General features: G+C 62.6%; 102 protein-coding genes, 1 tRNA gene and 9 pseudogenes. 60 read left to right on the top strand and 52 right to left on the bottom strand.

The annotated features are described in order from the left end of the window. Positions 1-90 precede the first annotated feature (90 nt). Positions 91-546, bottom strand: coding sequence for a MarR family winged helix-turn-helix transcriptional regulator (locus ACWGS8_RS12530; protein ID WP_454581212.1), 456 nt, complete (start codon positions 544-546; stop codon positions 91-93). Between the two features lie 211 nt (positions 547-757). On the opposite strand from ACWGS8_RS12530, the gene ACWGS8_RS12525 reads away from it, so the two are divergent. Continuing rightward, a complete protein-coding gene (locus tag ACWGS8_RS12525) occupies positions 758-1,552 on the top strand; it encodes an SDR family NAD(P)-dependent oxidoreductase (RefSeq protein ID WP_454581211.1) in 795 nt (264 codons plus the stop codon). A 195-nt stretch (positions 1,553-1,747) separates the two neighbouring features. Here the strand turns inward: ACWGS8_RS12525 and ACWGS8_RS12520 are convergent, their stop codons facing one another. Further along, positions 1,748-2,347: a LysE family translocator gene (locus tag ACWGS8_RS12520; RefSeq protein ID WP_454581210.1), complete on the bottom strand. Its 600-nt coding sequence runs from the start codon at positions 2,345-2,347 to the stop codon at positions 1,748-1,750. 56 nt (positions 2,348-2,403) lie between these two features. On the opposite strand from ACWGS8_RS12520, the gene ACWGS8_RS12515 reads away from it, so the two are divergent. Further along, the gene (locus ACWGS8_RS12515; protein WP_454581209.1) at positions 2,404-3,312 is read left to right on the top strand and encodes a LysR substrate-binding domain-containing protein; all 909 of its coding nucleotides are present in this window, start codon (positions 2,404-2,406) and stop codon (positions 3,310-3,312) included. 28 nt (positions 3,313-3,340) lie between these two features. Here the strand turns inward: ACWGS8_RS12515 and ACWGS8_RS12510 are convergent, their stop codons facing one another. From ACWGS8_RS12510 to ACWGS8_RS12500, 3 genes are all read right to left on the bottom strand, one after another. After that, on the bottom strand, positions 3,341-3,991 hold the full coding sequence (locus ACWGS8_RS12510; protein WP_454581208.1) for a dihydrofolate reductase family protein: 651 nt from the start codon (positions 3,989-3,991) through the stop codon (positions 3,341-3,343). 117 nt (positions 3,992-4,108) lie between these two features. Continuing rightward, complete coding sequence (locus ACWGS8_RS12505) at positions 4,109-4,951, bottom strand: protein-L-isoaspartate O-methyltransferase family protein (protein ID WP_454581207.1); 843 nt, start codon at positions 4,949-4,951, stop codon at positions 4,109-4,111. A 50-nt stretch (positions 4,952-5,001) separates the two neighbouring features. Continuing rightward, positions 5,002-6,366, bottom strand: coding sequence for an Nramp family divalent metal transporter (locus ACWGS8_RS12500; RefSeq protein ID WP_454581206.1), 1,365 nt, complete (start codon positions 6,364-6,366; stop codon positions 5,002-5,004). Between the two features lie 233 nt (positions 6,367-6,599). Between ACWGS8_RS12500 and mntR the strand changes: the two genes are divergently transcribed. Together mntR and ACWGS8_RS12490 are read left to right on the top strand one after the other, a co-directional pair. Next, entirely contained in the window at positions 6,600-7,052 is a 453-nt protein-coding gene (mntR, locus tag ACWGS8_RS12495; protein ID WP_454581205.1) for a manganese-binding transcriptional regulator MntR, read from the top strand. Positions 7,053-7,147: 95 nt separating this feature from the next. After that, positions 7,148-7,336: a hypothetical protein gene (locus ACWGS8_RS12490; RefSeq protein WP_454581204.1), complete on the top strand. Its 189-nt coding sequence runs from the start codon at positions 7,148-7,150 to the stop codon at positions 7,334-7,336. Between the two features lie 123 nt (positions 7,337-7,459). Here the strand turns inward: ACWGS8_RS12490 and ACWGS8_RS12485 are convergent, their stop codons facing one another. After that, complete coding sequence (locus ACWGS8_RS12485) at positions 7,460-9,490, bottom strand: hypothetical protein (protein WP_454581203.1); 2,031 nt, start codon at positions 9,488-9,490, stop codon at positions 7,460-7,462. A gap of 230 nt (positions 9,491-9,720) precedes the next feature. On the opposite strand from ACWGS8_RS12485, the gene ypfJ reads away from it, so the two are divergent. The 3 genes from ypfJ (at position 9,721) to ACWGS8_RS12470 (ending at position 12,982) form a co-directional block, all read left to right on the top strand. Then, the gene (gene ypfJ, locus ACWGS8_RS12480) at positions 9,721-10,644 is read left to right on the top strand and encodes a KPN_02809 family neutral zinc metallopeptidase (protein ID WP_454581202.1); all 924 of its coding nucleotides are present in this window, start codon (positions 9,721-9,723) and stop codon (positions 10,642-10,644) included. A 155-nt stretch (positions 10,645-10,799) separates the two neighbouring features. Continuing rightward, on the top strand, positions 10,800-12,065 hold the full coding sequence (locus ACWGS8_RS12475; RefSeq protein WP_454581201.1) for a TCR/Tet family MFS transporter: 1,266 nt from the start codon (positions 10,800-10,802) through the stop codon (positions 12,063-12,065). Next, positions 12,062-12,982, top strand: coding sequence for an aldo/keto reductase (locus ACWGS8_RS12470; protein ID WP_454581200.1), 921 nt, complete (start codon positions 12,062-12,064; stop codon positions 12,980-12,982). Before ACWGS8_RS12475 ends, ACWGS8_RS12470 begins: the two co-directional genes overlap by 4 nt. Positions 12,983-12,984: 2 nt before the next feature. Here ACWGS8_RS12470 and carA read toward each other — a convergent pair whose 3' ends face one another. Beyond that, positions 12,985-14,190, bottom strand: coding sequence for a glutamine-hydrolyzing carbamoyl-phosphate synthase small subunit (gene carA, locus ACWGS8_RS12465; RefSeq protein ID WP_454581199.1), 1,206 nt, complete (start codon positions 14,188-14,190; stop codon positions 12,985-12,987). A 276-nt stretch (positions 14,191-14,466) separates the two neighbouring features. On the opposite strand from carA, the gene ACWGS8_RS12460 reads away from it, so the two are divergent. The 4 genes from ACWGS8_RS12460 to ACWGS8_RS12445 all read left to right on the top strand — a co-directional run bounded on the left by ACWGS8_RS12460 (position 14,467) and on the right by ACWGS8_RS12445 (position 16,904). Further along, positions 14,467-14,916 carry a GatB/YqeY domain-containing protein gene (locus ACWGS8_RS12460; RefSeq protein WP_010910960.1) on the top strand — a complete coding sequence of 150 codons (450 nt, stop codon included), beginning with the start codon at positions 14,467-14,469 and terminating at the stop codon, positions 14,914-14,916. 342 nt (positions 14,917-15,258) lie between these two features. Beyond that, positions 15,259-15,585, top strand: coding sequence for a PadR family transcriptional regulator (locus ACWGS8_RS12455; RefSeq protein ID WP_454581198.1), 327 nt, complete (start codon positions 15,259-15,261; stop codon positions 15,583-15,585). After that, positions 15,582-16,148 carry a DUF1700 domain-containing protein gene (locus ACWGS8_RS12450; protein WP_454581197.1) on the top strand — a complete coding sequence of 189 codons (567 nt, stop codon included), beginning with the start codon at positions 15,582-15,584 and terminating at the stop codon, positions 16,146-16,148. Before ACWGS8_RS12455 ends, ACWGS8_RS12450 begins: the two co-directional genes overlap by 4 nt. A gap of 48 nt (positions 16,149-16,196) precedes the next feature. After that, positions 16,197-16,904, top strand: coding sequence for a GIN domain-containing protein (locus ACWGS8_RS12445; RefSeq protein ID WP_454581196.1), 708 nt, complete (start codon positions 16,197-16,199; stop codon positions 16,902-16,904). A gap of 382 nt (positions 16,905-17,286) precedes the next feature. Here ACWGS8_RS12445 and ACWGS8_RS12440 read toward each other — a convergent pair whose 3' ends face one another. Next, on the bottom strand, positions 17,287-17,451 hold the full coding sequence (locus tag ACWGS8_RS12440) for a hypothetical protein (protein ID WP_454581195.1): 165 nt from the start codon (positions 17,449-17,451) through the stop codon (positions 17,287-17,289). Between the two features lie 117 nt (positions 17,452-17,568). Beyond that, entirely contained in the window at positions 17,569-18,495 is a 927-nt protein-coding gene (locus ACWGS8_RS12435) for a LysR family transcriptional regulator (protein WP_454581194.1), read from the bottom strand. Between the two features lie 99 nt (positions 18,496-18,594). Between ACWGS8_RS12435 and ACWGS8_RS12430 the strand changes: the two genes are divergently transcribed. Beyond that, the gene (locus tag ACWGS8_RS12430; protein ID WP_454581193.1) at positions 18,595-19,386 is read left to right on the top strand and encodes an alpha/beta fold hydrolase; all 792 of its coding nucleotides are present in this window, start codon (positions 18,595-18,597) and stop codon (positions 19,384-19,386) included. 40 nt (positions 19,387-19,426) lie between these two features. On the opposite strand, the gene ACWGS8_RS12425 is transcribed toward ACWGS8_RS12430, so the two are convergent. Then, positions 19,427-20,425, bottom strand: coding sequence for a hypothetical protein (locus ACWGS8_RS12425; RefSeq protein ID WP_454581192.1), 999 nt, complete (start codon positions 20,423-20,425; stop codon positions 19,427-19,429). A 271-nt stretch (positions 20,426-20,696) separates the two neighbouring features. Between ACWGS8_RS12425 and ACWGS8_RS12420 the strand changes: the two genes are divergently transcribed. Next, positions 20,697-21,254 (top strand): GNAT family N-acetyltransferase, encoded by a 558-nt coding sequence (locus ACWGS8_RS12420; RefSeq protein WP_454581191.1) that lies wholly within the window; start codon positions 20,697-20,699, stop codon positions 21,252-21,254. A 127-nt stretch (positions 21,255-21,381) separates the two neighbouring features. Here ACWGS8_RS12420 and ACWGS8_RS12415 read toward each other — a convergent pair. Next, positions 21,382-21,518 (bottom strand): annotated as a pseudogene (locus ACWGS8_RS12415) (MerR family transcriptional regulator); the annotation flags it as partial. On the opposite strand from ACWGS8_RS12415, the pseudogene ACWGS8_RS12410 reads away from it, so the two are divergent. Further along, positions 21,501-21,707: pseudogene (locus ACWGS8_RS12410) on the top strand (hypothetical protein); the annotation flags it as partial. The pseudogenes ACWGS8_RS12415 and ACWGS8_RS12410 sit on opposite strands and share 18 nt — an antisense overlap. A 34-nt stretch (positions 21,708-21,741) precedes the next feature. Here ACWGS8_RS12410 and ACWGS8_RS12405 read toward each other — a convergent pair. Continuing rightward, on the bottom strand, positions 21,742-22,572 hold the full coding sequence (locus tag ACWGS8_RS12405) for an SDR family oxidoreductase (protein WP_454581190.1): 831 nt from the start codon (positions 22,570-22,572) through the stop codon (positions 21,742-21,744). A gap of 96 nt (positions 22,573-22,668) precedes the next feature. Here ACWGS8_RS12405 and ACWGS8_RS12400 point away from each other — a divergent pair, with 96 nt between their 5' ends. Then, positions 22,669-23,565: a LysR family transcriptional regulator gene (locus ACWGS8_RS12400; protein WP_454581189.1), complete on the top strand. Its 897-nt coding sequence runs from the start codon at positions 22,669-22,671 to the stop codon at positions 23,563-23,565. A gap of 5 nt (positions 23,566-23,570) precedes the next feature. Here the strand turns inward: ACWGS8_RS12400 and ACWGS8_RS12395 are convergent, their stop codons facing one another. Both ACWGS8_RS12395 and ACWGS8_RS12390 read right to left on the bottom strand, forming a co-directional pair. Further along, on the bottom strand, positions 23,571-24,755 hold the full coding sequence (locus ACWGS8_RS12395; RefSeq protein WP_454581188.1) for an MFS transporter: 1,185 nt from the start codon (positions 24,753-24,755) through the stop codon (positions 23,571-23,573). 151 nt (positions 24,756-24,906) lie between these two features. Next, positions 24,907-26,571: a Na/Pi cotransporter family protein gene (locus ACWGS8_RS12390; protein ID WP_454581187.1), complete on the bottom strand. Its 1,665-nt coding sequence runs from the start codon at positions 26,569-26,571 to the stop codon at positions 24,907-24,909. Positions 26,572-26,958: 387 nt separating this feature from the next. Between ACWGS8_RS12390 and ACWGS8_RS12385 the strand changes: the two genes are divergently transcribed. The 11 genes from ACWGS8_RS12385 to ACWGS8_RS12335 all read left to right on the top strand — a co-directional run bounded on the left by ACWGS8_RS12385 (position 26,959) and on the right by ACWGS8_RS12335 (position 38,717). After that, a complete protein-coding gene (locus ACWGS8_RS12385; RefSeq protein ID WP_454581186.1) occupies positions 26,959-27,327 on the top strand; it encodes an RcnB family protein in 369 nt (122 codons plus the stop codon). A gap of 138 nt (positions 27,328-27,465) precedes the next feature. Further along, on the top strand, positions 27,466-29,400 hold the full coding sequence (gene dnaG, locus ACWGS8_RS12380) for a DNA primase (RefSeq protein ID WP_454581185.1): 1,935 nt from the start codon (positions 27,466-27,468) through the stop codon (positions 29,398-29,400). Positions 29,401-29,766: 366 nt separating this feature from the next. Continuing rightward, the gene (gene rpoD, locus ACWGS8_RS12375; RefSeq protein ID WP_127278332.1) at positions 29,767-31,791 is read left to right on the top strand and encodes an RNA polymerase sigma factor RpoD; all 2,025 of its coding nucleotides are present in this window, start codon (positions 29,767-29,769) and stop codon (positions 31,789-31,791) included. 192 nt (positions 31,792-31,983) lie between these two features. After that, positions 31,984-32,277: a GYD domain-containing protein gene (locus ACWGS8_RS12370; RefSeq protein ID WP_454581184.1), complete on the top strand. Its 294-nt coding sequence runs from the start codon at positions 31,984-31,986 to the stop codon at positions 32,275-32,277. Positions 32,278-32,375: 98 nt separating this feature from the next. After that, positions 32,376-32,639, top strand: coding sequence for a putative hemolysin (locus tag ACWGS8_RS12365; protein WP_454581183.1), 264 nt, complete (start codon positions 32,376-32,378; stop codon positions 32,637-32,639). A gap of 26 nt (positions 32,640-32,665) precedes the next feature. Then, positions 32,666-33,724 (top strand): DMT family transporter, encoded by a 1,059-nt coding sequence (locus ACWGS8_RS12360; RefSeq protein WP_454581182.1) that lies wholly within the window; start codon positions 32,666-32,668, stop codon positions 33,722-33,724. A 13-nt stretch (positions 33,725-33,737) separates the two neighbouring features. Then, on the top strand, positions 33,738-34,127 hold the full coding sequence (locus ACWGS8_RS12355) for a thiol-disulfide oxidoreductase DCC family protein (protein ID WP_454581181.1): 390 nt from the start codon (positions 33,738-33,740) through the stop codon (positions 34,125-34,127). A gap of 162 nt (positions 34,128-34,289) precedes the next feature. Next, positions 34,290-34,979 (top strand): PadR family transcriptional regulator, encoded by a 690-nt coding sequence (locus tag ACWGS8_RS12350; protein ID WP_454581180.1) that lies wholly within the window; start codon positions 34,290-34,292, stop codon positions 34,977-34,979. Between the two features lie 316 nt (positions 34,980-35,295). Continuing rightward, positions 35,296-35,937 carry a TetR/AcrR family transcriptional regulator gene (locus tag ACWGS8_RS12345; RefSeq protein ID WP_454581179.1) on the top strand — a complete coding sequence of 214 codons (642 nt, stop codon included), beginning with the start codon at positions 35,296-35,298 and terminating at the stop codon, positions 35,935-35,937. A 157-nt stretch (positions 35,938-36,094) separates the two neighbouring features. Next, positions 36,095-37,705 (top strand): class I SAM-dependent methyltransferase, encoded by a 1,611-nt coding sequence (locus ACWGS8_RS12340; protein WP_454581178.1) that lies wholly within the window; start codon positions 36,095-36,097, stop codon positions 37,703-37,705. A 238-nt stretch (positions 37,706-37,943) separates the two neighbouring features. Continuing rightward, complete coding sequence (locus ACWGS8_RS12335) at positions 37,944-38,717, top strand: TylF/MycF/NovP-related O-methyltransferase (protein ID WP_454581177.1); 774 nt, start codon at positions 37,944-37,946, stop codon at positions 38,715-38,717. A 4-nt stretch (positions 38,718-38,721) separates the two neighbouring features. On the opposite strand, the gene ACWGS8_RS12330 is transcribed toward ACWGS8_RS12335, so the two are convergent. Next, positions 38,722-39,132 (bottom strand): CmcI family methyltransferase, encoded by a 411-nt coding sequence (locus ACWGS8_RS12330; RefSeq protein WP_454581280.1) that lies wholly within the window; start codon positions 39,130-39,132, stop codon positions 38,722-38,724. A gap of 112 nt (positions 39,133-39,244) precedes the next feature. Next, a pseudogene (locus ACWGS8_RS12325) lies at positions 39,245-39,307 on the bottom strand (hypothetical protein); the annotation flags it as partial. A 428-nt stretch (positions 39,308-39,735) separates the two neighbouring features. Here ACWGS8_RS12325 and ACWGS8_RS12320 point away from each other — a divergent pair. Beyond that, positions 39,736-40,029, top strand: a complete 294-nt coding sequence (locus ACWGS8_RS12320) for an HlyU family transcriptional regulator (RefSeq protein WP_095792876.1) — start codon at positions 39,736-39,738, stop codon at positions 40,027-40,029. A gap of 129 nt (positions 40,030-40,158) precedes the next feature. After that, positions 40,159-42,597 (top strand): GcvT family protein, encoded by a 2,439-nt coding sequence (locus ACWGS8_RS12315; protein WP_454581176.1) that lies wholly within the window; start codon positions 40,159-40,161, stop codon positions 42,595-42,597. A 585-nt stretch (positions 42,598-43,182) separates the two neighbouring features. On the opposite strand, the gene pdxR is transcribed toward ACWGS8_RS12315, so the two are convergent. Continuing rightward, entirely contained in the window at positions 43,183-44,619 is a 1,437-nt protein-coding gene (gene pdxR, locus ACWGS8_RS12310) for a MocR-like pyridoxine biosynthesis transcription factor PdxR (protein WP_454581175.1), read from the bottom strand. Positions 44,620-44,677: 58 nt separating this feature from the next. On the opposite strand from pdxR, the gene ACWGS8_RS12305 reads away from it, so the two are divergent. Both ACWGS8_RS12305 and ACWGS8_RS12300 read left to right on the top strand, forming a co-directional pair. After that, positions 44,678-45,847, top strand: coding sequence for an MFS transporter (locus ACWGS8_RS12305; protein WP_454581174.1), 1,170 nt, complete (start codon positions 44,678-44,680; stop codon positions 45,845-45,847). Positions 45,848-46,076: 229 nt separating this feature from the next. Then, positions 46,077-46,619 (top strand): dihydrofolate reductase family protein, encoded by a 543-nt coding sequence (locus ACWGS8_RS12300; RefSeq protein WP_454581173.1) that lies wholly within the window; start codon positions 46,077-46,079, stop codon positions 46,617-46,619. Between the two features lie 408 nt (positions 46,620-47,027). On the opposite strand, the gene ACWGS8_RS12295 is transcribed toward ACWGS8_RS12300, so the two are convergent. From ACWGS8_RS12295 to ACWGS8_RS12270, 6 genes are all read right to left on the bottom strand, one after another. Next, positions 47,028-47,258, bottom strand: coding sequence for a hypothetical protein (locus tag ACWGS8_RS12295; protein ID WP_454581172.1), 231 nt, complete (start codon positions 47,256-47,258; stop codon positions 47,028-47,030). Between the two features lie 113 nt (positions 47,259-47,371). Next, entirely contained in the window at positions 47,372-48,166 is a 795-nt protein-coding gene (locus ACWGS8_RS12290; protein WP_454581171.1) for an ATP-binding cassette domain-containing protein, read from the bottom strand. Next, positions 48,166-49,263 (bottom strand): ABC transporter permease, encoded by a 1,098-nt coding sequence (locus ACWGS8_RS12285; protein ID WP_454581170.1) that lies wholly within the window; start codon positions 49,261-49,263, stop codon positions 48,166-48,168. The genes ACWGS8_RS12290 and ACWGS8_RS12285 overlap by 1 nt, the downstream gene beginning before the upstream one ends. A 52-nt stretch (positions 49,264-49,315) precedes the next feature. Then, positions 49,316-50,272 (bottom strand): rhizopine catabolism ABC transporter substrate-binding protein, encoded by a 957-nt coding sequence (locus ACWGS8_RS12280; protein ID WP_454581169.1) that lies wholly within the window; start codon positions 50,270-50,272, stop codon positions 49,316-49,318. Between the two features lie 168 nt (positions 50,273-50,440). Continuing rightward, entirely contained in the window at positions 50,441-51,340 is a 900-nt protein-coding gene (iolE, locus tag ACWGS8_RS12275; RefSeq protein WP_454581168.1) for a myo-inosose-2 dehydratase, read from the bottom strand. Next, complete coding sequence (locus ACWGS8_RS12270) at positions 51,337-52,434, bottom strand: Gfo/Idh/MocA family protein (RefSeq protein ID WP_454581167.1); 1,098 nt, start codon at positions 52,432-52,434, stop codon at positions 51,337-51,339. Before ACWGS8_RS12270 ends, iolE begins: the two co-directional genes overlap by 4 nt. 118 nt (positions 52,435-52,552) lie before the next feature. Here ACWGS8_RS12270 and mocR point away from each other — a divergent pair, with 118 nt between their 5' ends. Next, positions 52,553-54,007, top strand: a complete 1,455-nt coding sequence (gene mocR / locus ACWGS8_RS12265; protein ID WP_454581166.1) for a rhizopine catabolism transcriptional regulator MocR — start codon at positions 52,553-52,555, stop codon at positions 54,005-54,007. Between the two features lie 61 nt (positions 54,008-54,068). On the opposite strand, the gene ACWGS8_RS12260 is transcribed toward mocR, so the two are convergent. From ACWGS8_RS12260 to ACWGS8_RS12250, 3 genes are all read right to left on the bottom strand, one after another. Then, positions 54,069-54,338, bottom strand: a complete 270-nt coding sequence (locus ACWGS8_RS12260; protein ID WP_454581165.1) for a hypothetical protein — start codon at positions 54,336-54,338, stop codon at positions 54,069-54,071. Positions 54,339-54,437: 99 nt separating this feature from the next. Further along, positions 54,438-55,640 (bottom strand): MFS transporter, encoded by a 1,203-nt coding sequence (locus tag ACWGS8_RS12255; protein WP_454581164.1) that lies wholly within the window; start codon positions 55,638-55,640, stop codon positions 54,438-54,440. 147 nt (positions 55,641-55,787) lie between these two features. Next, positions 55,788-56,246, bottom strand: coding sequence for an Lrp/AsnC family transcriptional regulator (locus tag ACWGS8_RS12250; protein ID WP_454581163.1), 459 nt, complete (start codon positions 56,244-56,246; stop codon positions 55,788-55,790). A 171-nt stretch (positions 56,247-56,417) separates the two neighbouring features. Here ACWGS8_RS12250 and ACWGS8_RS12245 point away from each other — a divergent pair, with 171 nt between their 5' ends. Next, a complete protein-coding gene (locus ACWGS8_RS12245; RefSeq protein ID WP_454581162.1) occupies positions 56,418-57,155 on the top strand; it encodes an AzlC family ABC transporter permease in 738 nt (245 codons plus the stop codon). Beyond that, a complete protein-coding gene (locus ACWGS8_RS12240; RefSeq protein ID WP_454581161.1) occupies positions 57,152-57,451 on the top strand; it encodes an AzlD family protein in 300 nt (99 codons plus the stop codon). The genes ACWGS8_RS12245 and ACWGS8_RS12240 overlap by 4 nt, the downstream gene beginning before the upstream one ends. Before the next feature lie 54 nt (positions 57,452-57,505). Here the strand turns inward: ACWGS8_RS12240 and ACWGS8_RS12235 are convergent, their stop codons facing one another. Continuing rightward, positions 57,506-58,138, bottom strand: a complete 633-nt coding sequence (locus ACWGS8_RS12235) for an FMN-dependent NADH-azoreductase (RefSeq protein ID WP_454581160.1) — start codon at positions 58,136-58,138, stop codon at positions 57,506-57,508. A gap of 106 nt (positions 58,139-58,244) precedes the next feature. On the opposite strand from ACWGS8_RS12235, the gene ACWGS8_RS12230 reads away from it, so the two are divergent. Next, positions 58,245-59,204 carry a LysR family transcriptional regulator gene (locus ACWGS8_RS12230; protein WP_454581279.1) on the top strand — a complete coding sequence of 320 codons (960 nt, stop codon included), beginning with the start codon at positions 58,245-58,247 and terminating at the stop codon, positions 59,202-59,204. On the opposite strand, the gene ACWGS8_RS12225 is transcribed toward ACWGS8_RS12230, so the two are convergent. After that, positions 59,137-59,757: a TetR/AcrR family transcriptional regulator gene (locus tag ACWGS8_RS12225; protein WP_454581159.1), complete on the bottom strand. Its 621-nt coding sequence runs from the start codon at positions 59,755-59,757 to the stop codon at positions 59,137-59,139. The genes ACWGS8_RS12230 and ACWGS8_RS12225 overlap by 68 nt on opposite strands. Positions 59,758-59,824: 67 nt before the next feature. On the opposite strand from ACWGS8_RS12225, the gene ACWGS8_RS12220 reads away from it, so the two are divergent. Both ACWGS8_RS12220 and ACWGS8_RS12215 read left to right on the top strand, forming a co-directional pair. Further along, positions 59,825-60,250 carry a VOC family protein gene (locus tag ACWGS8_RS12220; RefSeq protein WP_454581158.1) on the top strand — a complete coding sequence of 142 codons (426 nt, stop codon included), beginning with the start codon at positions 59,825-59,827 and terminating at the stop codon, positions 60,248-60,250. Between the two features lie 279 nt (positions 60,251-60,529). Continuing rightward, positions 60,530-63,379 (top strand): patatin-like phospholipase family protein, encoded by a 2,850-nt coding sequence (locus ACWGS8_RS12215; RefSeq protein ID WP_454581157.1) that lies wholly within the window; start codon positions 60,530-60,532, stop codon positions 63,377-63,379. Between the two features lie 147 nt (positions 63,380-63,526). Here ACWGS8_RS12215 and ACWGS8_RS12210 read toward each other — a convergent pair whose 3' ends face one another. Then, positions 63,527-64,477, bottom strand: coding sequence for a S1C family serine protease (locus tag ACWGS8_RS12210; protein WP_454581156.1), 951 nt, complete (start codon positions 64,475-64,477; stop codon positions 63,527-63,529). A 226-nt stretch (positions 64,478-64,703) separates the two neighbouring features. Here ACWGS8_RS12210 and ACWGS8_RS12205 point away from each other — a divergent pair, with 226 nt between their 5' ends. Next, on the top strand, positions 64,704-65,576 hold the full coding sequence (locus ACWGS8_RS12205; protein WP_454581155.1) for a S1C family serine protease: 873 nt from the start codon (positions 64,704-64,706) through the stop codon (positions 65,574-65,576). An 8-nt stretch (positions 65,577-65,584) separates the two neighbouring features. Next, complete coding sequence (locus ACWGS8_RS12200; RefSeq protein ID WP_454581154.1) at positions 65,585-66,217, top strand: response regulator transcription factor; 633 nt, start codon at positions 65,585-65,587, stop codon at positions 66,215-66,217. A gap of 6 nt (positions 66,218-66,223) precedes the next feature. On the opposite strand, the gene ACWGS8_RS12195 is transcribed toward ACWGS8_RS12200, so the two are convergent. Both ACWGS8_RS12195 and ACWGS8_RS12190 read right to left on the bottom strand, forming a co-directional pair. After that, positions 66,224-66,613 carry a type II toxin-antitoxin system VapC family toxin gene (locus ACWGS8_RS12195; protein ID WP_454581153.1) on the bottom strand — a complete coding sequence of 130 codons (390 nt, stop codon included), beginning with the start codon at positions 66,611-66,613 and terminating at the stop codon, positions 66,224-66,226. After that, entirely contained in the window at positions 66,610-66,876 is a 267-nt protein-coding gene (locus tag ACWGS8_RS12190; RefSeq protein WP_454581152.1) for a type II toxin-antitoxin system VapB family antitoxin, read from the bottom strand. The genes ACWGS8_RS12195 and ACWGS8_RS12190 overlap by 4 nt, the downstream gene beginning before the upstream one ends. A 177-nt stretch (positions 66,877-67,053) precedes the next feature. Here ACWGS8_RS12190 and ACWGS8_RS12185 point away from each other — a divergent pair, with 177 nt between their 5' ends. Further along, positions 67,054-67,920 (top strand): SDR family oxidoreductase, encoded by an 867-nt coding sequence (locus ACWGS8_RS12185; RefSeq protein ID WP_454581151.1) that lies wholly within the window; start codon positions 67,054-67,056, stop codon positions 67,918-67,920. Positions 67,921-68,184: 264 nt separating this feature from the next. Here the strand turns inward: ACWGS8_RS12185 and ACWGS8_RS12180 are convergent, their stop codons facing one another. After that, a complete protein-coding gene (locus tag ACWGS8_RS12180; RefSeq protein ID WP_454581150.1) occupies positions 68,185-68,703 on the bottom strand; it encodes a TIGR00645 family protein in 519 nt (172 codons plus the stop codon). Between the two features lie 320 nt (positions 68,704-69,023). After that, positions 69,024-71,288: an OmpA family protein gene (locus ACWGS8_RS12175; protein ID WP_454581149.1), complete on the bottom strand. Its 2,265-nt coding sequence runs from the start codon at positions 71,286-71,288 to the stop codon at positions 69,024-69,026. A 198-nt stretch (positions 71,289-71,486) separates the two neighbouring features. Between ACWGS8_RS12175 and ACWGS8_RS12170 the strand changes: the two genes are divergently transcribed. Both ACWGS8_RS12170 and ACWGS8_RS12165 read left to right on the top strand, forming a co-directional pair. Continuing rightward, positions 71,487-71,933 (top strand): YcgN family cysteine cluster protein, encoded by a 447-nt coding sequence (locus tag ACWGS8_RS12170; protein ID WP_454581148.1) that lies wholly within the window; start codon positions 71,487-71,489, stop codon positions 71,931-71,933. A 205-nt stretch (positions 71,934-72,138) separates the two neighbouring features. After that, positions 72,139-72,525, top strand: coding sequence for a hypothetical protein (locus ACWGS8_RS12165; RefSeq protein WP_454581147.1), 387 nt, complete (start codon positions 72,139-72,141; stop codon positions 72,523-72,525). A gap of 140 nt (positions 72,526-72,665) precedes the next feature. Here the strand turns inward: ACWGS8_RS12165 and ACWGS8_RS12160 are convergent, their stop codons facing one another. Further along, complete coding sequence (locus tag ACWGS8_RS12160) at positions 72,666-73,379, bottom strand: SIMPL domain-containing protein (RefSeq protein WP_454581146.1); 714 nt, start codon at positions 73,377-73,379, stop codon at positions 72,666-72,668. A 135-nt stretch (positions 73,380-73,514) separates the two neighbouring features. On the opposite strand from ACWGS8_RS12160, the gene ACWGS8_RS12155 reads away from it, so the two are divergent. The 5 genes and pseudogenes from ACWGS8_RS12155 (at position 73,515) to ACWGS8_RS12135 (ending at position 78,523) form a co-directional block, all read left to right on the top strand. Then, positions 73,515-73,590 (top strand) — tRNA-Ile (locus ACWGS8_RS12155). A 566-nt stretch (positions 73,591-74,156) separates the two neighbouring features. Next, a complete protein-coding gene (locus ACWGS8_RS12150; protein ID WP_454581145.1) occupies positions 74,157-75,044 on the top strand; it encodes a transglutaminase family protein in 888 nt (295 codons plus the stop codon). A 190-nt stretch (positions 75,045-75,234) separates the two neighbouring features. Next, complete coding sequence (locus ACWGS8_RS12145; RefSeq protein WP_454581144.1) at positions 75,235-77,058, top strand: SLC13 family permease; 1,824 nt, start codon at positions 75,235-75,237, stop codon at positions 77,056-77,058. A gap of 147 nt (positions 77,059-77,205) precedes the next feature. Further along, positions 77,206-77,268: pseudogene (locus ACWGS8_RS12140) on the top strand (hypothetical protein); the annotation flags it as partial. Between the two features lie 99 nt (positions 77,269-77,367). Then, a pseudogene (locus ACWGS8_RS12135) lies at positions 77,368-78,523 on the top strand (IS30 family transposase). A gap of 149 nt (positions 78,524-78,672) precedes the next feature. On the opposite strand, the gene ACWGS8_RS12130 reads toward ACWGS8_RS12135, so the two are convergent. The 7 genes and pseudogenes from ACWGS8_RS12130 to ACWGS8_RS12100 form a co-directional block, all read right to left on the bottom strand. Beyond that, positions 78,673-79,140, bottom strand: a complete 468-nt coding sequence (locus ACWGS8_RS12130) for a metallophosphoesterase family protein (RefSeq protein WP_454581143.1) — start codon at positions 79,138-79,140, stop codon at positions 78,673-78,675. A gap of 114 nt (positions 79,141-79,254) precedes the next feature. Further along, positions 79,255-79,818, bottom strand: a pseudogene (locus ACWGS8_RS12125) (MBL fold metallo-hydrolase); the annotation flags it as partial. 147 nt (positions 79,819-79,965) lie between these two features. Next, on the bottom strand, positions 79,966-81,135 hold the full coding sequence (locus ACWGS8_RS12120; RefSeq protein ID WP_454581142.1) for an HlyD family secretion protein: 1,170 nt from the start codon (positions 81,133-81,135) through the stop codon (positions 79,966-79,968). After that, entirely contained in the window at positions 81,132-81,344 is a 213-nt protein-coding gene (locus ACWGS8_RS12115; RefSeq protein WP_454581141.1) for a DUF1656 domain-containing protein, read from the bottom strand. Before ACWGS8_RS12115 ends, ACWGS8_RS12120 begins: the two co-directional genes overlap by 4 nt. Then, positions 81,331-83,355, bottom strand: coding sequence for an FUSC family protein (locus ACWGS8_RS12110; protein ID WP_454581140.1), 2,025 nt, complete (start codon positions 83,353-83,355; stop codon positions 81,331-81,333). The genes ACWGS8_RS12115 and ACWGS8_RS12110 overlap by 14 nt, the downstream gene beginning before the upstream one ends. Before the next feature lie 28 nt (positions 83,356-83,383). Continuing rightward, complete coding sequence (locus ACWGS8_RS12105) at positions 83,384-83,728, bottom strand: hypothetical protein (protein WP_454581139.1); 345 nt, start codon at positions 83,726-83,728, stop codon at positions 83,384-83,386. A gap of 137 nt (positions 83,729-83,865) precedes the next feature. After that, entirely contained in the window at positions 83,866-84,387 is a 522-nt protein-coding gene (locus tag ACWGS8_RS12100) for an organic hydroperoxide resistance protein (RefSeq protein WP_454581138.1), read from the bottom strand. A gap of 180 nt (positions 84,388-84,567) precedes the next feature. Between ACWGS8_RS12100 and ACWGS8_RS12095 the strand changes: the two genes are divergently transcribed. The 10 genes and pseudogenes from ACWGS8_RS12095 to ACWGS8_RS12050 all read left to right on the top strand — a co-directional run bounded on the left by ACWGS8_RS12095 (position 84,568) and on the right by ACWGS8_RS12050 (position 100,189). Beyond that, complete coding sequence (locus ACWGS8_RS12095; RefSeq protein ID WP_454581137.1) at positions 84,568-87,408, top strand: winged helix-turn-helix domain-containing protein; 2,841 nt, start codon at positions 84,568-84,570, stop codon at positions 87,406-87,408. 121 nt (positions 87,409-87,529) lie between these two features. Continuing rightward, on the top strand, positions 87,530-90,409 hold the full coding sequence (locus tag ACWGS8_RS12090; protein ID WP_454581136.1) for an ATP-binding protein: 2,880 nt from the start codon (positions 87,530-87,532) through the stop codon (positions 90,407-90,409). A gap of 257 nt (positions 90,410-90,666) precedes the next feature. After that, complete coding sequence (locus ACWGS8_RS12085) at positions 90,667-91,464, top strand: ATP-binding protein (RefSeq protein ID WP_454581135.1); 798 nt, start codon at positions 90,667-90,669, stop codon at positions 91,462-91,464. Between the two features lie 315 nt (positions 91,465-91,779). Continuing rightward, positions 91,780-92,073 (top strand): hypothetical protein, encoded by a 294-nt coding sequence (locus ACWGS8_RS12080; RefSeq protein ID WP_454581134.1) that lies wholly within the window; start codon positions 91,780-91,782, stop codon positions 92,071-92,073. A 111-nt stretch (positions 92,074-92,184) separates the two neighbouring features. After that, positions 92,185-92,955 (top strand): alpha/beta fold hydrolase, encoded by a 771-nt coding sequence (locus ACWGS8_RS12075; RefSeq protein ID WP_454581133.1) that lies wholly within the window; start codon positions 92,185-92,187, stop codon positions 92,953-92,955. 137 nt (positions 92,956-93,092) lie between these two features. Next, positions 93,093-93,905 (top strand): YoaK family protein, encoded by an 813-nt coding sequence (locus tag ACWGS8_RS12070; protein WP_454581132.1) that lies wholly within the window; start codon positions 93,093-93,095, stop codon positions 93,903-93,905. A 160-nt stretch (positions 93,906-94,065) separates the two neighbouring features. Beyond that, positions 94,066-94,908, top strand: coding sequence for an alpha/beta fold hydrolase (locus ACWGS8_RS12065; RefSeq protein WP_454581131.1), 843 nt, complete (start codon positions 94,066-94,068; stop codon positions 94,906-94,908). A 745-nt stretch (positions 94,909-95,653) separates the two neighbouring features. After that, entirely contained in the window at positions 95,654-97,078 is a 1,425-nt protein-coding gene (gene fumC, locus ACWGS8_RS12060) for a class II fumarate hydratase (protein ID WP_454581130.1), read from the top strand. A gap of 27 nt (positions 97,079-97,105) precedes the next feature. Then, positions 97,106-98,764, top strand: a pseudogene (locus ACWGS8_RS12055) (NAD-dependent malic enzyme); the annotation flags it as partial. 708 nt (positions 98,765-99,472) lie between these two features. After that, positions 99,473-100,189: a pentapeptide repeat-containing protein gene (locus ACWGS8_RS12050; RefSeq protein ID WP_454581129.1), complete on the top strand. Its 717-nt coding sequence runs from the start codon at positions 99,473-99,475 to the stop codon at positions 100,187-100,189. Positions 100,190-100,360: 171 nt separating this feature from the next. Here the strand turns inward: ACWGS8_RS12050 and ACWGS8_RS12045 are convergent, their stop codons facing one another. Both ACWGS8_RS12045 and ACWGS8_RS12040 read right to left on the bottom strand, forming a co-directional pair. Further along, positions 100,361-101,140: an ATP-binding cassette domain-containing protein gene (locus ACWGS8_RS12045; protein ID WP_454581128.1), complete on the bottom strand. Its 780-nt coding sequence runs from the start codon at positions 101,138-101,140 to the stop codon at positions 100,361-100,363. Continuing rightward, positions 101,118-101,941: pseudogene (locus ACWGS8_RS12040) on the bottom strand (ABC transporter permease). The gene ACWGS8_RS12045 and the pseudogene ACWGS8_RS12040 overlap by 23 nt, the downstream one beginning before the upstream one ends. Positions 101,942-102,278: 337 nt before the next feature. Between ACWGS8_RS12040 and ACWGS8_RS12035 the strand changes: the two are divergent. From ACWGS8_RS12035 to ACWGS8_RS12020, 4 genes are read left to right on the top strand one after another with little or no spacing between them, the layout of a single operon-like run. Next, positions 102,279-103,160 carry a metal ABC transporter solute-binding protein, Zn/Mn family gene (locus ACWGS8_RS12035; protein ID WP_454581127.1) on the top strand — a complete coding sequence of 294 codons (882 nt, stop codon included), beginning with the start codon at positions 102,279-102,281 and terminating at the stop codon, positions 103,158-103,160. Further along, a complete protein-coding gene (locus ACWGS8_RS12030; RefSeq protein ID WP_454581126.1) occupies positions 103,157-103,951 on the top strand; it encodes a metal ABC transporter ATP-binding protein in 795 nt (264 codons plus the stop codon). Before ACWGS8_RS12035 ends, ACWGS8_RS12030 begins: the two co-directional genes overlap by 4 nt. Continuing rightward, positions 103,935-104,744 carry a metal ABC transporter permease gene (locus ACWGS8_RS12025; protein ID WP_454581125.1) on the top strand — a complete coding sequence of 270 codons (810 nt, stop codon included), beginning with the start codon at positions 103,935-103,937 and terminating at the stop codon, positions 104,742-104,744. Before ACWGS8_RS12030 ends, ACWGS8_RS12025 begins: the two co-directional genes overlap by 17 nt. Continuing rightward, positions 104,731-105,141, top strand: coding sequence for a Fur family transcriptional regulator (locus ACWGS8_RS12020; RefSeq protein WP_454581124.1), 411 nt, complete (start codon positions 104,731-104,733; stop codon positions 105,139-105,141). The genes ACWGS8_RS12025 and ACWGS8_RS12020 overlap by 14 nt, the downstream gene beginning before the upstream one ends. 19 nt (positions 105,142-105,160) lie before the next feature. Here ACWGS8_RS12020 and ACWGS8_RS12015 read toward each other — a convergent pair whose 3' ends face one another. From ACWGS8_RS12015 to ACWGS8_RS11975, 9 genes and pseudogenes are all read right to left on the bottom strand, one after another. Continuing rightward, positions 105,161-105,946 carry a hypothetical protein gene (locus ACWGS8_RS12015; RefSeq protein ID WP_454581123.1) on the bottom strand — a complete coding sequence of 262 codons (786 nt, stop codon included), beginning with the start codon at positions 105,944-105,946 and terminating at the stop codon, positions 105,161-105,163. After that, the gene (locus ACWGS8_RS12010) at positions 105,936-106,646 is read right to left on the bottom strand and encodes a HupE/UreJ family protein (protein WP_454581122.1); all 711 of its coding nucleotides are present in this window, start codon (positions 106,644-106,646) and stop codon (positions 105,936-105,938) included. The genes ACWGS8_RS12015 and ACWGS8_RS12010 overlap by 11 nt, the downstream gene beginning before the upstream one ends. Before the next feature lie 260 nt (positions 106,647-106,906). Further along, positions 106,907-107,590, bottom strand: a complete 684-nt coding sequence (locus tag ACWGS8_RS12005) for a hypothetical protein (RefSeq protein WP_454581121.1) — start codon at positions 107,588-107,590, stop codon at positions 106,907-106,909. A 66-nt stretch (positions 107,591-107,656) separates the two neighbouring features. Beyond that, positions 107,657-109,387 (bottom strand): DUF1963 domain-containing protein, encoded by a 1,731-nt coding sequence (locus ACWGS8_RS12000; RefSeq protein ID WP_454581120.1) that lies wholly within the window; start codon positions 109,385-109,387, stop codon positions 107,657-107,659. A 578-nt stretch (positions 109,388-109,965) separates the two neighbouring features. Further along, a pseudogene (locus tag ACWGS8_RS11995) lies at positions 109,966-110,238 on the bottom strand (aldo/keto reductase); the annotation flags it as partial. A gap of 72 nt (positions 110,239-110,310) precedes the next feature. Then, on the bottom strand, positions 110,311-110,820 hold the full coding sequence (locus ACWGS8_RS11990) for an Hsp20/alpha crystallin family protein (RefSeq protein WP_454581119.1): 510 nt from the start codon (positions 110,818-110,820) through the stop codon (positions 110,311-110,313). A 93-nt stretch (positions 110,821-110,913) separates the two neighbouring features. After that, positions 110,914-111,396: an Hsp20 family protein gene (locus ACWGS8_RS11985; RefSeq protein ID WP_454581118.1), complete on the bottom strand. Its 483-nt coding sequence runs from the start codon at positions 111,394-111,396 to the stop codon at positions 110,914-110,916. A 248-nt stretch (positions 111,397-111,644) separates the two neighbouring features. Continuing rightward, on the bottom strand, positions 111,645-111,923 hold the full coding sequence (locus ACWGS8_RS11980) for an usg protein (protein WP_454581117.1): 279 nt from the start codon (positions 111,921-111,923) through the stop codon (positions 111,645-111,647). A gap of 23 nt (positions 111,924-111,946) precedes the next feature. Next, on the bottom strand, positions 111,947-112,288 hold the full coding sequence (locus tag ACWGS8_RS11975; protein ID WP_454581116.1) for a hypothetical protein: 342 nt from the start codon (positions 112,286-112,288) through the stop codon (positions 111,947-111,949). Positions 112,289-112,428: the final 140 nt, after the last annotated feature.

Here is a 112,428-nt window from a genome sequence, read left to right as displayed (position 1 = left end):
TCGGCTGGCAATCCATTTTGACGCAATTCCCAAGGGAAAGCGCTGCGCGCTTTTCCCGGGAAAACCGTTTCACACTTTTGCTGGAATTGCTCAGGCAGCCGGCGGCAGATCGAAATCCAGCGCGCTGATGTCATCCAGCACCGCGCGCAGGCGTTCCGCCTTTTCCTTGCCCACCACATCCTCGAAGCGTTGCTGGGCGACTTGCCACAGCTTCATCGCCTCATCGAGCTTGATGCGCCCCTGCTGGGTCAGCCGCACCCTTTTGATGCGGCGGTCGTCCGGATCGGCGAAGGTCTCGACATAGCCGTCGCGGATCAGCGGCTTCAGCGTGTGGCCGAGCGCCGAAAGGTCCATGACCAGGGCAGCGGCAATGGCGCCCATCGCCGGTTCGTCGCCGATGTGGATCTGGTAGAGCAGGCCCTGTTGCGTGGCCTTTAGGCCGGACGGCGCCTGCACGTCGTCATAGAATTGGCCGAGCTTGCGCGTCGCGCGCCGCAGCATGGCGTAGTTGCAGGCTGTCAGCCCGGGCAGGTTGTCTTTCGGCATGGTGGTCCCTCGGCGCCGGTGAAAATTCTGTTCGGCCGCTGCCCGACAAATAATCCCGAACGCCGTTATTGACAAGATAGTGGCATATGCCTACTTCGTCGAAAGTGGTATATGCCACTAAATCAATCCGGCGGCGCGCCGGCGAGCCGAGGCGAATGCCTGCGGCGCCGGCGGCCAGGTCGAAGCGAACAGAGACAGAAGGAACAGGACAATGAGTGGACAGGAAAACAAGGGCACGGCGGTCGTCACCGGCGCGTCGTCTGGCATCGGCGCGGTCTATGCGGACAGGCTGGCCGGGCAGGGCTATGATCTCGTGCTGGTGGCGCGGCGCGCTGACCGGCTCGAGGAATTGGCCGAAAAGCTGCGTTACGCCTACGATCGCAAGGTCAGCTTCATCGCAGCAGATCTCTCCGACGACGATGATGTGCGCCGTGTCGAGCGGGTGATATCGGCCGACGAGAGCGTGACGCTGCTGGTCAACAATGCAGGCCTTGGCGGCCAGCAGGTGGTTGCAACGGCCGACGCCGATGCGGCCGAGCGCATGATCAAGGTCAATGTCATCGCCTTGACGCGCCTTACCCGTGCCGTGCTGCCGGGACTTCTGGCGCGCAACCGGGGAGCCATCGTCAACATCGCCTCGGTGCTTGCCTATGAAACCTCGTTCGGCGGCATATACAGCGGCACCAAGGCCTATGTCGTCAACTTCACCGAGGCCCTGCACCGCGAGGTCGCGGGTACGGGCGTGAAAGTGCAGGTGGTGTTGCCGGGCGCGACCCGGACCGATTTCTGGGAACTGGCCGGCAGTGATATCGACCAGCTTCCGAAGGAGATCATCATGACCGCTGACGATATGGTCGATGCCGCGCTTGTCGGCCTGGCCAGGGGCGAAGCCGTCACCGTGCCGGCGCTTGCCGATGCCGGCAAGCTGGACACATTCCTCGGCGCCCGCCAGGCCTTCTACGGCAGCCTGCACGCCGACAAGCCGGCGGCGCGCTACGCGGCTTGAGGGCCAAGGGCTGGTTCGCCTTGCGAACCAGCACCCCCCCGACCCGCTATGCGGGTCGACCCTCCCCACAAGGGGGAGGGTCGGGGCACGCCATCTGGTTGAGACATGGAAAAGGCACGCGCCCACCTCCCCCTTATGGGGAGGTCGGACCGCAGGTCCGGGTGGGGGTATTGGCACAAACTTGGCTTGAGTGTCTTAAGCTGACCGCCACATCGGAATGATCGAGGCGGCGAGCACCAGCGCCAGCACGATGTTGAGGGCGCGCCATTGCCATTCGGTCTTGAGCAGGCGGGCGAGCACCATGCCGGCAATGCACCAGACGGACAGCGAGATGGCGGCAGCGAGGCCGAAGGTAGAGCCGAGCAGCATAGCGAGCTGTCCCGGCCCGTCGGCCAGCGCGGCGAACGACGCGGCCGCGCCGAGCCCCATCGCCCAGCCCTTGGGGTTCATCCACTGGATGCCGGCGCCGCCGAGGAAGCTGTTCGGCCTGGCCATCGTCACATCGAGATTGGGCGGACCGGCGCGGCCGATCTTGATCGCCAGCCACAGGAGGTAGAGCGAGCCAGCGATCTTCATAGCAAGCTGCAGCGAAGGCACCGCAAGCAGCAGGCCGGCGAGCCCGGCGGCTGCCGCCCCCGTCACGGTAGCCAGGCCGGCGGCACTGCCGATTACCAGCGGAACCGAACGGCGAAAACCGAACCGTGCACCCGAGGCGGTCGACAAGGTCGTGGCGATGCCGGGCGTGGCGGTGGCCACGAAGGCAAACAGGATGAGCGGCAGGATAGGCTGGAGCATGGAACGTCCTTTGTCGGAAACTCCATGGTAGCCTTGGCCTAGCATCAGTAAATGCAATGTTTGCGATAACCAGCATTAGCATCTATAATGCCGATATGATCCGCAATCTCGATACGGCGCTGCTCCGCACCTTCGTCACCGTCGCCGACAAGGCCACCATGACGGCGGCCGCCAATGCGCTGCATCTGACGCAAGGTGCCGTCAGCCAGCAGGTCAAGCGCCTGGAGGAGACGCTTGGCTGCGGCCTGTTCGAACGCGACCGGCGCGGCCTGCGCCTGACGCGGTCCGGCGAGCGGCTGTTCGACAAAGCCAAGCGCCTACTCAGCCTCAATGACGAAATCTGGGCCGAGATGGCGGGCTCGGCGGTCGCCGGCAAGGTACGGCTCGGCGTGCCCTATGATCTCGTCGGCACGCTGCTGGCGCCGGTGCTGAAGGCCTATGCGGAAACCTATCCGCAGGTCGAGATTTCGCTGGTCTGCACGTCATCGCCTGAGTTGGCGTCAGCGCTTGCCGCCGGAACCATCGACCTTGCGGTGATCGAGGAGCGGGTCGGCCCGACATCCGGTGAATGCCTGGCCATCGACCGGCTGGTATGGGTCGGCGCCAAAGGCGGGGTCGCCCGCGCCAAGCGGCCGCTGCCGGTGTCGATCGTCGCCGACACCTGCGCCTTTCGTCCGGTGGTGCTTGCGGCGCTCAACGAGCATGGACTGGAATGGCGCACCGTGTTCGAGAACGGCAACATCGACGCCACGACCGCGACAGTGCGCTCCGACCTCGCCGTCACCACCTGGCTGGCCTCCACCGTGCCGGCCGATCTCGACATCTTGCCGTTCGAGGCCGGCCTACCGCCACTGCCGAATTTTGCCATCAATCTGCATCTGCCGCGGCACGGCGTCGGGCCTGCCGCGCAGGAGTTCGCGCGGCATATACGCGATGGATTGGCGCGGCGAGCGCAGGCGGCTTGAGACCTGGAAGAACCCAGGTCCTGCAAAGCTACTTCCAGTTCCTGCGTCGCTCGAGTTCGGCGTCGGACGGTTCGCCCGTGACAAAGGAGCCGATCTTGATTTCGCCCGCGCGTTCGTAGGTTGCGATGATGACGCCGGTGTTGGACGCCCGCGACTTCACAAGCTTGAAAGCGGCCGGCATCGCGTCATCGCCGAACAGACGCTTGCCCTTGCCCAGCAACAGCGGGAAGATCATCAGCCGGATCTCGTCGATCAGCCCGTTGGCGAGCAAGGTCTGGATCAGGTTGGCCGATCCCTGGATGAGCAGGTCGGGCCCATTCTGCTGGCTGAGGCGGCGCAACGCCGCGACGATGTCTTCCCCAAGCCATTGCGTGTTCTGCCAGGTGAGTGTGTCGGGCCGATGCGTCGCCACATATTTGGTCGCGGGGTTGAAGGCACCGGCGATCGAATCCTTCTGGTACGGCCAGTAGGCGGTGAAGATGTCGTAGGTTCTGCGGCCGAGCAGCAGGGCGAAGGGCTTGGAGAAGAGCTCATCCATCGCCGCGCCGCCCACCTCGTCAAAGTAATGGAAAGTCCAGCCGCCGAACTTGAAGCCGCCGACCGGATCCTCGTCCGGTCCACCGGGTGCCTGCATGACGCCGTCGAGACTGACGAAGGTGGCGGCGATGATCTTTCTCATGGGTCTCTCCCTTGTTCCATCCACGCCCTCGCGCCCGGATTATGGCCCAAGGACGGTCGGCCCGCACCCACCCCGACTGAGCCTGAGGAATTTTGGCCAAATCCGCGCATCGATGCGTCAACTGCCGGGTTTGGCGCGGACGTCTTTCGTCGAGAACCAGACGTCGCCGAAGATGGCGGTGGCGGTGCGGTCCGGCACCTTGTCCGATGTCAGCCAGATCGAGTGGCTGCGCACGGCCTGGTCGCGCGACGGGATCTTCGCCGCGGGGTCAGCAACCGAGGCGCCGACACATGGAATGAACCACGAGCGCATGAACGGGGCGCAGCTAAAACCTTTTTCGGTGCGGGTCACCATCACCGCCAGCGCAACGCGTTCGGCCGGGCGCCAGGGAAAGATCATGCGGCCGCCGGGGCGCAACGCCTTCAGCCATCCGATTGGAGGGGCGACGACGCCGGCGTTGACATAGATGATGTCGGATGGCGGCAAGGGCGTGGTCACGGCGTCGCCATGGACGACCGTCGCGTTGCCGTAGGCTTCGAGATTCTTGCGCGCCAGTTCGGCCAGCCTGCCGTCGAGCTCGAAGGCGGTCACGGTGCCGCCAGGTGAAACCAGCCTCGCCAGCACCGCGGAGTAGTAGCCGGTGCCGGCGCCGATATGCGTGACGGTCTCGCCGGGTTTTGGCGCCAGTTTTCCGATCCACATGGCGTGCAGGAACGGCTCGCCATTGTTGATGCCCTTGTCGGCATCGAGCGCGACCAGCACGTTCTGGTAGACATGGGCCGGGTCGGCGCTCGGCGTGGTGACCTTGCCGTTGCCGGCGACGATCGTCCACGGTCCCGGGCCAAGAAAGGCTTCGCGCGGAACAGTGGCGAAGACCTCCTCCAGGCGTGGATCCGATGAGGCGGCATTGGCGGCCATCAGCCGGCCGTAGAATTTCCTGATGTCTTCAATGTTGCTCATGACGCCAGGAAAGATAGCGCGATTCTGCGGTTTGTCTCCGGATTCGCGCCTCAGCCGACCCCGAACAGCGTGTCGTAGAGCAGCTTGAAGTTGAGCACGAGGATGATCGCCGCGACCACCCAGGCCAGTGCTGCGACACCGCGCGGAATGGCGAGGTTGCCCATCTTCTTCTTGTCGGAGACGAACTGCACCAGCGGGATTACCGCGAAGGGCAGCTGCATCGACAGGATCACCTGGCTGAACACCAGCAACTGGCCGGTGCCTTTCTCGCCATAGAGCGCGGTGACGGCCACCACGGGAATGATGGCGAGGCCGCGCGTCAGAAGCCGCCGTGCCCAGTTGGGGATACGCAGGCGCAAGAACCCTTCCATGATGATCTGGCCGGCAAGCGTCGCCGTCACCGTCGAATTCAGGCCGGAAGCAAGCAGCGCCACGGCGAACAGGATCGACGCGATGCCGAGGCCGAGCAGCGGTGACAGTAGCTCGAAAGCCTGGTCGATCTCGGCCACATTCTGGTGGCCGGTGTTGTGGAAGGCGACGGCCGAGACGATCAGGATGGCGGCGTTGACGAACAGCGCCAGCATCAGGGCGATGGTGGAGTCCGTCGTCGCCCATTTGATGGCATCGCGCTTGCCGTTTTCGGTGCGCTCATAGGCACGGGTCTGCACGATCGAGGAGTGCAGATAGAGATTGTGCGGCATGACCGTGGCGCCAATGATGCCGATGGCGATGTAGAGCATTGCGGGGTTGGTGACGATCTCCGGCGACGGCACGAACATCGAATGCAGGATCGTGCCGGCCGGCGGGGCGGCGACGAAGATCTGGATGGCAAAGCAGCCGAAGATGATGATCAAAAGCGCGATGACGAAGGCTTCGAGATAGCGGAACCCCTTGTTCATCAACAGCAGCACGAGGAAGGCGTCGAGCGCGGTGAGGATGGCGCCACCGATCAGCGGAATGCCGAACAGAAGCTTTAATGCGATCGCGGTGCCGATGACTTCGGCGAGGTCACAGGCGATGATGGCGAGTTCGCAGGCGATCCACAGCACGAAATTGACCGGGCGGGGATAATAGGCGCGGCAGGCCTGGGCGAGGTCGCGGCCGGTGGCGATGCCAAGCCGCGCGGCCAGCGCCTGCAGCAGGATCGCCATCAGGTTGGACAGCATGATGACGAACAGCAGCGTGTAGCCGAACTGGGCGCCGCCGGCGAGGTCGGTCGCCCAGTTGCCCGGGTCCATATAGCCGACCGAAACCATGTAGCCCGGTCCAATGAAGGCGAACAGCCGGCGGAACCAGACGCCCGAGCTCGGCACGGCGATGGTGGAATTGACCTCGCGCAGGCTGGGCTGGTCGTCCTCGTCCCGTCCGGCGAACCGCCATGAGGATCGAGAGGCTGCGGCTTCTGCATCTGACATGAAAAGGCTTTCCGAGACTTCCGGGAGGATATCTGTAAGCTATGCCATGGCTCAACATTATGCAATAGGCTATATTTCATTGTTTGTGCTTTTTGCCGGGCATTCGGCCGGGTCTGCGAAGCGGCGATCGGAAGCGCCGGTTGCGCCTGTGGGGGAATGCAAATAAACGGCCTGAAGAATCAGAGCCCGTGCTATAAAGCAGGAACGGCTAAACTCCCGAGGAGGAGCGCGCATTGGCGCTGAAGAACAGACCCGTCCCGCGTGAGCCATTGCCCGACGCCGATGTCCATTCGGAAGGATTCCGGCAACAGCGCCAAGCGCGCCGCAGCGCGCTGGTCGAGGATTATGTCGAGCTGATCGCCGACCTGATCGAGGACGGCAACGAGGCGCGCCAGGTCGACATCGCCGCGCGTCTCGGCGTCGCCCAGCCGACGGTGGCCAAGATGCTGACGCGGCTCTGCGCCGACGGGCTGGTGTCGAGAAAACCCTATCGCGGCGTGTTCCTGACCGAGACCGGCCGCAAGGTGGCGCAGGAAAGCCGCATCCGCCACCAGACGGTGGAAGCCTTCCTGCGCTCGCTCGGTGTCAGCGCCGAGACCGCGCGCATCGATGCCGAGGGCATCGAGCACCATGTCAGCGCCGAGACGCTGGAAGCGTTCCGCAAGGCGATGACGGCGCCGCGCTAAATTGCTCAGCCGTTCTCAGTGCGGTCGCCGGAACCGCAGGCCCTTACGCACGTTGCTCCTCACATAGCGCTGATCTCGCGCCAAGGGAGGAAGCAATGGGCGTCGAACAGGCACCGACAGCGAAGGGCAAGCAGGCCGCCAAGGGATTGAAGCAGGCGGCGGCGAAGGACGAGCGCAAGACCGAAGCCGAAACCGGCCGCCCCATGAAGAAAGGCGCTGCGCGTTTCGAGGAGCGCTCGAAAAGCTCCGATGGCAAGAGCGCCGGCGCCAAGCAGAGAGGCTGAGTGCGGGCCGACGTCGGCGGCAGGCGGAAGCTGCCTGTTCAGCGGCCGGTTACCCCTCCTATGGGCGTTCGAGCCCTTTGAAAGGTCTGCTGGACCTTCAATTTGCCTGCGGCAACCGTTCTCTCACTCGCGGACGTCCTGCACCCAGCTTCTGGGGTGGCCGTCGACGCGGAACTGGAAGATGAAATAGGGCGGGATGCAGGTGCCTTCGCCAGGCTTGGCCTGGGGCAGGTCGTCATAGCCGGCGGTGCAGATATAGTCCTCGCGGCAGGGATGCGCCTTGTCGCAGGCGCGCAGGCCGGCGGTCTTGGTGAATTCCCTGGTGCAGAATTTGTGGTCCTTGCCCGACGCGATGCAGTCGTTGAAGCCGGTCTTGGCGAGACGGCCGCATGTCGCCTCGTCGGGAAGCTTGTCGCAGGTCGCCTTGCGCAGCATGCCGCCGGGAAAGCCGCCGGTCTTCTGCTCGGGGTTGTCGTAGCGCTGGCGCGCCGCGCCATAGCCGGCGAGTTTGACCAATGGTTTCTTGTCGTGTGCGGGGTCGATGGCGCAGGCCTTGGCGGTGGCCGGCGACAGGCGGCAATACTGGTCGTTGCCCCATGTCGACATTTTGATCTCGCCGAACTCGACAGGATCGCCGACCGCGGTGCCCTTCTCGCTGACGCAGGTGCCGAAGCCCGGATGGATGGCGCTTTCGTGGACGCCGGCGCAGCGCAGGCCCGAGCCGCAGGTCCAGTCCTTGAAGCTTGCGTCGTCACCGCGATAGCAGATCGAACCCCAGCCATTGTAGAGATCGGTGCCCTTCAGCGCTTCGGCATATTTCTGGTCCGGGCGGGCGGCGAAGCCGCGCGTGAAATCCGGGTGGCCGCCGGCGGCGAACTGCTCGACGATGGCGCGGCGGCGCGGCAGGTCCGCGAAGAATACCGCCGAGCCGGGCACGAAGACGGCGTTGCGGCGCGGTTCGCTGGCCGGATCGGCGCCGGTGTAATGGAAGCCGGCAATGCCATGCGTCTGATGGCAGCCGGTGCAGCTCATCTCGTTCAGCCGCAAATTGAAGCCGGCAACCGATTTGATGGTGGCGAGCTTGTTGCCCCTGGCGACATAGTCCTTCAAGGCCTTGTCGATGTCTGCATCGTCGACCAGCCCATAGGCGATGTTGTTCTGCGAGCGGCTCAGGCCGCCCGGCGCGACGGAAACGGCGCTCTTGGCCAGGAACTTCTCGTCGATGACCAGCCGGCCATGGTCGAGATCATAGAGGTTGCGGTCGGTGAGCAGCCATTTGGCGAAGGACGGCTTGTCGGCCAGTACTGTCGCCCGGTCGATCTGGTTCTCCATCCTCGATTCATGGAAGCTCGAAATCGCCGGATCCCATTTGAAGATCTTCAGGAGATATTCGGCGTGGCCGCCGAAATCGCGCCGTGTCGAGGCCGACAGGCGCAGCACCTGCATGTTGAGTTCGAGCCGCATGATCTGCGAGGAATTAAGCATTGCGCCCGAAAGCGGGCCTTCGTCGGAGCGCAGCCACGCGGCCAGTTGCTCGGGCGGCAGGTCTTTCTGGCCGGCGGCGAGCCAGCGTTGGGCGACCTCGGCGCAGGACACGTCGGTGGCACTTGGCAGATCCTTCGAGGCACGCGCCTGCGCCTGCCTCGGCTTGGCGTTGAAAACCAGGCTCATCGTCAGCGGCAGGCGCGAGGAGATGCGCTGCGCCACCTTGCCCTTGGCCGGCTTTTCGGCGACCGAATAGTGGAAGCGGTAGATCAGCCTTATCTCGCCGCATTCGGTGTGGCCGAGATAGCCGCGATCCATGCGGTTGACGACGCCGGTCAGGTCGAGCGTCGAGCCGTCATCGTCGATGTATTTCGGGTTGAATTTCTGGCTGGTGTCGTTCGACTTCGCCATATCGGCGACATAGGGGTCGGGGCTGGTCTTCGGCTCGTCCGATATTTGCTGCTTGACCGTGTCGCGCACCGTGGCCAGCGCCGGGACGGAAAACAGGCCGTGATTGTCGACATCGCGGGTGAGGCCGAGCGCGGGTCCGAGCAGGCGGCTGATCGACAGGCCGTCGCGCTCCAGCGCCTGCAAGGTGGCGGGGTCGGTGACGGCGACGCTGGAATCGAGCGTCACCGCGCCGGCACCCCGCAAGCCCAGGCAACTCAATGCCAACGCCAACAATATTTGACCGATCGTTCGCAACCGCCCCTCGCATTCCGCCGTCACGGGCGATGCTACAAGCCTTCCAAGCTTCCGGCCAGAGCGGTGACCGGTGATGCCGGCATCGCCTTGGCCATCGAAAAACACTGTGACTTGGCGCAACCATTGGGATAATTGTTTGTTGGGTTGAGCCGGCCTTGCCGGAGCGACGAGGAAGTTTATCACGGGGAGTTGCCATGCTCTGGAGAGGCCGTCGTCAGAGTGACAATATCGAGGACGACCGCAGCGACAGCGGCGGCAGCGGGATCGGCGGCGGCGGCGGCGGATTCCAACTCCCCATCGGCGGCCGGACCGGTGGCGGCGGCAGCATCCTCCTCGTCATCCTGGTGGTGATCGCCGGATGGTATTTCGGCTTCGATCCCTCGGCGATCCTGGGCGGTGGTGACGGCGGCCTGCTGCCTGGCGGCGGTGGCCAGATATCAGACAATAGCGGCGGCCAGGGCGGCGGCACGGCACCCGCCAATGACGAGATGAAGCAGTTCGTCGCGACCGTGCTGGCCGAAACCGAGGACACCTGGACCGGCATCTTCAAGTCGCAGGGCCTGACCTATGAGGATCCTAAGCTGGTGCTGTTTTCCGGCCAGGTTCGCTCGGCCTGTGGCTTTGCCTCGGCGGCGGCCGGACCGTTCTATTGTCCGGGCGACCACAAGGTCTATCTAGACATGACCTTCTTCCAGCAACTCGACCAGAAATTCGGCGCCTCGGGCGAGTTCGCGCGGGCCTATGTCGTCGCGCATGAGGTCGGCCACCACGTGCAGAACCTCACCGGCATCATGTCCAAGTTCAACCAGATGCGGCAAGGCATGAGCGAGGCCGATGCCAACCAGCTGTCGGTGCGCATCGAACTGCAAGCCGACTGCTTCGCCGGCGTGTGGGCACATTACACGGCGCAAAAGGGCATATTGGAGCAGGGCGACATCGAAAGCGCGCTGAACGCGGCCAAGCAGATCGGCGACGACACGCTGCAGAAGAGAATGCAGGGCTATGTCGTGCCGGAAAGCTTCAACCACGGCACCTCGCAGCAGCGGCAGACCTGGCTGGCGCGCGGCTACAAGAGCGGCAAGCTTTCGGACTGCAACACGCTGAGCGGCCCGCTTTAAGCACTTGTCTCACGCCAGCGGCCTGACGGCGAAGTCGCCGTCAGGGAGAGTCAGGATCAACGACTCCTGGCTGTTCTCGCATTGTTCCTTTTTGCGGCCTCGCCTATAAGGTTCGTCCGCCTGCGCCCCGGGCGACCAGAGGAGCCTGACCCGTCATGATCGACCCCAAAACCGCCAGGCGGGGCCTCGCGCTGGTTTTCACCACCCTGCTGCTCGATATTATCGGCTTCGGCATCATCATGCCGGTGCTGCCGGCCTATTTGCAGGAATTGACCGGGGTCGGCGTCAGCGAGGCGGCGATCGAAGGCGGCTGGCTGTTCTTCGTCTACGCGGCCATGCAGTTCTTCTTCGCGCCGATCATGGGAGGGTTGAGCGACCGCTTCGGACGGCGGCCGATCCTGCTCGCCTCGGTGCTGACCTTCTCGATCGACAATCTGATCTGCGCGATCGCATGGTCCTTTCCGATGCTGTTCATCGGCCGTGTGCTGGCCGGCATTTCTGGCGCCAGCTATTCGACGACGTCGGCCTTCATTGCCGACATCTCGAACGACGAGAACCGGGCCAAGAATTTCGGCCTGCTCGGCATCGCCTTCGGCGTCGGCTTCGTCATCGGCCCGGTGCTGGGCGGACTGCTCGGCACGTTCGGACCGCGGGTGCCGTTCTTTTTCGCCGCCGGGCTCGCCTTCGTGAACTTTTTGATCGCGATGGTCTTCCTCCCCGAAACGCTCGATGAAAAACATCGCCGCCGCTTCGAATGGAAACGCGCCAACCCGGTCGGCACGCTCCTGCAGATGCGCCAATATCAGGGAATCGGCTGGATCGGGCTGGTCTTCTTCCTGATGACACTCGGCCATATGATGTACCCGGCGGTGTGGTCGTTCGTCTCCAGCTACCGCTATGGCTGGAGCCAGCAGCAGATCGGCTTTTCGCTCGGCGCTTTCGGCCTGTGCGGCGCGATCGTCATGGCTGTCGTGCTGCCGCGCGTGATCCCCTGGCTCGGCGAATGGAAGACGGCGGTCATCGGCCTGACCTTCACGGCGGTCAGCGCCTTCGGCTATGCCTTCGCCTCGCAGGGCTGGATGATCTATGCGGTGATCGTCGTCGGGTGCCTGGAAGCGCTGGCCGACCCGCCGCTGAGGAGCCTGGCCGCCGCCAAGGTGCCGCCTTCGGCGCAGGGCGAGCTGCAGGGTGCGATGACCTCGCTCTTCTCGATCACCTCGATCATCACGCCGCTGCTCTACACGGCGATCTTCTCCTGGTTCACCGGGCCAAGCGCGCCCGTGACCTTCGGCGGCGCGCCCTATCTGGTCGGTGCGTGCTTCCTGGTGCTGGCGCTCATCGTCTTCGTCACCAAGGTGGCGAGACCGGCGATGGTCACAAGCGCCATGACCAACGTCGCGGAAGATGGAGCGCAGGCATGAGCCATGACAGCCGCATCGCGCTGACCAGGGACGGGGTGTCGCTATCGCGGCTGGTCTTAGGCGCCTGGCGCCTGCTTGACGGCGGTGTGCGCCCGGATGCCGATCAGGTCGCGCGGCTGATCGGCGCCGCCGTCGATCTCGGGCTGACCAGTTTCGACCATGCCGACATCTATGGGAATTACGAGGTGGAGGCGGCGTTCGGCGCCGGGTTGTCGCGCTGGAAGGGCAAGCGCGATCAGATCGAGCTGATCTCGAAATGCGACATCATGCTGGCCTCGGCCAACCGGCCGCAAAACCGGCTGAAGCACTATGACACCAGCGCCGCCCACGTAACCGCCTCGGTCGACCGCTCGCTCGCCAATCTCGGCACCGATTATCTCGACTTGTTGCTGCTGCACCGGCCGGATCCGCTGATGGATGCCGACGAGACGGCAGCGGCATTGGCCGGACTGGTCAAATCGGGCAAGGCGAGGGCGGTCGGCGTTTCCAATTTCACGCCGCCGCAATTCGATCTCCTGGCCTCGCGGCTGCCATTCGCGCTCGCCACAAACCAGATCGAAATGTCGGTGCTGAAGACGTCGGCATTGACCGACGGCAGTCTCGACCACGCTCAGCGTCTGGCCTACGCGCCGATGATCTGGTCGCCGCTCGGCGGCGGCTCGCTGTTCACCGGCAGGGAAGGCCGCGAGGCAAGGGTGCGGGCCGCGCTCGCGGCGGTGGCCGCCGAAGTCGGCGCCGGCGATCTCGCCGCTGTCGCCATCGCCTGGCTGCTGCGGCATCCGGCCCGGCTGGTGCCGGTGCTGGGGTCGATGAAGCCTGAACGGCTGGCCGCAATGGTCAAGGCACTGGAGATCAGCCTCGACCGCCAGCAATGGTTCGCCATACTGGAGGCGAGCGAGGGGCGGCCGGTGGCTTAGGATCAGGCCCGCTCGGCCAGCAATTCCTCGCCGCGCTTTTCGCGGATCAGGTTGACGAAGCGGCGGAACAGGTAATGCGAATCCTGCGGGCCGGGCGAGGCTTCGGGGTGATGCTGGACCGAGAACACCGGGCGGCCGGTGAGCGCGATGCCGCAGTTCGAGCCATCGAACAGCGAGACATGGGTTTCCTCGACGCCCTCAGGCAGTGAATCGGCATCGACGGCAAAGCCGTGGTTCATCGAGACGATCTCGACCTTGCCGGTGGTGTGGTCCTTGACCGGATGATTGGCGCCGTGATGGCCCTGGTGCATCTTGGCGGTCCTGCCGCCGAGCGCCAGCGCCAGCATCTGGTGGCCGAGGCAGATGCCAAACACCGGAATGTCGGTCTTCAGCAGGTCCTGGATGACCGGCACGGCATAGTCGCCGGTGGCTTCCGGGTCGCCGGGGCCGTTGGAGAGGAAGATGCCGTCGGGCTGCATGGCGAGGATTTCCTCCGAACCGGTTTTGGCCGGAACGACGGTCACCTTGGCGCCGAGGCCGGCAAGCAGGCGCAATATGTTGCGCTTGACGCCGTAATCGATGGCCACGACGTGCAGCGACGGCTCGGCCTGTTCGCCAAAACCTTCGTTCCACACCCAGGGTGTCTCGCGCCAGACCGAGGACTGGCCCGAAGTGACTTCCTTGGCAAGGTCGAGCCCGATCAGGCCCGACCATGCGGCGGCGCGCTGCTTCAGATCGTCGAGGTCGAAGACGCCGTCGGGCGCATGCGCGATGACGGCGTTGGGCATGCCCTTTTCGCGGATCAGCGCGGTCAGCGCGCGGGTGTCGATGCCCGAGAGCGCAACGATGCCGCGCTTCTTCAGCCACTGGTCGAGGTGGCCGGCGGCGCGGTAGTTGGATGGGTTGGTGACATCGGCCTTGAACACGGCGCCGACGGCGCCGGCGCGGGCCGCCGGATTGAGGTCCTCGATGTCCTCGCCATTGGTGCCGATATTGCCGATATGCGGGAAGGTGAAGGTGACGATCTGGCCGGCATAGGACGGGTCGGTGAGGATTTCCTGGTAGCCGGTGAGCGCGGTGTTGAAGCAGACTTCGGCGACGGCGGAGCCGGTGGCGCCCAGGCCGCGACCCTCGATGACGGTGCCGTCGGCCAGCACCAGAAGGGCGGTCGGCTTTTCGGTGGCCCAGGCGGGCGTCATCTCGGCCATGGCGGCACTCCTATCAGGCTGCGCGTTGCAAAGGCCCGGCGGGCCATCCGCGCAGCAAACGGCGCGGAGCGGCGAATTCGCGGCCTCCACGCACTCAAGCTTCAGTTCATGCAAGGCCCAGTACATAGGGGAAGGGGGCAGGGCGGTCAATGATCATGCGAAATGCGGCTCCGATTTATTTCATCAAGCAATATCATAGGCTTGCCTTGACATATCAGGGTTTGCGTTGGCTTGGCCCCGGCGCTATTGTCCGCGCCCATCGAAGGAGAAAGCATGATGCGTGGCAAAATCGCCGAATCCCTGAAAAGCGCGATGAAGGCGCAGGACAAGCACCGGCTGCCGACATTGCGGCTGATCCAGGCCGCAATCCACGATCGCGACATCGCCAATCGCGGTGCCGGCAAGGACCCCGCCAGCGACGAGGAGATCCTGCAGATCCTGGCCAAGATGGTGAAGCAGCGCGAGGAATCGGCCAAGGCCTTCGAGGACGGCAAGCGGCCGGAACTGGCGGCGCAGGAGCGCGGGGAGATGGAAATCATCCGCGGCTTCCTGCCGACGCAGCTCGACGATGCGGCGATCACGGCGGCAGCCCGCGAGGCGATCGCGGCGACCGGGGCCGCCAGCCAGAAGGACATGGGCAAGGTGATCGCCGCGCTGAAGCAGAAATATGCCGGCCAGATGGATTTCGGCAAGGCCAGCGGCATCGTCAAGGGCCTGCTGCAGTAGGGCGCCGCCGACACGATCCAACCGTCGAACCATCCCATGTTCAAAGAGGTCGACATTGCCCGCTTGAACTGGGACGATGTGAGCGTCGCGCATTGCCGGTTGCCGCCTTCGCAATGGATCACGGCGCAGCCCCTTTTCAGCAATGCCGGTTGCTTAACCCGATAAGGTCAGTAGGCCGAATGCGTGCTGTCCGGCCGCGCAGGCGGCGATAGGGACTGGTCCAGACCACGACTTTGGATCTCGCGGCCCCATGCAAGGGCTGCGGGATCCAACAGACGTTTACGCACTACCTTGCATAAACAGGTAGCGTGCTATATACAGGTCTGGAATTCGAGGCCTGCCATGACCGATTCCATCCTCGTCCAGTTGCGAAAAGGCGCGCTTGATCTGTGCGTCCTGGCCGTGCTGTCGCGGGGTGAGAGCTATGGCTATGAAATCGCCAGCACGCTGGTCGCCGCGGTCAACATGGGGGAGGGCACGATCTATCCCCTGATGCGCCGGATGCAGAATGACGGGCTGGTCGCCACCCGCCTCGTCGAGTCGAGCAGCGGGCCGCCGCGCAAATATTACCGGCTCACGCCGCTCGGCCAGCAGGCTTTCGAAGCTCATCGCCGCGACTGGCAATCCTTCGCGGGGGCCGTCGACAAACTTCTCGAGGATTTGCCATGACCAGGGACGCCTTCTTGCGCACGCTGAGACAGGGACTTGCCGGCCTGCCGCCGCGGGAGATCGAGGATATCGTTGGCGACTATGCCGCCCATTTCGCCGACGCCTCGGGCCGCGGCGAAGCGGAGGTCGCGGCGGCTTTGGGTGATCCGACAAGGATCGCCCGCGAGTTGCGCGCCGAGGCGGGCCTGCGCCGTTTCGAAGCGCATTGGAGCGTGTCGAACATGCTGGCGGCGACGATCGCCCTGGCCGGCCTTGCCTTCGTCGACATCGTCTTCCTGTTGCCGCTGCTCATCACGGCGATCGTGCTTGCGATCGGCCTTGGCATCACGCTCGTCGCCATCGGCGTGCTCGGCATCAAGATCATTCTCACCACGCTGCTGTTCGAGCAGGGCACTGCCTTTTCGCTCACGCTGGGGCGCCTCTTCATCGGCGCCGGACTGGTGAGCGGCTTCCTTGGCGGCGGCGCCTTGCTGTTGTTGGGCATGGGCGCGGGCATAAGGGTTGTCGGACGCTACGCCCGACTGCATTCCCGTATCGCGCAAGCCGACCGCGGCGCCGATTGAGCGCTGCCAAGCGCTTGCAATTCGTCATCACGTTGAAGGAAACGGATCATGACTGGAAAACTGGCATTTGTCGCGACAGCCGGGTTGGTTGGCGCTGCCCTATTCCTGGCCGTTGGCATCGGTCTTGCAGGGCCGGATTGGGTCAACGCGGGAGGTTCGTGGATCAGCGGCCAATCCACCTGCGGCGCGATCACATCCGTCAGAAAGGAAGTTACGCTGCCGTTCAGTGCCAATGACAGCTTCACCATCGCTTTGCCGGCTTCGGTCCGTTACCAGCCGGGCGACAAGGCCGAAGCCATCGTCAGCGGCGATTCCACGCTCATCGATCATGTGCGCATGGAGGGCAGCCAGCTCAGCCTGGATTGTGAGACGGGCTGGTTTTCGCCCCGGCTCGAAGTCACCGTGTCGGGGCCGGTGATTTCGGACTGGAGGCTGGTCGGCAGTGGCGAGCTTGCCCTGTCGCAGGTCAAGCAGCCCGAGCTGCGGCTGAACATTCGCGGCAGCGGCAGCGTGGTCGCCATTGGCACCACCCAAACGGTCGATCTGGAGATCTCCGGTTCGGGCTCGGGGCGGCTCAAGGACCTGATCGCCCAATCCGCGCAGGTCGAGATCCGCGGCAGCGGCGACGCGGAGGTTACCGCACAGGCGGATGCGGATGTCTCGATTTCCGGCAGCGGTGACGTCGATCTCTATGGGCACCCTACGATGCGGCGGTCGCAGGTCAGAGGCAGCGGCAGCATCACGCTGGTGCCGTAGGCGGCGCCAGACGCTGGAAGGAGGGCGGGCGGTGTTACAATTTGACCTACGGTTGTGTCAGAGCGTTCAAAATGCCTACGCCAACTAACGCACATAGGGCTGCGGCCCCAAGCCCTCCCACAATGACGCACCACCAGGCGCGGCCATTTCCTCGCAGCATGGGATTCGATTTTATCATCCGTCGCGCCAGAAGCCCCTGGTAAAGCGCATAAGAAGAACCGAACCCGGCGAGCCAGATAATGGAAAATACGACGCCCCGTGTGAGCATCCTATTAAGTTTAGTCTGCTCGGCCGCGAAGCTTGCATTCTCGGTATCCATACTTCTATCCCCTTTGGCGCCTCTTAACATTCCCACGCTGTCGACTAATAAGCCGCAGCGATGTCATTTGTCGATCAGGATGGATTGCTCCTTGTTGTCTAGGGAGCGTTCACCTATCCCTGCGACGACGATACGGATGATGTGCCTGATCTCGTCCTCGCTGAAGGCGCCTCCCGAGAGCGCCGAAAGCATCGCCTGGCCGTATATGCCGAGCAGCACCAGCGCCATGAAATTGGCGTCGTCATCACCGCGGATGACGCCTTGCCTCTGGCCAAGGACAAGCAGGTCTCGGACCAGACGCTGAAAGGACGGGCGATCGGGCTCGCTGGCTGATTGGTCCGTAGCCTACGAGGCGGGCTTCCGAGGCTCCAATGCGCGTCGCAATGCCGGCGCTTCCTGCTGGACATGATCCCATAACCGGTTCGCGACTGGGCCGTGCGGCCGGTCGCGGCGGCGCGCCACCACCAGCTCGTCGGTGCGGCCAGGCATGTGGCGGCCGGCAATGGAGCGCAGGCGTCCGTTGTGTAATTCGTCCTCGATCAGGAAGCGGGGCAAGTGGCCCCAGCCGAGACCTTGCAGGATGATCTCCTTCTTCATGCCCTGGTCGGGCACCAGGCATTGCGGCGCGCCTTCGACCATGAAGTAGTCTTGCCGCGGCGAATGGCGGGCGGTGTCTCGCATGACGCATTGGGTGAGCGCCCGCATCTGATCCAGCGTGATCGGCTGCGTGAGGCGATCGGGCAAAAAGCCTGGCGCTGCCACGGGAATGAACGGCACCTTGCACAGATCGACCCATTCAACCCTCGCGTCGCCCTTGTCGATCCAGTGCAGGATCAGGTCGGCCTCGTCATCGAAAAGCCGCTCCCAAGGGCCGCCGACCGCTTCGAAATGCAGATGCAGGCGCGTGCCCGGGCATTGGGCGAAGAACCGGCCGAGCATGCCCAGCACCTGCGGCCGCGGGCAGAGGTCGCCGATCACGACATGGATCTCGCCTTCCTCGCCCATCGAGAGCTGGGCGGCATGGACGCGCAGGCCGTCCAGTTCGCGCAGCAGCGATTGCGCCCGGCGGTGGAACGACAGCCCCGCCTCGGTCGGGCGCACGCGATAGCCGCTGCGATCCAGCAGAATGAGATCGAGCTGTCGTTCGAGTTTGGCGACGGCGGCGAACACCGCCGGGTGCGAGCGATGCAGAAGGGTGGCAGCCGGCTGAAAGCCGCCGGTGCGGATCACCGCATCGAAGCATTGCAGATCGTGCAAGGTGAATTCGGCCATGTCAGCTTTGACTACAGAGTTTGTCCTATCTTTGTAATATCAACAAAAGCTCGTCGCGGCTACGTTCCGCTCATTCAATCTTCCAGAAGGACTTTCATCATGAATGAGCCGAATTTCGTGACTGTCGGTGACGGCACGCGCATCGCCTATCGCTTCGATGGCGATGCCGCCAAGCCGGTGCTGGTGCTGTCGAATTCCATCGGCACCACGCTGCACATGTGGGACGGGCAGGCTGGCGAGCTTTCAAAACACTTCCGTGTTCTGCGCTACGATTTTCGCGGCCATGGCGGATCAAGCGCCCCGGTCGGTGCCTATTCGCTCGACCGGCTTGGCCGCGACGTGATCGAGCTGCTCGATGCGCTCGGGCTTGGGCGCGTGCATTTCCTCGGACTGTCGCTCGGCGGCTTCGTCGGGCAGTGGCTCGGTATCCATGCGCCGGAGCGGATCGACCGGCTGATCCTGAGCAACACCTCATCCCATCTCGGCCCGGCAAGCTATTTCGACGAGCGGATTGCCGTTGTCCGGCAGGCGCCGGACATGTCGGAAACCGCCGAGGTCTTCCTGAACAACTGGTTCCCCGCGCGGATGGTGGCGGCCAACGAACCCGTCATCGAGGCGTTCCGAGCCATGCTGCTCGCCATCGACCGGCAAGGCCTGGCTGGCCTGTTCGCCGCCGTTCGCGATGCCGATCTGCGTCGCACCGTCGCGCTGATCAATCGGCCAACGCTGGTAATCGCCGGCGAGCATGACACGGTGACGGCTGCCGGCCACAGCGAAATGATCGCGGCAGCCGTGCCCGGCGCGAAGCTGGTTGTGTTGCCGGCGGTTCACCTGTCGAATGTGGAGTATCCGGCAGAGTTCATAGAGGCGGTGCTCGATTTTCTGCGTTGACCGCGAGTCTACTCCCGTGGGGTCTGCTGTTGAGCGGGCCTCACGGCCCCTTGCACATCGGCACAGGCTGCGGTGGCGGTGCGGGGTGGTCCTGCTTGTATTGCGCGATGATCGGCTCGAGGGTTTTGCGCGGCCAGAATTTCGGCGCGCCGATCTCCTTCAGGCAGGATGCGTTCCAATAGGGCGCTTCCCCGGATGACGAATGGCTTTTTGCCGCCTGCGCGACGGCTGCGATGTCGCGCGATTCCGGATAGATGTAGAGCGTCGTCGGATTGTCCTTCACCATCGCGATGATTTGCTGCGCATCCGTTGGCGACCAGCTGGTGCAGCCATTGCTGCGGCCGCCGGCATAGTCCACCAGCTTGCCGAACGGCACCAGGCCGTCATGGTCGGCGTAGGAGCTGTTGGGGCTTTTGCGCATGCACATGCCGCGCAGCACCTGCGCCGCATGACCGCCGATCACCCGCTGCCTGGCATTGGCGGCTTCGCCTTCGCCGTCGAACTGGATGAAGGTGCGCTGGAAAGCCACGTCCCGTTTCGCGCCGGTACGATAAAAACCCTTGAAGGATGTTTTCGCCTCGCTGGTCATATAAGCGCCGCCGGCGGTCAGTTCGGAATCCATGGCATTGCCGAAGTTCTTGGAGCAGCGCCTGCCGTTTGAAAAATCGACCGTGCCTTTCAGATTCCGGCCACCGCCATGACCCGACGAGATGGCGTGAAACGACTGGCTGGCCTCGCAGATGACGTAGTACCGGCGCCCGAGCACGCCGTTGCCCATGTCGCCGGGACGCGTCGCGTCCATGGCGAAATAGCAGGGATTCGTGACCGCGCCTTGCGCCACCTTTTTCAGGTAGAGCGCGCGCGCCCGCTCCAACACCACGGTTGAGATCTGGCCGTCGCCGTCGCCGATATGCGCCTGCAGCCAGGCCGGGATCGCCGAGGGCGCGGCAATGGACCGGACCGTCGCGGTCAGGGCAATGACGATGACGAGAAGGCTGAGGGTGACGACAATACCCAGAGGGACAGATCTCAACCGCACCGGTTCAATTCTCCTGCCGAAGCCATGCGAATCCTTGCGGTATTATATCCGCAATCGATCATAAAATGTCTCGCGGCAATCGGCGAAACACATCTTGTTTAGCGCGCCCGCAAGTCCGCACGAGGAACTGGGGCCGACGCGCACCGCCCATAGACCGTCATGCTGGTCCAAGGCTTGCGGCCAATGTCTCCGAACAAGTGCGAAATCCGCTTCCAGGCGGCTTGAGCGCCGCGCTGGCCACGGCTATGCCTGCCGCCAGGGAGCATGGATCATGATCGTGATCGTCAAACCAGCGCTTGAGCATCTGCCGTCCTACAAGGCGGCGCTCGAACGCGGCTGGTCGCCGGACAATGTCCGGCTCCAGGAGGCGACGCGCGAGCAATTGGTGGCGTTAGAGCAGGATCCGATCGCCTTTCTGGCGAGCCTCGATGATCCCGAGGCCAGGGGTGGCCCGATCACCTTGCCCGACGGCACACAGGTGCCGCGCCTGCCGGGCTTCCGGCGGTGGATCTGGGATGGCGAGGCGTCGGGCTCGATCGGCTTTCGCTGGCAGAAGGGCACGGCGGAACTGCCCTCGCATGTGCTTGGCCATATCGGCTATGCGGTGGTGCCGTGGAAGCGGCGGCGCGGCTACGCCACGCAGGCTCTGGGACTGATGCTGGACGAGGCGAGGGCGGTCCGGCTGCCATATGTCGAGATCACCGCCAAGCCTGGCAATCCGGCTTCGCATAAAGTGATCCTGGCCAATGGCGGCAGGCTGGTCGAGCGCTTCTTCGAGGACGCCGCCTATGGCGGGGTGGAGAGTTTGCGGTTCCGGATCGAGCTGTAGGGTGAGAGTGCTGGTGAACGGCAGATGAGAATTGACAGATCTCGTCGGAATTTGATTTTACGTGCCCCCATTTCCGGCATTGGCGCCGCGGACTTCGACAATGCGGACTTCGTCAATAGGGGATATCTCACCCGTGCTCGTCCGCACACAGCGCATGGTCTGACAGCGCGCGGATGACATAGCAGTCGCCGAAGCAGCGATGCGTTCCAGCTCGGTTTCCAGCCGCTTCAACTAGGCGATCTTTTCCTGGACGTTGCCTGCATGGTGCGGCTGTCTCGGGCAGTGATGGCCAATATCGGCCAGAACATCACCGTGGCGCTGGGGCTGAAGGCAGTGTTCCTGGTCACCACCATTTCAGGCATCACCGGCCTATGGCCGGCGATCCTGGCCGACACCGGCGCCACCGTGCTGGTCACCGCCAATGCCATGCGCCTGTTGCGCTGGCACGGGTGAGGGCCGCGGCCGACGCCATTCAACCGACGAGCCGTCAGGGGTCGATATCCATGGCGAGAGCCGCGTCCTTCCGGTTCTCCAGCTCCGCAAGCCTGCCCTGGAGCGCGCTGCGGATCGAGGCGTAGGCGGCAGCGCCGAAGGTCAATCGTCGAGGCGCGGGATCCTGCTCCACCGAGGCGATCATCGCCTCGACCATCTTGCCGGGATCGCCCTTGATGTCGAACGAACCCTCGGAAAAAGCCCGGCGCAGGTCGCCGACCGGCGTGGTCGCATAGGCATCCGTGGACCCGGAACTGACCAGGCTGGCGCCGAAATTCGTTCGTGTCGGGCCTGGCTCGACCAGCGTCAGCCCGATGCCGAACGGCGCGACCTCCTGGCGAACGGATTCGACAAAGCCTTCAATGCCCCATTTGGTGGCGTGATAGAGGCTGAAGCCGGGATAGGCCATCTGCCCGCCCTCCGAGGAGACTTGCAGGATGCGGCCGCCGCGCTGTTTGCGCAGATGCGGCAGTGCTACCCGGATCAACTGTATGGAGCCGATGAGATTTGTGTCGATCAGGTCGCGGATATGGCTGTCTTCCAGCTCCTCGGCGGCGCCGAACAGGCCGTAGCCGGCGTTGCTGACGATGACATCGATGCGCCCCAACTCGCCAAAGGCCTTGTCGACCGTTGCCCGGATGGCATCGCTGTCGGTCATTTCAAGGGAAGCGATCCAGAGCCGATCGCCATGGTGTGCCTTCAGGTCCGCGAGAGCCTGCGGTCTCCGCACCGTTGCGGCGACACGGTCGCCACGGGCCAGAAGCCTGTCCGTCAAAAGCCGTCCGAAGCCCGATGAAGTACCGGTGATGAACCATGTCCTGGTCATGGCAAATATCCTTTCATTGCTGACTTCGGCCAAGACTACGCCGTCCAACTCATGATACTATCCGTTCAATTTCATATGGCTTGATGAAGATTTTCCATGAATGGCAAGCCCGGACTTCCGGAATTGACGGCACTCGCCGCGATTGCCTCGCATCGCAGCTTCCGCAAGGCGGCCGACGATCTCGGCCTTTCGCCTTCGACGCTCAGCCACATGATGCGAACGCTGGAGCGGGGTATGGGTGTGCGCCTGCTCAACCGCACCACGCGCAGCGTTGCACCGACCGAGGCGGGCGAGCGGCTCGTCTCGCGCCTGCGGCCGCTTTTGTCGGAAATCGACGCGGCATTGGCCGAGGTCGACGACTTCCGTGGTCTTGCATCAGGGACGCTGCGGATCAACACCAGTGAGATCGGTGCCCGATTGTTGCTTGCATCCGTGGTGCCGGCCTTTCTTCAGCGCCACCCCCAGGTTGCGCTCGATCTCGTCACCGAGGGAAGACTGGTCGATATCGTTGCCGAAGGCTTTGATGCCGGTATCCGCCTGGGCGAGGCCGTGCCGCAGGATATGGTTGCGGTGCGCTTCGGCGGCCCGACACGCTTCATTGCCGTTGCTTCGCCGGCCTATCTGGCCGGCCGAACGGTTCCGGGCGTTCCGGATGATCTCAGGGATCAAGCCTGCATTCGGTTTCGGTTGCCCAGTGGCAAACCCTACCGATGGGAGTTCGAGAAACACGGCCAGGAGATCGCCATCGATGTCCCGGGCGCACTGACGCTCGACAATATGGAGTTGATGGCCGAGGCAGCCGCTGGCGGTATGGGGATCGCTTACATTTCGGACAAATCCGCCAGGCCTTACCTCGAGCGGGGAGCGCTTGTCAGTGTGCTGGACGATTGGTGTCCGCCCATTCCTGGCCTGTTCCTCTACTATCCAGGCCACCGGCTGGTGCCGCCGGCGCTGCGCGCCTTCATCGACGTGCTGAAGGAGACGAAGGGATGAGGCCGCTACTCGGCCGGCGCCGTCAGTGGCGGCGTGGCGTTGCTGCGCCCTTCCCACACCTGGGAGATGACAGCCACCACGACGGCGACCAGCATGGCGAAAGCACCCACCACGGGCAGGCTGCGATAGCCGTAGCCGGCATTGAGCATGGCGGCGCCCAGCGACGCGGCCAGCGCGATGCCGACATTGAAGCCGGACGGGATCAGCGATGAGGCGAGGTTGGAGGCATCCGCCGTCCAGGCCAGGATGCGGGTCTGGATCGGCGTGCCGATGGCGAAGTTGAGGCCACCCCAGATGACGATCGCCACGATCATCGGCAGGGGATAGGGGCTGACGGCGTAGATGACCGCCAGTGTCACTGCCTGCAAGGCGAGCATTGTGATCAGCGAAGGCATCAGCTTCCAGTCGGACAGCTTGCCGCCGAGGAAGACGCCAAGCGTCGCGCCGACGCCGTTGAGCAGCAGCACCCAGGGCACCAGGTTTTCGTCGAGCCCGGTGACCTCAAGCAAGGTCGGCGTGATGTAGGTGAACAGGCAGAACTGGCCGAGCATCAGCATGAGCATCAGGATCAGCGAGGTCCAGACCTGCTGGCGCGCCAGCACGCGGACCTCACGCGCCAAGCCGGCGGGCTTGGCCTGATATCCGGCGGTGCGCGGCAGAAGGGCCGCCATGGCAAAAGTCGCTGCCACGCCCAGCGCGCACATCACCCAGAAGGTCGCGCGCCAGCCCCAGATGTTGCCGATGGCGGTGCCCGCCGGCACGCCGATGACGTTGGAGACGGTGAGGCCGGACAGGATGACGGCGACTGCCATGCCGCGTTTGTCCTCGGGAACGAGGCCGACCGCGACCACCATGGCGACGCCGAAATAGGCGCCGTGCGCGACGGCAACGGCGATGCGCAGCAGCAGCATGGAGGTAAAGTCGGGCGCCAGCGCGCAGGCCGCCTGGCCGATGGTGAAGGCGACGGCGAGGCCGAGCAGCAAGGTCTTGCGCGGCAGGGATTTGGTGGCGAGCGCCAGCAGCGGGCCGCCAATGGCGATGCCGCAGGCATAGCCGGAGACGAGATAGCCGGCGGAGGGAACCGAGACGCCAAGCCCTTCCGCCACTTGCGGCAAAACGCCGGCAATGACGAATTCGGTGGTGCCGAAAGCGAAAGCGGCGATGAACAGGGCAATGAGCGGAAGCGACATGGGAAAGCCTTGGCTAGAACGGCGTCAAACCACGGATGGGCGGCGCGGGCAATCCAGAAATTTTTGTCGCGACTTTAGGTTTTCTTGAGTGGGGGCGAGGCGGTAAAACGCCGATCTCCCCTCGAGGGGGGAAATCAGCAATTTCAACACCTCAGCCCGCCTTCAGCCTCGACCCGGTCAGCAGGCCGCGCTCTTCCAGCACCGGATAGGCCATCGAGGCCAGCAGCGAGTTGATCTGCTTCAGGTCACGGATGGTGTCGAGGTGGATCGAGCTGGTCTCGACGCTTTTTGCGGTGCCTTCGCGCAGCCGCAGGAAATGGCTGGCGCTGGTTTCCTTTTCGCGGTCGCGCAGCTGGTCCTTCTCCAGTACCAGCTGACGCGCGGTTTCGGGGTCGCGCGAGACCAGCACATTGAAGGCGAGCCTTGCATTGGCCAGCACTGAGCTGTGGAAGGCGCACAATTCGCTCCAACCCTCGTCGGTGAATTCCAGCCCGTGCTCCAACTTCTTCTTCACGTGAACCAGCATGTTGCGCACGATGATGTCGCCGACCTGCTCGAGCTTGACGCAGGCGCCGATCAGTTCCTGGCAGCGCAGCGCCTCGTCCTCGGTCAGCGGGTTCTTGGTGACCTTGGCGAGGTAGAGTTTGATCGCCGCATGCCTGCGGTCGACGCGGTCGTCGAGGGCGGCCAGCGCCTTGATCTTGTCGGCGTCGGCGCTCTCGTAGAGCTCGATGATCCGCTTGAGCATGATCTCGACCGTTTCGCAGACCCGCACCACCTCGCGTGTGGCATTGGCCAGCGCCTGGCTCGGCATGTCCAGCGCGCTTTCGTTGAGCGCGGACAATTCGATGACGTCGAGCGAAGCGGCCGGCGTTGGCTTGGTACCGAGCGCGACGATCTTCTCCGACGCGCGGTAGACGAAGCCGGCCAGCGGCAGGCCGGCGAGCAGGATGATGACATTGAACAGGATGTGGGCGTTGACGATCTGGTCGGCCGCCGTCGCGCCGAGAAAGCCGACATGCGGCCGGAAGATCATGAACAGGACCAGCATGACCAGCGAGCCAAGCCCGCGCATCAAGAGATTGCCGATCGGCACGACGCGCACGGCAGGCCCCGCCGAGCGGGTCAGCATCGGCGCGATGATCGAGGAGCCGAGATTGACGCCGAAGATGAGGACGACGCCGAGTTCCGGGCTGATCAGGCCGCGGCCGGCCAGCGTCGCCATCAAAAGCACCGCGGCGATGCTCGACTGGAACAGCCAGGTGATCACCGCCGCCAGGAGATAGGCGGTGATGGAATCGCTGGAGAAGTAATTGATGATGACCGGCATCAGCTGGCTGTTGCGCAGCGGCTCCGACGCCTGGCCGATCATTTCCAGCGACAGGATCAACAGGCCGATGCCGACCAGGATGCGGCCGGTCTGGCGCCAGTCGCGGCGCTCGGTGGCCATGAACATCACCGTGCCGGTGATCAGGCAGAGCGGCACCAGCAGCGTGAGGTCGAAGGTCAAAAGCTTGACCACCAGCGCCGAGCCGATCTCGGCGCCGCGTACCGCCAATTGGCCGGCTGCACCCGAGACGATGCCGGAACCGGCGAAGGAGCCGACCAGCAGGGTGACCGCGGTCGAACTCTGCAGCGCGATGGCGAGACCCGTGCCGGCCAGCACCGCCATGATCGGATTGCGCATGGTGGCGCGCAGCCTGTGGCGCAGCACGTCGCCATAGGCGCGTTCGACGCCGGTCTTGACCATGCGGGTGGCAAACAGCATCAGCGCCACGGCGCCGGCCAGATGCAGAAGGACGACGGAACCGCTCATTTCGGCGCCTGCATGCGGACAGGGCACGCGGTGCGGACGACGCGCCGAACAGGCGGAAAAGCAAGGGTTCGAATCATGGTCATGGCAACCGTGGGTAATAGCCGGAATATTTTAGCCGGATAATAAAATTTTGTCGATTTCAAGAGGCCGTCGTGACGCGACAGGCCGTGTCGGGAAATGGATGGTTACGCAAATGGTTGCACGGCCGGGCCTTGGCCGGTCCGGCGAACGGCCGTTCTTTCCGAGAGGCTGCATTCGTCTTTGCGACGATGTTCAAATATCGGCAATAAGCCGAAGATTTCATTACACAATTGTAATGCAGGTGTTCAGTTTCAGTTCATCCGCCGGCCGCTAATCCTTGGGCATCGACAACAAAGGAGATTTCTGATGAAGCGCATCGTTCTTTCTGTCCTCGCCGTCTCGATGCTGGCCGCCACGTCACTTGCCGGCCAGGCCGCGCCAATGAACGCGCCGGTCGCGCCGCAGTCGAATTACACCAAGGTCGACTGGCAGAAGCCCGGCCACCACAATGATGTGAGGAAGCGCGTCTTCAAGAAGAAGATCGTCGTGAAGCGGAACCACTGGCGCAATGGCCAGAAATATTCCGGCTGGAGGCAGCACCAGCCGATCCGCGACTATGGCCGCTATGGCCTGCATCGTCCCGGCCGCGGCCAGGAATGGATCCGCGTCGGCAACGACTATGTGCTGGTGAGTGTCTTGTCCGGCATCATCTTCGGCGCGATCGCCGCGCATTAAGCTTCCAGCGCTGGCCTGGAAGGAGGGCGGCCCGCAACGGCCGCCTTCTTTTTGCCCTGTGGAAACCGGGTATGGCCCGTATTGGGGGTCGTCGGATTTCGCTGGCATGATTATATGGTGGGGAAACGAGTTCCCTCAATGCGCTTTCCACCCGCCTTTCTCGACGAGATCCGCGACCGCGTGCCGATTTCATCGGTCATAGGCCAGCGCGTCGCGTGGGATCGCAGGAAGACCAATGCGTCGCGTGGCGACTTTTGGGCCTGCTGCCCGTTCCATGGCGAGAAGAGCCCGTCCTTCCATTGCGAGGACAAGAAAGGCCGCTACCATTGTTTCGGCTGCTCGGTCTCGGGCGATCATTTCAAATTCCTGACCGAACTCGACGGAATGAGTTTCCCTGAAGCGGTCGAGAAGATCGCCGACATGGCCGGCGTGCCGATGCCGGTGCGCGACGCCCAGGAGGAACGGCGCGAGAAGGAACGCGCCAGCCTGACCGATGTCATGGAAATGGCGACCGCCTTTTTCCAGGAGCGGCTGCAAGGGCCCGAAGGCGCCAAGGCCCGAGCCTATCTGCGCGACCGTGGATTGACGCCGGCAACGCAGCAATCGTTCCGGCTGGGCTACGCGCCGGACAGCCGCAATGCGCTGAAAGAGCATCTCGCGGCAAAAGGCGTGCCGAAGGCCGATATCGAAGCTTGCGGGCTGGTGCGGCACGGCGACGACATTCCGGTCTCCTATGACTGGTTCCGCGACCGCATCATGTTCCCGATTCCGGATTCGCGCGGCAAGATCATCGCTTTTGGCGGCCGGGCGCTGGCGCCCGATGCGCTGGCCAAATATATGAACTCACCCGACACCGAGCTCTTCCACAAGGGCAATGTGCTCTACAATTTCGCCCGCGCCCGCAAGGCGCTCGCCAAGGACGGTACGGTCATCGCCGTCGAAGGCTATATGGACGTGATCGCGCTGGCGCAGGCCGGCTTCGAGAATGTCGTGGCGCCGCTCGGCACCGCGCTTACCGAAAACCAGCTGGAATTGCTTTGGCGTATGGCGCCCGAACCGATGCTGTGCTTCGACGGCGACAAGGCCGGGCTGAAGGCGGCATGGCGAGCCGCGGATCTTGCACTGCCATCGGTGCAGGCCGGGCGCTCGGCGCGCTTCGCGCTGTTGCCGGAAGGCAAGGATCCCGACGACCTCGTCAAGGCCGAGGGGCCGGACGCCTTCCGCGCGGTGCTTGCCGATGCGCGGCCGCTGGTCGACCTGTTGTGGATGCGCGAGACGGCGGGCGGCGTCTTCGACACGCCGGAGCGACGGGCGGAACTGGGAAAGACGCTGCAGGAACTCGCCAGCCGCATCCGCGACGAAAGCACGCGCTATCACTACCAGCAGGAAATGCGTGAGCGGGAAAAGAGCTTCTTCGGCTCGCAACGCGATACGCGGCAAGGGCGCCAGGAGTGGAAACCGGGGCAGGGCAAGACGCCGGCACCCGGTGGCCAATTCGCCAAGCCTGGCGGCGGCCGCATGGCGATCACCGAAAGCCTTGGCCAGTCGGCGCTGGTCAAGCGCGGCAGCGAGGGCATGTCGGTGCGCGAGGCGACGATCATCGTGGCGCTGGTCAACCATCCGCCGCTGATTGACGAGAATTTCGCCCATGTCGAATTTCTCGACCTCGCCAATTCCGAGTTGCAGCGGCTGCACGCCGCCATCCTCGACGCAATGGCGCATGACATGGCCAATGACCGCCACGCCGTGGTGGCGACGATCGAGCGTGCCGGCTGCGCCGAGATCTGGGAACGCGCCGTCGGCCTGATCCGGCGGGCGCGGCAATGGCCGGCGCTGGAGACGGCGGCACTCGACGACGCCCGCGACGCTCTGAACCAGGCGCTGCACTTGCAGCGTAGCGCGCGCACCTTACATAAGGAGCTGAAACAGGCGGAAGCGGCGCTCGAAGCAGATCCCTCGGACGAAAACTTCCGCCATCTGATCGAAATTCAGGCGCAATTTCAGGATGTACAGGCGACGGAAGCGCTGATCGAAGGATTCGGCGTTTCCTCGGGCAGGGCTGGGCGAGCCTAAGTGCAGCTGAGTGCAGGAATGAGAGCGTGGCCGGGCTTCCCAGGGAAGCAAGGCGCGCTAAGTCGGGTAATTGATTCGCTTTTTTCATGCGAATCATGCCAGAGGCGCTTGACCTTCCGACAGAATGGCGGAATCAGGACGATTCGAAACGTTAACCCGCACCCGCGCCGACGGGAAATGAGCGATGTGAGGTACTGGTCACTGGACAGGCAGGCAGCCTGCCACAGATATCAGGGTTAATCTGGACTTAACGATCAATGAAGTTAGTGGCCCGGTGAAGCGCGTTTCGAAACGAGCCTATCCGATTTGACTGGTCCGACAGCTTACGCGGCCCCGATGCCGGGCCGCTAGGAGAAGATAAAAATTATGGCGACTAAGGAAAAGGAAGAGGTCGAGACCGAACGCGAAGGCGCCACCGATGGCCCTCTGCTCGACCTTTCCGATGATGCTGTCAAGAAGATGATCAAGGCCGCCAAGAAGCGCGGCTATGTCACGATGGACGAGCTGAATTCGGTGCTGCCTTCCGAGGAAGTGACCTCCGAGCAGATCGAGGACACGATGGCGATGCTGTCCGACATGGGCATCAACGTCGTCGAGGATGACGAGCAGGGCGAAGAGGCCGAGGCCGGCGACACCGCGGCGGACGCCGAGGAAGACGCCAACGAGCTGGCCGAACAGACCGGCACGGCGGTCGCCGCCACCACCACCAAGAAAGAGCCGACCGACCGCACCGACGATCCGGTGCGCATGTATCTGCGCGAGATGGGCTCGGTCGAGCTTCTGTCGCGCGAGGGCGAAATCGCCATTGCCAAGCGCATCGAGGCCGGTCGCGAGACGATGATCGCGGGCCTGTGCGAAAGCCCGCTGACCTTCCAGGCCATCATCATCTGGCGCGACGAGCTCAACGAATCCAAGATCCTGCTGCGCGAGATCATCGATCTCGAAGCTACCTATGCCGGCCCGGAAGCCAAGCAGGCGCCGGTGGTCGAGCGCATCGAGGAAGCGCCCAAGGCCGAGGAAAAGCCGCGGCGCGGGCGAGACGATGAAGACGACGTCACCAATGTCGGCGCCGATACGCGCGGCATCGGAGACGACGACGAGGAAGACGAGGACGAGGCGAGCCTGTCGCTGGCGGCGATGGAAGCGGAACTGCGTCCGCAGGTGATGGAGACGCTCGACGTCATCGCCGACACCTACAAGAAGCTGCGCAAGCTGCAGGACCAGCAGGTCGAGAACCGTCTGGCCGCCGCCGGCACGCTGTCACCCAGCCAGGACCGCCGGCTGAAGGAGCTCAAGGACCAGCTGATCAAGGCGGTGAAGTCGCTGTCGCTCAACACGGCGCGCATCGAGGCGCTGGTCGAGCAGCTTTACGATATCAACAAGCGCCTGGTGCAGAACGAGGGCAAGCTGTTGCGCCTCGCCGAAAGCTATGGCGTGCGCCGCGAGGAGTTCCTGAAGGAATATCAGGGTTCCGAACTCGATCCCAACTGGACGCGCTCGATCGCCAATCTGACCTCGCGCGGCTGGAAGGAATTCACCAAGAACGAGAAGGATGCGATCAAGGACCTGCGTGCCGAGATCCAGCACCTGGCCACCGAAACGGCGATCTCGATCCTGGAATTCCGCAAGATCGTCAACCAGGTGCAGAAGGGCGAGCGCGAAGCCGCGATCGCCAAGAAGGAAATGGTCGAGGCCAATCTGCGCCTCGTCATCTCCATCGCCAAGAAATACACCAATCGCGGCCTGCAGTTCCTCGACCTGATCCAGGAAGGCAATATCGGCCTGATGAAGGCGGTCGATAAATTCGAATACCGCCGTGGCTACAAGTTCTCGACCTATGCGACATGGTGGATCCGGCAGGCGATCACGCGTTCGATCGCCGACCAGGCGCGCACCATCCGCATTCCGGTGCACATGATCGAGACGATCAACAAGATCGTGCGCACCTCGCGCCAGATGCTGCACGAGATCGGCCGCGAGCCGACGCCGGAGGAACTGGCCGAAAAGCTCGCCATGCCGCTCGAAAAAGTGCGCAAGGTCTTGAAGATCGCCAAGGAGCCGATCTCGCTCGAAACGCCGGTCGGCGACGAGGAGGATTCGCATCTGGGCGATTTCATCGAGGACAAGATGGCGATCCTGCCGATCGACGCCGCGATCCAGGCCAATCTGCGCGAGACCACGACGCGCGTTCTGGCGTCGCTGACGCCGCGCGAGGAGCGTGTGCTCAGAATGCGCTTCGGCATCGGCATGAACACCGACCACACGCTGGAAGAAGTCGGCCAGCAGTTCTCGGTCACCCGCGAGCGCATCCGCCAGATCGAAGCCAAGGCGCTGCGCAAGCTCAAGCACCCGAGCCGGTCGCGCAAGCTGCGCAGCTTCCTCGACAGCTGAGACATACCGACAGCAAGAATAAAAGGGCGCCCCGTGCGCCCTTTTTCGTTCGTGGCACGCGCTCTTGCGGCTCGCAGCCTTCGGGAGGATAATTTCCGCGTCGGATGCATTTCTGGGCGACAAATCCGGATGCCCGCCCCGGCGGAGGTCACGCCCTACCGCCGTGCTCCGTGGCCCCGGAGGGAGGTGTGCATGACAACCTACATCGTGCTGATGAACTGGACGGAGCAGGGTGCCAAAAGTGTGCGCGAGTCACCGAAGCGGCTTGACGCCGCCAGGAAGCAGTTGGGCGACATGGGCGGTTCGTTCAAGGCGTTCTACCTGACGATGGGCGAATACGACATGGTGGCGGTGGTCGAAGCACCCGACGATGCGGTCCTGGCGCGTTTCTCGCTGATGCTGGCGGCCGCCGGCAACATCAGGACACGAACACTGAAAGCCTTCCCCGAATTCGCCTACCGCGAGATCATCTCGTCGCTTGGATAGCGGCAGGTTCGAGTGCGATAACCTGGGTATCCGACCTGACGGCGCTTTGCCGCAGGACAGGACGCTTCGCCGTGATAGACTGCGGCCAGGGGATCGCGATGAAGAAAGTCTCGATACTGGCTGCCGGCCTTGCCTTGATATTGTCGATGCCGTTCGCCGCCGGTGCGCAAAAACCGGTCGGCATGGCCAATCCGGCATCTGTCCATTGCGGCGAGATCGGCGGGCGCCTGGTGATCAGGAAGGACAGGACCGGCAACGAATACGGGTTTTGCCGGCTGCCCAAAGGGCGCCAGTGCGAAGAGTGGGCGCTGTTTCGCGACAACAAATGCGTCGGGCCAAGGGCGGCCATGCGCGGCAAATGACATGCGCGCTGTCATAGGGTGAGATGATGTCCGAAACGCATTCGCATCTTTGGCCCGGCGTGCCGCTCGCCCTTGGCTCGGCCGCTCTGTTCGGGGCGACGCCGCCGCTTTCCAAGCTGCTGCTCGATGCCGTCAACCCCTTCATGCTGGCAGGACTGCTCTATCTTGGCGCCGGTCTTGGCCTTGCTCTCTATCGCTTGCTTCGCGGCAAGCAGGCGGCGGCTGGTGAAGCGCAACTGGCCGCCCGGGATATCCCCTGGCTGGCGCTGGCAATCGGCATGGGTGGCATCCTCGCGCCGGTGCTGTTGATGTTCGGCCTCAGCCTCAACACGGCATCCAGTTCATCGCTGCTGCTCAACCTGGAAGGGCTGGCGACGATGGCGATCGCCTGGCTCGTCTATCGAGAGAATGTCGACCGGCGCCTGCTTTTTGGCGCCTTCGCCATCCTGGCGGGCGCGGCGCTGTTGTCATGGGACGGCGGCGGCGTTGCTTTCAACCCGGGCGCCCTGCTGGTGGCGGCGGCATGCGTGGCCTGGGGGCTGGACAACAATTTCACGCGCAGGATTTCGGCCGCCGACCCGGTGGTGATCGCCATGCTCAAAGGCCTGGTGGCGGGTGCGGCCAATGTCGGGTTGGCGCTTGCCGCCGGGGCGTCGTTTCCCGCGATGTCGATAGTCGCGGCCACGGCCGCCGTCGGTTTCCTCGGCATCGGTGTCAGCCTGGTGATGTTCATCCTGGCGTTGCGCCATCTCGGGACGGCGCGCACAGGCGCCTATTATTCGCTCGCTCCGTTCATCGGCGCGCTGCTGGCCATCGCCATGCTGGGCGATGCCGTCACCCTCAAACTGGTGATCGCGGGGCTTCTGATGGGCGTCGGCCTGTGGCTGCATCTGTCGGAACGCCACGACCACGAGCATGACCATGAGGCGCTGGAACATGAGCACAGCCATGTGCATGACGTGCACCACCAGCACGATCATGACGGGCCGGTGAGCGAGCCGCATTCGCATTGGCACCGGCACGCGCCGATGGGCCACCGGCATCCGCATTATCCGGATCTGCATCATCGGCATAGCCACGGCTGAGCATGCCAAGATCATGCTCAAGCAAACACCCAAGCCTGAACTGACCGTCTGGTACAACACGCGTTGCCCTGTCTGCGATGCCGGCATCGGCTGGCAGAAGCGGCGGCTGATCGAAGCGGTCCAGGCGGGGCGGATCGAGTTTCGCGACATCAACCTGGAGCCGGCGGCCCTTGGCCGCTTTGGCGCGTCGCTAGAAGACATCCGCCGCCGTCTGCACGCCACCGACGCGGCCGGCCGTCTGCTGGTCGGCGCCGATGTCGCGATTGCCATATGGCAGGCGACGCCAGGTGAGGGCTGGCTGGCCACGCTTTTCGGCAATCCGATGGCGTTGCCGCTGACGCGCCTTGCCTATGATCGTTTCGCCGACCTGCTCTACGCCTGGAACCGGCGCAAGGGCCGGTGATAGCCGCACGCATCCAATTCCATCGTCTGCAACGACAAGACCCGGACCAGCAGGCCGATCGGTCTGGCGCCGCATTCAGATACATCGTAAGATATATCTTGACTCGGTGAGAATACGCGCCTAATTAAGATATATCGTAAGATAGAACGCAAGGAGCAATCAATGCATAAGCATAGTCATTTCGGGCGCGGCCATTTCGGCGAGCGCATGTTCATGCACATGGCCGGCAAATTCGGCGGCAGAGGGGGCGGCGGCTTTGGCCCGTTCGGCCATGGCGGTCGTGGCGGCGGACGCGGTGGCCCGGGCGACATGTTCCGCGCCGGTCGCATGCTGGCCGACGGCGACCTCAAGCTGATCACGCTGTCGCTGCTGGCCGAGGCGCCGCGCCATGGCTACGACATCATCAAGGCGCTGGAAGAACGCACCAGCGGCATCTACAGCCCAAGCCCAGGCGTGGTCTACCCGACGCTGACCTTCCTGGAAGAAGCCGGCTATGCCGTCTCGTCGAGCGAAGGCAACAAGAAGGTGTTTTCCATCACCGAGGCCGGGCAGGCGCATCTTGCCGACAATCGCGAGATGATCGACGGCGTGCTCGACCACCTCGAGCGCTTTGGCCGCAAGATGGCCAAGGCACGCGACTGGTTCGGCTGGAACGATGATGGCGAGGACCGCCGCGGTGGCCGGGGTGGCCGCGGCGAGCGTTCGGAAACGCGCGACGAATTCCGCGCCATCCGCCACCGCCTGCGCGCGGCGCTGGGCGAGATCGTCGATGCCCCGGCCGACAAGCAGGCCGAGGCGATCGCCATTCTCGAAGCCGCAGCGGACGCGCTGGAGGCGCTGTCGCATCGCTGAGCCGGGTGCGACAACGCTTGAAAAAAGCCCGGGGGAACCCGGGCTTTTTGCGTCGGCGCAGATGCGGATCATTCCTTGCCCGACCTACTCGCTGATCAGCTTTTCGTTGCGCGCCTTTTCGATCTTGGCGGTCATCTCGGTCGACAGGCGCTCATCGGCGCCGTGAACAATGTTCACGAATTCAACACAGCAGGAAGTGAACACTGTTCAAGAGGATTTTTGAACGCTGTTCACGAAATCCCGGATGTGGTAACAGGGGGCATTCGCGGTTCGAAGCAGCGTGCCGCGCAAGGCAAGCGCTTGCACAAGGATTGATATGGCACTGGACAAGGAAGAAACGGGCGAGCGCGTGCTGGCCATTGCCGAGGTGCTGCTCAACGAGGGCGGAATGGACAATCTGAAGGCCAGGACCATCGCCGAGCAGGCGGGCATCTCGGTCGGCTCGGTCTACAATCTGTTTTCCGATCTCGACGGGGTGCATCGTGCCGTCAACATGCGGCTGCTCGACCGGCTGGGGGCCGCAGGGGCCGCGGCGATGGCGGATCTTGCCCAGCGCGGCATCACCGATGTGCGCCAGCGCCTGCTGGCACTTGCCGGCGCCTATGTGCGCTTCGTCGAGGCGCATCCCGGCAGCTGGCCGGCACTGCTCGCCTTCAACAGGCGCCGCCCGACACTGGCTGAACCGGATGCCTATGAGGCGCGGCTCGACCAGCTGTTCGAGATCATTGCCGGCGTGCTCGCCGGCGGCGATTTCGACCTCGACGACGACACGCGCCGGATCGCCGCGCGCACATTGTGGTCAAGCGTGCATGGCATCGTCACCAGCGGCTACGCGGGCAGGTCCGTGCGCCGGCAGGCCAATGAGATCGACCAGCAGATCGAGTTGCTGGTCGCCGTCTTCATCAGGGGGCTGGAACGCGACGGCACATTAGCGCATGCTGGGACAACAGCGTCGTGAACCGAAACGTTGAAGGTATGCAGGCGCGGTGGACCGTAGCCTTCGCTCGGATGCCAGATCCACCTAGCGGGGTATAACTCTGTCGGACTCAATTCCAGCGGCTGGAATTTGGAACGGCCTTCCCGGAACGGAGGCGGAGGAGCGGATTGCCGGCAAGGTGCACTATCTCGCCGTGCTCGACCGCCTGCACAACGAACTGCGCCCCGCTCACTACCTTGAAATCGGGATTCGCCTGGGACGAAGCCTCGCACTCGCCCGCGGCAAGGCAACAGGCGTAGATCCTACCCCGGCGATTGATTGCGCATTGCCGCCGACAATAGAAATCGTGGCCTTGACCAGCAATGCGTTCTTCGCCTCGGCGCCGCCGGACCTTGCGCCGGATTTCGGTTTCATCGATGGATTGCATCTGTTCGAATATGCGCTGCGCGATTTCATGAACATCGAGCAGCGGGCAGCGCCCGGCACCGTCGTGGTGATCGATGACGTTTTCCCCAACCATCCAGCGCAAGCCGACCGCACACGTCGCACGCGCGCGTGGACCGGCGACGTCTGGCGTCTGGTCGAGGTGCTGCGCCGGTACCGCGGCGACCTCTTCCTCCTGCCGCTCGATACGGCTCCTACCGGCTTGCTTCTTATCGCCGGGCTAGACCTGACAAACCAGGTGCTGGCGCAGAATTACGACCAGATTGTACGCGAAGCGCTCGATTGGTCCGGGCCGCCGCCCAGTGTGCTGGAGCGCAGCGGCGCGCTCGATCCGTCGGGCGAGCAGTTCGACAGCATCATCGCGCGTTTGAAGGAAGCGCGGCAGACTGGCGCAAATGGACGGGAAATCGCAGCAAGGCTGAAGACGGCCGTCAGAGCGCCTCGACCACTGACTTCGGTTCAGCCAAAGCTCTCGGTTGTCGTCGTCGGCTACAATATGGCGCGAGAGCTTCCGCGCACGATCCGTTCGCTGTCGCCGCTCATGCAGCGTAGCATCGCGCCGGAGGACTACGAGGTCATTTTGATCGACAACGGCTCGACGCAGCCTGCCGACGAAGCCCAGTTGCGGAGTGTGCTCCCGGGGTTGGTCATGCGCTCTATGCCCGGGGCCACGGTATCTCCGGTGCTCGCGGTCAATCTCGGCCTCTCGCTTGCGCGTGGCGACTTCGTCGGCGTGTGGATCGATGGCGCGCGCATGGCATCGCCGGGACTGCTCGCGGCAGCGCTCAGCGCATCGCGCCTGCATGTGCGTCCGATGATCGGAACCATTGCTTTCCATCTTGGACCGGAGGTTCAGATGGAGAGCGTCAAAAAGGGCTACTGTCAGGCCATCGAAGACACGATGCTGTCAGCGAGTGGTTGGGAGGACGACGGCTATCGGCTGTTCAGCATCTCCGCCCTCGCAGGATCTTCGGCGGGAGGCTGGTTCGAATTGCCGGCCGAAAGCAACGCCGTATTCCTGAAGGCCGAGCACTGGCGTGCGCTCGGCGGCTTCGACGAGCGTTTTAAGACTCCCGGCGGTGGCCTTGCAAATCTTGATACGTGGTCGCGCATCTGCGCAGACGCGAGCGGAGAGCTCATCATGCTGCTCGGCGAGGCGACGTTTCATCAGGTCCATGGCGGCATCGCGACGAACTCCGTCAGCCCGCCGTATCAATCCTTCCACGAGGAGTACGTCCGCATTCGTGGTCATCTCTTCGTCAGACCGACCCGCCAGCCCTGGTTTTTCGGGGGCCTGCCTGATCAGGCCAAACCCAGCTTGAAACGTTCGATTGAACAAATCTAGCAGATCGTTGCTGCCTACGGGCGCGATTGATGCCAGAAATCCGCCGACAAGGCCCTGACAGGACACCTGGTGCGGGACGCAGGATGGCGCCTTGAACAGACCTATGAGCCATCGGCCTTGCAACAGACGGTCTTCGCCTGCTCAGCATTGTAAACGCGAGCGCTTGGCTTGACGTTGAGGGTTGATGCGCCGCGCGGATTCGCGCGCGTGGTAGATCGGGGCAATAAAGAGCCGGATGATGACGACAGCCATCCATTCAACCCCAGCAGCGCGGGAATTGTATCTTGATCTCCTGGTCAGGATCTTGCTCAACACCATTTACCAGGATCCCGCGATCAACCCGGGGGTCCGCCCGATGGTGGTCGAGCCGTTCAACCCGAAAACCCGCGCGATCGGCAAGGATTGGCCAACGCAGGCTCACACGATGGTCGGCCAGGCGCGCCTCGAGAGCTTGCGCCAGCTATCGCAGCAGGTGCTGGACGACGGCGTCGCTGGCGACTTCATCGAAACGGGCGTCTGGCGCGGTGGCTGCTGCATCCTGATGCGCGGCGTTCTTGCCGCGAACCAGATCCATGACCGCAAGGTCTATGTCGCGGACTCGTTTGCCGGCCTGCCGGCGCCAAACGTAGAGCTCTATCCCCGGGATACCGGATGGAACCTGCACGAGTTCAAGGAACTGGCCGTCTCGCTGGAGACGGTCAAGGACAATTTCTCACGCTATGGGCTGCTCGACGAGCAGGTCGTGTTCGTGGAAGGGATGTTCAGCGACACGCTGCCTTCGCTGTCCGCCGGGCCGTTCGCGCTGCTGCGGCTCGATGGCGACCTGTACGAGTCTACCATTGTGGCGCTGAATTCCCTTTACCCCAAGCTGTCCCAGGGCGGTGTCGTCATCATCGACGATCGCGCCCTCGATCCATGCCGGCGCGCGGTGATCGATTTTCGCGATCAGCACGGCATCACGGCACCGATGCACGAGGTCGACTGGACGGGATCCTGGTGGCGCAAGCAATGAGTTATTAGCGAACGCGACGGAGATAGCCGTTGACGTTCCACGTCACATTGGTGCCGAAGTGGTCGCAAAGGCCGGTATCGATTTCGTAGTCCTGCCCACGATCGCGCAAGAACAGCTCGACCGCACGGCGGGGGCCGCCCATCAGCCTGGCGACAAATTCTGGGCCATAAAGATCGTCGACGATACCGTCCTCGACGACAATATACTTCCCGGCAACCAGCCAACGATCGAAGAAGCGCAGCACGGCGAGCGTCGTCTCGCAATGATGGTCGGCGTCCTCGATGACGAAGATCGGTCTGGGCAGGCTCTCCATCAACTCCGCGGACAAGGTTGCCGCCAGGTCGCGCCCGTCGCCACGATGAAATGTCACGCCCGGCACGCTGATCGATGGCGGCGTGATGTCGATCGAGTGGATGACGGGGTCGACGCCGAAGCTGCGCAGGATATCGGCAAACCAGAGCGCGCTGCCCCCCCCATTTGGAGCCGATCTCGATCAATGTCTTCGGCTTCCGCTGCCAAAGCAGCATTTGGTACAGCGCCAGATCGAATGGATTTTTGTAGGTGGGCACGCCCTTGTAGGTGTAGCGCATCGTGCCGGATTGAATCCTCGCAAGCGGTTCGCCGAGCAATGCACTTCCGGTGGCAAGACGTTCAATCATACGATTGTCCTACAAGCCGATGTCAAACCCAACTATCCGGTATGCCGTCGCGACAAGCGTGAGCGGGTCGGTTGGCCGTTCAGAAGATACTTGCCGAAGAAACTCGTTGGTCATGAACATCTTACTGGTACGAAATATCGCCCCCCATATTCAAGGACATTCACGGCAGGCGGCGGTATATTGCCGATCGCAAATTGAATTCCCAAGCGCCTCCCGCAACGCAGCACTGGTCGCCAGGACAGGGGCGGAACGGAGAGGGGCTGGAACGCGGCGGCACATTCGCGCATGCTGGGACGACAGCGTCGTGAATCGCGAACAGGGAAGGCCGCGATTGCAGGACGAAAAAGGAGATTTGAGCGATGTCTTTTCTGAAACGTCTTTTCGGTGGTGGCGGCGGTGAAGCGGCCGAGCCGAAGAGTGCGGCACCCGCCAAGCAGGTCGAGCACAAGGGTTTCCTGATCAGCGCCACGCCCTACAAGAACGATGGCCAGTACCAGACCTGCGGCATCGTCTCCAAGGAGATCGACGGCGTGGTGAAGGAGCACAAATTCATCCGCGCCGACCGCTTCGCCGGTCTCGACGACGCCGTCGACATCTCGATCAAGAAGGGCATCCAGCTGGTCGATGAACAGGGCGAGCGGATTTTCGGGTAGGGCGCGGGGACGTGCCGCCTGCATAAATCCAGCTTATCATCACCCCCCATTTTTGAAGACGTTACACTGACTTCCGCCGCCTGTAGCTTCGACACTACACATTGGAAATGCTTGGGATTTGGTGGGTCGATGCAGACACATGCGCGGGTGGTGATCGTTGGCGGCGGGTGCGTTGGCGCGGGCATCCTTTACGGTCTGGCAAAGCGCGGCTGGACCGACATCGCACTGCTCGAACGCACCCAGTTGACGGCCGGCTCGACCTGGCACGCAGCGGGCCTCGTCCCGTCCTATGCCCGCAACATCAATATCGGCCGGATGATCAACAAGACCATCGAGATCTATGAAGGGCTGGAGGCCGAGACCGGGCAGCCGGTCGGCTGGCACAAATGCGGCCAGTTGCGCATCGCCAATTCCAGGGACCGGCTCGACGAGTACAAGAGCTATATGAGCGTCGCCGACGTCCAAGGCATGCGGGCGCATTTGCTGTCACCGGCGGAGGCGAGGGCGCTTTGCCCGCTTCTCGACAACAAGCATATGCTGGGTGCGCTCCATCATCCCGATGACGGCCATATCGCGCCGGCCGACGTGACCCATGCCATGGCCAAGGGTGCGCGGGATCTGGGCGCCAAGATCTACCTGAACACCGGGGTGACCGGCTTTCAGCGGACCGCCGGCGGCGAATGGCGGGTCCAGACGAACACGGGCGACATCATCTGCGAGCATGTGGTCTGCGCGACCGGCAATTACGCGCGCCAGACCGGCGCGCTGCTCGGCCTCGACATCCCCGCCATCCCGATCCTGCACCAGTACTGGATCACCGAGCCGGTGCCGGAGATCGTGGAGCGCAAAAAGCAGGGACGCGCGGAGATGCCGATCCTGCGCGACGAAGGTTTCGAGGGCTATCTGCGCGAGGAAGGCGACGGCTTCATGTTCGGGCCCTACGAGCGCACCGAACACCTCAAACTGTTTGCCGAGGATGGCGTTCCCGCCTGGTTCGGCGCCGATCTCGTCGAAGAGGATTTCGAGGCGGTGTCGTGGAACTGGGAGCAGGCAACGCAGCTCGTGCCGGCGCTGGGACGCGCCGGGATCAAGGCCAATGTCCGCGGCCCCTTCCAGATGACGGCGGACGAGCTTCCGCTGATGGGGCCGGCCTGGGGCCTGCCCAATGTGTGGCTGGCCGAAGGCGTGCCGGGCGGCATATTGTGGGGCGGCACGATCGGCTATTACCTGTCGGAGCGGATCGTCGAGGGCGGCAACAGCCTCGACACCTCCGATCTCGATCCGCGCCGCTTCGGCGATTACGCAAACAAGGCGTGGACGCGCGAGAAGGTCCGCGAGGCCTGGGGCACGCACGCGGAGCAGAAATATCCGGGACAGGACATGCCCGCCGCCCGGCCGCAGAAGACCGCGCCATCCTATGCGCGGCTGACCGAACTGGGTGCGGTCTGGGGCGTGCTCAACGGCTGGGAAATGCCGAACTGGTTCGCGCCCAAGGGCGTCGAGGCCAAGGACCAGTACAGCTGGCGCTGGACCGAAAAGGGCGTGTTCGTCGGCGAGGAGGTGCAGGCCGTGCGCAACGCCGTCGGCCTGGTCGAAATGACGCCGATGACCAAGTTCGAGGTGTCGGGGCCGAGTGCGGCCGCCTGGCTCGACGGGATCCTCGCCAACCGGTTGCCGGCGGCCGGCAAAGCGACGCTGGCGCATCACCTGACGGCGGGCGGCGGCGTGCAGGCGGAATATATGGTGGCGCGGCTTGGCGAAGACAATTTCTATCTCATCTCGACGCCGCGCGCCGAGCGCTGGAATTTCGACGATCTCGCAAAGCTGCTTCCCGCCGATGGCAGCGTCAGCCTGAAGAATGTCACCAACGAGCGCGGCTGTTTCACGGTTGTCGGCCCGAAGGCGCGGGATGTGCTGCAGCCACTCACCGAGATCGACCTGTCGAATGCCGGCTTTCCCTGGTTCGGCGTGAAGACCGGCAGCGTGGCGCTAGCCAGCGACGTGCGGCTGCTGCGTGTCAACTACGAGGGCGAGCTCGGCTGGGAACTCTATCATCCCATGGCCTACCAGCGGCAATTGCTCGACGCGATCCTGGGAGAAGGCGAGAAGCACGGCATGCGCCTCGTGGGGCTGCATGCTCTGGAATCGCTGCGGCTGGAGAAATCCTACCGCGCCATGTATCGTGACATGAATCCAGAGCTCAACGCGCTCGAGAGCGGTCTCGAACGCTTCATCCGCCTCGACAAGGGCGATTTCGTCGGCCGCGACGCGGTCGTGAAATACAAGGCGAGAAACGATCAGCGCCGGTCGGTGACGCTCAGAATAGAGACCGACGGCGCCAGCGCGCTTGCCAGCGAAGGGCTGTACATCGGCGGCGAGCTGGTCGGGCGAATCACGTCGGGCGGCTATGGCTACACGCTCGGGCATGATGTGGCGCTGGCGCTGTTGCCCGAGCGTCTAGGCACGCCCGGCACGAAGCTCGACGTCGCGATCCTGGGGGAATGGAAGACCGCCGAGGTCATCGCGGATTCGCCTTACGATCCCAGCTCGGCCAGGGCGCGAATGTAGCGCGCGGCGGATATCCACTAGCGTGAACTCGCCGCTGCCAGGGAGGCGACGACGGGTAATGAAGGAACAAAAATTCATCCGTGCCGACCGCTCGACGACATCTCGACCGAGCAGATTCTCCGGGCGGCGCCAACCCGTCGGACGACACTGGTCCGCGTTGCGCCAAAGCGCTCACTCGCCGCGAGTTTCTTGAATGACCGCAATGGGCCGGTAGCCGATGGACCGGTTCACAGCTGCTAGAGCGTTTCACCGTTTCATGGAAACGGCGAAACGCTCTAACTCTTTGTTTTCACACAATTCCTGACGGAAAACCGCTCACACTTTTCCTGGAATTGCTCTAGAGCACCATTCCGGCCATTCGTTCAGCATTTTGGCCGGTGACCGATTCCGACCCATTGCGGACACCAGCCAGAAGCGAATTCGAACCTCGCTTTACACAAATGAAATTGCGGCGAGTCCGCGCCGAAGCTCCCGTTTCATTGCGGACGTTAGCGGCGCGCTTCTCAGGATTGCTATCTCTTGAGCGAGCAATTGCACTGACGGAGAATTTCTCCCCGGCGGGTGCCGATAGTGATCCGGATCCGACTACAGGCCGACTTCATGCCGCTGCGCCGCCCGAACGGCCTTGGCCAAGAGCCTCACGCCGGAGGCAATAGCGCCGTCAGTGATGCGGCCATAGCCAACGAACAAACGACGCGGTCCTTCTGCGGCCAGTGAGTATCTGCCGAGCCCCTCGGTCGCCAATCCCCGTTCCCGCAGGCCGGAGACGATTTCGGCTTCGTCCGCGCGGGTAAGTTCGGAGGGCAATCGTAGTGTCACGTGAAGACCCGCTGCCGTGCCTTCGATTTCAAGCTCCGGGAGTTCTGCCGCAAGGCAATCGAGAAGGTGCTTCCGACGGTCACGGTAGATTCGCCGCATTTTCCGCAAATGCCGGTCGTACGCGCCCGTTTGGAGAAGATGGGCCAAGGCATCCTGTTCGATCCGGGGAGATCCCTCTTTCCACCGGCGCAGCTCGGCATCCATGTGCCGCACCAGTTCCGGCGGCACCACGAGCCAGCCAATCCGGAGTGCCGGAGCGAGCGTCTTGCTTGCAGTCCCGGCATATATGACGCGATCCACGGCAAGACCCTGTAGCGCTCCGACCGGCGCTTGGTCGTACCGAAACTCAGCATCATAGTCGTCCTCCAGCACATAGCCATCATGTTGCTCGAGCCATCTGACGAGGCGCTGCCGGCGGTTTGCGCTGAGCACGCCGCCGATCGGAAATTGATGCGACGGCGTGATCAATGCGCCTTCCACACCCGTTGCGATAAGTTGATCGACATCGATTCCCTGCTCATCGACTGGGATGGGCACTCTCTGGAGCCCCGCTTTGTCGACGGCGACCCAATCGCTGTAACCTGGATCCTCGACGGCGACCCTGCGAAGCCCGACGGCTCGCATTACAACGCAGGCTAATGCCCGTCCTTCTGCGAAGCCACTGGTGATGAAGATGTGAGATGGATCGGCGACGAGTCCCCGCACCCGGCCAAGATAATCGGCGAGCGCTGATCGCAGCCTCGGGCTTCCGCGAAGATCCCCATAGCCAAGATCGTTCGCTGGGATTGTATTGAGCACGGTCCGTACGGCACTGGCCCAGGCTTTGCGCGGGAAGAGTCCAACGTCCGGCATCGCCGGGCGAAGATCGTAGCGGATCGGCTGTTCACGCTTCTCCTCAAGCGGGGCAGTGACACGCGCCGCCCCAGATGCGACGATCGGCCGAGCACCGCGCCGGACGATCAGGAAACCTTCAGCGGCCAGCTGCGCGTAAGCGTCGACGAGAAGCGGGCGAGATATGCCCAGCTGGGCGGCAAGCGCGCGCGTCGATGGGAGCACGACGCCTGGGCGCAGAATGCCAGCGCGAATTTGCGCGAGCAGCCCCCGGCGCACTTGGTGTCCCAGGCTCTCCTTGCCCTGCCGGTCGATTTCCAGCGCCAGGTCGGCGATCAAACTGGACAATGATTCTATCACCAAAGTGGTCATGTCTCTTGTACCAGTAGCACGCTACATGGCAGCTCGTCACCCGCGAAGGAGAAGCGACATGGCCGCCACCGCAGTCACCATCCATTCAGACAAGGTCGCTGCCGAACCCATTTTCACGGCCTCATTGCTCGGGATGGCTGGTGTCATGTTTTCAGCGATGAGCAGCTTCTACCTGCTTCTGTCGGCGATCGCGGCGCATGCGGCGAGCCTCGGTGGGGCTGGTGCTGCCGGGCACGCGACGGGTGCATTGATGGCGGCCACCGTCTGCGGTGAAATCGCCGCGCCACGGATCATCGCTGCCTGCGGTCGCAAAGTGTCGCTGGTGTCGGCGCTTGGCCTGCTTGGGACAGCTTGCCTAGTGGCATTCCCCTCATCGCTTGCACTGCTCCTCCTCAATTGTCTCGTCCGCGGTGTCGCCCTCGGCGTGTTGCTGGTCGCCGCCTCTGGCATCTCGGCCAAGTTGGCACCTCCCTCGCGTCGGGCAGAGGCAATGAGCCTCTTTGGTGTCGCTTCTGCGGTTCCGGCAATCCTTGCGGTGCCGCTCGGCCCGTGGGTTCTCTCTTATCTTGGTCCGTCCGTGACAGCCTTGGGTGGCAGCGGCTTGGCTGTTATCGCACTCGGGGCCACCTCCGTCCTTCCGGTCGACATCAGTCGTGATGATAACCGGGACCACAGGATGCCGCCATGGAGCGTCGTTGCCATCCCGGCGATATCCTTGGCCTGCGGCGCAATCCTTGTCGGCGCTGCCGTCACCATCCTCCCACTGGCCCATCCCGAGGCGAGCAGTGGTGCGATCATGCTTGGACTGCTGTTCCAGGGTGCCGGCGCCGCGTTCACCCGCTGGGCCTCTGCACGGCAGGTCGATCGCCATGGGCCAAAGGTTCCGACCGGTGCAGGCCTTGCGAGCTGCGCACTTGCCGCGGTCTGCCTGGCCCTCCCCAGCCAAGCCGCGATGCTTGCCGGGATGCTGCTGAGCGGGATGGCCTTCGGCGTGCTGCAGAGCGCAACCGTTGCTGACGTCTTGTCGCGGGCCGCCCCCTCGCAGGAGGATGGCGCGGGGGCCTTGTGGAACGTGGCCTATGATGCAGGCCTGGGAGTCGGCGGACTGGCCGTCGCCGCACTTGCCGCCTCGGTGGGCTTTAGCGCCGCATTCGCTGCGACCGCTGCCTTGTTCGCGCTCGTCACGCTGTTCGCTCTCAAGCCTGATGGAGGGATCGCCCAATGCTGAGACGTCAGGTCCTCACCCCGGGGCTCCATCCTCGCCTCCGCAGCAATCCCAACCGGCGCAATATCCAAGGAGATGATCAAGATGACGGGTACGGGGCGAGCGCTGGGCGCTCGAGGCGCCGGGCCCGTGCAACACCACCCCAACCTGGAAGGCTGGGCCGAAGATGTCTTCGGTGCATCACTCACGCCGCCTGAACTGACAACCACTTATTGAACAGGAGGATTCCAAGATGAGAAAGCTGATCGAAACTACGCTGATGTCGCTGGACGGGGTGGTCGGCTCCCCATGGGCCTGGACCGGGTCGTACTGGGACGCGGAGAGCCGCGGCCACGCGCTCGCCGCGTTGGACCGCTACGAGGCGTTCCTGTTCGGTCGCGTCACTTACGAGACGTTCGCGGCGACTTGGTCGCAGGTGAGGCACGACGCCTACCTCGACCGGATCAACGCGATGCCGAAGTACGTCGCCTCAACGACTCTGCAGGAGGCGACCTGGAACGCCAGGCTGCTCAAGGGCGACGTCGTCGAGGAGATCCGCCGCCTCAAGCAGCAGCCCGGCAAGGATCTCATCAAGTACGGAACCGGCAAGCTGGATCGAACGCTCCTCGAGCACCATCTCATCGACGAGATCCAGGTCTGGATCATCCCGATCGTTGTCGGGAAGGGGCAGCGCCTCTACGACGCAATCGACCCTGCAAGCCTCAAGCTCAAGCTCGAGGCCCAGAAGGTGTTCGGCAACGGCTCCGTCCTGCTGACCTACGTTCCGGAGCGATAAGGACCAGTTACTGCGGGCCGGGGGCTCTCGAAGCGCAAGGCCCGCGCAACACCGGCCCAACCACGCTGGAACGTTAGGCCCAAAGCGTCTGCATCACGGCACGCTGTCTCGCCGAGCAGATCCGCTTTATCCTGAAAGCACTTGCCAGGTCGAATTAATCGGAGGGTGCGTGCAGGCCGACGTGCAACTAGCGGCAACCAGGCCGTTGCGCCAGCTGCGATGTCTGACTGGCATTATCCAGAGCGGCGCTAGGTCTCTAACGCCGTCGCACGCGACGGCAGCTTTCGGGAAACGGCGATGCCAATTTGCATGGCCGACATAGGCGCAGTCCCGACTTCCAGCTGGCAAACCGCCGGACCGGCCGAGCACTCCCAACAGCACGCTTGGGAGCGTCTGCGCGCGGCTTTCCTAATCCGAAAACGTCACGCTGACGCCGCGCTGGCGAAAATAGGCCTGCATCAACTTGCGACCCGAGCGGTTGTTTTGCGCCAATTTGGTGGGGTCGAACACCGCCTCTTTCATCCCCTCGCGTGCCAGCGCGGCCTTAAGCGTCGCGATATGCGCGTCGATGTCGGCATTGTCCGCCCGAAGCGATGCATAGATATTTTCGGTCGCCTCGGCCACGGTCAGTTCGCTCACAGCTGTCGTCCTCTGGTTGATTGGGCGGCGGCTTAGCACAGATTCGCGGCTCCGCGATACCGATGCGTACCGGCCAGACTGGTCCGCCACAGGGATCCGATCAGCGCCGGGCCTTAAGCCGGGCCGCTCCTCACCGATTTGGCTAGCTCCTGTTCCAGATCCACCAGTTCCTTGCCGCCGGCCATCAGGTTGAGCAGCTGGTCGCGGGTGATTTCGCCCTTGGCGTAGGTGCCGGTGCTCCGGCCGCGCTTCAACAGCGTGAAGCGGTCGCCGACGACATAGGCGTGGTGGACATTGTGGGAAATGAAGATGACGCCGATGCCGCGCGCCTTTGACTGCACGATGAGCTTCAGCACCACGGATGCCTGGTGGACACCCAGCGCCGAGGTCGGCTCGTCGAGGATCAGCACCTTGGCGCCGAAATAGACGGCACGCGCTATGGCCAGGCATTGCCGTTCGCCGCCCGACAATGTGCCGACCGGCTGTTCGGGGTCGCGCAGCTGAATGCCCATCGCCTGCATCTCGTCATAGGCGGTGCGATTGGCGAATTCGGCGTCGAACTGGCTGATCGGCCCAAACTTGCGCATCGGTTCGCGCCCGAGGAAAAAGTTGCGCGCCACGCTCATCAGCGGCACCAGCGCCAGGTCCTGGTAGACGGTCGCGATGCCGCTGTCGCGCGTATCGGCGGGCGAGGCAAACCGGGTCGGCTTGCCCTGGACGCGGATTTCACCTTCGTCCGGCGTGTAGACGCCGGACAGGGTCTTGATCAGCGTCGACTTGCCGGCGCCATTGTCGCCGAGCAGGCAATGCACCTCGCCGGGGCAGACGTCGAAGGACACGTCCTTCAGCGCCACGACCGAGCCGAAATATTTGCTGACCGACTTCAGTTCGACATAGGGCTCGGCCATCACCGGCTCCTCATGGCGCGGTTGCGGACATAGCTGTTGAACAGCACCGCGATGACCATCATGGCGCCCATGAACAGCTTGAACCAGTCGGTGTCGATGCCGGTGTAGAAGATGCCCATCTGCACCACGCCGAAGATGAGGGCGCCGAACATGGCGCCGATGGCCGATCCATAGCCGCCGGTCAGCAGCGTGCCGCCGATGACGACGGCGATGATGGCCTCGAATTCCTTCTGCGTGCCACGCAGCGTGTCGGCGGAGCCGGTGACCAGCACCTGGATCGCCGCGAACAAGGCGGCCGCGAGCGCCGTCATGACGAACAGCGTGATCTTGGTGCGCGCCACCGGCACGCCAAGATTGCGCGCGGCATTGGCTTCGCCGCCGGCGGCGAAGATCCAGTTGCCGAAGCGGCTGCGTGTCAAGAGCCAGGTGCAGGCCAGTGTCAGCACGATCCACCACACGATCGACACCGGAATGCCTGATATCGACGGCATTCCGTCGGCCCGCTTGCCGATCAGGCCGAGGTCGGCCAGCCAGGCGATCAGGCCGGAGAACACCTGTCCGGAGAACAGGCTGTTGAGGGGATCGTTCTGCGCCAGTTCATGCACGCCCGACACCTGGGTCCGCCCTGAAATCCCGCGCGTGAGGCCAAGTGTGAGGCCGCGCAGCATGAACAGGCTGCCAAGCGTCACGATGAAGGAGGGCAGGCCGGTCCTGACGACGGCAAGCCCGTTCAGCGCACCGATGCCGCCACAGACGGCGAAGGTGAACAGCAGCGAAAGCCAGATCGGCCAGCCCCAGAACACGGCCGGGATGGCGATGAGGATGCCGGCAAAGCCGATCATCGAGCCGACCGAAAGATCGAACTCGCCGGCGATCATCAGCAGGGCCACGGGGGCGGCGAGAATGCCAAGCTGGGCCGAGACTTCGAGGAAGTTGACGATCCCCTTGGCGCTGAACAGTCCCGTGCTTCCCGCCGTGATGGCGAAGAACACGAAGACCAGCACGGTGCCGGCGGCCGCGCCAAGCTCCGGCCTGCTCAGCAGGCGGCTGAGGCGTGAAACGGACCGGACCCGCTCGTCGCGAATCTCTGAAACCATGGCTGCGTTACCTCAAAATAAGCGGCCGGGGCGAGACCCCCGGCCGCCAGTGTTAGCGCTTGCCTTGTTTCGACAGCTCGATGACCGAGGCGGCGGTGTCCTTGGTGACGAACCCGGGACCGGTCGGATAGTCGGCGATCGGCATGATCTTGTATTTCTTCCAGAGGTCAAACATCGCGACCGGGATGTAGCCCATGGCATATTGCTGGGCGTCGATGCCCCACTCCATCTTGCCGCCGACCACGGCCTGCAGGATCGTGGGCGAAAGATCGAACGTGCCGGTCTTCACCTTGCCCGACAGGCCCAGTTCATCAAGCGCGGCCAGCGTCGGTTCGGCGCCGCTGGCGCCCACTGCAAGGATGAACTGTGTATCGGCATGAGCGGTCATGTAGGCGATCACGCGGTTCTTCATTTCGGTCGGGTCGATGACGCCGTTCATCACCGGCACGTCGACGCCCAGACCCTTGGCGAAGCCGGCGCAGCGGTCGTCGAGGCTCGAATTGCCGACCTCGTGGTTGGCGCAGACCGCCTTGGTGAGGCCGAGCGCCTTGATGCGCTCGCCGGCCATGACGCCTGCCTGGAATTCATCCTGCCCCATGAACAGCAGGCCGCCAAGGTCGTGGGTAAGTTTCGAGCCGCCGGAATCAATGACGATCACCGGGATGCCGGCGGCGATGGCGTTCTTGACCGGAGTTGTAAGGGCGGCCGCGTCGGGGATCGAGACGACCATGCCGTCGGGCTTCGAGGCCGCGATGGCGTCGATCATCTGCCCCATCTTGGCCATGTCGAAGGTCTCTGGCGCCAGATATTCGGCCTTGACGCCGAGCGTCTTGGCGGCATCGTCCATGCCGTTCTTGACGACCGACCAGTAGGGGTCGCCGCTCTGGCCATGGGTGACGAACACCACCCGCGTTTGGTCGGCGGCCGCAAGGGTCGTGGCCGCCGCCATCATGGTGAAGCCGGCCAACAGGCCGAGCGCAGGCTTTATTAATTTCGCAAGCGCAGACATAACAACCTCCTGTTTGTTTTCCGCCGCCGCAATTACGGTCGGCAGTCCAGTTGCCCCTTCAAGCTGTGTTGATGTTCAGGTGATGCCGGCCTGACCTGAATCTCAACACACCTCATTCCAGTTTCATTCCTCAGCACTGGTTCCCTGGAGGCCGAATAGCGGCCTCGATCACTCCATGACGGTGAATCCGGCTTGCCTCGCCATGCGCGACAGATTCTTAAATCCCATCGTCGCATAGGTCAGCGGGTTGGCCTTGTTGGGGTCCTGCTCGGCCTCGACGACCAGCCAGCCGCTGTAGCCATTGTCGGCCAGCACGCGCAGAATGGCGGGATAGTCGATGAAGCCGTCGCCAGGGACGGTGAAGATCCCTTCCATGACGGCACCCATGAAACTCATGTCCTCGGCGCGGGCACGCTCAAGCACGGGTTTGCGCGCGTCCTTGCAATGCACATGGACGACGCGCTTGACCTGCGCCTTGATCAGGGCAAGCGGATCGCCGCCCGAAAAGATCGAATGGCCGGTGTCGTAGAGCAGGCCGACCGCTTCGCCGGTATGCCGCATCAAGAGGCCGACCTCGGCATCGGTCTCGACGATGGTTCCCATGTGGTGGTGAAAGGCCATTCGCACGCCGAAATCCGCCATCCTTTCGGCGAGTGCGGTCAGCTTGCGGCCATAGGCCGGCCATTCTTCTCCGCTCAGCGCAGGACGTTGCGAGATCGGTCCCCAGATGGCGTTGTGGCGCCCGCGCGAGGTGTCGGCATAGACGACATGGGTGGAGCCCATATCCTTCAGGAGCTGGAGATGCGGCGTGATCGCATCCATTTCCGCGCCAACATCCTTCTCGTCGCAGCGGCCATCATACCAGCCGGAAATCACCGCGAGGCCATAGCGGTCCATGATCGGCTTCAGTTCGGCCGAGCGGCGCGGAAACTTGCCGCCGAGTTCAGTGCCGGCATAGCCGGCCTGCCTGGTTTCGCTAAGGCACACTTCAAGCGGCGTATCGCCGCCGAGTTCCGGCACGTCATCATTGGTCCAGGTGATCGGATTGATGCCGATGCGAACCGTCACGGGCGAACTCCTGATTGCTTCGATTGGGCGAGGTGATGGCGGGTCAGCCCAGCTAGCAGCGTCATGTCGCGGCGCCCATGCTCGGCGGTGTTGCGCACCGGCGTACCCTCGACGATCGCCGACCAGAAGCCCTTCAGCTCCTCGAGGAAAGCCTCTTCATAGCCGCTGCGGATGTCGCGGCTGGAGAGCGAGTGGCCGTCGCCGGTGCGGATGGTCAGCCGCGTCGGCTGGTGGTTGAGATAGGGCGAGGGAAATTCCAGCTCGAGCGCAGCGTCGTCGAAATGGAGCGTGATGCGTTCGCGATAATCGGGCAGGCCCGGAGTGGCGATATGCGCCATGGTCCACAATGCCTGGCCGTCGAGCAGCCGGACAGTGCCCTGGCCGGCTTCGCCTTTGGCGAAGAGCGAGGCGCCGACGATTTCGCCATCGGCAACGCCGAGCGCATCGAGCAGGCCATGGACAAGGTTCACGTCATGGACGATCGAGGAACAATAGGCGCCGACAAAGCCGCGGAACGCGTGGGGATCGTCGAGCCCGGGCACCGCGCGGTCGACCTGCTCGCGCTGCCTGGCCTCGGTCGAGGCAATCAGTTCCGCCGCGACGTCGTCACCCCGGCACGTAGGGGCGTGCCGGATGAAGGGCCAGGCGTCGGGATCGTTGACCTCGACCGAAACGGAGCGAAGCGTCCGTGCCGTGCCGGGCAGCATGTTCAGCGCCGCCTCGTAGCTCGGGTCGAAACGCTTCATGTAGCCGACCTGGAGCACCTTTCCGGCGCGATCCCTGGCGGCGATCAGTTCGTCGATGTCCTGCGCACCGTAGCAAAGCGGCTTCTCGCAGAAGACATGCAGGCCCCTGGCAAAGGCGGCGAGGCATTGTTCGCGGTGCAGCGCATCCGGCGAGGCGATGACCACGGCGTCAAGCGGCATGGCGAGCAACGCATCGAGATCGGAAAATGTTTCGAGGCCGAATTCCTCGCCGATGAAAGCGCGGACTTTTCGCGACGGATCGTAGACGCCAAGGATCTTGAACTGCCGGTGCAGCTTGAGCAGGTTCGGAATGTGCTCGACCTGGGCGACGCCGCCCGCCCCGATCACTCCCACCCTTATCCACCGCATCGGCCAGCCCCATCTGAACCCGAACGCTTTTTTCTTGAGGGTAGGCCTCCTTTGGTTCCATTGTTAGAACCAGATTCCATTGATTTTTGGGAACCAGATGAAGACCAGTTTTCCCGTCGACGGCATCGCCCTGGATCGCGACAGCCCCGCCAATCTGCACCGGCAGCTCTATGTCCAGTTGCGCGGCCTGATCGAACGGCGCGTGCTGCCGAGCGGCCACGCACTGCCCTCGACACGGGTCATGGCGCGGGATCTGAATGTCGGGCGCAACACGGTGATTGCCGCTTGCGACCAGCTGGCGCTGGAGGGCTATCTGGCGATACGCCCGCGCAGGCCTTCGGTGGTGATGGACCTGCCGACGCGTTCGGCGGTTGCGGAACAAATGTCGGTCGAGGACGCCAATCCGCTATCGCGGCGCGGCCAGACCATGCTTGCCCAACCCTATCATCATGGCCGGCCTGGCATGCTTGCCTTCCATCCCGGCATGCCGGACCCGGACAATTTTCCGTTCAACACCTGGTCGAAACTGCTCAGCCGCCGCGCGAAGTTCGCGCATATCGATCTTTTCGGCACCTATCACGTCAAGGGCTATCCGCCGCTTTGCGAGGCCATAGCGCGCTATCTCACCGCCTCGCGCGGGGTGAAGTGCACCGCCGAGCAGATCGTGGTGACCAATGGCGCGCAGTCGGCGTTCGATCTCCTGGCCCGGCTGCTGATCGATGATGGCGACACGGTGTGGATGGAGGAGCCTGGCTATTACGGCGCCGGCTCGGCCTTCGTCTCGGCCGGGGCGAAACTGGCGCCGCTGCGTGTCAGCAATTCAGGCTGGGACCTCGATCCGCCTGATGTCGTGCCCCGCATGATCTTCGTGACGCCCTCTTGCCATCACCCGCTCGGCATAACCATGCCGATGGAACAGCGGCTCAATCTGCTGCACATGGCCGAGACCTGGCGCTCATGGATCATCGAGGACGACTATGACGGCGAATACCGTTTTCAGGGGCAGCCGATCCCGGCACTGCAAGGCATCGGCGCGTCGAACCGCGTGGTCTATGTCGGCACCTTCGCCAAGATCCTTTTCCCGGCCATGCGTCTCGGCTTCATGGTGGCGCCCAAGGCGATCGACCATACGATCGTCTCGGCGCTGAGCGTCAGCGGCCAGTTCGCCCCCTTGCTGACCCAGGCCGCGCTGGCGGACTTCATGAATGAGGGGCATTTCACCCGCCACCTACGACGCATGCGGCGGCTCTACGCGGAGAGACGGCAGTTCTTCCTGGAAAGCGCGCAACGGCATCTCGGGGAATGGCTGGATTTCCATGCGACCGAATCCGGCATCCAGGTCGTCGGGATATTTTGCGACGGATGCAGCGACAGGGCGGTTGCCGAAGCGGCGCTCCAGCAAGGCATCAACGTCTCGGCGCTGTCGATCCAGTATCGCCACGGCACGCAGCAGAACGGCCTCGTCATGGGCTTTGCGGCGGCCGATGCGCAGACGACCGAAAAGACGATGCAGAAATTTCGCACCGTGCTGGAAAGCTATTTTCGCGAATGAACGATCCCGCGTAAGCAACTGGGATTATTCGTTTAAGCTGTGCTCGCGATAAAGGGCGATGCTAGTCCAGATCTGCCATCCGTGCGCGACAGCGCACTTCGTCGATCGGCCTGCCAAGCGCGGCGAAGCGTGTGGCTGCTTCCTCGAAGGCGGCCACGGCCCGGGTTTTGTTGCGCTCGGCCCGGCGCTGAACGCCGCGCGCTTCCCAGACGGCCGCCACCCAGGGGCCGCCGTTCCACATGCCGGCGACCCGCTCAGCCTCATCGAGCCGGCGGTTGACCTGCTCGATCTCGCCCGCCTCGGAACCGTCGGAGGCTTTGCGGGTCGACAAGGTGAATTTCGGCTCCAGCCGCAAGGCCCGCTGGTTCGGGCATTGAACTTCGACAAGGGCGGGCGCCGATGGGTTATCACCAGCGCCCGTCCATCCGCTTCAGGCCGCCTGCAATTCGCTTCGCGGCAGCGGCGGGAAGGCGATCGCTATGCCCACGGCACCCAGGCCGATAAGGGCCGAGCCGATGAACAGCCAGTGGTAGCTGGCATAGGCGTCGAACACCATGCCGCCGGCAAGCGGTCCGAAGGCCATGCCGAGGCTGGACGCCATGGTGGCGGCGCCGAACACGGCGCCGAGGATGCGCTGGCCGAAATATTCGCGCGCCAGCACCGCGTAGAGCGGCATGACGCCGCCATAGGTGGCGCCGAAGATGACGGCCAGCACATAGAACTGGTCGAGCTGGCTGACCGAGAGATAGGCGGCAATGACGACCGCCTGGATCAACAGGCCGGTGATCAGCACCGGCTTGACGCCGAGCCGGTCGGCCAGCACGCCGTAGAGAAGCCTGCCGCCCAAGCCGGCGAGACCCTCGACGCTGTAGATCGTGACCGCCGCCATGGGGGCGACACCGCACAGCATGGCGTAGCTGACCATGTGGAAGATCGGCCCGGAATGGGCCGCGCAGCAGGTGAAAAAGGTCAGCCCCAGCACGATGAACTGCGGCGAACGCAGCGCCTGGGCCACACTCATGCCGATGCCTTCGGCAACCGGTGCGGACGCTCCGCCCGCCACGGCGGGCTTTGGCGGCTGGCGCACCAAAAGCACCGCCGGCAGCAACAGCACCCAGGCCATGATGCCGATATCGAACATGGCGGTGCGCCATTCATAGGCCGAGATCAGCCAGCGGGCGAAGGGCGAGATCGTCATCGGGGCGACGCCCATGCCGGCCGAGACCAGCGAAACCGCAAGGCTGCGGTTGGTATCGAACCAGGCCGTGGTCAGCGCGATCATCGGCGCGAAGAAGGCGCTGGCGGCAAGCCCGACGAGCACGCCATAGCTGATCTGGAAAGTCAGCAGCGAGCCGGCGCGGCTCGCCACCACGAGTGCCAGGCCGAGCAGCACGGCGCCGATCGCCACGACGATGCGGGCGCCGAAGCGGTCGGACAGCGCGCCCCAGGCAAAGCCGCCGAGGCCCATGACCAGGAAGTTGAGCGTCATGGCGCTCGAAATACCGGCGCGCGACCACTGCGTGTCGAGCGCCATCGGTTCAAGGAAAATCGCCAGCGAGAACATCGTGCCGATGGCGACACAGGACATCAGCGCACCAGTGGCGACGATGACCCAACGATAGGAAAGGTTCATGCAAATCTCCCATGCCAGAGGGCAGCGCTGCGCGCTGCTTGCGTCCGAAGGACGATGGCACCGAAACCGATCCTACAATCCGGTTGCATTTTTTATCCAGTCTGGACCGACCCTGCTCTAGGTGTCCGGGCCACTCCGTGGCGCCAGTCAGATCGGCAGTTCCGAGGTGTATTTGATCGTCCAGCTGGGAACGTCGGTCTTGACGTTCTGGACGCCCTTGATGCGGCTCAGATGCTCCGACTGGAAGCGGCGATAGTCGTTGACGTCGGCAGCCACCACGCGCACCAGGGCATCGCAGTCGCCGAGCATCAGATAGCATTCCATGACCTGCGGCAGCTTGGCCACTTCGGTGGCGAAGTGCTGGACCGTATCCTCGTCCTGCGTCTTCAGCCAGATGCGGGTGAAGAAGGTGAGGCCCTTGTCGATGCTGGCCGGGTTGAGCACGGCGACATAGCGGTCGATGACGCCGGCCTCCTCCAGCAGCTTCACACGCCGCAGGCAAGGCGAGGGCGACAGGCCGACCTCGCTGGCCAGGTCGTTGTTTGCCATGCGGCCGTTGCGCTGCAGCGCCCGCATGATGCGCCTGTCGATGTCATCGAGTTTCATGGTGCTGAATTCCATATTTTTGATAGTATGTGACATACAGTGCCAAAAGCTGGCGAATTGCAACAATCTTTGCAACCAAATTGCGGAGAGCCGGGGTTATGTTTGCCGCCGGTATCACGAGAGTTCAAAACGCAGGGAAGCGGCGGCCGCGAGGCCGGCCGACGGCAGAGCATGAGCATTTCACAACAGACGGTCGAAGCGGCGGGCGATGGCTCGGGATCCGAGTTCCGCCGGGGCGTGGCATCCTGCGCGCCGGTGCTGCTCGGCACCATCCCCTACGCGCTGGTGCTTGGCGCCCAGGCGACCCAGAAAGGGTTGAGCACGCTCGAACTGTCCATGATGACGGGGCTGAACTTCGCCGGCGGCTCGGAATTCGCGGCGATCCAGTTGTGGACGTCGCCGCCGCATATCCTGCTCATCGTCGCCATCACCTTCCTGGTCAACAGCCGTCACCTGCTGATGGGAGCAGCACTCGCGCCGTTCCTGCGCGACCTGCCGCGGCGCAAGGCGTTTCCAGCGCTGTTCTTCCTGTGTGACGAAAGCTGGGCGCTGGGCCTGGCCGATGCCAAACAGCGTGCGGCGGCGGCCATCACGCCGGCCTTCAGCCCGCGCTATTATATGGGCGCGGCCCTGGCGATGTACCTGACCTGGGCTTCCTTCACCACGCTCGGCGCCTTGCTCGGCCCGATGCTCGGCCATGTCGAGACCTATGGTTTCGACATGGCGTTTCCGGCCGTCTTCCTGGTGCTGATGCGCGGCATGTGGAAAAGCGTGGCGGCTGCGCGGCCCTGGCTGGTCAGCCTGGTCGTCGCGGCCCTTGTCTATCTCTTCGTTCCCGGCGCCTGGTATGTCGCGGCGGGCGCGGTGTCGGGGCTGCTTGCCGCCTGGCTGATGGCAGGTGACGCATGATCGACTTGACAAGCCTTCTCACCATCGTGCTGATGGCCGGCGTCACCTACCTCACCCGGATCGGCGGCTATGCCGTGCTACGCAATCGCGTGCTCAGCGCGCGTGCGACCGCGGTGATGGAGGCAGCACCCGGTTGCGTGCTGATCTCGGTCATCGCGCCGGCCTTCGTGTCGCGCAATCCCGCCGACCTTCTGGCGCTGGCCATCACCTTCGCCGCCGCGACGCGGCTTTCCATGCTGCCGACCGTGCTGATCGGCATCGCTTCGGCGGGGTTGCTCAGGCACTTCATTGGCTAAACAAGAAAGGCAGGCGCGAACGCCTGCCTTTCAAGTTCAGATGAGTGAGGCGCCTTACGCGGCAGCGGCGGCCTGCTGGCTGGCGACCACGGCGTCGACCTTGGCGGTCGCCTTGGCGAGCGCCGCGGTGACCGCGTCAGGGCCCATGCCGACGCCTTCGATGCGGATGACATCGACATCGGTCATGCCGAGGAAGCCGAGCACGCCGCGCAGATAGGGAATGGCGTGATCGAACTGCACGGCCGCACCTTCCGAATAGATGCCGCCCGAAGCCAGCACGATATAGACCTTCTTGCCGGTGACGAGGCCCTTGGGGCCGTTCTCGCCATAGGCAAAGCTGCGGCCGGAGCGGGCGATGTGGTCGACCCAGGACTTCAGCGTCGAGGAGATGTTGAAGTTGATGAAGCCGGTGGCGAGGATCACCGTGTCGGCGGCGAACAATTCGTCGAGAACGACGTCGGAGACGCCGACGACTTCAGCCTGGCGCGGAGTGCGCGCTTCGGCCGGCGTGTAGATGCCGGTCGAATAGTCGGCATCGATATGCGGCAGCGGGTTGGCGACGAGGTCGCGCACGACAAGCGTGTTCGACGGATCGGCGGCGAGGAGCTTTTCGGCGAATTCGGTGGCGATGCGGGTCGAGTGCGAGGCAGCGCCGCGCGGGCTCGAGGTAATGAGAAGAATGGACATAGCGGGTTCTCCAGTGGATGAATTGTCCCGCCACATATGGGTCTATCGATCCATCAGATAAACTGGTATATTTTCTATACGATCCATCTATAAAATGGATATGGTTATGCAGGCCAATCCGACACTCGACCAGCTTCAGATATTCGTCGCCGTCGCCGACAGCGGGAGTTTCTCGGCCGCCGGCCGCAAGCTCAACCGGGCGCAATCCGTCATCAGTTACGGCATCGCCAATCTCGAGGCGCAGCTGGGGTTGAAGCTGTTCGAACGCGAGGGTACGCGCGAGCCGCAGCTGACCGAGATCGGCCGAGCGATGCTGGAGGATGCAAGGCGCATGATCGGCGTGCTGCAGCGCATGCGCTCGCGCGTCGACGGCCACCATCAGGGGCTGGAGGCCGAGGTCGCACTGTCGGTCGATTCAGCGCTGCCCTCGCCGGTGCTGGTGCGGGTGCTGAAGGCGTTTGAGGCGCAGTTTCCGACCGTGATGCTGCGGCTGCATATCGGCACGCTTGGCCTGATCCCCGACCATGTCGTCAGCGGCCATGCCGATCTTGGCATTGGTGGCCTGCTGGGCGAAGTCCACGACATTCATCTTGTGCGCATCGGCTTCATGTCGATCGTGCTCGCTGCCGCGCCCACCCATCCGCTGGCGCTGCTGCCGAAGCCGGTGGCGATCGAGGACGCGCGCGAACACACCCAGCTTGTCGTCACCGACCAGTCCGAACGCACCAAGGGACGCGACTTCGGCGTTTTCGCCTACCGCACCTGGCGGCTGACGGATGTGCGCACCAAACATATTCTGATGCGCGAGGGGCTGGGTTGGGGCGGGCTGCCGCGCTGGCTTGTCGCCGACGACCTGGCCACTGGCCGCCTGGTGGAACTCGACCTCGAACCCTTCAGCGAGGTGCGCTCGCCGATGTTTGCCATGTATCGTAACGACAGTACCCCGAAGCCGGCGGCGGCCTGGCTGATCGACCGGTTCAAGCGTGGGCTCGGCTGTTTCAACGAGTTCGAGCCGGGCGAGGTGCCTGAGGACGAGCCGGAGACAAACCATCGATCAGCGCCATGAGCACGGCGCGGTAATCCTGCGCCGACGCGCCGGCCTCGATGGCCAGTGCGGCGCGGTCGAAGGCGGAGGCGAGCAGCGCGGTCAGTGCATCCACCGGCAGTCTCGTCATCGTGTTGGCCCGCATCGCCGCGACCAGGCCCTCGCGCAGCGAGCGGTTGCCGTGGCGGTTGTCGATAGCGTCCATGGCGGTACGACCAAGCACGGCGGGGCCATCAAGCAGCAACAGCCGCGTGCGGCCGGGCGCGCGCATGGCGGCGAGATAGGCGTCCGAGCCGGCGATGAGCGCATCGCGGGCGTCGAGCGGCGAAGCGCGCCCGATCTCTTGCGCTACCGCTTGCGCCTCCTGCTCGACCACGGCGGCAAACAGTGCCTGTTTGTCGGCGAAGTGATGGTAGAGCGCGCCGCGCGTCACGCCGGCCGCGGTGACGATCTCCGGCGTGCCGGTCTCGGCATAGGATTTTTCCGTGAACAGCTTTCGCGCCGCCGCGATCAAATCGGCTCGCGTCGCCTCGGTGCGGTCGCGGTTGGAGCGCCGCGCGGATTCCTGTTGCATACATGCAGCCTGTATGTTTAATTTGATTTACATACAGACTGTATGTTATGTCCAGGGAGAAGGAAAGATGAAGACCACGAGCTATTACCCCGTGCTGATGACCGGCGACGTCGCCGGGACGGCCGCCTTCTATATCGAGCATTTCGGCTTCCGGCCGCTTTTCGAAAGCGACTGGTATGTGCACCTGCGATCTGTGGACAACAAACGCGTCAATCTCGGCATCGTCCAGGGCGACCACGAGACGATTCCCGAGGAGGGGCGGGGGCGCACCTCGGGGTTGCTGATCAATTTCGAGGTCCGCGACCCCGATGCGGTCCATGAGCGGATCCTCGCTGCCGGCCTGCCGATCCTGCGAACGCTGCGCGATGAGCCCTTCGGCCAGCGCCATTTCATCACCAGGGACCCCTATGGGGTGCTGATCGACGTCATCAAGCCTATACCGCCCAGCGAGGCGTTTCTGGCGCAGTACGCGCAGGGTGCGGCGGGGAGTTGAGGCTGGTCCTTGCCAGCCGGCGTCGGCAGGGGTTGTGGCGAAACCGCTGCCGCCTGTCGGTACCGTCGTCTCGCTCGCCATCGCTGGTCACAGGCAAGTTCAGCACATAGCGTCTCCCGCATCCGCGAAGCAGAGCGATGGATATCATTATAATTGCTGGCGAATTTCAAATCGCGAATGTTGCCGCGCCGGTTCAACATTATCCAACGTCAATAATCCTTGCGGAAAAACTTCTTTGGTTGTTGTATTGTTTTAATAATGGTGGCGTCGGGGGAGGCCATGGCCGAGGATTTCAAGGCGGTTCTGCGGTCGGAGTATCGCTCGATCATCGATCGCCGCAAAAGGCTGGGCGTAAAGGTTTCGAACGATGCCAGCGGCGGCAAACCCGATTCCGTTCCCAAGCGTGATCCGGCCTGGCTGTTCGGCCTCGCGCTTTCCGGTGGCGGCATAAGATCGGCTTCGTTCTGCCTCGGCGCGCTGCAGGCGCTCGACCAGTACAAGCTCACACCCAGGATCGACTATCTGTCGACCGTATCCGGGGGCGGCTATATCGGATCGGCAATGGTCGCCGACATGACGCGCCAGGAACTGGCGCAAGCGAAGAAGGGCGAGGACAAGGCGCTCGATTTTCCCTTCGCCTCGGGCGAGAACGTGCTTGACGTGCATGACAACAAGCTCGTCGGCCACATCCGTGACAACAGCCGTTTCCTGGCGCCGCGCGGCTTCGGCGACATCACGCTTTCGGTCGGCATCCTGATGCGGGGCTGGATGGTGAATTTCCTGCTGCTGCTGACGTTGCTTCTGCCGCTGGCGACATTCGTCATCCTGACGAACCCGACCACCGACCATCTCCGGCACAGCATCGTTCTCGACGTCGCCAACTGGATCTTTGGGGACGATTGGGGCGAGACGGGGTGGGCAGCCAGCGTGCGATCGATGGTCGCCGATCCTTTCGTGCTCTCCCGGTCGGCCCTGGTGGTTTTCGCCGTCTGGCTGGTTGCCTGGGGGCTGCGGCGGTCTTATTCCGACAGCTACGCCACCGCACGCAAAGGCGAACATCTGGAGCAGGACAGCCTCTGGGCCAAGGATGGTCGCACCCTGCTGCTGGTCACAGCCGGCCTGTTCCTGATCGAAGTTCAACCCAAGATCATCCTGTGGCTGATCGAGGTGACCTCGCCGAGATTCGGCCATAGGCAAACGACACTGGAAACGCTCAAGGCGCTGATCACAGCTGCCGCTGCTGTCGTAACTGCCACCGCGGCTTTCCGGGGCATGTTGATTTCCTGGCTGCAGAAAGCTCTCAATTCACCGAAGATTGGACACCAGATCCGTGGCTACCTAGCGCGGGCGGCATTTCTGGCGCTCGGTCTTGCCTTGCCTCTGCTGATCTATGGCTTCTTTCTGCTGATCACCGTCTGGGGCATCAAGATATCCCCGATCAGATGCTTGGGCTTCAATGTGTCCTGGCTGTTTGGCCGTGCCACCGGCTATGCCTATGGCCCAGCCTGGCTGACCGCCAACAGCCATCTCCTGTTCACCCTGCTTGTCCTTGGCGTGGCGCTGTTCCTGGCGGGTCGAACCTTCGCGGTTCGCTACCTTGCCGACGATCTGGCGCCAGGCCGGCTCAGCAGCTTCTTTGCCGCAATGGTGCATGATTATAGCGGGTCGGTGGTCATCAAGGTGTTGCTGGTCCTGGCGAGTTCAGTCGTTTTCGCTGTTGCCGCGAGGATGGCGAAAGGTGTCTGGCACCCGGACGAATTCACGGTTCTGCTCAACTATCTGGCGATAACCGCCATCGTCATAATCGTGGCCTTCAATTTCACCGAGAATGCCAACGGCCTGCATCGTCTCTACCGCGACCGGCTCCGCTGGGCTTTTCGTCTTGGCGGCAGTGAGGGACAGGCTGACATCGCGTTGAAGGACATCGGCGTGAAGGCGCCCTATCTCCTGATAAACGGCACATTGAATGTCCGCCGCGCCAGGCAGGCCGCCGACCCTCCGAGAAAGTCTTTCATCATCGGCGCCATTCGCTGGCTGGGAGCCAGGATTGCCGCAGCCATAAGGCTGCGCGCCTGGTGGGGCGGGCCGGACATCATTCTGTCAGGCCGCCGCCAGTCTCCTGCGCGGCCAGCTGCCATCCTGGAGGCCAATGACCCAAGCAAGCGGGGACGCAACGCCGAATTCTTTCTGTTTTCAAAACATTTCGTCGGCAGTGAATCAACCGGCTATGCGCCCTCCGCCGCGATGGCCGAGCAAGAAGGGCAACTGGATCTTGCGGCGGCGGCAGCGATTTCGGGCGCCGCCATTTCCTCGAGCATGGGTCGCATCAGTCTCGGCCTGCTCGGGCCGACACTGGCACTGCTCAACCTGCGGCTGGGGTTCTGGCTTCCCAATCCGAGTGGGGTCGCGCTTGAAGAGGAGCGCGCCAGACCGGCCCGGTCCGCGACGGAAGAGGATCCTCCCCGGCGCAGTTGGGAGGACATATTGCGGCTATATCTGCTGGCAGAGGCCACGGGGCAACTGAGGTCGGACAGTTCGCGCGTGTACATCACCGACGGCGGCCATATCGACAATATCGGCCTCTATCAGCTGCTCAAACGCAGGTGCAAGCTGATCATCGTGGTCGACGCCGAAGCCGATGCCGGCATGAATTTCGGCGCTTTCACCGATGTCCAGCGCTTCGCGCGGATCGATCTCGGCGTGCGTATCTCGCTCGACTGGCGGCCGGTCAGGGATGCGGCGCTGGCGCGCGACGCCAACCGGACCAAGGTTATCCCGCCGGACTCGCCGCTGCATCTGCGCCATTTCGCGGTGGGCAAGATCCTCTACGAGAATGATCCGGTCGAAGGCATCCTCCTCTATGTCAAGGCGTCGGTCACCGGCGACGAGCCCGATTATGTCCTCGACTATGAGCGCCGCTACCCGCTCTTCCCGAATGAGCCGACCAGCGACCAGTTCTTTTCGGAAGAGCAGATGGAAGCCTACCGCGCGCTCGGATTTCACGCCATGCGTGTCGCGCTTCGCGAGCGGGAGCAAACCGCCCGTATCCAGGGCAACGACAGCATGCAGGCAAGCCTGGTGACCTTGCTGAAGATGCGTCTGGGCAATCAGGGGCTGCAGATAGACTAGAGCATTTCACCGTTTCACGGAAACGGCGAAATGCTCTAACTCTTTGTTTTGACGCAATTCCGGACGGAAAACCGCTCACACTTTTCCTGGAATTGCTCTAGGGCGCGGCCCGGCGCTACGCCGGGCCTTTTTCGGGAACCGTGCCGATCAACTCGTCCTTGCCACCGGCGTCACCGCCACCTGGCTGACGCCGGTGCGGCGCACCACCGTGCACAGCGTCTCGCGGCCGATGCGCTCGGCGTCAAGCATGCGTACGAGGTCGTCGACGCCGGTGACCGGGCGCCCGTCTATTGCGGCGATGATGTCGCCTTCCCTGAGGCCCGCCTTGGCGGCCGGGCCATTCTTTTCGACGCTGCGCAGCCGCACGGCCGTGCTGGTCGACACTTGCGACAACAGCGCCGCGCGGCGCGGCAGATTGGTTGTGTCGGCCGAGACGCCGATGAAGGCGCGCCGCACGCGCCCAAAGCGGATGATCTCCGAGATGACGAAATTGGCGGTGTTGGAGGCGACCGCGAAGGCAATGCCTTGCGCGCCGTGGATCATGGCGGTGTTGACGCCGATGACCTCGCCGGCCGACGACACCAGCGGCCCCCCGGAATTGCCGGGGTTGAGCGCGGCGTCGGTCTGGATGACGTCGTCGATCAGCCGGCCGGTCGAAGCGCGCATCGAGCGGCCGAGCGCCGAGACGACACCTGATGTAACCGTCCATTCGAAGCCGAGCGGATTGCCGATGGCGATGGCGATCTGGCCGCGCCGCAGCCGCTTGGAATCGCCGAGCGGCGCCACGTCAGTGAAGCTGCCATCGGCGCGTACTAGCGCGATGTCGGTGTCGGGATCTCGGCCGAGCACGTGGCCCTCGCTTGAAGCGCCGTCCGGCATCGAGACGCGCACCGTCCTGGCATCGCCGACGACATGAAAATTGGTGACCACCAGCCCGTCCGGCGCGATGACGAAGCCCGAACCATGTCCACCCTGGCCGCCAACGCGCTCGATGCGGCAGACGGCCGGACCGATGCGGTCGACGGCGTCGGCAACCGTGGTCGAATAGGCATCGAGCAACGTCTCGTCAGATTGGAATTTGGCGGCGGCGAGGGCCATGGAAGGGCTCCGTGTTTTCAGGCGTAAGGATGACTATTTCCTTATGCGTGTCGTTATCCCAAAACCGCTGAGCACTTTTGGGCGGCACGCACTATATGTGCGGAGCGGCCGGAACCGCCGCGACCTGACCAGATGGCCAGTCAAACCGCCAACTAGCCGTCAGGCGAGTACCTCCAGGGGCGCCGTCGGGCGATATCTGGGACATGACGAACCCCAGGAGACATCCATGAGTGATTTCAATCTGAATGCGTTTTCGCAAGCCGTTGCCGACCTGGCCGCCGAGGCGGCGCCGGCCATGGCGAGCTTCGCTACCCATCACCATCGCACGGCAAGCGCCTTCCACTGGAGCGACGGCTATTTCGTCACCGCCGAGGAGGCGGTCGAGGCCGGCGAGGAGATCGAGCTGACGCTGGCTTCGGGCGGGACGGCGAAAGCCGAACTCGTTGGCCGCGACCCTTCGACGGGCGTCGCCCTGTTGAAGCCCGCTGATGCGGCCGGCGTGCCTGTCCTTGCCAGGGCCGATGCCGTTCGGCCTGGCAATATCGCCATCGCCATCGGCAACAGCCAGGGCTCGGCGCTGGCGGTTTCGGGCTCGGTCGGCGAAGTCGGTCCAGCCTGGCGCTCGATGCGCGGCGGCACGATCGACCGGCGCATCCATCTGGCCGTCGGCGCCGGCGGCCGCTTCGAGGGCGGCCCGGTGCTGGACGCCAAGGGCGCGCTGATCGGCATGCTGTTGTTCGGGCCGCGCGGCCGTGCGCTGGTCATGCCCTATGAGACGATCGAGCGGGCGGTGGCGACATTGCGTGAAAAGGGCCATGTCGCGCGCGGCTATCTCGGCGCCGGCCTGCATCCGGTGCGCGACCGCGACGCGCATGGCGCGATGGTGATGAGCCTCGACGACACCGGTCCGGCCAAGGCCGCCGGCCTGTCGCTGGGCGATATCATCGTGGCGTGGAACGGCGAGGCCGTGCATGGCCCGCGCGACCTGATCCGCAGGCTCGGCCCCGACAGCGCCGGCGCTTCCGTGACGCTTGGCGTGGTGCGTGGCGGTGAGCAGCGCGATGTGACATTGACCATCGGCGAAAAGCCGCTGAGCTGAGAGGATTGATGGAAACGCTCGCCGGCGACCGGATCGTGAGCAACAGTGCCGCTTCGCGGCGGCTGGTGGTGCTGATTGCGCTTGGCGATGCCGCGCGCGCCGAGCGCCTGGCCGCCTCGTTTGCCGCCAGCGATGACCTGCTGCCGGTGGCGGCCGGCGGCGGGGCCGATGTCGCCATCATCGATGGCAGGAGCGGGGATGCGGTGCCGTCCTCCATACCGCGCGTGCTGCTGTCAGGACGCACCGGCGGCGAGCGGCCCGCCGGCGAGGTGTTTGCGGTCATGCCGGTGGGCGCGGACGATCTGCTGATCGCCGCTGCGGCTCGGCTGGCGGCGGCCGGCTATCGCGTCACGGGGGAGGGCGGCCACGGACGTCATGAGGATTTCCACGCGGGCGAGGGCGCGGCGTTCGAGGATGAACCGGTCGATGACCACACCGTTCGCCCGGCACTTTCGCCGCGCGAGGCCGAAGTGCTGGCGTTGCTGGCCGAAGGCGCGCCCAACAAGGTGATCGCGCGGCGGCTCAATATTTCCGTGCACACGGCGAAGTTCCATGTCGCCGCGATCCTGATCAAGCTGGGGGCGGCCAACCGCACCGACGCCATCGCGATTGCGATGCGGCAGGGGCTGGTGCTGGTCTGATATCGATCAGACCGCCGCTTCAATATCGGTCAGCCGGAAATCGTCGCCTTTGAACAACAATGGCATGGCTTCGAGCCTCGCCGTTGCATAGGCGATGCAGTCACCGAAGTTCAGTGCCGCCGGGTGCCGACCCTTGCCATACCGCAGGAAGGCCTGGCGGGCGACGACGGCGTGGTCAGCCGTGAACGGGATTGTCTCGATCGAGGCGGTGTGCAGCAAGTGGTCGAGGCGATCCAGGATTTCGTCTTGCCGGCCGCCCGCTAGCACCATCGTCGTTTCAAGAAAGGTCGGTGCCGCCAGCAGCCGTCTCCTGGCTTGCGTGATCGCGAGCACGAAACGTTCGTAGCCCGGCTCGAGACGCAGAATGGCGATCAAGGCCGAGGAATCGATGATCATTTCGTCGGGATTCCGAGCTCGTCATAACCGAGGATTTCGTCATCGGTCATAGCATTTTCTCGTTCGGGAATTTTTCCGGCGCTGTCGGCAATCGCCATCAACCGCTGAAACAGATCGGCGCTTTCTTCACGCGGCACCAGCCGTTCGCGCGCGATCTCGCGCTCAAGGCTCTGGCGGATTGCTTCCGTCACCGAGACGCTACGCCGGCGGGCAAGTTCGCGCGCCAGTCGCTCGACTTCCATGTTCTTGATCGAGAGTGCCATTCTATATTCTGCCTATTTGTATAGAATATATACTGGTCTCCCGGTAAACCCAAGAAATATCCGGCGCGCCCAGCCAAACAGCCTCCGCAGCGTCACCCTGGCGATGCATCGCAAGCTCTTGTATCCCGCTGCGGCGCGCGCAAGGATCGCGCAACAAACAACGCACGCGGAGGAAAAATGTCGCTCAAGGGAAAGACGCTGTTCATCTCCGGCGGGTCGCGTGGCATCGGGCTGGCGATCGCGCTGCGCGCGGCGCGCGACGGCGCCAATGTGACGATCGCCGCCAAGACCGCCGAGCCGCATCCGAAGCTGCCGGGCACGATCTACAGTGCCGCTGAAGAGATCGAGCAGGCCGGCGGCAAGGCGCTGCCCGTGCTGTGCGACATCCGCGAGGAGGCGCAGGTGGCCGAGGCTGTTGCAAAGACGGTGGAGAAATTCGGAGGCATCGACATCTGCGTCAACAATGCCAGCGCCATACAGCTCACCGGCACGCTGGAGACCGACATGAAGCGCTACGATCTGATGCATCAGATCAACACGCGCGGCACCTTCGTGGTGTCCAAAATGTGCATTCCGCACCTGAAGTTAGCCGGCAATCCTCACATCCTGAATCTGGCGCCGCCGCTTGACATGAAGGCCAAGTGGTTCAAGAACCATGTCGCCTACACCATGGCCAAGTTCGGCATGTCGATGTGCACGCTGGGGATGAGCGCGGAGTTCGCCAAGGACGGCATCGCCGTTAATTCGCTGTGGCCGATCTCGACCATCGACACCGCGGCGGTGCGCAATCTGCTCGGCGGCGCAACGGTCGCGGCGATGAGCCGGTCGCCCGACATCATGGCCGACGCGGCGCATGCCATCTTCATGCGGCCGTCGCGCGAGGCATCAGGCAATTTCTACATCGACGAAGAGGTGCTGCGCGCCGAGGGTGTCAGCGATTTTTCGATCTATGCGCCCGGCGCGACCGGGCCGCTGGCCGGCGACTTTTTCGTGCCGGACGAGGTGTTTGCCCGCACGGACAGCAAGATCAGGAGCATCTACTAGCCCTTCGACGCAGGGCACATCATTTCGAGATTGGCTCCAACAGTTTCGTCATTCTGGGGCGAAGCAAGGAGCGAAGCGACGCGGCGCAGACCCCAGGATCCATGCCGGGACTCTGGCGTGTCACCACGGCGCACAATTCTGCGCCGCTGCACTCTATGGCCGATAGCACGGAATGGATCCCAGGGTCTTCGCGACGCCGCTACGCGGCTGCTCCGCCCTAGGAATGACTAAGTCGGGAGGCCTCGGGCAGTCTGTGACGAAGTGTCAGCCTGCCGCCTCCTTCTTGCCTTTGCTCAAACCCATCAGCCGGTCGATATAGGCCAGCATCAGCGCCGAGACGACGAAGGCGAGGTGGATGATGGTCAGCCACATCAACTGGTCGGTCGAATAGGACGATGAGTTGAGGAACACCTGCAAGAGATGAATGGAGGAGATTGCCACGATGGTCGAGGCGACCTTGACCTTCAGCGAACCGACATCGATCGTGCCCAGCCAGTGCACGCCGCCGCCTTGGTCGTCGAAGCGGCTGACGAAGTTCTCGTAGCCCGAGATGATGACCATCACCACCAGCGAGGCGACCAGCGCCGCATCGATCAGGCCGAGCATCTTCAGGATGGTGTCGGTGTCGCCGAGCATGAATACCGTGGTGATGAATTCGTAAAGCTTCTTGCCGAAGGACAAGACATAGACCGCCAGTGCCAGGCCGAGCCCGATATAGAAGGCGACCAGCAGCCAGCGCGAGGCGAGGATGATCGATTCGATGGCCTGTTCGAGACGCTTCATGAATGGTTCCGGTTTTTCACTGGTCGGTGGTCAGGCCGTATTTCGGCCAGGGCGATGCCTTTTGCAAGATGGCAAAAAAACCCCGCCGGAGAGGGCCGGCGGGGCTCAATGCATCCCGCTGGAGTCGGGACGGGGCAGGGAACGCCCAGCCCTGAATCTGGGATGAGCAAGCCTGTGATTCAATGAGCCGGCTCCGGTGCCGGTACAAATCTTCTTGAGCCCGGAGCCCTGATCCGAATCTTTCCCATCCCCGATCGAGCCGGGGATGGGTGCTTCTTGCCTTGAGTCCGCAAACCAGGTCATGGTTTTGAAATCATGACCTAATTATTGCTGGCGACCGGTGCCACCAGCGAGGTGATGCGGCGGATGGCGACGCGCCGGTTCTCGCGGTTGGGCGCCGAGGTGTTGACCTTCAGATACTCCTCGCCATAGCCCTGCGTCGTCAGGTTCTCCGGCGGGATCCCAAAGGCACTGGTCAGCGCTTCGGCGACCGCTTCGGCGCGGCGGTCCGACAAAGCAAGGTTCGCCTCCGGCGTGCCGACGGCGTCGGTGTGGCCTTCGATCAGGAAGGTCTCGGCGGGGTTCTTCTTCAGCAGTTTCTCCATGGCGTTGGCGACGCCCTCGAGCTTCTGCACCTCGGTGTCGGAGATCGAGGAGGAGCCGAATTCGAAGTTCAGCGTGTCGAGGTCGACGCGGCGTGCGATGTCGCGCACGCGGGCCGAACGCTTGACCTCGTCGATCGAATAGAGACGCTGGACCCTCTCGACTGGCGGCTGGTCGAGGAAGGTGTAGTAGTCGTCATCGCTTTCGACATCCTCGGAATCGAGGATGTATTGCCGGCGCGGAATGTTGAGCCGCATCGGCGGCAGGTCGTCGCCGGGATCGCGCCAGTCGCCGTCATCCCGATAGTCCCGTTCGTCGACATAGTTCAGCACATATTCGTGCCCATCCGGCGTGATGCGCGAACGCTGGATGACATCGCCGTAACGGTTGCGGATGGTGACGATCTGGACGCCATTGTCGCGCTGGATCGTCTCGCGTGTACGACCCTGTGACAGATCCTCGTAATAGACGTCCTTGGCGCCGCGGTTCATCCTCGAGCCCTCATTGCTCTGCACGATCGTCTGGCCGCCGAGCTGGATGATGACCCGATCGCCGATCTCCTTGAGCACGTCGACGCCCTTGGGGCGGGGCCGGTCACGGATGTTCTCGTCGGGCGCCCGGTCGAGGCGCTTGCCCTTCTCTTCCGTCACCGGTACGAGCTTTTCAGGCTTGATCTCCTGCTGGGCTGCCTTGTCGTCGGTTGGAGGCGGACCCTGGTCGACAGGAGCAACCACCGGCTTCTGGCTCTGGTCGCCGCCTTGCTGGGCATTCTGGCCACCATTCTGCTCGCCGTTCTGCTGGCCGTTCTGGTCGCCGTGCTTGCGGCCACCGCCCTTGCGCTGGGCATCCTTCTGGCTGTCGAGGATGGGGGCAGCGTTCTTGTCGGCGGGCGCTTCGCCCTGCACGGGTTTTTCGCCCTGGGCCGGCGCGGCCGTGTTGCCATTGGCGGGCTGTTCACCGGTTGCCGGCTTCACGCCATTGGCCGGTTGTTCACCCGTCACGGGCTGCTTGCCCGTCTGCGGTTGTTCGGCTGTCGCCGGCTGCTCGCCATTGGCGGGCTGTTCGCCCGCCGGCTTCCTGCCGCGCTTCTTTGTCTTGTCCTGGGACTGCTCGCCCTGGGTCGCGGGCTGTTCGCCGGCAGGTGCCGGTTCAACCTTCGGCGTCGTTGCTTGGCCGGCCGGAGCTTCCTTCGGCGTGGGGGCGGCTTCCGGCGTCACCGCCGGGGCAGCAGGCGCCTCCTTCTGCTGGTCCTGCTTGTGTTTCCTGCCGGGCTTGACTGGCTGGTTGTCGTTGGCGGGCTGTGCCTCACCAGCCGGAGCCTGTTCGGCCGGCGCCTGCCCGGTCTGTTGCTGCTGGTCGCGCTTCTTCCTGCGTGGCTGCTGCGGTTCGGCGGGTGCCGCCTGTTCGGCCGGCGCCTGCTCGGTCTGTTGCTGCTGATCGTTCTTCTTCTTGCGCGGCTGCTGCGGTTCGGCGGGTGCCGCCTGTTCGGCCGGCGCCTGCTCGGTCTGTTGCTGCTGATCGTTCTTCTTCTTGCGCGGCTGCTGCGCTTCGGCGGGTGCCGCCTGTTCGGCCGGCGCCTGCTCGGTCTGCTGCTGCTGGTCGCGCTTCTTCCTGCGTGGCTGCTGCTCCTCGGCGGGTGCCGCCTGTTCGGCCGGCGCCTGTTGGGCCTGTTGCTGTTGTTCGTGCTTCTTCTTACGCGGCTGCTGATCCTCGGCCGCTGGGGCAGGCTGTTCGGCGGCGGGGGCTGCCTGCTCGGCCGGCGCCTGTTGGGCCTGCTGATCGCGCTTCCTCTTGCGCGGCTGCTCCTGGTCGGTCGGCTGTGCCTGGTCGGCAGGGGCGTCCTGTGCCAGGATGAGCGGTGTTCCACCGCCTTGCGTGGGGCTGAACGCGGCACTTCCCTGAAGCGGGTACGCGCCCAACGGCGCGGATGCCATCAGCAGGCCAAGTGCGGTGCCTGCCAGAATCCGTGGTTGGCGTTTCATCGAAAACTCTCCTTGTGGGGTCCCATCCTTGCCGAAACCGATCTTGGCCCGATTGGTTCCAGTTTGGTGGGGATAGATGCCGTACAGGGCGATTGGCCGGCCTTTTGAAGGCAACTTCGTGTCATTCGACCGGGCTGCGGCCGCATTTCAACCGTTGTCGCGCTTGACCTTGGCGACGGCCGGGACCACATCCCCAAAATGGAAACGCCGTTCTGGAAAACGAAGACGCTGGAGCAGATGAGCCCGGCCGAGTGGGAATCGCTGTGCGATGGCTGCGGCAAATGCTGCCTGTCGAAGCTCGAGGACGAGGACACCGGCGAGATCTACTGGACCAGTGTCGGCTGCCGGCTGTTCGACGCGCAAACCTGCCGCTGTTCAGACTATGCCAACCGGCTGGCGCGCGTCCCCGATTGCGTCGGGCTGACGCCGCAGAATGTGCGCACCATCAGCTGGCTGCCAAGCACCTGCGCCTACCGGCTGGTGGCCGAGGGCCGCGACCTCTATTGGTGGCACCGGCTGGTGTCGGGCAGTGCCGAGACCGTGCACGACGCCGGCATCTCGATGCGCGGCCGGGTCAAGGCGAGCGAGACCGATCTGGCCGAGCCTGAAGATTATTTTGACTATATGCTCGACGACGAGCCTTGAGGTCCGTGTCCGCACGGCTCCGAACAAGCAACCCGAGCAAGAATTTTTGGGCGCGCATTGTTCGAAACCTGGCCAAGATTTCCTTTTCCCGCCACATGAACCGCAGATGAACGGCGGGTTCGTAAACAGTTCAGGCAGGCTGGCGCATTCTCCCATCATCGCTTTCAAGAGGACGGGCGCAAGCCCGCAACAAGGAGAGAAGACCATGTTCAACACGGTGAAAACGGCAACCCTCTCGGCCCTGGTCGGCCTCGGCGCGCTGACGGCCGTTCCTGCCCATGCCGACAGCCTCTATCTCGGCTTCGGCAACAACCAGGATCCCCGCTTCGGCGTCTACACCGGCGATGACGGCTATCGGCATCGCCGCGATGAGCGCCGTGACGACTGGCGCGGTGACGACTGGCGCCGCGACGGCTGGCGCCGCGGCTGCTCGCCGGATCGCGCCCTCGACAAGGCCGAACGCATGGGCCTCTACCGCGCCCGCATCGTCGACGCCAACCGCCGCGTGGTCAAGGTCGTGGGCCGCCAGGATGGTGACCGCGTCGTCATCGTGTTCGCCAACGAACGCGGCTGCCCGGTTATCTATCGCTGAGGCCTTTAGTAGCAGAGCCCCTGTCTCATCGGGCGGGAGCGGCTCGAAAAAACCCCGCGGGAGCGATCCCGCGGGGTTTTTCATGCGCGCATTTTGCCGTTGGCGCGGCCGGGCAGGGCCCGACCACGCATCCGAATTGCCTATTTCAGCTCGAACGTGACGGTGACCTGAACATTGTAGGCGTTCTCGCCGGCTTGCGTCGGCACCGCCGCACCCGCGGCGGCATCGAAGGCCTTGGCGTTGATTGCCATCGGCGGCGGCGCGATGTTCTGGTCGGAGATTTCCAGCACCCGGCCAATGCTGACGCCGGCGGCTTCGGCAAGCGTCTTGGCCTTGGCGATCGCGTTGGCCACCGCTTTCTTGCGGGCCGCATCGATGGTTGCCGCCGGATTGTCGTTGGTGAAGGAGATGCCGCCACCCTGGTTGACGCCGAGCGACACGGCCTTGTCGAGGATCTCGCCCGTCTTGTCGATGTCGCGCACGCGCACCGCCAGCGTGTTGGTCACCTGGTAGGCGACGAGCTCGGCCTCCTGGCTGCCGTCGGGCTTGTTGGTGTAGTTGTAGCGCGGGTTGATCTGGATGCCCGCGGTCTGCAGGTCGCGATCCTTGATGCCGGCCGCCTTCATCGCCGCGATCACGGCGGCCATGGCGTCGTTGTTGGCGTCGAGTGCGGCCCGCGCCGTCTTGGCTTCGCGCATCACGCTGAGCGACAGCAACGCCAGGTCGGGAGGGGTGGTCGCTTCGCCTTCACCCGAAACAATGATACGGGCGGGCGTTGGCGAATCGGCGGCTCCAGCCATCGCCGGAAAAGCGATTGCAGCGGCGAGTGCGAGGGGCAAAAGATGTCTGGTCATGAAAATCTCCTTGGTCTGCGATCCGGTCGCAAGAGGTCGCGTAGAGCGCGATTATGGGTTGATTTGGGCGTTCCGCGAAAGCTCGTCGGGAAAGCCTTGTGCCGGAAAGCGAAAAACATTAATCCAGCCCGCGTGGGGCCTGTAGCTCAATGGTTAGAGCCGGCGGCTCATAACCGCTTGGTTGGGGGTTCGAGTCCCTCCGGGCCCACCAACTATTACATATCAATACTTTACGCCTCTTTCATCAGGAATTAAGCGAGCGCTCTCAGATAAATTGATGAGTTTTAGATCGAATGATTTTGGGCCTGTTGGTTAATTTTCTCCGTCGGTTGATGTCATCTGTGAGACGTAGCGCAAGGCCATGAATTTCGAAAGGGTCTCCGACGGTGGGTGCGGTGATCGGCGGCAACGGCGTGCGAAAGGGCGGGCCTGACCCATCCACTATGCTCGCGAGGGCTCAGGAACGACGGCTTCGCGCCTCGTGTCGGTCGTTGAGCAGACCGTAGCCGAACCCAAAAGCGGACATCCGAGCGAACAGCCACGACGGCAGGTTTGCGCCTCATCTCGGTGATTGAGGGCGCGTATGCGCTTCCTGAAAGCCGACGTTCCGGGCGGTCAGGTAGGCGGTCGCGGTCGCGCCAGAGAACGAACCGGATGTAGGGCCCTTATCCTTTGCGGTGTAGTTGTTTCCGATCGGTCGCCTTGGCCATGCCGCGAAATAGCTGTACGCAGAAATCAGAACGGAATGGACCATTCGGAAGCCGGGACGGACGCGAAATGGCGCGGATCAAGATTGTCCATACGACCGAGTACACCTACCGCAATCCGGTCGGCCTTCTGCGTCACCGGCTGATGGTGCGGCCCGACGACAGCCACGATTTGAGGCTGCATCACGCCGATCTCAAGATAGAGCCGGAGCCAGCCTCCATCTACTGGAAGCACGACACATTCGACAATTCCATCTGTTTCGTCGAATGGCCCGAAACGCTCTGGACCAAGCGCCTAAGCATCGTCTCGACGCTGGACTTGACGCATCATCCCGAAGGTCCGCCGCTCCCGCAATACAGCCTTGAGCCCGCGGCCGAAAAATTCCCGCTCTCCTACGACCGGAGCGAAACCGCTGATCTGGGGCGTCTGACCGAACTGCAAATGCCGGACACGGACCGCAAGGTCGAGGCTTGGGCGCGGCGCGTGGTCGCCGAGGCCGGTAGCACGAACACGTTGAAAGTATTGGAGGCGATGACTCGCGCCATCCAGCAGCAATTCCGCTACGGCGCCCGCCATGAGGAAGGCACGCAGACAGCCGCCCAGACAATTGAACTCGGCACCGGTACCTGCCGCGACTTCGCTGTCCTGATGATGGAGGCGCTGCGAAGCTTCGGCCTGGCCACCCGCTTCGTCACCGGGTACCTCTACGACGACACCTCCGGCACGACGCGCGGAGGCGGCAGTACGCACGCCTGGTGCGGTGTCTATCTTCCGGGCGCCGGCTGGGTCGAGTACGACCCGACCAACGGGCTGGTCGCAGGCGCCAACCTGATCCGCGTGGGGGTGACCCGCGAAGCCTCGCAGGCCCTTCCAATCTCGGGAGGCTTCGTCGGCAGCGCCGGAGATCCGACCGGCATGCATGTCGACGTATCAGTCTCCGCGGTTCCGATACGCTGAAGCATCTGCCGTCGAAGGCAGTCTTCCCCTGGTGTCGGTGCAAGCCTTGCTGGTGGGAATCCCGTCTCTCGGATAGCCTTCACCGAACGAATGCCTTCCATTCCGCCGCCGACCGCCAACAACGAGCCAAGATGCCTTCAATTGAGGAAATCGCCCGCGCGGGTTGGTTGCCATTGAACAGGGACGCAAAATGAATGCAGAACTCGGGCTTGTCCTTGCCCTGCTGGTCTCCGCGATTGTCATGTTCGCGGTCAACAAGCCAAGGTTGGACGCCGTCGCGCTTATCATGCTGGTGGCGCTGCCTTTTACCGGCGTGCTGTCGATGGGAGAGGCGCTGGCGGGCTTCAGCGATCCGAACATCGTCCTCATCGCGGCTCTTTTTGTCATCGGCGACGGATTGGTGCGCACAGGTGTCGCTCAGCAGCTCGGCGACTGGCTCATTGCAAGAGCGGGATCAAACGAGCTCCGGCTGACCGTGCTCCTCATGCTGGTCGTCTGTTCGCTGGGGGCGACGATGAGTTCGACGGCAGTAACCGCGATTTTCATTCCCGTCGTACTGCGTATTTCGCAAAGCACCGGCATAGGCCCGGGACGGCTGATGATGCCGCTCAGCTTCGCTGCCCTCATCAGCGGCATGATGACCCTCGTGGCCACCGCGCCCAACCTTGTCGTCAACAGCGAGCTCGAGCGGAACGGCGTGCCAGGCTTTGGCTTCTTCAGTTTCACCCCGTTCGGCCTTCCGGTTCTTGGTCTTGCGATCGTGTACATGATCTTTGCCCGACGCTGGCTGCCTGGCGAAAACGAGCCGAAAGCATCCCAACAGGCGACGTTCGGGGCGTGGGTGGAGGAATACAGGCTTGCTCATCGAGAGCGGCGGGTGAAGATTTCCGACCGTTCTCCCTTGGTCGGAAGGAATCTGGAGCAGTTGGACCTGCCAAGCACATCGGGCGCCAACATCCTGGCGATCGAGCGTAGTCACAAGTTCGGAAAGGAAATTCTCAGGCCTACCGTCAACACGGAGTTGCGGGCCGGCGACATTCTCCTGATCGACCTGACGGCTCCCGGCGGTAAATTCGACGAGCTCCAGGCGCCGATGGCCCTGGAAGATCTGCCATTGAGCGGCGGCTATTTCGCGGACCGATCACAAGAGATCGGCATGGCGGAGACCATCGTGCCGCCGACGTCGGAACTCATCGGCAAGACGGTTGTGGAGGCCGAGCTGCGGACGCGGTTCGGGTTGACGGCCGTCGGCCTGAACCGCGGCGACGGCCCGCACACGGACAATCTCCTGGCCGAGAGACTTCAGACCGGCGATACGCTGCTGGTGATCGGATCCTGGAAGGAAATCGAGCGGTATCGGACCGATACGAAAGATCTTGTCGTCATCAAATTGCCCGTCGAGATCGAGGAACGGCTTCCAGTCCCCGGAAAGTCATTGCACGCGGTGATTTGTCTCCTTTTCGTCATCGGTCTGATGGTCAGCGGCATCGTGCCGAATGTGCAGGCGGCCCTCATCGGCTGCCTTCTCATGGGCGTGCTCGGCTGCGTCGACTTCGCGAGCGCCTATCGATCAATCGACTGGAAAACGATCGTCCTGATCGTCGGCATGTTGCCGTTTTCCGTCGCTCTGGAGCGAACGGGTGGGGTCGACCTGGCGGCGGAAGGCCTGAAGACTCTCACCGCCGGGGCCGGAAACAGCATTGTCCTTGCAATGCTCTTCGCGATCACGGCTGCTCTGGGTATGTTCATCTCAAACACGGCAACTGCGGTGCTGATGGCCCCGGTCGCCCTTGCCGTGGCCCACGAATTGGGTGTGTCGCCCTATCCATTCGCCATGACCGTCGCACTGGCGGCCTCGACAGCCTTCATGACGCCGGTTTCCTCGCCTGTGAACACGCTGGTGGTTGCGCCGGGGCGCTACTCGTTTGGGGATTTTGTCCGCATCGGCGTTCCCTTCTCCATCATCGTCCTGATCGTGAGCGTGATCCTGGTTCCGTTGCTGCTGCCCTTTTGAGGTTCACGCCGGGCGCGATCTGTGTGTACACGCCGATGCAAGGTCTCACCATAGGTGATACCGAGTCACCAAGGGGATTGTTGCACGGCCACCGACCAGTCGAGTTGATTGCGCCTGATTACCTAACGGCTCGAAGCCACGGGCGATCTGCATCGCGTCGAGCGCGGCGTTGATCCACGCTTCGAGCTTGGAGCCGTGCTCGCGCTCCGCGACAGGAAGCAGCCTCAGCTTTTCACGGCCGTGAAGGGCCATGATATGCCGGTGTGTTCAACCGGTCGCCGCAACACTCTTAATCTGAGAGGGTGTTGCATGGTGACGTCACGGATCTGGTTTACGTCAGGGCAGAAGGCCGAGCTTTGGGAGCGATGGAAGCAAGGTCAGAGCATTTCGTCGATCTCGCGGGCACTGGACCGCCGGAACAAGACCGGCGTTCAGCGGATCGTATCCTTGCACGGCGGCATTGCTCCCTCAGCAAGGCGTAGAGCAGCCTCGGCGCTCGGGCTGGCGGAGCGCGAAGAAATCTCTCGCGGGATCGCGGCGGGTCTCGCGATACGCGCTATTGCACGAAGTCTCGGGCGATCCCCATCGACAATATGTCGGGAGATCTCTCGCAATGGCGGTGCACAAACGTATCGCGCAACCCGGGCCGACAAGCAGGCTTGGCAGCGCGCGCTACGCCCGAAGCCATGTCGCCTGGCGCGCTCTGGACGGCTACGGTGGCGGGTGGCGCAAAAGCTGGCGCTGCAATGGTCGCCGGAGCAGATTGCGGGCTGGCTGAGGCGAGCGTACCCAGGCGATCCAAGCATGCGGATATCTCATGAAGCGATCTATCGCAGCCTATTCATCCAGTCGCGAGGGGTGCTCAAGAAGGAACTGACAGCACACCTGCGCACCAAAAGACAGATGCGCCTCGGCAAAGGTGCAGAGAGCCGAACGGGGCAAGGTCAAATCCTCGATATGGTCTCCATCCGCGAGCGTCCCGCAGAGGCGGAGGATCGTGCCATCCCAGGCCATGGGAGGGTGATCTGCTCACCGGAGCGAACGACACAAACATCGTCACCCTCGTCGAGCGGCACAGCCGGTTCACGATGCTTGTGAAGTTGGGGAGAAGGGACTCGGCGACCGTCGTGGCGGCCCTCGCCGAGAAGATCGGCACTTTGCCCCAAGAGCTGCGGCGCTCGTTGACATGGGACCAGGGCAAGGAGATGGCTCGTCATAAGAGCTTCACCGTCGCAACCAATCTACAGGTCTACTTCTGCGATCCGCGCAGTCCCTGGCAACGCGGCAGCAACGAAAATACCAACGGTCTGCTCAGGCAGTACTTCCCGAGAACAACCAACTTCTCGCAGGTCTCGCAGGCCCAACTCGACGGCGTCGCCCTGCGGCTCAATCAGCGCCCCCGAAAAACCCTGGACTTCGAAACGCCCGCCGATAGGCTACAGAAGGTGTTGCGGTGACCGGTTGAACCCACCGCCTCATATAGATCATTCCGACGGCGCGCTATTTTCTCCAAATGCGGATATTGGTTTCTTGTCAACGCCACGGGCCCTCGCGATGTCGTTTGCCTTCGCCTGAAACCAGCCGCTAAAACGAGGCCAGGGCGCGTGGGACGCATCAAGCGTCGCCGAGTTCGTGAATGACCGGTTGCATGTTGCTGGGCGTGACATCGACCGTCGCCAACGTGATCGGCAGCTTGAAGCGCTGCCGGCCGGCGCTCCCGGGATTTAAGTAGAGCACCCCATCGACAGTCTCAATCTTGGGAATGTGAGAGTGGCCCGAGATTACCATGTCGATGCCAAGCGCGGCCGGCGAGATCTGCAGCGTCTTCAAGTCGTGAAGCACATAGATCGTTCGCCCCGCAAGCCGCACGCGCTCAGTGTCAGCGTACTGCGCGGCCCAGGTTCCGGTGTCCACGTTTCCTCTGATGGCGGTGACCGGCGCAATCCTTCGAAGCGCGGCGATGATCTCTGGCCTGCCTATATCTCCGCCGTGAATGATATGATCCACACCGGCCAGGCGACGCTCTGCCTCGGGCCTCAACAAGCCGTGTGTGTCCGAAATGATGCCGATCCTGAATGTCATCGTTCGAGCTATGGGAACCCAAAGCGCTTTGGGATCAGATACGATCGATCTAGGCCCAGTACCCGGGGCCGCGAGTCCACTTTACCTTTCAAAAGCGGACAAGAGTACGCGCCCCTAGACCGTCAGGATTGTGAAATCCGTTGCGACCGCAGAGCTCGCAAACGTCTGCATGGCCTCGGCTAGGATTTCCTCATCAGAATAGCGGCCGGAGATGTGGGTGAGAAAGAGGTGCTTCACATCGTTGTTCGCCGCCACCGATGCGGCTTCCGCCGCTGTGAGATGGCCGTACTCGCGGGCCATGGCTGAATCTCGTTGAAGGAACGTGGCTTCGATGACCAGCAGATCGGCGCCGCGTACCTGTTCTCTCAAACCATCGGTGGTCTCGGTATCGCCGATAATGACGAGCTTCTTGGCGCCTTCGGGCGGCCCAAGAACATCTTCAGGTGCAACCGTCTTGCTATCGCCGCGGATGATGGAACGGCCCTCCGCCAGTTCCTTTCTGATTGGACCATCCGGCACACCTAGCGCCGCCAAACGGTCCGGGCGAAGGTGTCGACGCGGCGGCGTCTCGAATACGAACCCGTAGCTATCGGTATCGCGATGTCGGACTTGGAAGCAGTCGATCCTGAACTCATCTGCGTCGACGACCAAACCCGGCGTCAGCGGCACGAGATCCAAAGATGCGAGCGCCACGTCCGGCTCGTGATCTCTACCTCACCCCACGCGCCCATCCCGCGCGGCGGGTTCGTTCTCCGGCCCCAAATCGTCAGTCTGGAATGAGCCGCAAACGCGACGAAGGCCGCCTTTTCGCTATCGGCTGCATTCTTAAGGAGCAAGACTTGCGCTTCTAATTTCTGTCGACGGTCGATCGATCTCAACGGTGGCCGTCATGCCGGCAGAAAGAACGACATCCTCCGGGATTTCATCAATGTGGATACGCACCGGGATACGCTGGGCTAGTCGCACCCAGGTGAAAATAGGATTCACCGTGGCAATCCCTTGATTGTTGGGCTGGGCATTGGAAACGTTGATCGCACGGGCGATGCTGTCGACGCGGCCACTTATCGGCTGAGAATGGCCCATCAGCTTGATCTTTGCCGGATCGCCCACGCGGATCGATGCCAGGCTCGTTTCCTCGAAATAACCATCGACCCAATACGATTTCACATCGACAAGCGCGATGGCATTGACGCCGACATTCAAGTAATCGCCCATATGCGCCGACAAGTTGGTCACATAGCCGTCTACCGGCGAGAGAATGCGCGTTCGCTGCAAATTTACTTGCGCCTGCTGCAGCTGGGAATTGGCCTGCGCGAGGGTCGCCTCGGCGCTCGAGTACTGCGCCTTCAATGTTTCGACTTGCCGCTGCGCCAGATTGAGATTGTTCACTGCTGTCTCAACGGCCGCCTTTTGCTGCTGCCATTGGGATGCGAACTGTTGTGCATTCTGTACGCTGCCTGAGCCGTTTCGGGCCAGGGCTTCGTAGCGGACGGCCTGCTGATCGGCAAACACGAGCGCGGCACGCGCCTGGTCCAATTGAGCTTTGCTGACGTCGATATGCGCCTGTTGAACGACCATCTGTGCATCAATATCCTGCACATTCGCCTGAGCTTGCTGGACTTGCGCCGTCGCCTGGCCGACGGCAATGGTGTAGTTGGTAGGATCAATCACCATCAGCAGGTCGTCTTTGTGGACGAACTGGTTGTCGACGACCGGAAGCTCGATGATGCGTCCGGCGACCTCGGGCGCCATGGTGACCACATAGGCGCGCACGGTGGCATTGCGCGTCCACGGCGTTTCCATATAGGCACCCCACATGGCCCATCCGAGCAGTGCCGCAACAACCGTGGTCGCCACGGTGATGGCGAACGCGACGACCCGCGAAGGCAACGCGTGGTGCTGAGCGGGCAAGACAATTTCGGGCACGACAGGCGGACTAGTGGTCGGGTCTAGGGCCGTCGGATTACTTCGCGATTTGATTTCAGAAATGGTCATGACCAACTCCTTGTCACGATCAGGATCCACGACGAGAGAATGATGACGTATACGGAGAACACGAACAGCGCCGGGTGCCAGACGTATCGCAGCAAACCGATGCGACCGCCGGCCTCGCGCAGGCCGATGGTGATCAGCCAGGTCCCCACCAGCATCAGGGAGATTGGCGCCACGTAGACGCCGAACAGATCGATCTCAACCAAATGCATCGGCTTTCTCCTCATCGAAGTATGCGGCATGCTCGGACAGCGCCTCGCACATCAGCAGAAGGCCGCCGCGGGCGTGTAGAGAGCTCTCCGCCCGTGCTCGCGGTTCGGCGGATGCGAGAAGTCCATCGATCAGACGGAGCTGGCCGATCGCGGCGCTGCTGTCACCCAGCGCGAGCGCGCCGAACGCATGCTGGAGCTGCTCGGCCGCTGTGCCGAGGTTGACGCAGAAGTGGCGAAGCCAAATAATTTCGGTGCCAACCGACAGTGCCGCCAGTAGTTGCGCGCGCTGCAGCGGGTCGGCCTGATCGGGCAAGGCAGCCAGCCGGGCGAAGATGCGGCGCTCCCAGTCCTCGAACGTTGGCAGCCATCCGCCGGCGGCGACGCGGCGCAGGTCACGCAAAGTGAGCGCAAGCAGGCGGCGAGCACGAACAGTCGGCGGCAGAGGCGGCAGCAGGGCGAATGCCAACGCTCCGATGCCTGCGCCGACAATGGCCGACAGGGCAGAGTTGTAAAATTCAGCCGTGTTGTAGCTCATCTCATTGGTGGGCGCGAGGAGCGGGACATAAGCGAGCGAGGCAGTGGTGAAGATTGCTTTCGCCGCGGGCTGTTTGCTTCGTGCCAAGGCAAACCCCAGCGGCAAAATGAAAACGCCAAGGACGGCACACAGGGCAGGGAAGCTCTGGAATGCCGGCAACAGCGCAAATTTGGTGATCGCAGTACACACAATGGCTACTGCGATTCCCAACACAAACGCTATTGCGCCGCCATACGCGCCGTCGCCTCGTGGCCCCAGCAACAGCAGGACTATCATCACCAGGAAGATGGCCGCCGCGCCATTGGGCCAGGCGGTGGCGATCCAGAACAACGTTACCGCGCCAACCGCTAGACAGGCGCGCGCGCCATTGATGGTCGCGGGCAGCCAATCCGCCACGCCGGGGCGAAAGCTGGAATGTGGGCGCAGCGAGCGGTTTGGTGCGTCGACGAGCAAGGCCACTCCGTCCAGCGCGTCCGCCATGCCGGTCAGGACCTTTGCGGTCTCGTCAGCGAGCAACCGCCACGACGGCGTGTCGGCCGGGATCGCGAACAGTGCCTGCGCCGCCCGCTCGTATGCGCAGCTCAGGGTCGTAGGATCATTCAGCGAACTGCGTGGCACGCGCGGCTCCGAGGCCGATCGCAACTCTGCGGGAATGCAGCGCAGGAGGGCTTGAGCCTTCCCGCTCGCTTGATCCGGCAAACGACTCAAATGCGCTGCTGCTGTGCGCCACCCATCGATTGCCCGAAGAAGGCCGCGGACGGCTGCCTCCACCACTGCAGCATGAAGACGCACATGGCTGGATTCTCCAAGCGTCTGATCAACAATAGGATCGAGCGCGATGACCCGCCTCAGGATCTCGCGCCGCGCTAATTGCCGATCCGGCGCACCTGATCCTGCTCGCTCCAGCATGTTGCTGAACCCCGCAGCAATCTCGGTTGTCAGATCCGCGAATAAGGCCGCAAGTCTGCGCCGCGCCCCACCGAAGTCGGTGCCGGCGAGGACAAGACCGGCGCACGCAATCCCGACACAGATCTCGGTCACGCGCCAGACCGCCAACAGGAAGACATCCGGGCTCGCTCCACCGGTCGCGCCAAGATTGTTGGCAGCAATGATTCCCGCTGTGTAGCCCGCAAGCGCCGCTCCATAGGATGCGAAGTTCTTGAACGCGGTCGCGGCGAAGGCACATAAGCCAGCCCACAACGCCAGCATGCCAAGATAAGCAATCCGATCTTGGGCGAAGCATGCCGTCAGGACGACGATTACGACGGCGCCGGCGATGGTCCCAATCATGCGAAACCAGCCCTTGCGCAGTGAAGCACCCAACTGTGGTTGGCAAACGACCGAAGCGGAAGCACCAGCCCAGTAAGGGTTGTCGAGCTGCAGCCATAACGCGACCAGCAGTGCCAGGCAGACCGACATCCACAGCCTAATGGCAAAGAGAAGGGACGCGCGGTCTGCGGAAAGCGGGTCCGACAAGCTCCGGCTCAATCGCGGCAACACAGCGCTAGCGGACATCGCTCGGAGTCCTTGATTCCCCCTTTTTTGGCGTCGCTGCCAACGAGGAATGCATAGGCAGATCCATTGCTGCGCCGCCCGGCATCAGATCTTTGTCCAGGTCGCTCATGATCCAAGGCGACACCGCGACGAGCACGGCCACGACGAGCACTCCAAACGCCATGGCCGTGGCGGCCCGCACCGTTCGATGTAAAGCCCCCCGCGCAGCGGTCCGGTCTGCGAAAGCACCGGCTCCCGAGGCAATTGCAAGGATTGCCATGAACCCGAGGAGAGGGTCGGGACGAGGCGTCGTGATCATCAGGCTGACGAGAGCTATGCAAAATACGAACGCCATCAGACGCTGCCTCGCGGCCGCGGGGAAACAACGCAGACGCTCTACCAGACGCAATGGTGAAGCCGTAAAACGCGTGATGGGAACCGCCCTGGTCATATCTGTCACCTTCATACTCAAAACAACAGAGCTCGCATTTCCTACTCCGGGAAAACTTTGAGAGCGACTTTGATGTTGCCGTGCGTTGCTTTCGAGTACGGGCAAAGTCTTTCTGCCTTCCGGACGAGGTCTTGCGCCACGGCTGCGTCAATCCCGGGAATGCTGATGTTGAAACGCGCGCTCAGAAAGTAATCGTTGTTGTCAGCAAGGTGCAGATCGACCTCGGCGTCGATCGTGACGTCGCGCAAGGCGACGCTTCTTTTGCGCGCTGCGAGCGCAATGGCAGCCTCGAAACAGGCCGACCAACCGGCCGCGAACAACTGTTCTGGATTGGTGCCTATGCGGCCTGAGCCAGGAGCCGCCAGCTTGACATCGAGATAACCGTCAGAACTGCGCGAGATGCCCTGGTCGCGCCCGCCAGTTGTACGGATTTTGGCGGTGTAGATAACTTTGCCTTTTTCGTTCTCGCTCTTGTCTTTCACGGTGCGCTCTTTCTTGCCGTCGCCAAAATTCGAGGCCCAATCACTGCGCCCGTCAGGCGACGACCACAGAGCTACACTCATGCGTGACGGATGGCCCGTTATGCGTTGTAAGATGTTGTAAGGTGTTACCAACGCGACCAAGATACCTGATGAAGGGGCTTGGCAGGCCCCTTATGTTGGGCCCAGGCCCTTGTCCTAAACTCAGAGCACTGGGCGGCGAGAAACGGGATGGTTCCGGCGGTAGCGCCAAGCAGGGATGTCGTGTCATTTGGGCTCTTTCGACTAAGCCCGAGCGAACGGCTGCTGACCCGACAAGGCGTCTCGGTCGAATTGGGCGCCCGAGCTCTGGACATCCTGACTGCGCTGGTCTCCAGACCCAATGAAATCATCAGCAAGAAAGAGCTGCTGTCGCGCGTCTGGCCCGATGTGACGGTCGAAGAGCACAGCCTGCGCTTTCATATGGCCAATCTGCGCAAGGCACTCGGCGACGGCAAAGACGGAGCCAGGTACATCACCACACTGGCCGGACGGGGCTATTGCTTCGTGGCGCCGGTTACGCGCCCGCACGACGAAATCGAAACAGCGCCATCCGTCGCACCGGCCTTTCCATACACCAATTTGCCGGAACGCTTGCCCGACATGGTCGGACGCGACGAGGACATTCTGCGCATATCCGATCATTTGATCGCTGGGCGCTTTGTCAGCATCGTCGGCAGCGGTGGTGTCGGCAAGACCACAGTGGCAGTGGCCGTCGGCCATCATCTATTCGAGGCGTTCAACGGCGCGGTTCTCCTCGTTGATCTCAGCGCGCTGGGCGATCCCGGTCTGGTGGCTACGGCGATCGCTTCAATGCTGGGGTTATCAGTTCAGTCGGAAGATACGACATCGGCCTTGATCACCTATCTACGCGGCCGGCGGATCCTCATCATTCTCGACACTTGCGAGCATCTCGTTGACGCCGTCGCGGCACTTGCATCGCAGATTTACGCGGAGACGGCGGGCGTCCACATCTTAGCGACCAGTCGTGAGGTCCTTCAGGTCGAAGGTGAACAAGTCTACCGCCTGGATACGCTTGCCTGCCCGCCCGAGGATACAGAGGTCCCAAGCGCAATTGCGCAGACTTTTCCCGCGCCACGGCTGTTCATTGAATGCGCGATAGCAGGTGGCGCTCGCATAGACCTCAGCGACGCTGAGGTCGCAGTAGTAGGCCGCATCTGCCGGAAACTTGACGGTGTGGCTTTGGCAATCGAGCTGGCCGCCAGGCGTGTGGAGGCCTACGGACTTGATCAGACCGAAAGCCTCCTTGACCAACATTTTACGCTGCCACTGCTTGGACAACGCAGCGCGACGCCGCGGCAAAGGACTCTGCAGGCGACGCTCGATTGGAGCTATGAACTTCTCTCAGAGTTGGAACGCACCGTGCTGCGCCGGCTTGGGGTGTTTGTCGGGCATTTTACCCTCGACGCCGCTTTGGCCGTCGTCACAGACACCGTCCTCGATCAAGCGAAGGTCCTCAGTGCCATAGACAGCCTTGTTGGCAAATCGATGGTTGCAACGCGTCCAACAGGTGCCATGATGCGCTATCGGCTGCTTGATACGACGCGTGCCTACGTTCTCAACATTGCGATCGATAATGCCGAAGCGACTGAGCTGGCGGCGCGCCACGCGACCTACTACCGACGGTGGCTCGAGCAGTACGGCGGTCAATGGCCGGCATTGTCGACCGGAGGCGAGCGGTCCCCGCATTTTGCTGCGCTCAACAATACTCGTGCTGCGCTGGAATGGTGTTTTGGCGAACAGGGCGATGCAATTCTTGGGATCAAGCTTGCGGCGGCCGCGGCGCCGGCTTTTCTGACAATGTCGCTGTTGCCGGAATGTTATCGTTGGGCGGAACGCGCCATCCTGGCGATCGATGGCAGGGCCGACAGCGGTCCAGAGGAGATGCAGCTTCAGGCGGGTCTGGGCGTCGCGTCGCTGCACATACATGGTCCCAACGAAGCGGCGCGGGCGGCTTTGAATAGAGGGCTGGCGATTGCCGAGGCACTCCGCAATTCATTCGCGCAAGTCGAGATGTTGTGGACGCTGACTCTTTTCTGTGCCCGTCAGGCAGAATTCAGGCTCGCGTTGGATCACGCAAAGCGCGCCCGCGCAATTGCGGAAGTCCTTGCGGAGTCGGACGCGACGGCCCTTGCGCAGTCGGCCCTTGGAAGGGCCCTCCACTTCGTGGGTGAATACGCAAGCGCCCGCACGGAGCTTGAGGCTGCGCTGGGTCATTGGTCGAGCACCGATCGGACCTATCTAGGGATCGATGAGCACATATTGGCCGGTGTCGTGCTGATGCGGACGCTGTGGGCGCAGGGTTTTCCGGCACAGGCTATTGAACGTGCGTGGCGGACACTCAACGACGCCAAGCGTAGCAGCAATCCCGCCTCGCTTGTGACGACCCTAAGTTGGATTCCGGGTGTCCTCATTTGGGTTGGCGACTTTCAAAACGCCGAAGAGCATGTGGACTGGTTGATCTCGCTCGCAGGAACTCATTCTTTGGCCCCTAATCTTCATGTCGGACGCGCTTACAAGGGGGCGCTAGCTATCTACAGCGGCAATCCGCAGGAGGGGGTCCAGACCCTGCAGGAATGTCTCACGCACCTCAACGCGCGCACCGCTGAGTTCAACATGGTCCTCACGCAGCGCAAGGCAGAGTTTAACATCGCTCTCACGCAGGGTCTTATATCGATCGGGCGAGTCGATGAAGGCATCTCCCTGATCGACGAAACGATCATTCATGTCAAGGATACTGGGCAGTTCTACTTTTTGCCAGAAGCGCTACGGGTGAAGGGATGTGCCTTGCTCGCCTTGCCAGAGCGCCGGGTTGCCGAAGCGGAGGCCTGCTTCATTCAATCTCTCGAATTGAGCCGGCGCCAAGGCGCTCGTGGCTGGGAGCTGCGCGCGGCTATCGACTTGGCGAGGCTGCTGGCCGATCGCGGTACGCCGGCAGAGGGGCGAAAGCTGCTGCAGCCGGTTTTTGACCAATTCGCCGAAGGGCAAGACACCGTGGATCTGCAGACGGCTCAAAGTCTGCTGGCGGCGTTAGGCCGAAGCTAACAGAAGAAGGAGAGCCGGCGGTTCGGACCGTGCCGGGAGCTACGAACGCGCCGAGTTGTGGCCAAGTGACTTGAGGGGCCCGTTGCCCTAAAATCAGGGCTACGGGGGCGCGAGAGGCTCCATGGTTCCGGCGGTAGCGCCAAGCAGGGATGTAATTTCATTTGGGGCCTTTCGCCTGGCCCCGAGCCAACGTTTGCTAACCCGAGAAGGTGTTCCAGTTGAACTGGGCGCGCGAGCGCTAGACATCCTGATTGCACTGATCTCCAGACCCAACGAAGTCCTCACCAAGCAAGAGCTGTTGTCGCGCGTCTGGCCGGACGTCACAGTCGAAGAGCACAGCCTGCGCTTTCACATGGCCAATCTGCGCAAGGCGCTCGGCGAGGGCAAAGACGGAGCCAGGTACATCACCACATTGGCCGGGCGAGGCTATTGTTTCGTAGCCCCGGTTAGGCGCTGGGGGGATGAGGTTGAGGCAACGCCCCCCGTTCCAACAGATTTTTCACACGCCAACCTGCCCGGACGCTTGCCGCACATGGTCGGACGCGACGAGGACATTCTGCGCATATCCGATCAGTTGCTCGCTAGGCGGCTTGTCAGCATCGTCGGCAGCGGTGGCGTCGGCAAGACCACAGTGGCAGTGGCCGTCGGCCATCATCTATTCGAGGCGTTCAACGGCGCGGTTCTCCTCGTTGATCTTAGCACGCTGGGCGATCCCGGTCTGGTAGCTACAGCGATCGCCTCGATGTTGGGGCTATCTGTTCAGTCGGCAGACGCGACGTCTGGCTTGATCGCCTTTCTGCGCGGCAGGCGGATCCTCCTCATTCTCGACACTTGCGAGCATCTCATTGATGCCATTGCGGCATTGGCATCGCAGATTTACGGGAACGCGCCGCAGGTTCATATCCTGACGACAACTCGCGAAGTTCTCCAGGTGCGGGGCGAGCATGTCTACCGACTGGATACGCTTGCCTGCCCGCCTGAGGATACCGAGGTTCTAAGCGCAACTGCGGTGAATTTCTCCGCGCCGCGTTTGTTCATTGAACGCGCGGCGGCCAGTGGCGCTCGCTTCGATCTTGGCGACGCTGAGGTCGCAGCGGTAGTCCGCATCTGCCGCAAACTCGATGGTGTGGCGCTGGCAATCGAGTTGGCTGCCAGGCGTGTTGAGGCCTACGGATTGCATCACACCGAGAACCTCCTCGACCAACATCTCTCCCTAGGATTACTCGGACGCCGCAGCGCGACGCCACGCCAAAGGACCCTGCAAGCGACGCTCGATTGGAGCTATCAACTTCTCTCCGAGTTGGAACGCATCGTGCTGCGCCGGCTTGGCGTGTTCGTCGGCAACTTTACCCTTGATGCCGCGCTGGCGGTCATTACCGATGCCGCGATCGATCAATCGCAAGTCCTCAGTGCAATAGACAGCCTGGTTGGCAAATCGATGGTCGCGACCCGCCCTATCGGCGCCATGATGCGCTATCGTCTTCTCGACACCACTCGTGCCTTCGTTCTCAACATTGCGATCGATAATGCCGAAGCGACTGGGCTGGCGGCGCGCCACGCGACCTACTACCGACGGTGGCTTGAGGAGTACGGTGCTCAATGGCCGGCATTGTCGACCGGCGGCGAGCGGTCCCCGCATTTTGCTGCCCTCAACAATACTCGTGCCGCGCTGGAATGGTGTTTTGGTGTGGATGGTGACGTTGAGCTCGGAATCTCGCTTGCAGCGGCTGCGGCACCTGTCCTCCTGAGGATGTCACTGTTGCCTGAATGTCACCAGTGGTCACTGCGGGCAATCGCATCGCTCGATGATAAAGCCCGCGGCGGAGTAGAGGAGATGGAACTGCAGGCCGGACTGGGCGTCGCATCGCTGCACATTCATGGTTCAAATGAGGCGGCGCGTGCTGCCTTGAACAGAAGCTTGGCGATTGCCGAGAAACGCGGCAGTGTCTTTGGTCAAATTGCGATGCTGAGGGCGCTGTCGGTGTTCTCCGGTCGTAAGGGAAAATTCAAAATCGCTCTCGATTTCGCAAAGCGTGCCCTCGTGCTTGCTGGGACCATCGAGCAGCCGGCCGCCACCGCCCTTGCCCAATCGGCCCTGAGTACATTTCATGGCATGCTCCTTCATTATATGGGTGACCATAGCGGCGCCCGCTCAGAACTTGAGTTTGCGCTCCAACCGCATAATTCGATCACGCAGGGGAAGTATCCGCTCGACCTTGGACTCGCCGACCGCATACTGGTTCGCCTCAGCCTGGCACGGATTCTATGGGTGCAGGGGCTCCCGGCACAGGCGGTTGAGCTGGCACGTCAGACTGTTAACGAGGCCAAGCTGGGCGGGAACCCCGCCACGATTGCCATCACCTTGAGCTGGGTGCCTGGCATATTCGTACTCGTCGGCGATCTACGAACCGCCGAACAACACGCGGATTGGTTGATCCCACACGCCGAGTCCTATTCCCTGTTTCCCTATCTCCATACCGGGCATGCCTACAAAGCTGTGGTCGCGATCTGCAGCGGCAACGCAAAGGCGGGGACTGAAAGCCTGCACGACTGCCTCAAGCAGCTTCAAGCAGTGCACTACGAGATGCGCAGCACCGAGTTTAACCTCATTCTCACCCAGGGTCTTATGGCTATCGGGCAAGTTGATGAAGCTTTTAAGCTGATCGACGAAACAATCAGGTGCATCGACGAGAACGGCGAGATGTACTTTATGCCGGAAGCGCTGAGGATAAAGGGCTGTGCCATTCTCACCTCATCAGAAGGTCGCGTTGACCAAGCGGAGGCCTGCTTCATCCAATCTCTCGAATTGAGCCGGCGCCAAGGCGCTCGTGGCTGGGAGCTGCGCGCTGCCGTCGACCTGGCGAGGCTCCTGGCCAATCGCGGCGAGCCGGAAGAGGGGCGAAAACTGCTACAGCCGATTTTTGAGCAATTCACCGAAGGGCGAGACACCGTGGATCTGCAGGCGGCTCAAAGTCTGCTGGCGGCGTTAGGCCGGAGCTAACGGATAGGAAGCCGGGCGGCTCCTTCGGTGCCGGGACCAGCGTGCATCTCCCACCCATTGTTGCATCAGCCTACATGAGGGCATCGCCGGCGCCTTCTTGCAGAACCATGCAGCTCAGCAACGCCAGAGTCTCAGGGCGGTCGTAACTCCTTACAACATCTTACGACGCATAACGGGCTCTTTCTCCGGGCCTGGCATACAAAGGATGCGGAAACAGAGGTTGCCGCGAATGGCTCTTCCGAAGACGGGAGGTTGGCATGCTCGCATCGGATCGCACGACAGCTTTCAATGGTTCGCCCGCGCCGCAAGCGCAAGTGTCGTCACATAGCGATCGCGACTCAAGCGGAAGTGCCGTTGTAACGGCCGACCCGCGGCAGCTCCTGTCCTCCATCGTTCACGATTTCAACAACCTGCTGACGCCGGTCGTCACCATCCTCGAGCAGCTGCAACGCCCCGGGTCAGGCCCGCCCGGGCAACGGAAGAAGATCGACGCCGCCATACACTGCACATTTCGCGCCAAACTCCTTGCCCGCCAACTTCTCAATTTCGCCAATCCGCAGCCGGCAAACCGAGAACCCGTGGACATTGGCGGCCTGCTTGAACTTTTCGAGACTGCTCTTGTCAGTGCCCTGTCCCCAGACGTCAGACTCACAATTGCCACGGCCAAAGACCTCCCGCCCGCTTTCATAGATCGGCGATTCGTGGAGCGCGCGCTCCTCAATTTGGTTCTGAACGCCGGCGACGCAATGCCAGAGGGCGGTGACATCATCGTCATGGCGACACTCGAGGTTCCGCCTACAGCCCATGCAGGCAGAAAGTCGCCGATGATCCGTGTTTCTGTCATCGATTGCGGCACCGGAATGGGTGACGAGACGCTGAGAATGGCCGGTAGGCCGAATTTCTCTACGAAAACCAATGGATGTGGTCTCGGCCTGGCCACGGTCAGGCAGCTTATGGAAAGTTCGGGCGGCGGATTCTCAATCACAAGCACGGTTGGAAGAGGCACCACGGTCGACCTGTGGCTGCCGGCAATGCTGGCCTGCTTCGCCGATTGACATAGAGGCAAAAGGAACTGTCGCGATGAAACTGCTCGCTCTTCTTACACGCTTGTTTTCGGGTGCTCGCGATTTCATCGCCGCCCCTTATCGACCTGAACTTCATTACATGCGCGGCCCAGGACCGGCCGTCGCCCGACGCGCTGTGATGGTGGAATCGAGGCGTGTGCTGCCAATCCTGGACGCCTCCGCCAATAGTCCGCTAGCAAAACAATGGCCTCGTTCCGTCGATCGGGACCGCGGAGGCGGCCGGCCATAGCCTGGGAGGGTATGATGTTCAACCCAAGAATAGTTTCCTACGCAAATGCTTCAGCTATGGCTTGGCTGGCTTTCACTGTCGCGGCATGCTCGGCCGATGCGCATCAAGCGCCGACCGGATGGACATATCCCTGGGCCTGCTGTTCGAACCTGGATTGCAAGGAAGTCGAGGCCAAGGCGATCAGCGAGAAGCCGCAGGGCTACGTCATCAATGGTACCGGCGAGGTTGTCGCCTATGGCGACAGGCGAGTGAGGAACTCGCCTGATGGCGAGTACCACTGGTGCGCTCACCAGGCGGGTATCGATGCGGGCCACACGATCTGTCTGTTTGTGCCGCCGAAAGGCTTCTGAGCCAGGACTGATCCTCCCGGGGCGATGGTAGGCCGCCGGCTGCCATGCGGGTTACGAGGTCTGTTGTCTGAATCGTATTGAAGAAACTCCGACTGCGAAGGAGACGGTCACATGAACAGGCGTACATTTGTCGGTTTGACGGCTGCGTCCGCAGCGAACTCCCTTCTGCCGCGCGCAACTGTCGCCCAAGCCGCGCCCAAGGCGAGAAATGTGGTGCTGGTCCACGGTCTTTTCGCCGATGGCTCGTGCTGGTCCGAAGTCATCCCACGATTGCAGGCCACGGGGCTCAACGTGATCGCGGTGCAAAACCCCCTGACGACACTCCCCGAAGCTGTGGGAGCTGCGATGCGTGTGCTCGAACGACAGGATGGCCCGACGGTTCTGGCCGGCCACTCATTTTCCGGGTTGATCGTCACGGAAGCCGGCGTGCACCCAAACGTGTCCGCGCTCGTTTATGTTGCCGCGCGAGCACCGGATGCGGGCGAGGACTATACACTCTTGGCCAAGCGATTTCCTACTCCGCCAGCGTCAGCCGGGATCATATTCGATGGCGACGAAGGGCGTCTAAGTGAAGAGGCCTTCCTGAAAGACTTCGCGCAAGATCTGCCTGAGGCCAAGGCGAGGGCGCTCTACGCGGTGCAATGGCCCTTCCACAAAGAACTGCTCTCCGGCAAGACAGCCCACGCTGCATGGCGGTCGAAGCCGAGCTGGTACGCCGTGTCAACCGAGGATCGAACCATCAATCCCGATCTCGAGCGCTTCATGGCAAAGCGAATGGGGGCAAAGACGATTGAGGTCCAGTCGAGTCATGTCTCGCTGATTTCGCACCCTGAGACGATCGCAAACCTCATTCTCGAGGCTGCAGGTCAGCAGAAATCGTAGCGATAGAGGACTGCGCCTCCATTGGTAAGGGCAGAACAGCACGCGGACAATGAGCCTAGGTTTCTCCGCTTCCAGGACGATCATAGACGGTCTCTGCGGCGGATAACTCCGGACTGCAGTCATAGGAGCTTTCGAACATGTCAAGCCCGACTAGAAACCCAGCCACGATCGAAGTCGCACCGGATATTGTGAACGACGCGCAGTCCCGCGCAGAAGTCCGACTGCCGCCGTTGCTCAGTGTCATTGCCGGCATGGTAGATCTGACCGGATTCTACAACTTGGGACATATCTTCACCGCCCATGTTACCGGCAATCTTGTTGTGGCCGCCGGCGCGGCGGTGCACGGTGGTCCGTTCAATCGGGCGCAGTTGCTAGCCATTCCCGTCTACATGCTGGCCGTAGCCGCCACTTGGTTGATAGCCAAGGTTTCGCATCGCGATGGCACGAGCCTGGCCCGGCTGCTGCTCGTCGTTCAGAGTGTTCTTCTCGCCGGGCTTTTGATCTTTTGCGTCACCACCAAGCCGTCCGACGATCCGTTCGGAGTGGCGGCCGGCGTTGCCGTCCTAATCGCGGTCTCGGCAATGGCCTGTCAGTTTGCTTTGCTTCGCCTGGCTTTGCCGCATGCGGGCTCGACGGCCGTGATGACGGGCAATGTGACCAATTTTGTGCTGTCGCTGATGGATCTATTGTCGAAAGGGCGCGCCTCCCCACCGGCCGACGCCAATCGCGTCAAGAAATCCTTGAACTTGCTTGTGGGCTTTCTGTTTGGGTGCGTGGTGGCGGCTGTCGTTGTTCCAGTGCTGCGCGATTGGACATGGACCTTGCCGGCGGTGCTGTCCGGCGTGGCTATTGCTTTTTGTCCGTCGCCAAGTGGATCAACACAGGCAGGCGGTGCGGTGACGGACGAGCCAATCCGGCGGGCACCTGAAAGGGATCAGTGCCTAGACTGAGGTCAACCATCGCTTCGTCCTGATCACCCGGCAAACAGGAATTGGAAAGAACCTCGCGCCGCCAAGTCCTCGTGGCGGGCGCGACTGTTTCGCTCGCGCTGGCCGTGCCGGCCTTCGCGACGAAAAATCCAGCCCTAACCAGAGCAAAGGAACTCATGCCATGACCCATAGCTTCGTCACAACCAAAGACGGCGTTGAAATCTTTTACAAGGATTGGGGTCCTAAAGGTGCCCAGCCGATCATGTTCCATCACGGATGGCCGCTGTCGTCGGACGACTGGGACGGCCAGATGCTGTTCTTCGCCAACCACGGTTTTCGCGTTATCGCTCACGACCGCCGCGGCCATGGGCGTTCCGCCCAGGTCTCCGATGGTCACGATATGGACCACTATGCCGCCGATGCCTCGGCGGTGGTCGAGTCTCTGGACCTGAGGAATGCGGTTCACATCGGCCATTCCACCGGTGGCGGTGAAGTGGCGCGCTATGTTGCCAAGTTCGGTCAGCCACAGGGTCGCGTCGCCAAGGCTGTCCTCGTGAGCGCCGTTCCGCCTCTTATGCTGAAGACGGAATCCAATCCGGGCGGCCTGCCGATCGAAGTCTTCGACGGAATTCGCAAGGCGCTGGCAGATAACCGGGCGCAACTGTTTGTCGATTTTCCCTCTGGCCCGTTCTATGGCTTCAACCGGCCGGACGCGAAAGTCTATCCGGGGGTGGTCCAGCATTGGTGGCATCAGGGCATGATGGGCAGTGCGAAGGCGCACTACGAGGGCATTAAGGCTTTCTCGGAAACCGACCAGACCGAGGATCTGAAAAAGATCACCGTGCCAACGCTGGTCATGCATGGCGACGATGACCAGGTCGTGCCAATCGACGATTCGGCCAAGCTATCGGTCAAACTTCTCAAGAACGGCACTCTGAAGATCTACAAGGGTTACCCACACGGTATGCTGACCACGCATGCGGACGTCATCAACCCCGACTTGCTGGCTTTCATCAAGGGCTGAAAGGTTCGCGTTCATCCATAGGCCAAGAGCCCGACGCGACATGTCGATCAGGAACAGCGGAACGGCTGCTTTCCACCTGCAATACCTGACTGCCTTCCGCTGTTCCTGGCACCGACATTTATCCTATCACCATTCGATATTCGACGGTGTCCGATGCATCCGATGCCGTTTACCTGAGCAGCACGAAAAGCATCGGCGCGACGGACGTCGCATCGTCGCGCTCGACCATCGACAGCCCGTCGCCGGCCGCGGTCGAGGGATCTGTGGCAGTTGATCGCAAAATCGGCCGGTACGGTCGACACGCAGCCTCCAAGCGGCAAGCTTGCCCAGCTTGGAACCTCTCCTAAAGCGAAGACAGAACCCTGAGCCGATCACGAAACGTCGCCGGAACGCGAAGGGCGGTCATCGCAATTTGCTGGCTACATTCGACGACTATCCGCGCCGCATTCGCAGCGCCGTAGCGGCATTCCACGGCTGCAATCGCGAACCCTTCGAGATTATCACAAAGCGCCCTTACCACGGCTTTCGCGGCATGCGGGTGCCGTCGAGATGACCGGCGCGAGCGCCAGTTCTGCCAACTGCTCAAGCTTGGCTTTTTCAGTACGGCCTGAACTTCAACTCCTTACAATATCATACAACGCATAACGGGCTCTTTCTGCGAGCCGCGCCTACAAAGGTTGCCGTATCAGAGGCAACCATACCGGCATCGCCTGTGCCGGGCCTCGCCAACGCCCGGAGAAGTCACATGGCCAATACGAGAAATGAAACCGATAGCCTCGGCGTCGTCGAGGTGCCTGCAGACAAGCTGTGGGGCGCTCAAACGCAGCGGTCCCTCGAACACTTCAGCATAGGAACGGACCTGATCCCCCGGGAGATGATCACCGCCTATGCGACGCTGAAGAAGGCAGCGGCCATAGCCAATCATGACAGCAAACGGCTCGATGATCAGTGCTACGAATTGATCGTGCAGACCTGCGACGAAATCCTGAACGGTCAGCACCGTGACATGTTCCCCTTACACGTCTGGATGACGGGGAGCGGCACTCAGTTCAACATGAACGTCAACGAAGTGATCTCCAATCGGTGCTGCCAGCTCGCAGGCACGTCGCTCGGCAGCCACAAGCCGGTCCATCCGAACGATCACGTCAACATGGCGCAGTCTTCGAACGACTCGTTTCCGTCGGCGATGTATATCGCGGCCGCCGTCAACGTGAAGGCGCGCCTGATCCCCGCCGTCGCAGCGCTGCGCGACGCTATTGCTGTGAAGGCGCAAGAGTGGAAAGACATCGTCAAGATCGGGCGCACCCACATGCAGGACGCTACCCCGCTCACCCTGGGCCAGGAATGGTCCGGTTATGCGGGAATGTTATCGGACGATCTCGACCGGATCGAATCGGCGCTGCGTGGCGTATACCGCCTGGCCTTGGGCGGCACTGCTGTTGGAACGGGCATCAATTCGGCGCCGGGCTTTGCCGAAGCAGCGGCGGCCGAGATCGCAAAGCTAACCGGCCTGCCTTTCGTTACCGCACCCAACAAGTTCACGGTGCAGGGCGCACATGATGCGCTCGTCCAACTCTCCGGAACGCTGCGCACCTTGGCCGTGTCGCTTTACAAGATCGCCAATGACGTTCGTCTGATGTCGTGCGGCCCGCGCGCCGGATTTGCCGAGTTGAGCATTCCAGAGAACGAACCGGGTTCTTCCATCATGCCGGGCAAAGTCAATCCAACGCAGTGCGAAGCACTGGCGATGATCGCCGTTCAGGTCATGGCCAATGACGTGGGAGTCGGATTCGGCGGCGCCGGCGGATATCTGGAAATGAACGTCTACAAACCGCTGATGATTTTCAACGTCACCAACTCGATCACAATCCTGACCGACGGCTGCGTGAATTTCCGGAAGTTCCTGGTCGAGGGAACCAAACCCAATCTCAAGAAGATCAACGAATACGTGGAGCGCTCGCTCATGCTCGTGACCGCGCTGGCGCCCGTCATTGGCTACGACAAGGCGTCTAAGATCGCTCACTACGCCATGGACAATGATCTCACGTTGAAGGTCGCGGCATTGAAACTGGGCTTCGTCACCGAAGCCGAATTCGATCGCATCGTCGATCCAAAGAAGATGGTGGAGCCTTACGTCGCAGGGCCATCCACACGAGCAGACGCAGCCTGAGCATCTAGAGCCAGTTCAAACAAACAGGAGAATGAAATGACTGCCAGCAAACGCGGAATCGACCTGATTTGGGATCCCTCGCTCAACAAATCGACAGCCTTCACCGACGCTGAAAAGCAGGCATTCGGAATCGTTGGATTGGTTCCGGACGTCACCGAGACCGAGGACGTGCAACTGAAGCGTGTCATGATGCAACTCGGTCACAAGACGACCGACCTGGAACGCTACATCTATCTGGTCAATCTGCTCGACCATAACGAGAGATTATTCTATCGGACTGTCATGTCCGATCCGGCTCGGTTCCTGCCGATCGTCTACGACCCGACCATCGGCGAAGTGTGCCTCAAGTTCGGCCACATCTATCGGCAAACGCGCGGTATGTATCTTTCGATAAGTCGCCGCGGCAAGGTCAAGGAGATTTTGCGGAACTGGCCGCAGAAGGACGTCCGGTTCATCTGCGTTACCGATGGCGGTCGCATCCTTGGCCTTGGAGATCTCGGCGCAAACGGCGCTGGTATCCCGATCGGCAAGCTGCAGCTATATACGGCCTGCGCGGGTGTTCCGCCGCAATACCTCATGCCGATGTATCTCGACGCCGGCACCAACAACGAGCAATATCTGCACGACCCCTTGTACTTGGGCATGCGCAAGTCGCGCCCGTCGACCGAGGAGCTCTTTTCCTTCGTCGACGAGTTCGTCGAGGCGGTCCAGGAAGTGTTCCCGAGGTGCTGCATCCATTTTGAGGACTGGACCGGTGTCGACGCCGTCCATCTGCTTCAGCGGTATCGCGACAACTACTGCGTCTACAATGACGATGTGCAGGGCACGGCCGGTATCACGCTTGCCGGTATGATCAACGCAGCCAAACTCAAGGGCACCGAGTTGAAGGACGAGAAGTACCTCTTCCTTGGTGCCGGATCGGCAGGCGTTGGTCTTGCCAACCTGCTGTGTTCCGCGCTCGTTCAGCAGGGCATGACGCTGGAACAGGCGCAGTCGCGCGTGCACATGTTCGACATCAACGGCCTGCTGGAGTCGACTCGCACGGACTTGGTCGACTTCCAGAAGCCCTATGCCCACAAGCATGCGCCGACGCGCGATTTTGTGGCTGCGATCGAGAGCATCAAGCCGTCGACGATAATTGGCGTCAGTACTGTCGGTGGCGCTTTCACGCAGCAGGTCATCGAGACAATGTCCCGGATCAACGAACGCCCGGTCGTGCTTGCTCTTTCAAATCCGACGGAGAAGGCCGAGTGCACGCCTGAGCAGGCCTATACCTGGTCAAAGGGCAAGGCGATCTATGCAGCTGGCGTCCAGTTTCCGCCGGTCCATTACAATGGTCAGATGTTCCTGCCCGGCCAGGCCAATAACTTCTACATCTTCCCGGCGGTCGGCATGGCTATCTTTGCGACACAGGCGTCGCGCGTCACCGACGAGATGTTCATCGAGGCGGCAAGCGCGGTCGCGGATCAGGTGCCGTCCGATTTGCTGAAGCAAGGCCGCCTGTACCCGCCGCAGTCGGATATTCTGGAGGCCGAGATCCAAACGGCGGCGCGCGTGGCCAAGTTGGTGTTCGATTCCGGACTGGCGCGCGTGAAGGAGCCTACCGACATGGTTTCGTTCATTCGGAGCCACGTCTACAAGCCGGAATATCCGGTGGAAACGTTAGTCGCTGCAAAAGTCGCATAGTCGCCTTTCTGACGTCGCCGAGGTCCTCGTTCTTAGAGGAGACGGGACTCGGCGAAGGCAGAATGCCCAACGAATTGATGGCTAGGTATTCGCCGTCGCTCTAACAGCAGGACGAACCGAACATGGCTTTGTGGCTCACCTTTGGCATTACCCAAACAGCGCTCGCCAAATTGACTCAAACGTCGTGCCACCTCTTAATCTTCCTCCCCGACTGCCCGGCCGACCATCGCCGGGCCTTTCTTTCTTTGGGCTCGGCGGGTCCGGCAATATCAGCATCATACGAGATCATACGAAGGAAATGGGTTGGCGAACCAGCCGCGATTTCCTGCCGAAAATGATTACCCTCAGCGACTAAAATAACCGTTACCAATCAACGGGTTATGAAGCAGTTCGCCAAAGTCGATTCAAGAGCCAATCCAGCCACTCGCCCATCCTCGCGCAAACCGCTCCGGAAATCACCGTGTGGGCTTTACACGGTAGTGAAGAAACCAGCTGACTGGGGGAGAAGGCAGCGGGTTGACTTCGTGAGCTTAGTCCGCGCCACCGCTTTGGAGAAGTAGATAAACGATGCCTAATAAAGTATCGGCTGCAATGCCGAGCCGCAATTGTGCAGAAATCCGTCAAATGTGACGGCGGTCGTCACCGTGGCTCGAGTGTCGGCAGATGTGGTAAGGTTGATTGTCGGCGAGTAGGAGAGATCCAGAAACAATGACCTTGAGACGAACCAGAGCCTACGTCACATCCGGCTTGGTTCTAGCGGTTTGCAATGTATTTGCCTGGCAGAACGCCACTGCCGCTCAAAATTGCGACGCAGCCGCGACGCCTGGCGTCAATTGGCAGGACTGTGACAAAAAGCTTCTCATCCTAAAAGGACAGGACCTGAGCGGGGCGAACATGATCGGTGTTGATTTCACTTCGACCGACCTCAGGAACAGCAATCTCCTTGCGGCAAATTTTGAGAAGGCAACGCTTGTGCGTGCTTCCCTAGCCGACTCGACCGCCAAAGGCGCCCGGTTCGACAAAATCGAGGCCTACAGGACCGACTTCAGCCATATGGACGCGCAGGGCGCTGTGTTTACGAACGCGGAACTGCAGCGCTCGAATTTCCAGGACGCCAATCTGACCAATGTTGATTTCACAAAGGCGGAATTGGGCCGAGCGCAGTTCCATGACGCCAATATCAGTGGCAGCCGCTTTTCGTTTGCCAATCTCGCGCGGGCGGACTTCCGAGGAGCGACGTTCACTGAGGCGATAGACTTTGACGGCGCTTTTCTCTTTCTGACCCGTGTCGAGGGCCTCGATCTTTCCAAATCGGCGGGTCTGTCCCAATGGCAGCTCAACATGGCTTGCGGAGACGCCCGGACCGAGTTGCCTTCTGGCTTGACCAGACCTGAGGATTGGCCCTGTCAATTCCAGCAGGAATAGTAGTCGGCAAGCGAACTGCGGTAATGCTGCCGGAGAGCCAACCGGCGTGAAGTGACGCGAGATAACGTCATCACCAACGGACCGATGGCGGCGGCGACCCCTAACGCACTCGAGGGTTTCGACAGTTTGCCTAACAGTTGCGACGAGGTTTGGGCGGTCATTCAATTTGCCTCATTCGGTAGCTCTGCTCGCCTCATCAAACTTGCCCGCCATCAGCTTCATCAGTTGGGTTTCTGTTAGATTCGACCTATTGAATGTTCCGAGTAGCCGGCCCAGAAACAATATTACGAACGTATCTCCGATCGAATAGGCATGCTGGACGTTGTGCGTGATCAGGATCACGCCGGTTCCTGCCTCTTTCGCCCTTTGTACATAGCCGAGCACGATTTCGGCCTGCCTCACACCTAGGGCCGAAGTCGGTTCATCGAGAATGAGGATGCGAGCGCCGAAATGGACGGCTCGCGCGATCGCGACACATTGACGTTGACCACCTGAGAGTGAGTTGATCGGCCTACGCACCGCGGCGGAGCTGATGCCGAGATCGCGCAAAGCGTCCTCAGTTGTTGCGATCGCTCTGCGAGAATCGAATCGCCGGAACGGCCCCCAGCCGATCTTCGGCTCTCGGCCGAGAAAGAAATTGCGATACACGGGCATCATGGGCACCATTGCGAGGTCCTGGAAGACTGTTGCGATGCCCCTGTCGAGCGCGTCAGTGGGCGAATCCAGACGGACATCGATACCGGATACACGCACACTGCCCTTGTCGGGCTTCTCCACGCCACTCAAAATTTGGATCAGTGTGGACTTGCCGGCTCCGTTGTCACCGAGCAGACAGACGACTTCGCCAGGCCGGACGGAAAGAGTCACGTCCTCCAACGCCGAAACATTCTGATAGAATTTTGAGACGCAGATGGCCTCAAGGTAGGGTTCATTGTTTATGAGCCGCCCCATCCGGTTTCATCGCCTTCAATCGCGTGTAGTTATTGATGAGCACCGCTAGCAGCAGCATGAAACCAAGAAACGTCATGAACCACACGTCGGGCAGCGGAGTGAAGAAAAAGCCTTGGTCGACCATGCCGAAGAGAAGCGCACCGAAGAGGGATCCGATCGGCGACCCATAGCCGCCAGTCAGGAGAGCACCACCGATAACCGCCGCCGCCACTACCTCGAATTCGCGTCCCACCGCTGCGTTGGCATCGCTCTGGTTAATGGCAAGCATGTCCACGCGGCCACCAATGTCGCCGAAACCGCAACTGCTACACAAAGCAGGATTTTGACCTTTTTAACCGGAATCCCCAACCGCACAGCTGCCCCGTAGTTTCCGCCCGTCGCGTAGATCCAATTGCCGAAGGCGGTCTGCTCTAGAACCCAGGCCGCTAGCATCGCAATAAGGATCCACCAGACGAGGGAAATCGAGAAGGGGCCTATCGAGGACGCGAACAAAATAGCCAAAGGATCGCCAACCGTGGCATCCCGGACGCCATCCACCGTGCTAGTCCCGACCAACATGCGCAGGCCTCCCTGCGCAAAGCCACGCAGGATAAACAGCATTGCGAGTGTTATGATGAAGGACGGCAATTTGGTCTTCACGACGAGCAAGCCGTTAACCGTTCCAACGACTGTCGCCGCGACTAGGGCGACGGGGACGGCCGCCGAAAGCGGCCAACCGCTGTGAACCGTCAGATAGCCCATGATCGCTTCACTTGCCGCCACCATCGATCCAACAGAAAGGTCGAACTCGCCCGCAACCATCAATAGTGTTGCTGGCGCGGCCAAAATGCCGATCTCTGCCCCGACTTCCAGGTAATTGCGCGTCATGGGCAGTGTGAGGAACCCTGCCTCGCCCGTGAAAACAGCGAAGAAGACAAAGACGATGATCGTCCCAACGACGGCGGTCAATTCGGGGCGCGCAAGCACCGACACGATGCTGCCCCTCGCATTCATGTTGCGTAGGCCTTCACTGGGTTGTGTGTTGGTGAGCCGTGAAGCGGCGCGTCCGGCCATATTTTTAACACAAACCCCACATCAGTAGCGTTATACCATTACAAGGTCAGAGTTCCCCTGAATCATGGTCCAAGGAGGTCAAAAGATGCGTTCCGTTCCCTTTCTGGCCGCGCTGCTGGTCGCGGCGCCGCTGCTGACCGGCACCACTGCCCGGGCTGAAGACAAGCTCAACATCGTGGCGGCCGAGAATTTCTATGGCGACCTCGCTCGTCAGATCGGCGGCAGCCATGTGGCGGTGACCAGTATCCTGTCCAATCCCGACGACGATCCGCATCTCTTCGAGACCAGCCCGTCCACGGCGCGCACCATCGCGGACGCCAAGATCATCATCTACAACGGCGCGGACTACGATCCTTGGATGGACAAGCTGCTCTCGGCCTCGGCCAAGTCGGACCGCACGACCATCGTCGCCGCCGATCTGATCGGCAGGAAGTCGGGCGACAATCCGCATCTGTGGTACGATCCAGCCACGCTTCCGGCCGTCGCCAAGGAACTCACCACCGATCTGTCGAAGCGCGATCCCGCCAATGCCGCGCATTACGAGGCCAATCTGAAGAAATTCCAGTCGTCGCTGGATGCGATCGACAAGGAGATCGCCGACGTCAAGAAAGCCTACGCCGGCACCGAGGTGACCGCCACCGAGCCGGTGTTCGGCTATATGGCGGAAGCCCTCGGCCTCAAGATGCTGAACTACGACTTTCAGGTGGCATTGATGAACGATGCCGAGCCAAGTCCCACCCAGGTGGCGGCGTTCGAGAAAAGCTTGAAGGATGGTTCAGCCAAGATCCTGTTCTACAATTCGCAGGTGACCGACGAGGCGACGACCCGGCTTCTCGACATCGCCAAGCAAAACAAGGTTACCGTCATTGGCGTTACCGAGACCGAGCCTGCCGGCAAGACGATCCAGTCGTGGTTCGGCGGCCAGATCGATGCTGTCCAGAAGGCGCTTGCAGCCCGCACGCAATGAGCGCCGTCGCATTCGACCGGGTCACGCTGACCTACGGGGGACGCCGGGTTCTTTCCGACGTCTCCTTTTCGATTCCGCAAGGCGCATTTGTCGGCCTTCTCGGCGCAAACGGCGCCGGCAAGACAACGATGCTGCGCGCGATCCTCGGCCTCATCAGGCCGGCTGGCGGCGCCATCTCGGTGCTTGGCCGGCCGGCGACGCGCGGCAATTCCTCGATCGGGTACATGCCGCAAGCGCGACGCGCGCTGACCCATATGGGGATCAGCGGCCTGGACTTGGTGCTCACCGCGGCGGGCGGGCATCGCTGGGGCTGGCCCGTGGCTTCCGCTGCCGAGAAGGAAGCCGCCTGGAAGGCGCTCGAGGAGGTCGGCGCAGCCGACCTTGCTCGGCGTCCGCTGGCCGAACTTTCCGGTGGCGAGCGCCAGCGCATCCTGATCGCCCAGGCGCTGATAGGAGACCCGCGACTCCTGCTGCTCGACGAACCGCTGATCAGCCTCGATGCAGCGCATCAGCGCACCATCATCGATCTGGTGCATGAGGTCGGGAAACGGCTCGGCATCGCCGTGCTGTTCTGCTCGCATGAGATCAACCCGCTGCTGCGCGCCGTCGACCGCGTGCTTTATCTCGGCAACGGCAAGGCCGCGATCGGCGGTGTCGACGAGGTCATCAACGGGCCGGTGCTGTCGAGACTCTATGGCACGCAGATCAATGTCGTGCGGGTCGCCGGGCGCATCTTCGTCATGGCCGATGATGTCGAACTGGAAAGCGGGGCGCATGTCCACGATCTTTGACTATGAATTCATGCGCAATGCGTTCTATGCCTGCACAATCGTCGGTATCGTCGCCGGCGCGGTCGGCTACTTCCTCGTCCTCAGGGGTCAGACCTTCGCCGGCCACGCGCTCGCCCATGTCGGGTTCCCCGGCGCCACCGGCGCCGGCCTGATCGGCTTGTCGCCGTTCTTCGGCCTGACCGTGTTCACCGTCATCGCCGGCATCGGCATCGGCCTGCTCGGCGAGCGCGCGCATCGCGACGTTGCCATCGGTATCGTTCTGACGCTGTCGCTTGGCCTCGGTCTGCTGTTTTTGCATTTCTACACCGCCTTCGCCTCGCAGGCGACGAATGTGCTGTTCGGCAATGTGCTTGGCATCAGCCTTCGCACCGTAGTCGTGCTTGCCATATTGGCGGTCGCCATCCTTGCCGCCTTGGTGACGATCGCCCGGCCGCTGCTCTTCGCCAGCCTGCAGCCGGAACTCGCCGAAGCAAGGGGGGTGCCGCTCAACCTCGTCTCGACCCTGTTCATGATCCTCGTCGCCGTCGCCACGGCGGAAGCGGTGCAGATCGTCGGCGTGCTGCTCGTCTTCGCGCTGATGGTGGCCCCCGCGGCAACCGCGCTGCGGCTGACGCGTGGCGTGCTCGCCGGCATCACGGTCTCGATCGCGCTTGCCGTCTTCATTGCCTGGGTCAGCCTGTCGTTCGCCTTCCTGACCGACTGGCCGACAAGCTTCTGGATTACGGCATTGGGTGCCGCGGCCTATCTGATAAGCGGCATGGCGCAACGCTCGCTGGCCAATGGCACTCCCTGAACTCACCAGGAACCAGAAGCTGGTACTGGAGGCCATTTCCCGGGCCGGCAAGCCGGTGAGCGCGTACGACATCCTCGATGACGTCAGGCCACATGGCATCCGCTCGCCGGTGCAGGTTTACCGAGCCGTCGAAAAGCTGGTTCAGAATGGCGCGGTCCACAAGGTAGAGAGCCTGAATGCTTTCGTGCTGTGCGCTGGCCCGCATGCCCATCGCCGGGGAACAGCGATCCTGGCAGTCTGCGAGCGATGCGGACGGGTCACGGAGTTTTGCGACGATGTCGTCGATCTCAGGTTGGCCGAGTGGGCGAGACGGCAAAATTTCCAGATCGGAGCGGCAAACCTCGAACTCAGCGGTCTGTGCCCGAATTGTCTAGCCAAGCAGACTGAGGCTTCTTGAAAAATGAACTCAGGATTCCTCAGGGAAGGGAGGGCCGTGCAGCGTTCCGTGAACGCTCGCCTTGCCGATTGACTCCCGGAAACGGTGTTTCAAAGCGTTTTGCTCCGCCTTCGGTCAACGGTGGCAGCGAGGGCAGTGGCGCAAGCACCGGAGGCTTGGCGGCAACTGCCGCGCCCCCAAGAAGAAGGCCAATCGCAATCAGCCAACTGCCAAGGATTCGCGCGGCAATCGGAAACCAGCCATGCCAGAAAGCGCGCCCGCTGAGGCCAATGGCGGCCATGATCCACAAGGCGATAAGCGTGGCGATGATCGAAATTGCAGGATCATGCAAGGTGGGGTCGGTCAGTGTCGTGGCAACACCGAGCATCGCGCCGATCAGCATGGCGGCAACGGGAAGAATCCATAGTCTTGCGCGGGCAGGCAGGATCAACAGCAGGCCGGCCGCAAGCGCCGAAACCGGCCCGGTCAGGAAAAGATGCGTCGTCACGCCAGGGACGTCCGCCATGAGGGCGAGATACCGATCCCGAAAGAGCATCCCGAGCACGACGCCCAGGAGAAATGTTGCCAGTGCAACAACGGCGTGGCGTCCGCGTGCCAGAGCAATCGCCATACCCAGTCCGGCAAGCGGCATGACCCGTTCCGCGGAAAGGCCACTGTTGAGGATCCACCATGTCGTCACCGACCGTTCAGATCGCGTCTCCAATACGAGAGCGCAGATCGCGGCAACCCCGAGGAACGCCAGCAGGGGGCCGGACCAGCGCAGAGCCCCGGGGGTCGTTCGCTCAGTGCCTTTCTCAAGCGACAAGGAAATAGACGCCTCCAACCGCGATCAGCCCGCCCAGCGCTTGCGATAGTCGCCCGCCGAACGGCTTGCCCAGAACAAGCCCGACGCCAATGCCAAGAAGATGGATCAAGCCGGTGGCGATGACAAACCCGATTGCGTAGTCGGCCGGGTCGGCTGCGTTCGGAAGCTCCGCGCCATGGGCATATCCATGACAGATCGCAAACACCGCAATCAACAGCAAGGCCATCCATTCTGCCGGCCGCCAGGCGCACGCAATGGCCAGCCCCAAGGCGATGATGGAAAGCGCGATGCCGATTTCCACCCCGGGCAGCGGAACTCTCACAATGCCAGCAACACCGCCTGCAACCATGATCAGCGGAAAGGCAACCGGCAGCGTCCATATTGATCGTCCGCCGATCTGAGCACCCCACAAGCCGACGGCAAACATCGCTAGAAAATGATCGGGGCCGGTCAAGGGATGTTCGAATCCGCTGCCGAACCCTCCTGTCCCAGACTGAACTATGTGAGCCTGGACCGCCGTTGGCATGAATATCAGTACAAAACTGACGGCCGAGAGGTAGCCGAAGACCCGGCCCGGCTCAAAGGCATCGGGTTGCCTAAGTTCCGGTTGACGCGCCGCCATGATCTCCGGACTGCGAAACTTGGATGAGAACCGAGCAAGGCCGAATGAACGCGCAAGGGCGTGAGCACCGACTGTCATTGGAAACTCCACATAGGATGAGTTCACGCCTCTGCGAACTGCCTGGCTATTGCGGCGGCAGAGTGCCGAATAGGCTGTTAGGGGCAATTACGCAAAAGGCCCAGCCCTAGCCAGCTTTGAAACGCGCCGATCCCGAACAGGAGCAGCGCCGGCGGTTGCGGTGAGCGTACGCCGACACATCTTTAGATACATGTCGAAGGTCTTAGGGAAGATCAGTGCGCTCGGCACGGCGGTAATGGCAGCGGCTGCGATCTCGCTTGTCACCGAAGCAGGCGCGAAGGCGCTGAAGCTGCCGGCGACCGCGCTTGCTCCGCAGTTCCGGCCAGACGGGCCCCCCGACGACTCGCCTGTGCCGAGACGGCGGCAGGAGGCGGGCCCTCATCCGAAGTCGTGGGCTCCGCGACATCCGCCATACCAGTCTTGGGGTCGATCGTTATCAGGGCGGTGCTTGCGCGGCCGGGCTCGCTACCCGTCAAAGCCGGAATGCACAACCGGCCATCAGCGGTCTCTGCCAGCTGCTGGCCGTAGAAACGGAAGTTCAGGTCGAAGCGGAATTGATTCTCGAACCGGCCTGTCTCGGTCTCGATGATCGACAATTCGGGCCAGCAGCGCCAGCCCGGCTTGTACGGCTCTCCTTCGCTGCCGTTCGCAGGCACGTACAGCCATCGCCCGTCCCGCGTCGAAAGCGGCATGCCTCGCCCGAGTCTTGGGAACTCGTGCTTTGCGATGATGTGCTGCCGCGAAAGATCGAACAGCACCAGCGTTCGCTGCTCGCCCCCATTGGTGCGTGAACCGGTGAGCGCCCACGCGCGATTGGCTTGAGCCGGATCGCCGATAAGGGCGGCTGCGTCGATGAATCCACCGGTCGGTGACGATCCACCTGGCTCTTCCTTCGGTGAACTGAAGCGCAGGCCCTCGCTGACCCATTCTACGCTGAATGCCATCTAACCCCGCCCGTTATCGCCGGCTGTCCAGCGGGCCGACCAGCGCCCGCGGGAGACACCCTCGCTTCAGTGGCTCTCGAAGGTGAGCACGGTGTTCTCGAAGCGCCGCGCCGCTAGGTCGGCCGGACGGATCCAGTATTGCGCCGCGCCGGCGTCGCCCATGTGCCAGCCGAGCGCATTGTCCCAGCGAAGCTGGAGCAGAAGGATGTGCTCGGGCGCCATCAACTCGGCCACGTCCTGGATGGCGACGCCGCGGCCCAGCATCTGGTGCTGTGCGTATGAGCCGTTCTTGCTGAAGTCTGGATCGCGCAGCACGCTGTGCTGGTAGCGGAGCGCCTCGACGACAGCGTCGGGCACCTGCGCGATCCCGTCCGGATCGGCGAGCGCGCTTTCGGCGCCTTCGACCGCCGCCCTCGCGATCCAGTCGTTCAGCACCATAGGCAGGCGCTTGTGTATATAGTGGCGCTCGAGCACACCTTCCGGCAGCGCGCCGGCGCGCAATTCCTCGAGTAGCGCAAGGAGGTCGGTCCGCTGGTTCTCGTCGAGCGCCTTGCCACGCTGGGCCTCTCCGGTCGTTGCCAGCTGAAAAATCCGCCAGCGGTCCTTTTCGAATTGCGCGTAGCGTTCGAGCAGGGCGGAGAGCCGCGACCCCTCCGGGTCCTCGAACCTCGCCGGCAGGGTGTCGAGCCGAGCCTTGATCCCGATGATCTCCTCCTTGATGTATGACTTCAGGTAACCCAGCAGGACCTCCGCCGTCCGACGGTTGGTCGGAAAACCCTCGAACGGGATCCAGAGCCGGTCCGTGGGCTTGTCGTGCGCGGAGAGCGCGTCGTTCCAGGAGACCGGCGCGCCGTGAAACGCGACGAGCTGCTGGCGGCGGCGCTGCTTGGCGACCTCCCAAGGGAAGCCGTCGCCGGCATCCGGATCGTCTTCCTCCACCTCGGCGACGTCCTCCAACCAGCCGAGCTCGATCTCGATGCGCGGATAGAAGCGTGGATAGACCTTCTCCGGCTTGTCGTGCCAGGTCAGCCAGGGATAGCGGTAGCGGGCATTCTCGGCGCCGTCGATCGGCTCCAGAAATCCGGGATTGTGCTGAGGACCCCAGTCCTTGCGGGCCTTGCCTTCGATGTAGCGGACGACGAAGTGGCTCGCATCGCCGTCGAAATTGCCCGACATCGGCGCGAAGAAATAAAGATAGCCGTGCGCGGGAAGCAGCGAGCGAGCCGGCCCGTCGGGCAGCGCGCCGAGGTCGACTTGGCCCATGAAGGTGAGCGGCTCGAGCAGCCCCTTGCGGTTGTGGATCATCGGCCAGTCCAGATCGTCGGGCGCCAGCGGCACGCCGCCGAAAAAGCTCATCGAGCGCTGCGGGTGGCGCGGCGGGAAGACGTGGCGGATGGCAAGGCAGGCCCGCGAGGCGAGGGCGATCGCCGCGCGGTCGGCATCGCTGGTGGGCGGTGCCTTGCGCTCGACATGCGCGCGGATCTTCGCCCTGTGGGCATCGTCGGAGCGTTTGGCCTGCGCCTGGGACTCCGCCGCCATCTTTGCGGCGACGTCGCCGCCGGCAGCCTTGGCGCGCCGGCGAGCGAGGTCCGCGGCAGGGCGAGCCTGTCCGGCCGCGCGGGCATTCTCGCGGGAATCCGCCACCTTGCGTTTCGCTCGAGCTTTGCGCAGTCTGCGGCGAGCCTGAAGAAACGCCAGGCCGATCCCTACTATCGGGATGAGAAGCAGGAGCGTTCGGCGCAGGAGAAGCGGCTCGATCATCGCGCCGTTCCATGTCTCGACGCCGGCCAGCAACATTATCATCGCGAATACCGCGACTAACAACGTGGCGACGAAGGTAAGGATAGCATCGAGCATTTGTGTCCCGCCACGAGCTGTCGCGTCGAAAGTGACCCCGCACCGAAGATCGTATGGCTGCGACGTCAAGTCCAGCCTGTCGCACTCGACCGGATTCGTTGCCGCCCACCGGGGGTGGTCATGTTACGACCATGCCTCCACCCAACCTGATGTCTGCTCTTTAAGATTAGGAGACCGAAGCTGTCGGACTGTTGTTGGCCCCAAACCAGTCGCGTTCATACCAGGTCAACAAAGCAATCAGTGCCGCTTTCTTGGGAGGTGAGGGCTGACACCAATTGGATTGAAATTAGCCCTCCTCCTAGTCCTTAGGTTCGCCGGACCATACGAGAGAATACGATGGAAATGGGTTGGCGAACCATCCGCTAACGTATTGATTTCCAGTAGAAAACGATGTCCCTCCGGGCACACCATTATCGTTGTTTGTCAATGGTTTATAGGGTGGTTCGCCAACAGGTTCGCCAAGGATCGGCTTGCACGTACCAGACGCACGACTCGATCCATACCCTGGACGCCTTGCCTCAGTCAGGGCCAGGAAGCGGCGCGGCCGGATTGACGAGGCCGGCTTTGCGTTTCTCCAGCCAGAAATCTTCTGGAATCGGTTCATCGAAGGCCGCGCGATCCTCGGCGATCCGTCCCGGTTTGCTCGCGCCCGGGATGACCGCCGCTACCGCCGGATTGGCAAGGGCAAATTGCAGGCCTGCTGCCTTCATGCTCACGCCGTGACGATCGGCGACCGCCTTGATCCTCGCCACCCTGTCCAGGATCGCCGGCGTTGCAGGGGCATATTCATATCGAAACATTGGCAAGTAACGAAAAGCAGCCGCCCGGGGAGCGTGTCGGCCGTCCCCCGGGCGGGTTGCTGGTCAGTTCTTGATTTCTGTGCGTCTGGCCTGCGACTGCGCTTTCGCAGTCTTGGGAAGAACCACGGTCAGGATGCCGTTTCTGAAGCGAGCATCGACGTTGTCCTTCTCAACGTCATACCCCAGAGGAATCCAACGCTCGAAGCGGCCGTAGTAGCGCTCCGAGAACTGCCGGTCCTTGTCCTCGGATTCTGAACGCTTTTCGCCCCGCAGCGTCAATACACCATCCTCAAGCAGGACCTCGATGTCCTTTTCGTCCAGGCCGGGAACTTCGGCCGTAACCTCGATCTGCTTCTCGTTGTCGGAAATCTCGACGCTCGGCCATGTTCCACCCAACGAAGCCGCCCTGCTGAAGGACGGCAGGCGCCCATCGAAATCGCGGAAAACGTCGTCGAACAGCCGGTTAACTTCGCGGTGCAGCGACAGGAACGGGTCGCGCCCGCCGTCGCGGAACAGGCTTGGGACGCGACGACTCTCTTCGCGCCCCCAAGGGATAAGATCACGTACACTCATCGTGGTTCTCCTTTCGACAATTCTTCTTGTTCGTCCCAGGCAATCTCGCCGGCCGATATTGGGCGCTCGGCGGGCAAGCTCCCGTTCCGAAAGTTAGGCAACCTGCTTCTCGACCGTAGCCCTGTTGGCCTTGGTCTGGATCCGGGGCCCGCTTTCAGCTGAGCCGATCTCTATCCGGCGCGGCTTCATCTCCTCGGGAAGTTCGCGCTGGAGATCGACAGTCAACATGCCGTTGACAAGGCTGGCCGCGGTGACCTTCACATGGTCGGCCAGTTCGAACCGGCGCTCGAACGGTCGCCCCGCGATGCCGCGGTGTAGATACTGCGCATTTTCGTCCCCAACCCTCTCGCCGCAGACGACAAGCATGTTGGGCTCGTGGATAATGCTGAGTTCATCCTGGGCGAATCCCGCCACCGCCATGGTGATGCGATAGGCATCCTCGCCGGTCCTGGCGATGTCGTAAGGCGGCCAATTGTCGACGCTTGGCGTGCGGCTCGCATTCTCAAGCAGATCGAAGACGCGGTCGAAGCCGATGCTCGACCGATAGAGGGGGGAAAAGTCGAAAGCGGTTCTCATAGCCATATCCTCCTTGCCTTGAGCAACATGGTACGAGGGGCGCCAAGGATGCGGCGCTCCCTGACCTGCCGGCCCGTTAGGGCGCCGGCGAAATCGATCTGGGAATTCTCTTTCGCCGCGTCAAGAGGCCGTCTTGGAACGTTCTTCTGATTGGACAAGCACAGCCGTGGCCCGGGACGCGGGTTCGGAACTGGCCGACCTGCCCGATCGAGGTCCGGCCAGTGTCGCCCGGCAGCCCGAGACCGCCTTCAGTGGATGGCTATAAGGCCGTCGACGATGCTCCATTCCGAGGGTTTGATGAGGCGGTGGTGGGCGACGCGCACAGAGTGGAGCGCGCCCTCCAATTCGCGCTCCCAGTAGCCGAGAAAGCCTTTCAACTCTGGAAAGTGCGGCGCCAGGTCGTATTCCTGCCAGACGTAGAGCTGAAGCAGGCTCGGGTGGTCGGGAAGATGGTAGTGGATTTCGGCAGTGGTCAGGCCGTAGCCTTTCATCTGCAGGCGGAATTCCCTGCTAACCGCAGTGGCCATATGGCTCTCCTTGGCTTGCGACATTAGGCGTCCACGTGATCAGGCGTGTGCCTATGGCCGCTCTCAGTCGGGATCGGGCGGTTTGCGTCGTCCAACCTGCAAAGAGCATCCATGATCTGATCGAAGGAGACCGGCTGCTCGGCTCCCGGCGGCCGGCGCAGCGCCGGAACGGATTCCACCGCGCAGGCGTCCGAGGCCCAGGACGAGAGGATCGCCCGCTTCTCCTGAATGTCGAGCGTACCGTCCTTCAGGACGTCGTCTGGATGCGTGAAATGGCTCGCCGGCGACAACAAACGGTCGAGCGCGAGGTCGGATGTTTCGGGAACAAGAGAAGGGATGATCGGCTTGGGGTCGTGTCGGTCCATCGTGGTCCTCCGTCTTTCCAAAAAGCTCCTTTGTGCAGGCTTCAGATTCACGCCATCGCCAGCGGCGAGGCTCGGATAATTTCGTTCGTTCGTCAGGAAAATTCAAGCGGGAATGCGCGGCTTCAATCCAATTAACCGTA

It is taken from the genome of Mesorhizobium sp. 43Arga (assembly GCF_053714255.1).
Note: the sequence above shows the minus strand (reverse complement) of the source record. Positions and strands in the feature narration are given on the sequence as shown.

What these genes read in the sequence shown, in the direction of transcription:
- ACWGS8_RS12170 (WP_454581148.1), top strand. Translation starts at nt 71,487, where the DNA reads ATGGAAACGCCGTTCTGGAAAACGAAGACGCTGGAGCAGATGAGCCCG.
- ACWGS8_RS12455 (WP_454581198.1), top strand. Translation starts at nt 15,259, where the DNA reads ATGACCGATTCCATCCTCGTCCAGTTGCGAAAAGGCGCGCTTGATCTG.
- ACWGS8_RS12185 (WP_454581151.1), top strand. Translation starts at nt 67,054, where the DNA reads ATGTCGCTCAAGGGAAAGACGCTGTTCATCTCCGGCGGGTCGCGTGGC.
- ACWGS8_RS12005 (WP_454581121.1), bottom strand. Translation starts at nt 107,590, where the DNA reads ATGGCATTCAGCGTAGAATGGGTCAGCGAGGGCCTGCGCTTCAGTTCA.
- ACWGS8_RS12035 (WP_454581127.1), top strand. Translation starts at nt 102,279, where the DNA reads ATGCGTTCCGTTCCCTTTCTGGCCGCGCTGCTGGTCGCGGCGCCGCTG.
- rpoD (WP_127278332.1), top strand. Translation starts at nt 29,767, where the DNA reads ATGGCGACTAAGGAAAAGGAAGAGGTCGAGACCGAACGCGAAGGCGCC.
- ACWGS8_RS12345 (WP_454581179.1), top strand. Translation starts at nt 35,296, where the DNA reads ATGGCACTGGACAAGGAAGAAACGGGCGAGCGCGTGCTGGCCATTGCC.
- ACWGS8_RS12160 (WP_454581146.1), bottom strand. Translation starts at nt 73,379, where the DNA reads ATGACCAGACATCTTTTGCCCCTCGCACTCGCCGCTGCAATCGCTTTT.
- ACWGS8_RS12190 (WP_454581152.1), bottom strand. Translation starts at nt 66,876, where the DNA reads ATGGCACTCTCGATCAAGAACATGGAAGTCGAGCGACTGGCGCGCGAA.
- ACWGS8_RS12350 (WP_454581180.1), top strand. Translation starts at nt 34,290, where the DNA reads ATGCATAAGCATAGTCATTTCGGGCGCGGCCATTTCGGCGAGCGCATG.
- ACWGS8_RS11985 (WP_454581118.1), bottom strand. Translation starts at nt 111,396, where the DNA reads ATGAGAACCGCTTTCGACTTTTCCCCCCTCTATCGGTCGAGCATCGGC.
- fumC (WP_454581130.1), top strand. Translation starts at nt 95,654, where the DNA reads ATGGCCAATACGAGAAATGAAACCGATAGCCTCGGCGTCGTCGAGGTG.
- ACWGS8_RS12335 (WP_454581177.1), top strand. Translation starts at nt 37,944, where the DNA reads ATGACGACAGCCATCCATTCAACCCCAGCAGCGCGGGAATTGTATCTT.
- ACWGS8_RS12240 (WP_454581161.1), top strand. Translation starts at nt 57,152, where the DNA reads ATGATCGACTTGACAAGCCTTCTCACCATCGTGCTGATGGCCGGCGTC.
- ACWGS8_RS12075 (WP_454581133.1), top strand. Translation starts at nt 92,185, where the DNA reads ATGAACAGGCGTACATTTGTCGGTTTGACGGCTGCGTCCGCAGCGAAC.
- ACWGS8_RS12215 (WP_454581157.1), top strand. Translation starts at nt 60,530, where the DNA reads ATGGCCGAGGATTTCAAGGCGGTTCTGCGGTCGGAGTATCGCTCGATC.
- ACWGS8_RS11990 (WP_454581119.1), bottom strand. Translation starts at nt 110,820, where the DNA reads ATGAGTGTACGTGATCTTATCCCTTGGGGGCGCGAAGAGAGTCGTCGC.
- mocR (WP_454581166.1), top strand. Translation starts at nt 52,553, where the DNA reads ATGAAGACCAGTTTTCCCGTCGACGGCATCGCCCTGGATCGCGACAGC.
- ACWGS8_RS12070 (WP_454581132.1), top strand. Translation starts at nt 93,093, where the DNA reads ATGTCAAGCCCGACTAGAAACCCAGCCACGATCGAAGTCGCACCGGAT.
- ACWGS8_RS12235 (WP_454581160.1), bottom strand. Translation starts at nt 58,138, where the DNA reads ATGTCCATTCTTCTCATTACCTCGAGCCCGCGCGGCGCTGCCTCGCAC.
- ACWGS8_RS12520 (WP_454581210.1), bottom strand. Translation starts at nt 2,347, where the DNA reads ATGCTCCAGCCTATCCTGCCGCTCATCCTGTTTGCCTTCGTGGCCACC.
- ACWGS8_RS12490 (WP_454581204.1), top strand. Translation starts at nt 7,148, where the DNA reads ATGGGCGTCGAACAGGCACCGACAGCGAAGGGCAAGCAGGCCGCCAAG.
- ACWGS8_RS12245 (WP_454581162.1), top strand. Translation starts at nt 56,418, where the DNA reads ATGAGCATTTCACAACAGACGGTCGAAGCGGCGGGCGATGGCTCGGGA.
- ACWGS8_RS12130 (WP_454581143.1), bottom strand. Translation starts at nt 79,140, where the DNA reads ATGACATTCAGGATCGGCATCATTTCGGACACACACGGCTTGTTGAGG.
- ACWGS8_RS12450 (WP_454581197.1), top strand. Translation starts at nt 15,582, where the DNA reads ATGACCAGGGACGCCTTCTTGCGCACGCTGAGACAGGGACTTGCCGGC.
- pdxR (WP_454581175.1), bottom strand. Translation starts at nt 44,619, where the DNA reads ATGACCACTTTGGTGATAGAATCATTGTCCAGTTTGATCGCCGACCTG.
- ACWGS8_RS12205 (WP_454581155.1), top strand. Translation starts at nt 64,704, where the DNA reads ATGAGTGATTTCAATCTGAATGCGTTTTCGCAAGCCGTTGCCGACCTG.
- carA (WP_454581199.1), bottom strand. Translation starts at nt 14,190, where the DNA reads ATGGCCGAGATGACGCCCGCCTGGGCCACCGAAAAGCCGACCGCCCTT.
- ACWGS8_RS11975 (WP_454581116.1), bottom strand. Translation starts at nt 112,288, where the DNA reads ATGGACCGACACGACCCCAAGCCGATCATCCCTTCTCTTGTTCCCGAA.
- ACWGS8_RS12195 (WP_454581153.1), bottom strand. Translation starts at nt 66,613, where the DNA reads ATGATCATCGATTCCTCGGCCTTGATCGCCATTCTGCGTCTCGAGCCG.
- ACWGS8_RS12405 (WP_454581190.1), bottom strand. Translation starts at nt 22,572, where the DNA reads ATGACCAGGACATGGTTCATCACCGGTACTTCATCGGGCTTCGGACGG.
- ACWGS8_RS12470 (WP_454581200.1), top strand. Translation starts at nt 12,062, where the DNA reads ATGAGCCATGACAGCCGCATCGCGCTGACCAGGGACGGGGTGTCGCTA.
- ACWGS8_RS12220 (WP_454581158.1), top strand. Translation starts at nt 59,825, where the DNA reads ATGAAGACCACGAGCTATTACCCCGTGCTGATGACCGGCGACGTCGCC.
- ACWGS8_RS11980 (WP_454581117.1), bottom strand. Translation starts at nt 111,923, where the DNA reads ATGGCCACTGCGGTTAGCAGGGAATTCCGCCTGCAGATGAAAGGCTAC.
- ACWGS8_RS12000 (WP_454581120.1), bottom strand. Translation starts at nt 109,387, where the DNA reads ATGTTGCTGGCCGGCGTCGAGACATGGAACGGCGCGATGATCGAGCCG.
- ACWGS8_RS12475 (WP_454581201.1), top strand. Translation starts at nt 10,800, where the DNA reads ATGATCGACCCCAAAACCGCCAGGCGGGGCCTCGCGCTGGTTTTCACC.
- ACWGS8_RS12280 (WP_454581169.1), bottom strand. Translation starts at nt 50,272, where the DNA reads ATGTCTGCGCTTGCGAAATTAATAAAGCCTGCGCTCGGCCTGTTGGCC.
- ACWGS8_RS12510 (WP_454581208.1), bottom strand. Translation starts at nt 3,991, where the DNA reads ATGAGAAAGATCATCGCCGCCACCTTCGTCAGTCTCGACGGCGTCATG.
- ACWGS8_RS12080 (WP_454581134.1), top strand. Translation starts at nt 91,780, where the DNA reads ATGGCTTGGCTGGCTTTCACTGTCGCGGCATGCTCGGCCGATGCGCAT.
- ACWGS8_RS12105 (WP_454581139.1), bottom strand. Translation starts at nt 83,728, where the DNA reads ATGGCGTTCGTATTTTGCATAGCTCTCGTCAGCCTGATGATCACGACG.
- ACWGS8_RS12045 (WP_454581128.1), bottom strand. Translation starts at nt 101,140, where the DNA reads ATGGGGCGGCTCATAAACAATGAACCCTACCTTGAGGCCATCTGCGTC.
- ACWGS8_RS12010 (WP_454581122.1), bottom strand. Translation starts at nt 106,646, where the DNA reads ATGACAGTCGGTGCTCACGCCCTTGCGCGTTCATTCGGCCTTGCTCGG.
- ACWGS8_RS12175 (WP_454581149.1), bottom strand. Translation starts at nt 71,288, where the DNA reads ATGAAACGCCAACCACGGATTCTGGCAGGCACCGCACTTGGCCTGCTG.
- ACWGS8_RS12365 (WP_454581183.1), top strand. Translation starts at nt 32,376, where the DNA reads ATGAAGAAAGTCTCGATACTGGCTGCCGGCCTTGCCTTGATATTGTCG.
- ACWGS8_RS12030 (WP_454581126.1), top strand. Translation starts at nt 103,157, where the DNA reads ATGAGCGCCGTCGCATTCGACCGGGTCACGCTGACCTACGGGGGACGC.
- ACWGS8_RS12020 (WP_454581124.1), top strand. Translation starts at nt 104,731, where the DNA reads ATGGCACTCCCTGAACTCACCAGGAACCAGAAGCTGGTACTGGAGGCC.
- ACWGS8_RS12460 (WP_010910960.1), top strand. Translation starts at nt 14,467, where the DNA reads ATGCGTGGCAAAATCGCCGAATCCCTGAAAAGCGCGATGAAGGCGCAG.
- ACWGS8_RS12315 (WP_454581176.1), top strand. Translation starts at nt 40,159, where the DNA reads ATGCAGACACATGCGCGGGTGGTGATCGTTGGCGGCGGGTGCGTTGGC.
- ACWGS8_RS12385 (WP_454581186.1), top strand. Translation starts at nt 26,959, where the DNA reads ATGAAGCGCATCGTTCTTTCTGTCCTCGCCGTCTCGATGCTGGCCGCC.
- ACWGS8_RS12250 (WP_454581163.1), bottom strand. Translation starts at nt 56,246, where the DNA reads ATGAAACTCGATGACATCGACAGGCGCATCATGCGGGCGCTGCAGCGC.
- ACWGS8_RS12145 (WP_454581144.1), top strand. Translation starts at nt 75,235, where the DNA reads ATGAATGCAGAACTCGGGCTTGTCCTTGCCCTGCTGGTCTCCGCGATT.
- ACWGS8_RS12530 (WP_454581212.1), bottom strand. Translation starts at nt 546, where the DNA reads ATGCCGAAAGACAACCTGCCCGGGCTGACAGCCTGCAACTACGCCATG.
- ACWGS8_RS12210 (WP_454581156.1), bottom strand. Translation starts at nt 64,477, where the DNA reads ATGGCCCTCGCCGCCGCCAAATTCCAATCTGACGAGACGTTGCTCGAT.
- ACWGS8_RS12320 (WP_095792876.1), top strand. Translation starts at nt 39,736, where the DNA reads ATGTCTTTTCTGAAACGTCTTTTCGGTGGTGGCGGCGGTGAAGCGGCC.
- ACWGS8_RS12025 (WP_454581125.1), top strand. Translation starts at nt 103,935, where the DNA reads ATGTCCACGATCTTTGACTATGAATTCATGCGCAATGCGTTCTATGCC.
- ACWGS8_RS12370 (WP_454581184.1), top strand. Translation starts at nt 31,984, where the DNA reads ATGACAACCTACATCGTGCTGATGAACTGGACGGAGCAGGGTGCCAAA.
- ACWGS8_RS12165 (WP_454581147.1), top strand. Translation starts at nt 72,139, where the DNA reads ATGTTCAACACGGTGAAAACGGCAACCCTCTCGGCCCTGGTCGGCCTC.
- ACWGS8_RS12505 (WP_454581207.1), bottom strand. Translation starts at nt 4,951, where the DNA reads ATGAGCAACATTGAAGACATCAGGAAATTCTACGGCCGGCTGATGGCC.
- dnaG (WP_454581185.1), top strand. Translation starts at nt 27,466, where the DNA reads ATGCGCTTTCCACCCGCCTTTCTCGACGAGATCCGCGACCGCGTGCCG.
- ACWGS8_RS12100 (WP_454581138.1), bottom strand. Translation starts at nt 84,387, where the DNA reads ATGAGTGTAGCTCTGTGGTCGTCGCCTGACGGGCGCAGTGATTGGGCC.
- ACWGS8_RS12355 (WP_454581181.1), top strand. Translation starts at nt 33,738, where the DNA reads ATGCTCAAGCAAACACCCAAGCCTGAACTGACCGTCTGGTACAACACG.
- ACWGS8_RS12500 (WP_454581206.1), bottom strand. Translation starts at nt 6,366, where the DNA reads ATGTCAGATGCAGAAGCCGCAGCCTCTCGATCCTCATGGCGGTTCGCC.
- ACWGS8_RS12430 (WP_454581193.1), top strand. Translation starts at nt 18,595, where the DNA reads ATGAATGAGCCGAATTTCGTGACTGTCGGTGACGGCACGCGCATCGCC.
- ACWGS8_RS12420 (WP_454581191.1), top strand. Translation starts at nt 20,697, where the DNA reads ATGATCGTGATCGTCAAACCAGCGCTTGAGCATCTGCCGTCCTACAAG.
- ACWGS8_RS12180 (WP_454581150.1), bottom strand. Translation starts at nt 68,703, where the DNA reads ATGAAGCGTCTCGAACAGGCCATCGAATCGATCATCCTCGCCTCGCGC.
- ACWGS8_RS12065 (WP_454581131.1), top strand. Translation starts at nt 94,066, where the DNA reads ATGACCCATAGCTTCGTCACAACCAAAGACGGCGTTGAAATCTTTTAC.
- ACWGS8_RS12300 (WP_454581173.1), top strand. Translation starts at nt 46,077, where the DNA reads ATGAGAAAGCTGATCGAAACTACGCTGATGTCGCTGGACGGGGTGGTC.
- ACWGS8_RS12120 (WP_454581142.1), bottom strand. Translation starts at nt 81,135, where the DNA reads ATGACCATTTCTGAAATCAAATCGCGAAGTAATCCGACGGCCCTAGAC.
- ACWGS8_RS12290 (WP_454581171.1), bottom strand. Translation starts at nt 48,166, where the DNA reads ATGGCCGAGCCCTATGTCGAACTGAAGTCGGTCAGCAAATATTTCGGC.
- ypfJ (WP_454581202.1), top strand. Translation starts at nt 9,721, where the DNA reads ATGCTCTGGAGAGGCCGTCGTCAGAGTGACAATATCGAGGACGACCGC.
- ACWGS8_RS12090 (WP_454581136.1), top strand. Translation starts at nt 87,530, where the DNA reads ATGGTTCCGGCGGTAGCGCCAAGCAGGGATGTAATTTCATTTGGGGCC.
- ACWGS8_RS12400 (WP_454581189.1), top strand. Translation starts at nt 22,669, where the DNA reads ATGAATGGCAAGCCCGGACTTCCGGAATTGACGGCACTCGCCGCGATT.
- ACWGS8_RS12395 (WP_454581188.1), bottom strand. Translation starts at nt 24,755, where the DNA reads ATGTCGCTTCCGCTCATTGCCCTGTTCATCGCCGCTTTCGCTTTCGGC.
- ACWGS8_RS12525 (WP_454581211.1), top strand. Translation starts at nt 758, where the DNA reads ATGAGTGGACAGGAAAACAAGGGCACGGCGGTCGTCACCGGCGCGTCG.
- ACWGS8_RS12515 (WP_454581209.1), top strand. Translation starts at nt 2,404, where the DNA reads ATGTTTGCGATAACCAGCATTAGCATCTATAATGCCGATATGATCCGC.
- ACWGS8_RS12305 (WP_454581174.1), top strand. Translation starts at nt 44,678, where the DNA reads ATGGCCGCCACCGCAGTCACCATCCATTCAGACAAGGTCGCTGCCGAA.
- ACWGS8_RS12225 (WP_454581159.1), bottom strand. Translation starts at nt 59,757, where the DNA reads ATGCAACAGGAATCCGCGCGGCGCTCCAACCGCGACCGCACCGAGGCG.
- ACWGS8_RS12050 (WP_454581129.1), top strand. Translation starts at nt 99,473, where the DNA reads ATGACCTTGAGACGAACCAGAGCCTACGTCACATCCGGCTTGGTTCTA.
- ACWGS8_RS12255 (WP_454581164.1), bottom strand. Translation starts at nt 55,640, where the DNA reads ATGAACCTTTCCTATCGTTGGGTCATCGTCGCCACTGGTGCGCTGATG.
- ACWGS8_RS12150 (WP_454581145.1), top strand. Translation starts at nt 74,157, where the DNA reads ATGGCGCGGATCAAGATTGTCCATACGACCGAGTACACCTACCGCAAT.
- ACWGS8_RS12390 (WP_454581187.1), bottom strand. Translation starts at nt 26,571, where the DNA reads ATGAGCGGTTCCGTCGTCCTTCTGCATCTGGCCGGCGCCGTGGCGCTG.
- ACWGS8_RS12085 (WP_454581135.1), top strand. Translation starts at nt 90,667, where the DNA reads ATGCTCGCATCGGATCGCACGACAGCTTTCAATGGTTCGCCCGCGCCG.
- ACWGS8_RS12285 (WP_454581170.1), bottom strand. Translation starts at nt 49,263, where the DNA reads ATGGTTTCAGAGATTCGCGACGAGCGGGTCCGGTCCGTTTCACGCCTC.
- ACWGS8_RS12360 (WP_454581182.1), top strand. Translation starts at nt 32,666, where the DNA reads ATGTCCGAAACGCATTCGCATCTTTGGCCCGGCGTGCCGCTCGCCCTT.
- ACWGS8_RS12445 (WP_454581196.1), top strand. Translation starts at nt 16,197, where the DNA reads ATGACTGGAAAACTGGCATTTGTCGCGACAGCCGGGTTGGTTGGCGCT.
- ACWGS8_RS12440 (WP_454581195.1), bottom strand. Translation starts at nt 17,451, where the DNA reads ATGGCGCTGGTGCTGCTCGGCATATACGGCCAGGCGATGCTTTCGGCG.
- ACWGS8_RS12230 (WP_454581279.1), top strand. Translation starts at nt 58,245, where the DNA reads ATGCAGGCCAATCCGACACTCGACCAGCTTCAGATATTCGTCGCCGTC.
- ACWGS8_RS12435 (WP_454581194.1), bottom strand. Translation starts at nt 18,495, where the DNA reads ATGGCCGAATTCACCTTGCACGATCTGCAATGCTTCGATGCGGTGATC.
- ACWGS8_RS12115 (WP_454581141.1), bottom strand. Translation starts at nt 81,344, where the DNA reads ATGCATTTGGTTGAGATCGATCTGTTCGGCGTCTACGTGGCGCCAATC.
- ACWGS8_RS12200 (WP_454581154.1), top strand. Translation starts at nt 65,585, where the DNA reads ATGGAAACGCTCGCCGGCGACCGGATCGTGAGCAACAGTGCCGCTTCG.